Below are 115,343 nucleotides of genomic sequence, written 5' to 3' on the forward strand. Positions count from 1 at the left end.
CCAATCGCGTGTTCCGCGGTGGACACAAAGGAACCTTGCCTTTTTGGTGCGATCAATTTCCGAGCGTTTTTGTTAGATTTAGAATTATTCTAAAAAACTCTTGGAATTCGTCTGAGATCCTCTAAATAAGGGATCAGATTGCGCTTGCGACAAACCAACGCGACAAACCCAAATTTTCAGGGAAGTACCATGACTCAGACAGCTATTGACCTCACCATCGATTCCCGCGCCGCAATTGCCGACGCGTTGAACCAATCCGTTGCCGAAACGGCCGTTACCACGATGCTGGCGCAGAACTTCCATTGGAACGTGACCGGCATGGCCTTTGGCCCGCTACACGACCTGTTCCAAAAAATCTACGAGGATCATTTTCAGGCTCAGGATGACCTTGCCGAACGTGTCAAGTCTTTGGACGCACATGCCGAAGGCACACTGGCCGGTATGCTGAAGCGTTCGAAAGTGGCTGAACATGATGGTACCGCCACCGACAAAGAAATGATCAAAATTATGCTGGACGCGCAGGAAACCTTGGCCGCTACCGTGGCCGGAGCGGGCGAACTGGCTGCAAACCATGGCGACACCCTGACCGAAGATCTGTGCATCAGCCGTGGCCAAACCCACGAGAAATTCGCGTGGTTCCTGCGTTCACACCTGCGCTGAGCTAACCATCCAAGGTAATTTTCACCTTAGCTTTTTTCTTCCGAAGCTTCTTCATATAGGCCGGTCCCCAATGGGTGTACCGGCCCATTTGTTTCTGCTGACAAACCAGCATCTCAACAAATGCCTCTTGCTGATCAGGGCGCTTGATTGCTTTGAACAGCTTTTTCTGGCTCTTTGTCATGGAACACCCAATGCAATGTCCCGCACGGCGGAACTTACACACGTCTATGCAGGGGCTAGGGATTTTTTTGCTCATCAATAACTCTGGTTGATGCAGGTTGCTGGCACCATACATTGGACCTGCCGCAAGTCCGGAAAAGAGGCCAAAGCGTCGCGGCCAGCGGTTACTATGCGGGTAAACACGTCTCAACCAGTCAGTCAAGCGCCGGTAGGGTCCGTAAAACATCGCCGGGACGTGGGGGCAGAAAGGCAACACAGAAAACAAGGTTGCAAGAGCTGTCCAGCGGCTCGGTGAACCCGAACACATTGGTTAGGCCCGCGTGCAGGTCAAAGATTTGCTTGCAGAACCATGTTGCTTTCGACTTCACCCGATTCAGCAGCCTGTTTAACCCTTTTCGGATGAGGTCCTCGTCCAATCCACCCACAAAAGCATCGCAAAGGCACAGCCCAAGGCAAGCACTGCGGCCGACAAGCCGAAAATCAACAAACCCGAAACCTGGTCAATCTCCATAACGATCAGTTTTCTGACCACGGCGAGGATGCCGATCATCAAGACAACCCGGACTTGTTCGTAACCCTTGCTGCCCTTCACCATCAGATGCACGGAATGGGCCAGTTCCAACGCTATAATAGCGCCCAGCAGCAGCGCAAAAAGCTGCTGCAAGTCCTCGTAGGTCACACCGGTGCCAGAAGCCATCACAACGGCCGCGGTTTCCTGAAGAAAACTGGCTGTAGCAAGCAGAATGACAATTAATGTTCCAGCCAACAGCAAGATGGCCACAGCCGAAGAAAACCAAACATAAGCCCTGTCGATCAGATCGCGCATTTCGAAAAAGTAAATCGAAATTCGCAAATGTCATCTTGAAAGTGCTGAGATTCAAGCGCCGATGGTGTACCGCAAAGGCTCAGTCATAGCGCAGCTCCGTCGCCTTGCCGCGAAAGATCGTATATGACAAGACAGTGTACCCGGCGATGACGGGCAACACAAAAATCGCGCCGATAAGGATGATGAACAGGCTTTCTGGAGCACTGGCCGCCTCGTAAATCGTCAACTGCTCGGGGACGACGTATGGGTAGAAACTATAGGCCATCCCAAAGAACGCCAGCGTGAACAAAACAATCGACGCCGCAAACGGGAACCACGCCCAACTGTCATTCCTAGTAGGAAGGTGACGTAAAGCGTACCACAGCAACGCGATCAAGACCCCAGACATCAGAGGCAGCGGCAACAGCAGGAAAAACTCGGGGAAGGTGAACCATTTCTCGAAGATACGAGGGCTGACCAACGGTGTCACCAATGAGACGGCGCCGAGTCCGATGATGAGCCCCCAGATGCCCCCTTTGGCCCATCGAACGGCTTTTTCCTGAAGTTCTCCATCGGTTTTGAGGATAATCCAGCAGGCGCCGATGAACGAATACCCAACAGCCAGAAAAACAGCCGTAATCATCGCAAAGGCCCATGTGGCCCAACTGCTTTCCAATCCCATGATGTACTTACCCAGCATGAAGCCCTGCGCCAGGGCGGTCATCGAAGAGCCCGCGAAAAAAGCCAGATTCCAGTAGTATTTGTGATGCGAGGGCGCTTTAACCCGAAACTCGAACGCAACGCCCCTTAGGATCAGACCGATCAGCATGATGGCAACTGGCAGGTAAAGCGACGTCAAGATCACCCCATGGGCGGTTGGAAAGGCCACCAGCAGAATACCGATGGCCAAAACCAACCATGTCTCGTTGGCGTCCCAGAACGGCCCGATCGAGGCGACCATCCGGTCTTTCTCCGCGTCATCGGCGAAGGGGAACAGGACCCCTACGCCAAGGTCGAAACCGTCCAATATGACATAGACCAGAATCGACACCCCCATGAGCGCAGCAAAGGCAAGCGGCAGCCAGTGGGTTGGATCACCAAAAAGTTCCATCGCGTTTTACTCCGCCGGTACCGCTTTGACGCCTTGGGTCGCCGAAGCAGCCTGATTTTGCTGCGAATGGCCAGTTCTGGCCGCCTTGCGGGCCAGATAGAACAACACTCCGACATAAGCAGCTAGCAGCAGCGCATAGATTATCAGATATGCCGCCAAAGTGGTTCCCACCATCGGGGCGGGAACGTCTGCCACCGCCTGTTCCGTCGTCAGCACGCCCTGGACAAGCCACGGCTGGCGACCAATTTCTGTCGTGTACCAACCCGCCAGAGTGGCAACCCACCCTGAAAAGGCCATCGGCACCAGCGCCACCTGCATCAGCTTTGGCACCCCACCCGGCCCGCGGCCCCGCCGCATGAACCAGAGCGCGGACCAACTGAGCAAAAGCATGGTAATGCCTGTGCCCACCATAACGCGGAATGACCAGAAAACGGGCGCAACCGGCGGGTGAAGAACGGTGCCATCCTCGGCCACGAAATCATTCAGGCCCGGCACAACACCATCGGCCTTGTGCGTCAGAATGATCGAGGCAAGGTTCGGGATGCTGACCTCATGGTGGTTTTCCCGCACTTCCTCGTCCGGGATGGCAAACAACACCAATGGGACGTTGGATTTGGTCTCCCAGTTGCCTTCCATGGCTGCCACTTTCTGGGGCTGATACTCCAGTGTGTTCAGGCCGTGCAGATCGCCCATGTAGATTTGCACAGGGATCAGCAGCGCACCAAGCCAAGCCGCGGTTTTAAACGTGGCACGCACGTCCGAACCACGGTCTCCGACCAGCCAGCGAAAAGCTGACAGGCCGAGGATCAGAAACGCCACTGTCAGGCCACTGGCCAACAGCATATGGGTCAAGCGGTATGGCATCGAGGGGTTAAAAATGATCGCCCACCAATCTGTCGCGAAGGCCACGCCGTCGCGCATCTCAAACCCTGCGGGCGTGTGCATCCAGCTGTTCAGAACCAGAATCCAGAACGCGGACATGGTCGTACCAAACGCCACAAGAAAAGTTGCGGTCGTGTGCAGCCAGTTCGGCACCTTTGAAAAGCCAAACAGCATGATGCCAAGGAACACGGCCTCAAGGAAAAACGCGGTTAGAATTTCATAGGCCAGCAACGGCCCTGCGATGTTTCCGACAGCCTCCATAAAGCCCGGCCAATTGGTTCCAAATTGGAAAGACATCGTAATTCCGGAAACGACACCCATCGCGAAGGAAAAGGCAAAGACCTTGACCCAGAAACGATAGGCTTGCATCCACTTCTCATCCCCGGTTGCGTTGAAGCGCAGCTTGAAAAACAACAGCACCCAACCCAATGCGATCGTGATCGTCGGGAATAGAATATGAAAGGATATATTCGCCCCAAATTGAATTCGGGACAGCAGTAAAGTGTCCATCTCACACCTGTATTCGGTTCGTTTGATAGACATTTAGCGTTGGTTTAACTCTGTGGAAGACACCCTGCGACAGCCCGTCATGCGGCAGAGTATCCCATGCGGAACCGGGCTCATTCATACCAGCGCTGAAAGTACAATCACCCGATTTAACAGCAAAAATGCCCACTGTCCTCATGGGACAGTGGCAGTCAAAAGCCTGCATTTACAGAAAGGCCAGATCGGGCAAGGTTTGCCCGAGGCGAAAAGCCAAGCACCGCCTCGGGCAGGACTGTTTAGCTGCCGGACCCGGTCGCCAGTGCGTCCAAAAGCGTGGCCAGGTTGTGCTGGAACATCGCCAGGTAGCTGGTGGCTGGCCCACCACGCTCGGACAGGGCATCTGAGAACAGCCGACCACCGATTTCAAGCCCGGTTTCGTCCGAAATTTGCTGAACCAGAGCCGGGCTGGTGATGTTCTCTACGAACAATGCCGCCGCGCCTTCTGCTTTTAGCTGATCAATCAGGACAGCTAGATCCTGCGCCGAAGGCTCTCCCTCGGTATCGATGCCAACAGGTGCAAGAAAATTCATTCCGTACGCGTCCGCCAGGTACCCAAAGGCATCATGCGCAGTCACTACAGTGCGACGGTCGTCCGGCAACTCGGCCAGTTTGGCCTTGGTCTCGGTGTCCAGCGCTTGAAGTTCAGCGATGTAGGCTGCTGAATTGGCCGCGATGACATCAGCGTGTTCGGGCATGGCCTGTTTCATCGCCTCTGCTACGTTTGATACGTAGACCACACCGTTTGACAAAGAGTTCCACGCGTGGGGGTCAATTTCACCTTCAACCTCGACCGGCGTGATACCGTCTGTTGCGACGTGGACCGTCGCCTCGGTACCCGACTCTGAAATCAACGTATCAGACCATGTTTCAAAGCCCAGACCATTAACAAAGATGATATCCGCTTCGGCGACTGCGCGCGCGTCAGCGACCGACGGCTGATAGACGTGCGCGTCCGCGTCAGGGCCAACGATCGTTGTGACGGTAGCCAGATCGCCCACGACTTCTTGAACCATGTCGCCGAGGATCGAGAAACTCGCGACAATCTTGACGTCGTCATCATCAGCCACGGCCGGCAGTGCGGCCAAGGCGAAAGACGCCGAGGCGATGCCGGCGTAGAGGGATTTTACAAGAGTCATTTCACTCTCTCTTCTTGTTGGATTTGCGCAACCGGGATGTCATTTGAAACGGACGGTTTGCGCAGCCGTCCGCCAAAGCCCAAGGGGCCGAAAACGGCCGAGATCAGAAAGAATGCACCCGCCACCAGCACGATTGCGGGGCCAGACGGTGTGTCGGGGAACATGTACGATACCGTCAGTCCGATCCAACAGCTGGACAGGGCGAAGACAAAGCCAAGGACAAGCTGTGCGGTAATCGTGCTGGCCCAATAGCGGGCGGCTGTCGCGGGCAGGATCATAAGGCCAACGGCCATAAGTGTACCCAGAGTTTTGAAGGCGGCCAGAAGGTTTAGGACCAACAGCAGCATGAACCCTTGATCAATCAGCCAAGGGCGTCGGGTTTGGCTTTCAAAAAAGACAGGATCACAGGTACTGACGATCAACGGACGCAACAGGAATGCGAAGGCCACCAGCGTCACCATCGCCACACCGCCAACGAGTATCATTGAAGCGTCGTCAATCCCCAGAATCGAGCCAAACAGGAAACTTTTTAGTGGAACGGCGGAGCCGGCTGCAGAAAGGATAAAGATACCAACTGCCAAGGCGATCAGATACAACGACGCAAGGCTTGCATCGCTGCGCAAAATGGTCCTGCGCGCCAGCAACGCCGTTAGAACGGCCACTCCGATCCCCGCAATCAACCCGCCGATCAGCAGCGACATGACCGACAAACCCGCTGTGACAAACCCGATGACAATACCCGGAGTAATCGCGTGCGCCATGGCTTCACCCGCCAGCGATAAGCGCCGCAGAACAAGGAATGCACCCACTGGTGCCACCGAGGCCGACAGGACAGTGGTTGCCACAAATGCTCGGCGCATAAAGGCGAAACTCCACATTTCATAGAAAAGATCAAACACCTGCCCGCTCCGCTGTTGATTGGTTACTCCGGAACATCCAAGAGGCCTGACTTTCCGAGAGATACCCTTGTGCAACCAACCGGTCAGGCGTCAGCACATCATTCACTGGGCCATGCGTTGCCTCTTGCCCGCCCAAAAGCAGAGCGTGGCTGCAGTGGTCCAAGACCGATGACAGGTCATGTACCACCAGCACAACTGCGCGGCCTTCATTGCGCCAGCGCCGGATGATCGACAGCAGATGCGCCTCGGTGCTTTGATCCACGGCGGCAAAAGGTTCGTCTAAAAGGATCAGTGGGGCGTCCTGCATGATAACACGCGCGAACAAGGCGCGCTGAAGCTGCCCACCGGACAGCTGGTGAAGCGGTCGATCAGCAATGTCCAAAACGCCGGCCTCATCCAGCGCAGCAAACATCCGGTCACGCGCTGCGGCGTTCAGCCCCGAGCGGTAGCCAAACCCCCGCCAGGCACCCATTGCTGCAAGATCACGGACACGAATGGGAAAGCGCCGGTCGAATTCGGTCATTTGCGCAAGGTAGCCAATTTCGCCGGGGCGGCCTTTCGGCCAGTTTAGATTGCCTGAAAGCGGATCCAGCAGACCCAACAGCATCTTTACAAAAGTACTTTTCCCAGACCCGTTCGCCCCCAGGACGGCCAGCGTGGTGCCAGGCTGAATATCCATGGAGAGACGCCGAAACAAAACCAGATCGCGATAACCAAGCGTCAGTTCACGTATTTGCAGAATGGCTGACATCAGATCACCGCGTAGATCAAAAGCCACAGCAGCACTGACGCAGCCAGCGCCCCCGCGACCAGAACAGCTACGCTGAATTCGGTGAGACACCGGCCCTGTAAGGTCTCGTTTTCTTTTGCGCGCCGCGTCATCGGCTTGCACCACTCGGCACGGCGCAACCCGAACCACAAAAAGCCGATAAAGTTAGGTTTACCGCACACTGTCTGCGAGTTCGGGATTCCATTTCTTGCGATACCACAGGCTTTGCCTCCTCCACTCAGACGAGGGCAAAGCAAGTGCAAGTCTTTGAACGGCATGACCCGTTAGAAACACTGTCACCTCCCTCTGGGACACCCCGCCCAGGTTAAAATATTCGGATGGCAGGTCTCCTGACTTGCGGGTCAACGCTGTCCCGATCCTTCCCAGGCCTGTGCCCAGTGGACGATCTCGGGACGGCTCTCCGCCTACAGTTGCGGGGGCAGTTTCGGATTTGGCCGGGTGGCCGTACCGAATTCCCTTTTAATCCTGACGCGTCTCGCGCCTGGAACCATCGGGCCTTGTGTGCTTAAAACCTTCCGGCACGTCAAGGATTTTCAACGTGAGACGCGGATAACTCCCCTGTGACAGTGCGCTGACTTCTCTTTTACACAATGCATGGACAGGAAGAGCTAAGGACAAAAAGCGTTTGTATCAGAAAGCAAAGCAAGGCGCCTTCCTATTGGCACCGAATGACGTGGGGGGCACCTTAGTCACGCATCCCGTTCTCATAGCGTTTGCGTTCTGCGTCCGTAGCCTTGCGCCATTCGGCCCGCAACAGATCCATGCGACGTGGGATTGATGTATCAAGAACCTCGGCTTCGACGATACGTTCGGTTCGGAAGTAGCGAAAGCCCTCGCGCAGTTCGCACCACGCGGCAATGATCCGGCTGGTGTCTCGATAACCCAGAAGAACTGGCCAGATCACCCGGTTCGTCTGTCGATCTGTGTAATCGTTATAAACAACGTAAATCTTCTTGCGGCGTCGAATGGCCTGACGGATGGATGCTGCCCCCAATACCTCGTCCGGGGGGTCCACCGGGGCAACGCTGACCACCGGCTCTAGAAACGAGGTTCGGTATTTTGCGGGCGCAACGGTTTCCAACTTGGTGATCAGCTTTTCTGCGGCCACCGCGAGTTCGGGTTCCCCCCGTGTTTGGACCCACATGACCCCGAGCATGACCGCCTCGATTTCATCCGGGGTCAGCATCAGAGGCGGCATGTGAAAACCCGGCTCAAGGATGTAGCCGACACCGGCTTCGCCGGTGATTGGCACACCCTGCGCGATCAAAGCGGCCATATCCCGGTAGACCGTACGCTTTGTAACACCCAATTCGGCCCCAATAGACTGGGCCGAGATGGGCGCCTTCTCCCGTCTCAGGATTTCGATGATTTCGAACAGCCTGTCACCGCGTCGCATGAGGGTCCTTTCGCCAACACCACCAATACTGACACTATGCTGACAACACGCTGTCAGCATAGGGGTTGTAGAGACAGGACCGTTGTCAATTCAGGATCCCCATCATGAGATCAGCCCTTTCGCTAGCCCTTGCCCTTTTCATTCCAATCGCAGGTGCCGCTCAGACCACAGATGTTGCAAATGACACGGCGATAACCGCCATGGGTGCCTATGTGCCAAGTGACGACGTGCAGCAGTCTAAGTCCTTCTACCGCAACCTGTTTAGCCGCGCGCCGACAATCGAACTGCCCGATTTTGTTGCTTTCGACATCGAAGGCGGTTGGTTCGCCATCGTGTCTCGGGACCGGTACGCACCCGGGGCTGAGCCTGGGTCAGGCGCGGTTCCCTATCTGCAAGCTGCCGATCTTGAAGTGCTTCAATCCCGCGTCGTGGCAACCGGTGCCGCAGCACCCGAAATAATCAAAGAGCCCGGTATCCACCTTCTTAAGATCACTGATCCCAATGGCCAATTGATCGAGTTCTTCAAGCTGACCGGCAAGTGACGACAGCGGAAAACACAATCGGACACGCTTCAAAAAGGAAATTTACAATGCAAATGAACTACTGCGTTATCGGGACGAACGACATGGATGCTGCAACACGGTTCTACGACCGGCTTTTCGAACGTTCCGGGATGAATCGCGTCTCGCCCAGTGAGAGGATGACGTATTGGTTGGGCGAAGGTTTTGCCTTTGCGGCCGCCGTCCCTTTTGACAAGCAGCCCGCCACCAATGGAAACGGCACCATGGTCGGCTTTAGCGTGGGATCACCCGAGGAGGTCGAGAGGCTCTACACTCTTGCAATCGCGCTTGGCGGGACATGCGCGGGCGAGCCTAAACAGCGTGGCCCACGATTTTCAGCATATGTACGGGATCTGGACAGCAATAAGCTGTGCCTTTCGGATTAGCGCAGTGAAACACCGCTGGTCGGCTAGCAATCAGATTAAACGCGACCGGACGTCCGATTGCCGTCATCTTTGCATCTTCACAGTGGCCACAGAGTGCACGGCGCGCCCACGAAACGGAACAATGCGGCGTCATATCGCATCGTTTCACAGTGGTTTTTTGGTTCCTCGGACTACGTTCTTCCCGGACTGAACTGATAACTTTCAGGAAGAAAAACCACATGCCCAAGGATGACGATCAGGCGGTTCAAAAGCAAAACACTTGCGGAGAAAATGACACAGCCCCGCAACGTGCCACTGTGTATTTTGATGGCTCCTGCCCGCTCTGTTCCCTTGAAATAGGGCATTATGCCTCTTGCGAAGGCGCCGATGGCTTACGGTTTGTGGATGTTTCAGACCCTAACGCACAGCTTGCAGAGGGGCTCTCGCAGGACAAAGCAATGGCGAGGTTTCACGTGCAATTGCCTGATGGAACGCTTGTGTCCGGAGCAAGCGGGTTTGTCGCCGTTTGGCAGGCGTTGCCGAAGTGGCGGTGGCTTGCGCGCGCAGCTCAACTTCCCGGCGCGGTGCAGGTGATGGAGGTTGCCTATCGCATGTTCCTGCCGCTGCGACCGATGCTGTCACGGGTCGCCTCGCGATTGGGGGCGAAGCCGAAGAAACACTCGGATACCACCGTATGACCAGTCCAGGCGATGGTCATCTAAAGCGACTGCTCAGGCTTGCAAACGGTGCATTGAGACCCGAACCGGGTGCGGGCAGGATCATGATCGCGCTTGGTTTTGGGCTTGTCACACATATTGTATTTGCGCTGGCGGTTGCCGCCATGGTGATTGCGATGTTCTTCGGCATGAGCAAAAGCCTTGGTACGGTGCCGTGGCCAGCCGCCGCACTGACCAACGCGCTGCTGATTTTGCAGTTTCCTCTAGCCCACTCTCTTTTGCTGACCGGCCGTGGTATGAAATGGCTGGCCCGTTTTGTCCCCGGTCCGCACGGTGCAACTCTGGGCACGACCACTTACGCCATGATCGCTTCACTACAACTTCTGGCTCTTTTTGTTCTATGGACCCCAAGCGGTATTGTTTGGTGGCAGGCCGACGGATGGGCATTTTATCTTGTCACAGCATTGTACGTAGCGTCCTGGGTATTGCTGATCAAAGCCAGTTGGGACGCGGGCGCCGAAGTTCAGTCTGGTGCACTGGGCTGGATGTCCTTGATGCAAAATGCAAAGCCCGTGTTCCCCGACATGCCAACAAGGGGCTTGTTTCGCATAATACGCCAGCCGATATACGTTGCCTTCGCATTGACGTTGTGGACGGTCCCAACGTGGACCCCTGACCAGCTTGCCCTTGCAATCGCGCTTACGACCTATTGTCTTGCGGCGCCGATGTTGAAAGAGCGTCGGTTTGAAAAACGTTTTGGTCGCCGCTTTGAAGACTACAAAAAAGACGTCCCCTACGCCGTTCCAAAGCTGAGATTCACGGGCCGTTCTTCGGCGCTGGGTCTTCGGCGTCCCGCTTCCAAGAATTAGAACAGAGAAAGTCTGCACATGCTTGAATTTGCACTTCTTGTCACCGCTCTGATGTTTGGTGGGACAACTCTCTATTCCTTCGGGTTTGCCGCGTTCGTTTTCACGGCTCTCCCGGCGGAAACGGCGGGGCCGCGTATTCGACGTGCATTCCCGTATTTCTACTTGTTCGTACTGGCAACTTCCGCAGTGGCTGCCATCCTTCTGATCGCCAGAGACCCGATTTCCAGCGCATCCATGGGTGTAATTGCGGTGACGACGGTTTTCGCACGGCAGGTTCTGATGCCCGCGATCAACGCTGCTACGGATTCAGGAGATAAAAGCCGATTTAAGCGGCTTCATACTTTGTCAGTAGTAATAACATTGGCGCATATCTGCTGCGCAGCCTTCGTAATAATACGTCTTGCCGGTCAATCCTGATTGTTTTCATCCCACTGGGTTCTGGGCTCCGGCAAAAAACATCAACTGCCCCTGCCCATCGTAAATCGGGCGGATGCGCAGACGGTTTACGAATGGCGTTCCGTCTTTGCGATAGTTCAGAATGTCGATCGTAAATCGTGTTTGCGCTTTAAGCCCCATGCGAATGGCCTCGATGGTCCAAGGACTGGTGTCAGGTCCTTGCAGAAAACGGCAATTTCGCCCCAAGGCCTCTTCAACGCTATAACCCGTCTGCTTTTCAAATTCGTCGCTGACAAAAATCATGGGATTGTCGGGTTGCGATGGATCGGAAAACACTACGCTCATTTCGACTTCATCCGTTTCCAAAAGGGATCGCATGTAATCCGTATCTAGGTCGCGATGGGTCATACTGTCATCCTTCATTCAAACATCTGTATTTTATAGACTTCCCGATACAACTGATCAACGGCATCGGTTGAGCCTTCGCATAGAGGTCGTCGCAAACGAGTTGTGCGCCGCTTCGTCTCGGTCATTCGGCAAACCTTCCACACTGTTGCAAGTCTTATTGGCCGAAATCCCTGTCCCAAGGCGGCAAATCCCCCCCGAGATGTTCCAGAATGAAGTCGATGAAAACACGCACCTTCGCAGGCAAATGACGACGCTCTGGATAGATGGCATAAAGCGTTTGTGACGGCAGTGGACATTCTGGCAGCACTCTCTCCAGCCGTCCCGCCACAAGATCTGGCCCTGCCGTGAAGGTCGGCAATCGTCCGATGCCCGTTCCGCCAAGGATCGCCTCCCGCAAGGCATCGCCGTTATTCACACTGTAGCTGCCGGTGGGGCGAAAGGTTTTGGTCTTGCCTCCGAACTGAAAAACCCATTCCTGAAAGTCCCGGCTGTAGGAATACTGCAAGCAGTTGTGGCCGTTCAGATCACTAATCGTTTCCGGCCTTCCATGCCGCTCTAGGTATTCTGGTGAGGCCGCCAGAACATTGCGTAAAGGCGCGATTTTACGCGCAACAAGCATCGAATCCGCCAACGTGCCGCCGCGCAAAGCCAGATCAAAGCCGTCAGCAAACAAATCGATCACCCGGTCATCCATTACCATATCGACGACTACGCCCGGATACCGCCGCAAAAACGCGGACATGAGCGGCGCGATGTGCAAGCGCCCGAAAACCATTGGCACGTTCACCTTCAGGCGTCCTTTGGGTGAGTCCTGAAGGGCCAGAACGCTGTCTTCAGCCTCACGCGCCGCATCAAGCGACCTGACTGCATGCGAATAGAAATGCTCGCCCGCCTCGGTCAGGCTGACGTTGCGTGTAGATCGGTGAAACAGCTGCGCACCCAAACGCTTCTCAATCTGCGTAACCCTTTTGCTGACTGCGGATTTTGACACCCCCAACCGACGCGCCGCAGCAGCAAACCCTTGCGTTTCAGCAACCGCCACAACGACGGGGATATCGCCCATTCCCTCCATTGTTCCTCTCCAGCTTTGGGTGATTTTTTCTCAACATACGGTTTCATAATAGCCGGATTATCTGCGTCATGGAAACCGAATAGATTTACAGCGCCATCCAGAAGAAACCATGCGGCAGTGCAAAACCGTGCCGCAGATTGTCCCTGTTTTTTGGCAACCAACAAGGGACGCCCTGTGAAACCTGAACCGGAGAAATCCACCATGAAACTGTTCTCAAAACTTGTCATGGCAGCGGCTGTTCTGTGCTTTCCCGCGCAGGCCTTTGCCGAGCCTGAAGACACCGCTGGCGTGTTGAAACTTGAATACACCGATGGGCGCGCCGCAACAATTGGCGTGGAAGACGTGAACGCAGTGCTGCAAAGCGTAGGCGTCCGCGTCAGCACTGTTGCGATCCCGGAACAGGCCTTGCCGATACTTGAAGCGTCGCACAGCCGCGCGATCACAGCCGAAGAAGAAGCGCAGCTGATTTCTGATTTCGAGCTGACTCGTGTGGACCTTCTGGCCGAGATCAAGGCGGCTGGTCGCACGCCGACGGTCGAAAACGGTGGCTCACTTACCACGTTCGAAGAAGGGATGGCGCCGTACCCCAAAGTCTACGACATGAACAAGATGGACGCCGAGACCCGTGCATGGGTTCACAACAAGTTCGGCCCATTGCACGTCAATCACACGGATGAAGGTGTGGGCATTGACGAGGTTATGACGATTGTCTCTGGCGGACCTTGGGCTTGGTTTTTCGAGCTGCCCGGCGATGTCATCGGCAAGCTGACACTCGGCTATGTTGGTCTGGACGGAGAGGCATGGCGCATCAGCTATCCGGGTATCAAGCCCCATGGCGGGTTTCTTGACCCTGAATTCGGCCTAGTTGTTGCCTATGCCCATGGACCCGAACAATTCGAGATGCGGTTCGACGCGGACAATATTGCCGGGTCACGCCTGAATGGGACAAATTCGTGGATAGATACGTCCGGAAGCAAACCCTTGCTTCTGAACACTCCGCTGGAGACCAACTAAACACCCAAGCGGCTGCGGACGACGGACCTGTCGGCAGCCGCTTTTTCAGTGCCTCTGTACATCGTGCAATGCGGTTGTGAACTCTCCTGATTGATCTAGCGTCTGCTCAAGATCAACCGGCTGAAACTCCGATGACAATTGGGTGCAATGTGAAAAGGACTGCAAAAAGAACAACGCCCGCAAACAGCCGCAGCAATACCTGCCGCCATGATACTGGCTTTTGAAATAGCGGTGCACGATTGATCTCGGCTACAACGGCCTCCCAATTCTCCTCACCCAAGTCACGACGTTTGCGCACGTCAATTATTTTGCGTCCTGCGACGGCAAAGCAGCCCAAAACGCCAAACAAAAGAACATGCGCAAGATCGCCATTCGGCAGCAGGTGCAACCCGGCCCACAATGCCAAAGCCAAAAGGATCGGATGTCTTGTGAAGCGCACGATCCCAGGGTGTTGCGGGTCAAACCGTTCGTTTCGGCGACCGCCAAAAGACAAGGGATTGGGTCGACCGATACTAAAGGCCAGGATCAGGCACACCCCAAGCATACCGATCTGCACCATGTGGCGGTGCCACGGATGCTGGGGCCAAAGCTGCACATATGGGGCCTGACCTGCGGACCAGATCAGCAAAGACAGCATCGCAAGCGACAAGATCGAGTATCCGATACCAAAACCCGCCTGGCCCGTCTGCGCGACGATGCGGGCTTTGACGGCCGGGCGCACCGGGATCGAATGAGTAACGAAGAACGCGGCAAATATCGCCGCAAAGCCGGTCCAAGTCATGCCCCATTTACCGTTTTGGGTCGCATCAGGGCGGGGCCGTAGGCCCAGACAAATCCGGCGAAAGCGACCAACCACAAGCATCCTGAGATATGGATCATCTCTGACCAGACAGACGTCAACAGTCGGGTGAGCACGGATCCGAAGATGCACAAATACACCAGAACGGTCATTCGATTGGCCCTTAGTTCTTGTCCTGTGTGACCCAAAGTGGCCCGGGTCATAACAGCCAGTGTCATGGTGCCGATCGCACCAGCCATCCACAAATGCTGTGCTCCTGCAGTGTTGGGGCTATCCAAAATCCGATCAACTCCGAGCGCCAGCGCACCGAGCGGAACAAAAAGGTAAGACGCGTGCAAAACCCAAACCAACGGTTCGGCAAGTGTCTGATGTCCCTGCCATCGAATAAGCCGGACGAAATGCAGTACACTCAGGGCGATCAAGGCTACTGCTGTGAGCAGATCAAAGGGTCTCAGCGTCCAAAGACCCAAACCAAGAAGGCTCAGAAGAAGGACAGCTTTGTCAAATCTCTGCATCGGCGGAGCAGGGCGGGCCGGGTTGTGCTGGCGAACAAGCCAGTTGCGCGTGAATGAGGGCACGATGCGGCCACCTATGACTGCGATCATCATGATGGCGGTGGCAACGCCAAGTCTTAAGCCAACCCCTTGCGCCGCATAGCCACCGGAAAGGGCTTCGTAGTGGAAAATGGCATTGGAAACGGTAAAGACCGCCAGCAGAGCCAACACGATCAGGTTGCGCCAGTTTTTGCCTGCAACGATCTCACGAAGGATGACCACGCCAAGAACAACAGAAAGGGACAGGTCGACAACCGGGGCCAACCAGATTGGCAGGTTCGCTGAATACAGGATTGCAAACCGTCCGATGACCCAAAGCGCAAACAGCCCTGCCAACCGCAACCCCACAATCGGCAATCGCCCGGTCCAGTTCGGCACTGCAGTCAGCAGAAAACCGGCAAGGACAGCACCAAGGTAGCCGAAAAGAAATTCATGCGCGTGCCATGAGATGTTGTCAAACCTTGTTGGCAAACCTACAGCGCCCCCTAGCGCCGCGAGCCAAAGCAGCATAGAGACAACCGCCCATACAGCCGCAAACAGAAAGAAGGGCCGAAATCCAAAGCTAAAGAGTGCCGGGCCTTTCCAGGCGCGCATCTGTTCAGCAGATGTCTGTGACATCACCGTTCTCCTTCACTGGCGGTAAGTACTGCAAGCTGTTGCCAGGGTACGCAACACGATTGGGTTGGACGCCACACGTATCGGTCTTCATCTTTGAGTTCCAGTGTCTGCCACATCCATTAGGTGGCGGATATGCTTCGCAAAATACCAAGTCGCAGGAATACCAAGGAAGGCACCTGCCAGGATTGAAAGTTCAGTCGACAGAATCGGACCACCAACCCAGCTAAAGATCAACGCGGCGAAAAATACATTGACCGCCGCAGCGCCCGCCCCCAACGGGTACAGCGCAACTGCGATGCGCCAAGTCGACCACCCCCGTTGTTTCATCTGCGCGAGACCAGCCATTGCACCGCCACCATGCTGAGGACGAGGGTAATGCAAGCCAACGCATACCAGAATTCAGCAGTTGCGGATTGCGTTTGGGGGATTGGCCGGTCGAAGGTTTTGGCAAATGCAGGTGACGCGGATAGCAAGGCAAGGCAAAATAATAAACTGCGCATGTCAGGTCTCCTTTGTGAGTGTTCGGTAGATTTCCGGCAGCGCCCGCGACAGGCGCTCGGGGTTTGGCAAAAGCGTGAAACCACCGCGCCCAAAGATACGCGCAAACCAATCCTGCCCGTCTTCGTCGATGATCACGCCATGCAAACTCTGGCCGGCGGTCCGGGCTTCGCGCACGGCCATATGACTGTCTTCGATACCGTGCTGGCCTTCGTAGTGGTCAAGATCGTTGGGTTTACCGTCCGTCAGCACGATCAGCAGTTTGCGAGCGCTTGGCTCCTTGGCGAGCTGTGCACTGACATGTCGGATGGCTGCACCAAGACGGGTATAGTGGCCGGGCTTCAACGCGCCGAGCGCGTTGGTCACATTGGCATCCATCTTTTCTTCGAACCCCTTGCAACGCGTCAGGAACACGCGATTACGTCGCAGGGATGAAAACCCCCATATCGCTGAGCGGTCCCCGGCCACGTCAATTCCCACCGCCAACGCCGCCATAGTGTCCCGCGCGACATCGATGACCGAAGTATCGCCGATCGCAGCTTCGGTCGATCGGGACGTGTCGATCAAAAACGCAACCGATACATCGCGATCCACCTGTCGTGCGGCTTGCCAGATACGATCAGACCCGCGTCCAGTTGCCATCATGTCCGCGCGGGCGGTCAGCAGGGCATCAAGATCAAGCTCTTGCCCATCAATCTGACGCGGTTGCAGCACGCGCCTTGGGCGAAGCGCCTCAAACTGCCGACGCACGGCGCGAACATATCGGTCATTCGGGGCAAACAATGGCCGTTCGGATGGTGTCGGCGCCTCAAGAACCCGGCAGTGATCCTGCATATAGCTGCGAGATCGGTGGTTCCACTCCGGGTAGGTATATTCGCCCGCCAAAGCTTCGTGATCTGCATCGGCAGGCGACAGGTCAAGATGCAGCCGCAGTCGTGTCGCCGTCTTTCGATCCTGTTTCGACAGCGTGATCCGATCCTGATCGTCGGCGGCCTTTTGGGCATTCTCATCATCGTCATCGTCGATACTGCGATTGATGTTCATCGACTCGACCCAGGAAAGAATGGATTCGAAACGATGTATAATGAAACTGTCCCTTCGGCTGTGCTGGTCCTGATCTTTCCGCTCGCCGAGCTTGCGGCGACTGAGTGACGCCGATGGAGCCGGCGCGGGTTGCTCTGTCTCTGCTTCAGGCGCGGCGCTTCCGCCTTGTCCCGGCCTTTCAAACCTCAACCATATTGGCACTGGCGCAAATGGCATGAAACTGCGGGTTTTGCTTGCCGTTGTGCCAAAGTTCAGTACATCACCGCCCAGCTGCATGCGAATTGCCTGTTCGATCGAGGCTTCTTGTGCGGGCCGATGCAACTCCGGTCGCGTCTTGGCGCAATAGGCCGCCATCTCTGCGTAGTCTGCGCGCAGACCAGGGCAACTCATGAAAACGGCATCCGCCACTTGGGCGTTTGCACGGATCTGAGCATAATCCTGGGCTGGTCCGGTACCTGTTAGGTCCAAGGTCGCAAACTCGGTTTGCGCGGCAAGGGCAGTCAGCCAGAAATATGCCGCTCGGTTCAGCCTGGGGTCGGGAAACGCGTCCATAATCGGAGGAAGGAATAGCTTTTCGCTATCGTATCGCGCCACATATTCGCGGTTGCGTTCGGCCCCCAATTTACGTTTGAGTGGCTGCCGATGTCGCACCAGCGTTGCGGCTGACTCTCCGATTTCAACCCCACCAGAACCACCAAGCGCACGGAAAAGAACCGCAAGACTGGGGCGTACAGATGCCAGTTCCACACGCGCCGAAGGAAAGCGCGCCTCAGCGCCGATCCCACTTACCAAATCGTGCCAGAGGTTGCCGATCGTTTCCTCTGGCTCCATTAGATCAACGAGACGCATCGGACCTATCCGTAGACTGCCAAGACCAAATCCCGCAACGCTTGCTGCACATCTGGTTCATCGCTCAAAGGTTCAATGACAGCCGCCTCAATAGCCTGATCCACACACATACCCCGCGCCATAAGCGTGGCGGCATAGATCAGAAGACGGGTCGAGACGCCTTCTTCAAGGTCCATACCCGAGAGTTTGCGAATATGCCCGCCCAGACGCACCAGTGGCGCGACACGACCCGGCTCTAATCTGCTTTCGGCCGAGATAACTTCGATCTCGGTCTCAGGGTCTGGGAAATTGAAGCTGATCGACAAAAACCGCTGTCGCGTCGAAGGCTTCAACCGTTTCAGGACATTCTGATATCCGGGATTGTAGCTGGCCACCAACATAAAATCAGGGGGCGCAATCAGTTCTTCACCCGTCCGGTCGATCATCAGCGTGCGGCGTGTATCCGTCAGCGGATGAAGAACAACCGTGACATCCTTGCGCGCTTCCACGATTTCATCGAGATAACAAATACCCCCTTCGCGCACAGCGCGGGTCAAGGGTCCGTCGACCCATGCGGTCTCGCCGCCCTTCAACAGGTAACGCCCGATCAGGTCAGCCGCCGACAAATCGTCATGGCAGGCCACCGTATAAAGTGGTTTGCCAAGACGAGACGCCATATGCTCAACAAACCGCGTCTTGCCACATCCGGTGGGCCCCTTCAGCAAAAGGGGCAAACCATTTTCATAGGCCGTTTCGAACAAATCGCATTCGCGGCCTGACGGTTCATAAAACGGAAGTTGGGGTTGCGCTGCGATATTCATCATTCACTCTCCCGGAACAGTGTTGACAGGACCGGGCGCGATGACTTCGTCCTTTCGCACTACCAAAAGCGCGTAGATGAACAGCAGCGCGCCGATCACCACGGCAAGCCCTGACCCCCACCGCATCAGGTAGAAAATCGACAGGCTTTCCTGCACCTCCATGTAGTAGTCACCCACGACGCGCTGCATATGCGTCTGGATAGTGCCGGCAAAGGTAAGCACGAAAGTCATGAACGCCATACCACCCGTCATCAGCCAGAAGGACGCCATATTCAGAACCTGGTTGTAGGGCGCCCGGTTTCGCAACATGGGCATCGCATAGGTGAAGACCGCCAGGTTCAGCGCGACATATGCCCCAAAGAAGGCGAGATGGCCGTGGGCGGCGGTGATCTGCGTGCCGTGACTGTAAAAGTTGACGCCGTGCAGAGTATGCAGGAATCCCCAAACTCCAGCGCCGAAAAAGGCCACGGTGCTGGACCCCAGCGACCACAAAAGCGCAGCCTTGTTCGGGTGGTTCCTGCGCCCCTTCCAGACCATCACAAAAGCAAAGGACATCATCAGGAAGAAAGGGATGACTTCGAATGTCGAGAATATTGAACCAACCCACTGCCAGTAGCCCGGCAATCCGATCCAATAGAAATGGTGCCCGGTCCCAAGTATGCCTGAAAACAGGGCTGTTGCGACGATCACATACAGCCACTTTTCAACCACCTCCCGGTCTACACCGGTGAGTTTGAGAAGCAGGAAGGCAAGAATGGCGGCCATCACCAGTTCCCATGTGGCTTCGACCCAAAGGTGAACAACAAACCACCAATACATCTTGTCGAGGCTGAGGTTGTCTGGATTGATGAAAGCAAAGACCCAAAGCAGGGACAGAAGCCAAAGCCCCAGCAAGAGCACATTGGTAATCGCGGTTTTCTTGCCTGCCAGCACGGTCATCGACACGTTCAACAGGAAGATCAAGGCAGCCACGAGGATTCCGAACTTGACCCATAGCGGTTGTTCAAGAAACTCACGCCCGCCGTGAATCCCCGCAAGGTAAGACACTACCGCACCGAGTGTTCCCACCAACAGGATGATGAGTTGCAGGTACGCCAGTTTTGGCGACCACAATTCGCGCTCCGCTTCTTCCGGCAGCAAGAAATATGCGGCCCCAAAGAAACCAAGCAACAGCCAGACAATCAGCGCGTTCGTATGGATCATACGGATCACGTTGAACGGCAGGATGTCCGATAAAAAATTGGGGGATACGTAAATCCACCCAGCAAGAAGCCCGTCCAGCACCTGAATACCGAACAAAGCCAAAGCCGCAAGGAAGTACCAATAGGCGACTTTTTGAGATTGATATTTCATGGATTGCTCCTTTCCCCGGTCAGCCGGCATCATTGGGCGGCCAGCCCTGCGTATCGGTTTGATCGGCCCAGCGAAGAAACTCAGCAAGGCCGCGAATGTCCTCGTCGGAAAGTTCATATCGGGGCATCTGACGCCGCCCTTCGATGCCGCTTGGTTGCGACTCGATCCAGCCTTTCAGGATATCAAAGGCATCTTCGGGACTGTCTTGAACGCCCCATCGGGTCATGACATTGCCAAGCTCGGGCGCAAAATACGCGCCCTCTCCATGAAGACTGTGGCAATTGATGCAGGAGTGTTTTTCCCAAACGTGTTTGCCGCGAACGACTGCATCACTCAACTCCATCCCCGAAGTTGATGTGCTGACGACATACCGGTGGGACTGAACGGTCAGGGCCTCGAAGACCACGACAAAAAAGATCGAGCCGCCGTAAAAAATGTTGCGCGCGCGCGATTTCGTTAAGATTTCCGCCATTGGCTTACCTCTGCTCGCAAGGAATGGGGAATAGTTAGCCGATGACAAACGGACCAAGATTGCGCAAGCGCAACGTTCTGACCATCTCAACGCCCAGTCGTTCAGCCAAGAGGGAAGGTCTGTGCCAAACACAAACCTTGATGAACCCGGTCTGTTCTTGGAAAGCACTATGTCCTGCTCATCGCAAACGATTAGCGTGTTTTTGCGTCATCGGATGCTGTGCGTAGGCCGCGTTATTTGCCCCTTTCACACGATCGCTGACGCTTGCCGCAAACACAGCCTGGATATGGATGCCTTCGTTGCCGAGTTGGAAGAGGCGCAACAACCCTAGTCTACTGGGGCCTCGCAGATTAAAACTAACGCAGGAGGATCAAGAACCTTGATCCTTTTTCGTCGGCTTTCAACCAGCCCTTTCTTCTCCCATGCGCTCAGCGTCCGACTGACGGTGTGCAGGGTGGTTGCAGTCAATTCCGACAGGTCCTGGCGCGTTATTGGAAAATCGATTTCGATCCCGTCCGGAACTTTTCGCCCGGTCTGGTGGATAAGACGCAGCAGCGCGTTGGCGATGCGTTGTTCAACCTGCAGAGTTGAGATTTCAACGACCCGATTGTTTAACTCACCCAAGCGGTTGCCAATTGTCTTGTAGGTTTCGGTTGAAAAACCGTCATATTCCGCCGCGAAAATTTCCCAAAGCTTCATGGGCCAGCTCAGCGCGATGCTTTCGGTGGCCGTTATCGCCGTCGCCGGATAAGTCTGCCGCCCAAGCGCGCTCGCAAAACCAATGAGTTGCCCCGCTGGAATGTGCAACGCAGTGACCTGTTCGCCTGTCGGGGTGATCCGAACAACGCGAACATATCCATCAAGCAACAAATAAAAACGGTCGGCTGGTGCGTCTTCTTCGAAAATTGCGACGCCGGCCTCGTATCGGCGAGAGCTTGCCTGATCCAGAATCGTGCGCAGTTGCCGCCGATCCAGTTTTGAAAACGGTGGCAGATGCGTCAGCAGGCTTTCGTCAAGCCGGGGTAAAGTCTTGCGCTTCGGAAGTTCGTTCATAAAACGCCTATGCCACAACATCCGGAGCGAAAGCTACGAAATCTCGTCGACTCTACCCGGACATGAAGCCGCAAGAAACTTACCCTAAAACCGAATCCCGTTGCAGCAGAGACATGCAGATCAGAAGCAGAATGCATGGCTGGCAGAGGTTGCACGATATTCGGACAGAACTCGCAAGCAGGGCAATTACCTTACGCACAACAAATTGACCCTCTCAGGACCTACAACGCAGTCGATGTCCTAACAGCCGAGATCGCGCATGGGGCCATAGCCGTTGAGCCAGCGGTGATGAGTTACAAATCAAGATTTGTGGACAGCCGACCGCCTCTAATACATGGGCATGGCAGGCTTCGGAGACGGCGCATCAAGAATTTGGAGACTTGCTGCAATTTCATGATTGACAAATCACAGACGGTTCAGCCAATTTCCGCGCGTTCTGGTCCGGTTGGGACACCATCCGGATAATAGGGAACGGGGTGCGGCCTTTGCGCCAAATCCTCGACTGCCCCCGCAACTGTAAGCGGTGAGCTTTGCTGGCACATGCCACTGTCCCCATTGGGATGGGAAGGCCCGGTCAAGCCTCGACCCGCAAGTCAGGAGACCTGCCAGAGCGATCACCCGGTCCGGACGCGGGGCGCGTCTTTGGCAACGGTCTATCCGTAGCGGTGACATTTCGCCGTCTGCGGAGGTTGTTTTCCTCCAACGACAATTACCAATAAAGGCACCAGAAAAGGTGTCTTTTTCCCCTTCGCCAAGAAGGGGATCTTAGGGACAACCAATGAAGAAAACCGCCCTGTTAAATGCCACTGTTGCTACAATTCTAACAGCTTCGACGAGCGCTGAAGCGCAAGAGACTATTGATATCGGAGAAATTGTAATATCCGGGGGTTTCACTCCGATCGAAGAAAAAAAATACGGTCGCGCAGCCAGCGTGATCACCGCTGAAGAGATTGCGCGGCGCGGCATCACGACAGTGCAGGATGCCCTGCGCTCTGTTCCAGGTATGTCCGTCAACGGATCAGGTGACGCGTTCACGCAAGTTCGTATCCGCGGCGCCGAAGCCAACCATACGTTGATACTGATCAACGGCGTTCCGGCAGCGGGTGGTGATGGAGAATACATCCTGTCAGGCATTCAGACGGCCAATATTGAGCGAATCGAGGTTTTACGCGGGCCGCAATCCGTTTTCTATGGTTCGAACGCTTCGGCTGGTGTGGTCAACATCATCACCAAGAGAGGTGGGCTGGGTCACGAATATGGTGGCACAGTTGAATTTGGCGACGGGTACAACGCGTCCGCACGGTATTCCTATCGTAACGATAAAGGCGGCGTGGCCGTCGGTATCGCCCGGCTGGACGATGACGGCTATGATTATTCTGGCAGCAATGGGGAAAAAGACAGTGTTGACCGCACCACGATTGACCTGACCGCAGACTATTTTGTTGCCGAAGGGCTGAAACTCGGGCTTGTGTTTCGCGATTCAGATGAAAACTATGACTTCGACAGCACAGACTCTCTGGCCACCACCCCTGAGGGTTACGTCGTGGACGATCCTAGCCAACGGTCTGAGCGGAAAGAGCGGCTTGGTCAGGTCTACGCCGAATACGAGGCAAGAGGAGGTCAAATGGTTCACCGTTTCAGCTATGATCGAACGGACAACGAACAATCCACCAATGGTGGCACACCTACCGAAACGGATCGGGACTCGGCCCGCTATCTTCTCAGCCTCGGACTGGACGGGCGCGCGACGGTTGACAGCAACCACTTGCTGAACGGAATTGTGGAATGGGAAGAGGACAGCAGTTCCTCTGATCCCGAGTTTGAACGCGAAACAACATCATACGCGCTGGAGTATCGGGGATCTCTGGAGAATGGATTGAATGTTCAGGCCGGCGTCCGGTACGACAACAACAAAACGTTCGAGAATGACTTCACCTGGACAGTGGCGGCGTCGTACACTCTGCCCCAAGGCGTCCGTTTGCACGGTTCAGCCGGTACTGGCATCGTCAATCCATCCTATTTCGAATTGTTTGCTGACTCTTTTGGATTTGTCGGCAACCCAAACCTGAAACCCGAGAAAAACAAATCTTTCGATTTGGGCGCCGAGGTGCCGTTCTGGGCTGGTCGCGGATTGGTTGATGTGACTCTGTTCCATGACGACCTGACGGATGAGATCACGTCCGTTTTTGATCCGACCTTGGGCAGTTCAACCTTTATCAACCAATCCGGGGACAGTACCCGCCGCGGGGTCGAGGTTTCGGGCACGATTGAGGCGACAGACACGCTCGATCTGCGTCTAAGCTATACCTATATTGATGCGGAAAACCCGGATGGATCAGTGGAAGTACGCCGTCCTCGTCACGAATTTCTGCTGACCGCAACGCAAGAGTTCCTGCAGGGTCGCGGATCTGTCACCGGCGATATTCGTTATGTAGCCGACAACTACGACACGCAGTTTTTCGGAAGCTTTGAAACAAAGAAGTTGCCTGACTACGTGACCGTTGATGTTGCGGCGCAGTATTCGTTGACCGACAATGTCAAGCTGACCGGACGCATCGTTAACCTGTTCGACAGGGAATACTCCGACGTCTGGGGCTACGCCAAACGCGGGCGCACCGGTTACATCGGCCTGAGCGCGGCGTTTTAATCATGTGGCTGCGGTTGATTTCTGTTTGTGTTTTGGTCGGCCTGACCAAAATGGCCTGGGCACAGCCGCAGCGCGTCGTTTCCATGAATGTGTGCACCGATCAGCTGGCGATGATGCTGGCGGCACCTGGTCAGCTGCATTCGGTGTCTTATCTGGCACAAGACAACCGCGTCTCGGCCATGGCCGCACAGGCCATGGACCATGGGGTAAATCATGGTCTTGCCGAAGAGATCTACCTGCAACAACCCGGCCTCGTGATCGTAGGGCGCTATTCCACTTTGGCAACGGTGGATATGCTCAGAAGACTGGATGTTCCGGTGGTCGTTTTCGAGCCTGCCCGCTCGTTAGAGGATGTTCGCACCAACATCCTGAAAATGGGAGAGGTCCTGGGTCGTCAGGACGCTGCGGACAAGCTTTTGCAAGATTATGAGGCCGGGCTTGCAGCACTATCCGCAAATAGGGGGGATGGCCCACGTGCGGCGATATACTCCGCGCGCGGCTGGACATCTGGCGACGGAACCCTGTCCGGCCAAATTCTAAACGCTGCTGGGCTGAAAAATATCGCGACAGAGATGGGCATGACCGCCGGGGGCGTTTTGCCTTTGGAACAATTGGCGCTGTCCGACCCGGACATCGTGATCACCTCGCAACCCTATCCGGGACACAGCCGAGCCGAAGAATACCTGCAACATCCCGTGGTCAAACATCTACAAGCGCGCTCGGGTCAGGCATTGATGTCAGATCGCGACTGGGTGTGCGGTACCCCATATGTGTTGCGAGCGATTGAAGAGCTCGAACGCGCGCGTGAAGCATGGCAAGAGGGCACCGAATGACCCGGCTCATGGTCGGTTTACTCTCCTGCGGAGCCGGACTGTTTCTTTTGTCTCTGACAATCGGCCCGGCAGGCACCCCCCCGGGTGACAGTCTGGCAGCCTTATTCTCCGCCGATTACGGGCCGTTGACGCTGGTGATGCGCGAAATTCGCCTGCCGCGCGCGATTCTGGCGATTATCATTGGCGCAGGGCTGGGCCTGGCAGGGGCCGCGATGCAGGGCTATCTGCGCAACCCACTGGCGGAACCCGGGTTACTGGGCGTTTCCGGGTCTGCGGCCTTGGGGGCTGTGCTGGCGATTTACACCGGTCTGGCTGCAAGCAGTGTACTTGCCCTTCCTTTTGCCGCTCTGACCGGTGCCGTGATCGGCGTCACGCTGATCATGATCCTTGCGGGACCGCGCGGTGGGTCTGTGACGCTGATCCTTGCCGGGATCGCAATCTCTGCCTTGGCCGGGGCGCTAACTTCGCTTGTGCTGAATCTTTCGCCCAATCCCTTTGCCGCAAATGAAATCGTCTTTTGGATGATGGGATCCTTGGCAGATCGGTCGATGGTGCATGTCTGGTTGGCCCTTCCTTTTTTTCTCATCGGTACAGTGATGATTGCTGTAACAGCCCGTGGCTTGGATGCGCTGACGCTCGGCGAAGATGCGGCTGAAACGCTTGGCATAAACCTGTCCCGCCTGCGCGTACTGCTGGTTCTGGGCACAGCGGCCATCGTGGGGGGCGGCACGGCTGTTGCCGGCGCAATTGGATTTGTCGGCCTCGTGGTCCCACACATCCTGCGGCCAATGGTCGGTGCCAGCCCTTCCAGATTGCTTCGGGCCTCGGCACTTGGTGGTGCCGTCATGCTGCAACTGGCTGATATCGCCGTGCGGATTATCCTGCCGGACCGTGATCTTAAACTGGGTGTTGTAACCGCCCTTGTAGGTGCGCCACTCTTCCTGCACCTGATCTACAAGACGCGGAGAGACATGCTATGATCGGCTTTGAACTGCGCGATCTGACCGTCACCCTGCGAAACCGAGAGGTCTTTCGCGGTGTCAACCTGACGATCTCCGAAGGTGAAATGGTGGGGCTGATCGGCCCCAACGGTGCCGGCAAGACCAGTCTGATGCGGGCGGCCCTAGGGTTGATACCACATTCCGGTCAAAGCTCGCTTGCAAACCTGACCTCCCGTGACCGGGCCCGGACAGTCGCTTGGATGCCGCAAGCGCGTGAAATCGCTTGGCCGATCACAGTTGAGCGGCTTGTTGCACTTGGACGGCTGCCGCATCTTTCACCCGCAGGTGCGATCCCAGACAGAGACCAGAAGCTTATTGATCAGGTCATCGACAGAATGGACCTGGGGGCGCTGCGACTGCGCGCTGCATCCCGTCTGTCGGGCGGTGAGCAGGCCCGCGCGCTGATCGCGCGGGCTGTGGTTCAGGACACGCCAATACTGATGGCAGATGAGCCCACTGCAGGCCTGGACCCTGCACATCAGATTTCGACGATGAAAGTGTTCCGTAATCTGGCCGATGAAGGCAGGGCTGTGCTTTTGTCTTTGCACGACCTCGGGCTTGCCGCGCGTCACTGTACGCGGTTGATCCTATTGGCAGAGGGCGGTGTGATCGCGGATGGGCCGCCCGCTGAGGTCCTCTCACCTAATCTGATGGCGCGTAGTTTTGGCATTTCCGTCTGGCACGAGAACACAACCTCTGGCCCTGTGTTTCAGCCGCTTGAGGTCGTGGAATGAACGGACTGACATTGAACGCCCCTTGGCTGAGCTTTGATCTGGGGCAGCAAATGACGGTGCTGAGCTGGTCAATCAACCGGCCCGGTTTTGTTCTGGCCTCAAAGATTTTGTGGCGAGAGGTGCGCAACGCCGATCTGCCCTCCGGAATGGATGTGCGCAAGTGGTTGGCAAACGAGTTGAAGCGCTGCAACAGCGAGGACGCAGTAGCCCTGCTGACGTCACGCTCGATCAAACACTTCGACTCGCGGACGGCCACGGCTGGATCAGTGACCGCGCAGGCCGTTGCCACGGTGGGCCTGTCCAATGGTGAACGGGTCGGTCGGCGTGTCGACTATTCCAGACGTGATTGGGGCACTATCAACGTGGCCGTGCGCATCGATACCGGGCTAAGCCAAACTGGTCTGATCGAAGCCTTGAGCATTGCCGTGCAAGCCCGGACCGCTGCCGTGATGGACGCGCAGTTTGAAATACCTACGGGAGTCGCAACTGGCACGGGTACGGACTGTATCGCTGTGGCGGCACCGATTGGAACAGTGGACTTTACAGGGCTTCATACAGATATTGGCGAAGCTGTCGGGCGCGCCGCTTACGATGCGGTGGCCGCAGGGACAACCGCCTGGATTTTAGAACGAAAGGAACCCACGCATGCTTGATCTGGCCACGGTGACACAGCAGGCTTTGTCGCAGGAAGATACCGGCTGGAACATGGGGTCTTTTGGCGCTATTGCCGAGTTCCATCATGTCTCAGGCGATCCCACCCCGGAGGATATGACAGAGGCCGTGCAATTCACCTCACGTGGCGGTATCCGCTTGGATAGTTTGGAAAATGTCGTTCCTGTTGCCTATGAAACCCTGAGTCCGAAACCGCATCGCTGGACCCAGGCTGTCTCGTTGTGTTTGCCTCAGGAAATGGCGGCCATGCATCAGCGTGAGGTGCTAACGGAACTGGGGCCGGACGCGGACGCCATCCGCGTCGAGGATCGCCAAGGCATTCTTTTCGACATGGGTCTGAAGCAGTTCCAGGTGGATTTCTGTATCCGCACTTCGGATAAGGACCTTCTGAAGGTCCTGCGGAAAAACGCAGGAAGGTCGCTGTTCGAGACTGGGAACCCTGCGATGCCTGCGATACTTGCTGCCCACCCGCATCGCGTTGCGCTGACCCGCATCGGGCGTGTAGAAGTCTATCAAATGATCGGAGGTCCGGACACGGGCGGCAAATCACCCGAGGGGCCGCACACCCATGTCCTGCCCAAACTGCTGCGGGCAGAACGCACGCATTCTGCCAATACACCGATTCCAGCCGGGTTGACGCCATGCGCCGCGTTGCATCCCGAGAATCCTGTGATCGGACGATTGGGCGAGGACAAACCATTCAACCGGGCCGCCTTTGACGCATTTCAGAAGCTGCTGAACGCCTGGGCACCCAAAGATTACATTACCGCCAAGCAAGACGCGTGGCGCCTGTTAGAGCACGGCGTGCCTGCTTCTGAAGCGCCCGAGCCACCCACCCGCGTTGGCCGTGCGGGCTGGCGCAACGGCATTCGCCAGTGGCGTCTGTTGCACGGCAACAGCGCTCTGCTGGATGACTGGACATCAACCTTTGATCGCGAAGCCGGGCTGGCGGAACCGGAAAACCCCGGCCATTAGAAAACGGCAATCAAGCGGGACAAACCGACGAACCTGTGTTGAGCCGAAAGTGTGGGTTCATTGGCAGGACGCGTATAGGCAAGGCTGAACCTAAGCTTCTCCCAAATATGTCCAGGTAGGACCGGCAGTTTCACCTGATCCGTCTGGCAACGGTACGTGCATGAGTTTTTGTGCCAGCGATTTCATAATGTACATCGTCGGCACGAGGTCACGTAAAGCGCTTTTGTCCGTGTTGAAAGCACTCTGCAAACCGTCAAGCAAACCGGTCCAGGCGGTGTTGAATTCAGCCGATATTGCCGCAATTTCCGGCGCGCGCGCATAGTTGCTTTCACACGGATCATCCTGCATCGGAGAGACGGCGCTCCAATCGACAATCAGATCGCCGCCTGTCGGAGGTTCATCTACCGCATCATCTGGATGATAGTACCGACTGTGGAGAATTTCGTTGAACTTAAAATAATGCGCGACGTCTTCTCGGCCTTCAGGTCCCGGTATGATGTCTTTGTCCCCTGCCCGGTGACCCAAATCGGCACCTTCACCTTCTTCCATGATTTCCTCAATCGCCCGCAATGCAGAATGACGGCGTTGTTTTGGGGTGCCGACCACTCCGATCACCTCACCCCCTGCCCCAAAATAATCATCATTTGAGACTTGCCGCTTTTCATCACCGATGAAGATCGCGTCATTGCCGAACGTGTCACAGGCATTTTCAAGCTCTTGCTTGATGTAAGTGTAGAACCCTCCGATCGTATGATAATCGCCTTTTTTGGCTGGGCCTGTATCTTTTGGGGCCGTCTCAATCAGGCGAAAGCTTTTGACCTGCTCAGGGGTAAACCGGCGCAGGTGTACCTTTGGCCCGCGACCGTCCAACAGTTTCGCTGGATAGGTCGGCAACTGGTCTGGGTCGTTCAGCTTTGGATGGCCTCCAATGCTATTCAGGACATTTGCCACCAGCACCATATGCAACATTTCTTCGACCATGACCTGGCGGATCACCTCGATGGGTTCTGCATTCACGATGATAGGCTCAGACCGGTCGTATTGCCCCTGCTCCAAAATAGAGTAACAGGCCGTCGCATAGGGCGGTATTGTGGAAAGTTCGAGTATCAGCGCTTTTTGAAGCAGACCACACAGCTCTTCCCGCGTTTGCTCAAGCGTGGTTTTCGAAGTCATTTCGCACCCCCTTTCCGAAAGGCCGCGGTAATGGCCCTTGCAGCCCTGTAAACCATCGCTGACAGAGTCAGTGTCGGGTTTGACGTGGCGATCGTGGGCATTGAACCTGCGCCGACCAGCCAGAGATTATCGTGATCCCACGACCGCATCTGATCATTGGTCACAGAATTGGTTTTATGCGTGCCGATCCGGTGCGTGCCGACCAGATGACCGGCCCCGAAGAAGGTGTAGCCTTTGCCTTCGTAGGTAAAGTATCCAGCATCCGAAGGCGAATAAGCCGTGTGGTTCTTTACGCCCAACCTCTGGAATATCCGTGCGCAGGCGTCATAGGCCGCAGCTAGCCCGGCGCGTGAGTAATCGTCCAGATCATAGCTGATCACCGGGCGGAATTCGCCCATGGGCGTGCGATAAGCCGGGTCGATTGTGATGCGATTTGTAGACCGGGGCAGTTGTTCGACCAGTGTTCCAAGGCGCACCTGTCTTTGGACGTCGTGATACAGCTTGTCACGCAGTGCACTGCCGTACAGGTTTTCCTGTTCGACCAGTCGCGCAACGTCTGAATTTGGCGCTCCGGCAGCAAAGTTCCAGCCCCAGTTACCGATCTCCAGCCGAAATGCAGCCGTTTTGTCGCGAAAACCCCCATCGCGAAAATTCGCATAGCTGGAGGTCGATCCTGGCCCGCGAAACGGCCCTACGGGTTCGGGGGCAGCGCCCCATGTCATCATATAGGGGTGGTCCATAAGGTTGCGCCCCAACTCGTCACTGCTTTTACAGATCCCGGACGCCAGAGCGAGCGTGACGTTTTCGACAGCACCGCCCGCAAGGACATAGTGCTTGCCTCTCGCGCGGCGCAACTCGTACTGCGGAACACCGGGAAACGGATATTTCTTGTATGTGATACCGGAGACCCGACCGTTTTCATCCAGTTCAACCTTTGACGCGATCGCCTGCGTGATGGTCTCCATCAGGCTCTTGCCGATGTGCTTTGCATCTTCCAGGGTCTTCATCGCGTTGTATTTGGCCTGAATTGGGCAGATTGGAATGCAGCTGGAATTCCCCTCGCACCGCTGGCCCATGTAGGCGAAAGGACCAGTCGCGCCGCGCGGTTGAAACTGCTTGCGTATTTTGTCACCAACCCGAATGCCCTTGGCATTCCTCGGTCTGCGCGGAGTTGAGTTGCGGCCCTGCGGAGTGCGTGAGACCTTTAGGTGGACGGTATCGCTTGCATCCTCGCCAACCTCAATCGCCATGCCATCGGCACGGGCAAAGAACGCGTCTACATAAGATGAAGGGATCGAATGCATCGGATAATCATAATCCTTTGCAAAATAGTCCTTGCTGTCCTTCGGACCCGACGTCCTGATGCCAAGCGCTTTGGGGGTTTGTTCGTCGGCGTCGGCGGAGACTCCGATCTCCCACTCGGCGCGCTCGTAGTCTTTCTTCAGGTCGTCGTATTTGAAGGGCCAGTCGACCCCCAGCCCAAACCGGCTTTGCATTTCAAAATCAGCGGGCATCATCCGAAGGCTGGTACCCAGCCAATGCAACGACGTGCCGCCATAGGCCATCAGGTAATTACTGCCGAACGGCAAAGGGCCACGTTGCACGAAATAGCCGTTGGTGTCGGGCTCTGTCCCGCGAACTGCGGTGATGTCCAGCACCGAAGGCGACGGCAGAGTAGGCAGGTTCGGATAGGGTGAATTCGGCGTTTTTGCCAAAGACAGATAATACTGATCCAGATAAGACCTGTAGGTTTCCCATGTCTTGCCATGATCCTCTCCGGCTTCGAGGATCAGAACAGAGTGACCCTCGGACACAAGCTCTTTCGCAAGGATGCCGCCGGCAAAACCCGCGCCCACGATCACTACATCATAGCATCTTTCGTCGTCAGGAATTACGGTCATCGGACTGCCCTCTCTGTTTGGGGGGCTCAAGGCTCCACGCTCCAAATCCCTGTTGCTTAGCCCCCTGCGGATGTGCGCCGATGGCATCCCAGACCAACCCTTCCTTATACGCCCGGGTCGAGATGATCTTGATCACGTCAAAGCGCGAGGCGCCGTAGTTTTCACGCCATTCCTGCGGTAGCGGCACCCATTGCCCGGTATACCAAAGTTGGATCAGTGACCGGGCCACCGGACCAAGACATCTGTCAGGCAGGTAAGACTCGCGGATGATCTTGTCGTCGTCTTTTTTGCCCAGACTCGGTGCAAGGGACAGAAACTTTTTCAGAATGCCCTCGGGCAAAACCTGCTGCACATGATGCCAATATTCTGCCGCGCAGCCAGTCGCCTGCAACTCGGCAGTGTTGTACCCGGTCAGTGCGGCGCTGACAGTCAGAAAGGCATCGTAGGCGATGGTATCGTCATGCGTGGTCATGGCGGTCCCCGTCTATTGCGTCGACGTAAAAGCCTCGGGGTTCAAAACACGCGGGTGGGCTTTCAAAAACCTGCACGGCAACTGGCGTTTTGTCTGTAAACAACCTGTGCATGTCGCGGGTCATTGGAAAATCATTCCTGCCCAGCTTCAGCTTGAACGATTTCGCGATTTTCTTGCCTTCCTTGGTCGCCAGCATTGCAGTTTCAAACAGGCCTGCGATGGTCCATCTTGTCCAAACCGTACGGCCAAGCCCGGTCGCAAATTCCGGGATCGGAGTGCAATTCGTCAGGGTCCATTGATCGCCTGACAGTTTGCCCAGATCGGCATCCAGATCGTAGACAATGGTCTGGGGATCATCAGGGTTAACCAGTTGTATCCACCACGCTTTCGGCGAAATCGGCGGGTCGCCTTTCATCTTGGCGTTCAGCGAGGGCACTTTGTAGTTAAACTGCCCTAGAAATTTCGGCTCGCCAAAAGCCTGCCGCCCTGCCTTGACCGCCATCGCGTTATCGGCAGCCACGTGAACGCGCAGATGACCAATTGTGTTGGTCTGGTCCCGACCGTGCAAATATTCGGTCAAGGTCATTTTCGGGACACCCGGCACCCGGTTCGAAGGGTAGACCAGAAGATTGAATTCCACTTCGTTCACGAAACCCAGTGAGTTGTCGTAATGCGCCGTGTAGCGTTGGAAGTTCAGCAGAATGACAGCCTTGTTATCACCTTTCTCGTCAGGAAATTCAGCAACACACAGGCCAGTGCCTTTGACAAACGGCTTGGCGGCTTCGACCGAGGTGTACCAATACATCCATTGGCATTGCAGCGAAGCATAGTAGAAGGGGAAGGTATCAAACTGCTTTGGCAGCTTTGGCATGACGCCGGTAACATCGGTTTGATGGCACCGATCATTCTTGGCTTTTTTTGTCATATTGGCTGTGTCCTTCTGACTGGCTGCGACAGATTTTCGATCTCAGTTTTTGCCCGATGACGCCTCCGGAACTGCAGTGGTTAGCGTTTTCGAAATGGTATTCGCCGTGATCAGAGCAGGGCTGGCTGATCCGACCGTTGTCGTAGCTTTTTCAACGGCCCTCGCCACTTCGTTCAACAAATCTGCAGAAGACTCCAACTCCGCGACTTCCTGAACCACGCGCAACAACGGACCATAGTGCCCAAGCTCAAGCGCCAGCATCGCGGCCTTTTTGAAATGCTCAATGGCTTTGGTTTCATCGCCATGTCCAAGCGCCAGCCTGCCCCGCAGGCGGGTCAAACCCACGATCCAGAACTTTTCTCCGCTGTCCTCGGCAAAGCTATCGGCCTGATCCAGAAGGTCCTCGGCCAGATCAAGCCGCCCGTGCAGAATGGCGGCATCCGCGTAGAGGTACAGAAAAAAGCTCAAACCCAGCCGACAACCGGTATCCCGCCATTCCCGCAGGCCCAATTCGATGTCTTCCAGCGATTTCTCACCATCCGTATTGCGGCGCGCCCATCCGTTCATCACCCGCGCCCAACCGCGCCAGAATTGAAAGGAATACTCCTCAGACAGTGCAATCAACGTGGCCGAACTGTCCTGCACTGTATTTTCATCGCCGCGAAACTGGGAAATCCATCCCAGGAATGCGTTGGCGAAGGACTGGCTGAAGGGATGCGCAGTTTCCTCGGCGTGGGCGAGCGCAGCCTTGATCGCCTCTAACGCGGTGGCCTCGTCGCCGGACAACCAGTTCGACAAAGCCCGATAACCCTGAAGCGCGACCGCCAGATCAACTACGTCATAGTCCAGTCCTACAAAACGGTGCTCGATTGACAGGTTGACCCCAATCCCCGCCTCCAGATGCTTCAAAGCTTCTACCGGATGGCCCAGATAGGTGTGAAGTGCGCCGTGGGACCGTTCGGCTGAGGCCAGAACCAGCGGGCTATCCAAATCGTCGCAAAGCGAGACCAGCCTGTCCGCGTTCTGTTTCGAGATCGCGTATTCACCACCCAGCATTGTGGACCGGAATTGACCGTAAACCACCTTGAACAGCCGTTCGGTTTCGCCATATTCGCGGCACAACGCCTGCGCCCGAGTATAAGCAGCCAAGACCGATTTATGCGCATACCCGCGGACAAATGCGAGGGGAACGGCAATCATGATCTGCAGATCAATCTCTCGACGGTCACGCTCTTGCGAGGCTGGCAATTCCTGCAGGCAGTCCAAAGCATGCTTCAAATGCGTGATCGCTTCGACATTGGCGGAATGATCCAGAGCCTGACGTGCTGCCATCATAAGCTTGCCTTCGGCAGCAGCGTAGTTTCCCGCGCGCCAATAGTGATGGCCCAGTATTTCAGGCTCACGAGTTACAGTTTCCTTGTAGTGCTCCTCAAGTATTTCGGCAATCCGCCCATGCCATCTTGAGGCCGTAGATCGTAACATGGACTGATAAGCCGCATCCTGTACCAACGCGTGTCGGAACCTGAACGCGTCCTCTGCGCCGGGTTGCCCGGCGGGAACAATAAGTTCTGTTTCCAATAGCTGCTCAAGAGCGTTCGAGATGTCAGCGTCGCTCCAATCCAAAACCTCGGACAGCAGTTTCCGTTCAAAGTTCCGCCCAATTGCAGCAGCAACCTGAACGATCTCACGACTGGCAGACAACCGATCCAACCGTGCCATCAGAGAATCCTGCAAGGATTCAGGGATCGCCATGGAAAGCTCGGCCTGACTTTGCCCCCGGCTGACCAGCAGGCCCGACTCCATCGCCATCTTGGTCAGTTCTTCAACAAACAAAGGGACGCCGTCAGTGCGTTCCGCCAATTGGCTCAATACCTCCTTGGAGGGACGTACACCCGAGATACTCTCGACCAGCTTATAAATGTCGCGGCGCACCAGTCGGTTCAGCTCCAAACTGGTGACATGAGACTGATTGCGCCAAGGCGATTGAAACTCCGTGCGGGCTGTCATCAGGGTCAGGCAACGCCGATTGGCCAACTGCTCAACCCAACCATTGACGAATTCCAGCGTAGAGGCATCAAACCAATGCACGTCGTCAAGCAACAGCAGCAGTGGCCGGCGTTGCTCTAAACCTGCACACAATTGCAGAAGCGCTTCAATCAACGCACCTTTCTCACGTTCGGGGGCCATCCGTTCGGCAGACGATGTGCTGTTGCCCAGACCCATCAGCCGCAGAATTGGGGCTGCGCAGCGATCAGCAGACAGGCCCAAATCGGTCAGAAAACCAATAATCTGATTTCGACTGTCCTCTGGCGCGGCGTTCGGAGACATCCCTATCAGTTTGGTCAGTGCGTTCTTGATTGGAAAAAACGCGCTGCTCTGATGCAGCGGAGAGCCGAACAAAGTGAATTGCGTTGCGTCGTCGACGGACAGTTCATCTTTTAACCCAAATGCAATCTTGGACTTCCCGACACCGGCATCACCGGTCAAAAGCAACACTTGCCCTTCCCCGTCCAAAGCCCCTTCCCATCTTGACCGAACCAGCGCGATTTCCGCAGACCTTCCGATCGTTGGTGTGGTGTCATGCGAAAAATCCTTTCGGGCCGATTCAAAGCCAGAAACCTTTCGCCGGACGCGGTAAAGCTGCATTGGTGCGCTGACACCCGCCAGCTGTGGGCTGCCGATAGAAGTAAAATCCAACCGCTCACCAATTAACCGCCGCGTCACCTCGGACACCACCACCTCGCCAACGTCGGCAGCGGCCTGAATACGCGCAGCAACGTTTGGCGTATCCCCGAACAACCACACCCTTTCGTCCGTTGAGGAGCTTGCCGCAGTACCGACAACCACCGGACCAGTGTGCATTCCGATACGCACGTTTGTTGACACAGGCTGCCGTGAAAAACCCATATCCATGTCCCGTGCCGAACCTGCGATTTCCAAGGCGCAGAGAGCTGCCGAGTAATGGCTCAGTTCTTGCGCCGTGGGGTAGCCAAAAATCGCAACCACACCATCACCGGCGTAGTTTGCGATCTCGCCGCCAAATTTGGCGACGTTGTGCCCTACCAGATCGCGGTATTTCGTTATGAGTTCACGGTAATCCTCGGGGTCGAGTTTTTCGGACAACGCCGTGGACCCGACCAGATCACAGAATACAACGGTCAACTGGCGGCGCTCAGCAACATTGTCGGCAGATTGCCTTGACCGCTCGACCTGCGGTGTGACTGGTTGTGCGACTTGCGCCGGTTCCACAGCTGCACCTGACAAAGCCGAGCCACAAGCGGTGCAAAACCGCGCGTTCGCCATCGCGGGCTCACCGCAGACGCCACAGGCGAAGGTCAGGGCGTTGCCGCAGCTGTGACAGAATTTCGATCCGGCAGGATTGGCCGCACCACATTCCTGGCAATTGACGTTCGGACTTACCAATCTGGCCGCCTCTACACGCTAGGAAAACTATTAGTTTTGAAACAAAAAAGACAAATACACGGTCTTCTCTATCATATTATCAACAATACGTCGCCTCTTATTCCGTATTTGCGATATGTCGACCATGGCACCGACGAGAAGCAGACCTTATCAGTTTAGCGGCGCACAGAACGACAGTCTGGATAACGTCAACTCCCAATGTAAGATTGCGTCAGTCCCCAAGAACCAGAGCAGGATCGAGCGCGGCAATAGCGGCCATTCCACGCCCCAGAACTATTGCCGTGGTGACATGCCAATGGCGCTTTCGCCCTTGGCAATTAACTTGTCGACGAGCCAGATGCCCAAGTCGGTCAGCCGGATGGACGGCTGGGACCGGTCCAGCGATACACGCTCGAAAGTTTTAGTTAACTTCGAGAAATTGGCAGTGTTATTGAAAGGTAATCGAACCAACGTCGCCTGAACCCATACAAAGGGAATAGTTTCGATGCCTCGTCATTCCGCCTCGAAAGATCTGAGCCTCAAGTGGCTGGAGCTGTTCCAAATCTGCGCGCATAAAGGGTCGCTGCAGGCCGCTGCAAAAGAAGCCGGAGTGACGATCAGCACCGTGTCGCACCATCTGCGCAACCTTGAGGATCACCTTGGTGTCGAGCTATTTAATCACGCGCGACGGCCCATGGTTTTGACCCCCAAGGGGCAGGTATTTTTACGCAACGTTGATGATGCCTTGTTCGCCATCCGCAAAGCCAAAGCCGAGGCGTCTGCTGGAAGCATAGCCGAAGCAAGCTTTTTGCGTTTGGGAACGATCGAAGATTTCGATAGCGACATAGTGCCCGAATTGGCCGTTTTCCTCGCTCAGCATATGCCCAGCTGCGATTTTGAATATCAAACGGACTCGAGCCACGCGATCATCGACATGCTACGTAACAGGCACCTTGATCTTGGGATAACAACCACACTTCAGGACCGGATGCGGGATTTGCAAGAGCGTCCCCTCCTGCGCGATCCTTTTGTCGTGGTATTGCCCAATAGTTGCGAACATCCCTTGAAGGACGTCGTAGAAGGCCGCAGCCGTCTGCCGTTCTTGCGGTTTTCAAGCAATCTCATCATCGCGAGGCAAATTGAATCGCAGATGCGCCGACTTGGTTTTTCGCCGGTGTCCAATTTCGAATGCAGCAACAACCAGACATTGATGGCAATGGTTGCAGCAGGCGCAGGATGGACAATAACAACGCCATTATTGTTTTCCCGCGCTCAACGTTTTCAAAGCAAGCTCAGGCTGCACCACTTCCCGGGAAAAAGTTTTGCCCGGACATTAGCTATCGTTGCAACACCCGATTGCTCTCGGTCCATACTGGAACTCGTGGATCGAAAAATCCGTAACCTTATCAGCGAACATGCAATTTCACGGCAGATCGAAAGATACCCCTGGTTGTCTGACAGTTTCCGCCTGATGACCTGACAGGTTTTCTTCGGGCCGGGACTACGCGCAGTGTCATGGGTGCAGAATGTTGAAACGGGCGCGAATTTCCCGTTCCTGCGTTGGCGTCAGATAACTGGGCGTGTGCTCTTTCAAGATGTCGCGTGCACGGACCCGGGCGCGGGTCCAGGCATCTTTTGCCCCTTTTTGCGCCCATGTGCGCGGCTCATCCCGATCCGCAAGAAGGGGGTAGAAATAATCCCTCTCCATCGCGGCATAGGTGTGCTGACCCCCAAGAAAGTGACCCTCGCCCAGGACTGCGTCACATATGGCGTCAAACCCCAGATTTTCCTGCGTCACCTCAATTCCCCTCAGGGCGCGGTAGGTGTTAGAATGCATCTCATCATCCAAAACAAATCCTTCAAAGCTCGCGCCCAGAAGGGATGCGGTCATGCCAGAGCTTTCGTAGATCAGATTGCCTCCGGCAAGGGCAGCGGCCATCGACGTGATGCCTTTTTCCATACCGTATTGTGCGTCTATGGCCTTGGCATCGGTCATAGAACAAGCCACACCAGACGGCAGCCCCAACCAGTTGGACAGTTGTGCGGATGCAGCGTTGAGAACAGCGGTCTCGCCACTACCGCCAGAAAACGCACCCGTGCGCAGGTCAATTACCAACGGCCAGTTCGCAAATACCATCGGATATCCGGGTTGAATGGAATGCACCATCAGCAGGCTGGCAAGTGTTTCCGCCAACGACTGCGCCAGGAAACCGGCAAGCGTAGCCGGTGCGGTCGCCCCGGCTTGCGCAGCTGTGATGCAAGAAATCGGAATTTTGTGCCGGATGCATTCATAAACTACGTCTACCGCGTCTTCACCATATCGCATGGGTGAGATCATCGGGCTGATATGTGCTTTTAAAAACGGGCGTTTGGCAAATTCGCCCGGACCTCCTGCCGCGATATCCAACATATCGACGATCGGTGCCACGTAGTCAGCCAACGTGAACGAGGTAGCAGTGGGTTTGGTCGTGTTCTTCAACAAAGCAAACACGGTATTTACGTCCAGATCGAAGTTGTCCGGCACATCTGTCGCCACACAACAACGGGTATACCAACTCACATTAGCTAGCGTGTCCTGAAGCCGGGTGAAGTTGTGCAGATCCTCGAGCGTCGAAGGTCGGTAGGTGCCGGTATCCATATCCAAAGTCTGGACTGCAGCGCCACCGGTGCCAAAATAGACCTTGTTGCCGCCGACCTCGATTGAGCGCGCCGGGTCTCGGCCGTGCAGCGTGAAGGTCTTGGCCGCCTGATCAATGGCCTCTTCGACCAGCGCGGGTGGAAACAGCAAACGCCCCTTTCCGTTGTCGACGGCACCAATGGCCAGCAGATCCTTTTGCAAACGATCCGGGGCCTCGCCAACGCCCAACTCCTCAAGCAGGTCCAAAGCGGTGTCATAGATTTGTCTTAGATCAGTCTCGCTGAGTGGTTTGTACGCACCACCGATCTGACCGGGTGGACACGGATCAACAGCGGGCTTTGCCGCACGTTGCGCCAACCGCTCGCGACGGCCGCCTCTCTTTTCACGCTGCCCGGCCATGGTCACCCCTCTGGATCAAGTTTTGCGCGATAGAAGAGATTTAACGTAACAAATTCAACGCGACGTTGGCTAAAGTCGAAAAAATCGAAATTAAAATCCGATTTCATATGAACAACCAGCATTTCGTTGCGAGCCCACCCAAAGTGCCGACCTATCACGGCCAAATCTCTGTCGGAGGTACGCTGCATATGAAATCCCGCACCAAGGTTGTTGTTATTGGCGGTGGTATTGCCGGATGCTCAACACTCTATCATTTGACCCAAGAAGGATGGGGCGATGTCGTTCTGGTCGAACGGAATGAGCTGACAAGCGGCACCACCTGGCATTCGGCTGCGCAGGTAACCAATTTTGGCATGAACCAAACGATGGTAGGGCTGAAATCGCATTCCATCAAACTGTATAAAGACTTATCCGAGAATCCCGACTACCCCATCAATTATCACCATGCTGATGGTGGCATCCGTCTGGCCAATACTGAGGCGCAGATGCAAGGCTACCGCCATTTTGCGTCAATGGCGCGGGGTATAGGCGTCTCGTTCGAAGTGATAGATGCCGAAGAATGCGCCCGGCGGCACCCCCTTATTTCAACCACGAACCTGTTGGGGGGCCTGTGGGATCCGCTGGATGGCGATATAGACCCGGCGCAACTGTGTCAGGCACTGGCTTTTCATGCGCGCAAGGCGGGGGCCGAGGTCTACCGCAACACGCCTGTCACCGCGCTGACCCAGCACAAAGACGACACGTGGACCGTGCGAACCGCGCACGGTGACATTGATTGCGATTTCGTTGTCAATGCCTGTGGATACCGGGTCAATGAAGTCGGTGCAATGATGGGTGTGCATCACCCGGTCGCATCAATGGAACATCAGTATTTCCTGACCGAAGACATCCCCGATATCGCGGAAGCCGGACACCGAATGCCGCTGCTGCGCTGTCCGATCTCGGATTATTACAGTCGCCAGGAAAAGGGCGGGTTGCTTGTCGGGTTCTATGAACAGGATTGCAAACCCTGGGGCATGGACGGGATCGATCCGAATTTCGTAAACGCGCTGTGTCCAGATGATCTGGATCGTGTCATGGACGTGCTGGAAGGTGCGTTCGAACGTATGCCTGCCTTGCGAGAGACCGGCATCCGATCCATCGTCAACGGCCCCATTACCTATACTATCGACGGTGCGCCTCTGGTCGGACCAATTCCCGGCAAACGCAACGCATTCTGTATCATCGGTCTGCGCGCCGGTCTGGGTGAGGGCGGCGGTCATGGTTGGTTGCTGGCGCAGCAAATCGTTCATGGCGAAGCGTGTTATGACACATGGTGTATCGACCCGCGTCGTTTTACCGGCTACGCTAACGTGGAACTCACATCGCTCAAGGCCATCGAAGATTACCAGAACGAGTTCCGGTTTCACTTTCCGCATGAACACCGCCCTGCGGGTCGCCCGGCCAAAACCACTCCGCTGACTCCAGTGCTTGCGGCAGAAGGCGCTGAGTTCACAGTGGTTAATGGCTGGGAACGGGTCGACTACATCAAACCCACGCCAAACTTCCATCCGACGCTCAGCTTCAATTTTGACGAGGCCTTCGACGTCGTTGCCGAGGAAGTCAAAAACGTTCAGGCGAATGTTGGACTGTGCGAGGTGAACGGCTTCAATCGGTTTGAACTTACGGGCGAGGACCGACACGCTTTCCTTGATCGCGTGTTCTGCGGAAACGTCACAAGGCGTGCTGGCCGTGTCGGGCTTGGCTACCTGCTGAACCATCACGGCATGATCAAAGCGGAGGCTACGATTGCCAATCTGCCTGCCAGCACCCGCGGTCCTGACCGGGTATGGTACGGCTCGGCTGCCGCCAGTGAATACCATGACATGGACTGGCTGACACAACACATGCGGGACGACGAAGATGTGCAAATCCGTAGTCTGACCAATGAACAGACGATATTGGTTCTCGCAGGCCCTAAGGCGCGGCAAGTCTTGTCCGCTTGCGCGCGTGGCGATTGGTCGAAAGATGCCTTCCCTTGGTTGTCGGCCCGCGAATGCTTTATCGGTTTTGCACCAGCTACGGTTATGGGGGTTAGCTTTTCAGGCGAGCTGGCCTACGAAATTCACGTTCCCAACGCCTCGCTTTATGCCGCCTACTTGGCTCTGCGCGCTGTCGGTGACGCGCACGGAATGAAACTGTTTGGCGCGCGTGCTGTGGAATCTATGCGGATGGAAAAAGGTTTTCTTCACTGGAAAGCCGATCTGCTGACGGAATTCGATCCGTTTGAGACGGTACTGGATCGTTTTGTCAAACTGGACAAGGGTGATTTTGTTGGGAAAGAAGCTTTACTGCGCCGTAAAGCCGAGGGACCTCGGAAAAAGCTTGTGACACTGAAGGTGAACGCCACACACGCCCCTGCGCATAGCGGGGCTTCAGTGATGCAGGGTGGGCAAGTGGTGGGAAGCGTCACTTCCGGCGATTGGGGGCACCGCGTCGGCATGAACCTAGCCTATTCTTTCATCGACCCGGACCATGCCTCAACCGGCAGCACTGTGAAGATAGACATGTACGGCGACATGATCACTGCAGAAGTTATCGAACCATCTCCGTATGATCCAGATTTCAAAATTATCCGCAGTTGAGCAAGCTATGGAGCAGTTTCGTGTCACAATTCTGGGTAGAGCGGGCTTTGTGCCGACGAAGTTTGACCTAATTCAGAACGTCCTGCGTACCGCGCGGGGACTTGAGATGCGCTTTGACAACTTGCAACAGGTCTGCACAACTCAAGGAGATGGTTTAGTCGATGGGCTGGGCCATGCTATTTTGCCCGCCGGGTCAATGGAAGCTAAATACAAAGACGTTCAGCGTTATCTTTCCGTCTTATGCGGATGTAGAATCGCCGCGCCCTTTCCAGATGTAAACGCGCGCCGGCATTCGATGGGGCGAACGGCTAGCTGCATCACCCTGTTGTCTGACACGGCGGTGGAATGCAAACGACAGGATAATCAATCACATTATCTGACAACCCATCTGAAAAACGGACAACTGGAACCATTTGCCGGACGCTCATGCAGCGACCGGATGCCTGCGCTCAAGCACCGGCTCGGATGACTGTCGGTGGTCGATATCCCCCCGGACGAAGCACGGCCACTGGCGTGGAATTGTATCATCACATTATTCATAGCATGATCCGTGCATTCTCGGATGACACAAGACTTGATTTCTGAGGTCCCGGTGATCGACCCTATCAACATGCGGGCCACGACCATCCACGACCACGCAACCAGCGAGATGAGTTGATCCAATGGCAATAACCTACCTGAAGAAAGCTGATTCCCGGCCAGCTTCGGAAAATAACGACATCCGCGATATCGTCTCGGTGATGCTGACTAACATCGAGCGCAAGGGGGAAGACGCCGTTCGGCGGTATGCAGAACAATTGGATGGCTGGCAGGGCGACATTGTTCTCTCTGATGCCGACCGTCGCGCCGCTTGCGCCCGTGTTCCAAAGGACATTAAAGACGATATTCAGTTCGCGTATGGAAACATCCACCGTTTTGCCGAGGCACAAAAGGCAACCATGGGCGAATGCGAGGTCGAAATCATTCCCGGTCTGATCGCCGGTCAAAAACAAATTCCGGTCTCAAGCGCAGGATGTTACGTGCCCGGCGGACGTTACAGCCATATTGCAAGTGCGCTGATGACCATTACCACGGCCAAGGTGGCAGGCGTTCGGCATATCACCGCAGTATCTCCTACCCGGCCGGAAACTGGTATTCCCGACGCTATAGTGTACGCGATGGACCTGTCCGGTGCCGACCTGATTCTGAACCTTGGCGGCGTTCAGGCAATCGCTGCGATGGCGCAAGGCCTGTTCGGGGCCAAACCGGCCGACATTCTGGTTGGTCCCGGCAATTCGTACGTCGCAGAGGCCAAGCGTATGCTGTTCGGCTCAGTTGGTATCGACATGTTTGCAGGGCCAACGGACTCCCTCATCATTGCCGACCACTCCGCCAGTGCCGAAACCGTTGCATGGGATCTCGTGAGTCAGGCGGAACATGGCGCGGATAGCCCTGTGTGGCTGGTTTCGACGAGCAGAAATCTGGCGCAAGAGGTTTTGTCACGGATTGAAGGCCTGATCAGTCAGCTGCCCGAACCGAACCAGACCGCCGCACGACAGGCGTGGTTTGATCGCGCTGAAGTCATCCTGTGTGACAACCGCGAAGAAGCAGCCCAAGTCAGCGATCAATATGCCCCCGAGCATTTGCAGGTGCAAGCTGAGGATCTGGACTGGTGGCTGGACCGCTTGAGCGCCTATGGCTCGCTATTTCTGGGCCAGGAAACCACGGTGTCTTTTGGCGACAAAACCTCGGGTCCGAACCATGTCCTACCGACCAGCGGTGCGGCGCGCTATACGGGCGGTTTGTCAGTCCATAAGTTTACAAAAACCGTCACCTGGCAGCGCAGCAACGCAGAGGCCTCAAACGAACTGGCGCAACGGACTGCACGGATCAGCCGGATGGAAGGTATGGAAGGCCACGCGCGCGCTGCTGAACTTCGACTGAAATAGATCTATTGTGTAACGTCGAACACTTGGTTCCTGTCCCACGACAACGCCCCAGACGGGCCGAAAAGATGCGGCTCTTCGGGGTGTCATTTGACGCCGAGAACTGACCGGTATGGGCGCGCACCTTCGATTTTTGACAACCAAACCAACCCGGCTTTCAAAGTCAAAAAACTGTGGTCGCCGTTGAAACTGCAGGGAGCGGACAGAATGCACTGCGCGTCACGGTTGGTGAACAAACGAAGCAACCTTTCAAGTGACCACCCATGATCGGGGCTTTGTCCGACAGACGACATCTAAATGTCGCGGGCACGATATACACGCAGCTTTACCCGCAATAGCGGTTGGGCATGTTACGCGCTCTGAACGAAAACTGGGCTTTGTTCCTCGGCATGCTCATGCTGATGATCGCCAACGGCCTTTTGGCGACGTTGTTGACAATTCGCGGGGCAAGCCTGGGATTCAGTGATTTCACGATCTCGATCATGCAAGCCAGCTATCCGCTGGGCGCGCTTGCAGGGACGGCGCTGGCTCCGAAGCTTGTTGAAAACGTCGGCCATATTCGCGCGTTCTCTGCGCTTGCGTCACTCGTATCTATCGCGGCAATTGTTCATCTTCTGACGAGCGACGCCGTAAGCTGGAGCGTCATGCGACTACTCGGGGGATTTTGCTATCCCGGCCTGTATGTCATCACTGAAAGCTGGCTGAATGCGAAATCCGACAACAGCAGTCGTGCGCAGGTCTTATCGCTCTATTTTATCATTCAGCTAGCCGGGCCAGCACTTGGGACGGCTCTGGTTGGATTTCCCGATCCCACTGGCAACCTGCTGTTCGGCCTAGTCTCAATCCTGATTTCGCTTTCCATCGTGCCGCTGCTGTTGTCGGGCAACAAAGCACCGGATTACACAGCGCCAGAGCGAATGTCCGTTACGCGGCTTTACACGGTCTCGCCGGTTGCGGTAATCGGCATTGTGATCGTCAGCGTCGGAGTATCGGCATCCTACATCACACTGCCTCTTTACGCGTTGCAACAGGGGTTTACCGCGGCACAGGCGTCCGGTGCGCTGGTCGCTGCGCTTATTGCCGGCGCGATTGTTCAATACCCGATCGGGTGGATTTCGGATCACACCGACAGGCGATATGTGGTCATTGGCCTTGGCATCATTACAGCAATCTCCAGCCTCTGGATGGCTATCGATACATCGCCATCCAACATCGTCTATGGGTTTGTCTTTGTCGCGATCGGGCTTTACCCCGCCTATTCCATCCTGACCGCGCACGCAAATGATCAGCTAAAGCTGTCTCAGATCGTTCCCGCCAGCGGCACGATGGTCTTGCTGTTAAACGTAGGCCTGTTGGTTGGAACAATATTGGGACCGAACGCGATTACGCTGCTTGGCGGCAGGGGATTGCAGTTTCTACTGGCGGCTATTGGCCTGTCCGTTGCGTTGGTTGCACTTATCCGTCGCTATCAGGTTGAAGCCCCTGCAGAAACCGGTGAAGTGCAGGTTGTGGGTGTCATCGGCACTGGACAACCCGGTGTCCTGCAGGCCGAGAATTGGGTTCAGGAAGAAAGCGCAAACAAGAACGAAGAGGCACCCTCGGATCAAAGCGCATGACGCATTTTGAGATTATGGTTTGACACAGGCGAACCAGCACGGAGCCACATGTCTGCCCAATATCAAGGTGCAGAGGGTGGTCCAGTCAATCAGGGAAACAGCGATATGATTGGTCTCAACGACTCCTTCGTTGCCCTTACCCCTCATATGAGGCAAACTTGGTGCTGAGGATGGGTGTCTCTTAGACTATAGGGGTCTTTTGCAAACAATCCCGCTCGGCGTCCTGCCTCGGGAGGAGTTTGCCATGACATCCAAGACTGCGGGTTCCACACCGCCAGACAATCCAATTCCCCAACAAACGGCCTTACCTCAGGTCAACAAAGTGACGATGGGTGATATCACCGCGTCGCTGAAGGCCGGGGCCTCCGACTTTATGGCGCGTCCCTTGATGAGCGGTTTCTTCGGCTTGTTCTACGCGGTTTTCGGCATCCTTTTCGTTTGGAGCCTTGTCTGGCTTGGCAAGATTTGGATGATCATTCCCGCCATAATTGGCTTTCCGCTTGTCGCACCTTTCGCAGCCGCCGGGCTTTATGAAATGTCACGTCGGTTGCAGAAAGGAGAGAGTTTCGGCTGGTTCGACATCCTTACCGTCATGAAAGATCAGCGCAAACGCGAATTGGGCTGGATGGCTTTTGTCACATTATTCGTTTTCTGGGTGTGGATGTACCAGGTTCGGCTTTGGTTGGCGATCATCCTGCAAGATGCGTCCTTCTCGGATTTTGGTGGGTTTTTGAATACCGTGTTTTTCACACCGGCCGGATGGACCTTCCTTGCAATCGGCACCTGCTCAGGCGCGTTTTTGTCCGCCGTTTTGTTTACGGTGACTGTAGTTGCAATGCCCCTGCTGCTGGACCGGGAAATCGATTTCATTACCGCAATGCTCACCTCCATTCGCGCCGTCACTGAAAACCCAGCCGTCATGCTGACTTGGGCAGCAATCATCTCGATCACCATGCTGTTATCAATGATTCCGGCGTTCCTTGGGTTGATCTTCACCCTTCCGATCCTTGGCCACACCACGTGGCACCTATATCAAAGACTTGTGTCGCCACAGGAAGAATGATTAAGCCATTTTGATTTGCGGACGTTTCTCACACCGCTTTGTGCAGCGTAAAGGCTACAGAACAAAGCAGAAATTGAAACCGGGTCACTATTGCGCACTGTTTGGCAGTTTACGTTGCATTCTCGCGTGGAACACACCTCGAAATCCGATATTCGTTCAGTTTTGCATGAAAAAGAAAATTCGCAATGGTGATTGCAAACGTCACCTAGCCATGCATCCGAAACTTCAGCGGTGCACAGGTCCCAGAAGCCGGTAATTGAATCTTGTATCTTAAATGGCCATATCTCGCGGCATCTACTTTCTGCATCGTTGCAAAACCGTCAAACCAGTTGAGACATGAATGCGCAGGCTCAATCCGCCAAACATCTTCAAAGGCCAAGTGAGTCGGACCATCAATATGGCAAGTGATCCATCAAAACGCGCGGCGCGATCTGCAGGCGCGACTGACGATCTGGTGGGCAGCTTTACCGCAGAACTTTCCAAAGCTTCGGTTTTAGTGATCGATGATGAACCCGGGATGCGAAATTTCCTGTCAAAAGCGCTCGTGGGGCACTGCGCCGCTGTGGACGTCGCGTCCAACACCGAAGAAGCTGCCGATCTGCTTGATTTCAACAGCTATGATATTGTTTTGTTGGACAATGTGATGCCAAAACAAAACGGGGTTGAATGGCTGGCGGATCAACGTCGCATCGGCCTTTTTTCAGATGTCATTTTAATGACCGCGTTTGCGGATCTGGACACTGCCATTGCAGCAATCCGTGGCGGCGCTTCGGATTTTCTGCTCAAACCCTTCCGTGTGAACCAGTTGCTCAACGCTATTGCCCGCAGCTTGGCCCGCACCCAGCTTTTGCGTCAGAACGCAGTTCTGCGGCACGAAGTAGAAGCAGGCAAGGATCTGCTGCACAATAGCGACGCCTTGCTAGGATCTTCGAACGAAATAAAGGCCGTGCGCGCAGCGATAGCAAAGGCCGCAACGACGTCTTCTCATGTCGTCATTCGGGGCGAAGTTGGGTCTGGCAAGCAAATAGCAGCGCGCATGTTGCACTCCAATTCTTCGCGGGCCAAAAACCCGTTTGTCTGGCTGCAGTGCAAGGGCATGAATGAAGACACCCTTCAGACAAGGCTTTTCGGTCGGATCGAAACAAACCCGGATGATCAGTGGCAGGAACAGGACGGCATGCTCAGGGACGCTGCGGGCGGGATCCTCTATCTCGAAGACGTCGAGATGCTGTCGTCCGGCTGCCAGAACCTGCTTGTGGAACTGTTGACGACCGGTCGGTTTCGGCCAATCGGGGCAAAGCGCAGTGTGGCGATGGATGTGCAGATCGTTTCATCCAGCACCCAGTCCTTGCAACAGGCGGTGAATGACCAAAGGTTCCGCGCAGACCTGTTCTATATGCTGAACGTCATTGAAATTACCCTGCCGCCATTGCGCGAACGGGGCGAAGACATTGTCGAGTTGATCCAGTATTTTGCGGAAAGCCTGTCGGCGCGGCTTGGGTTGGCGCAACCAGCCCTGCCGCCAGTCACGCGTCGCCGCATGCTGGCATACCGGTGGCCCGGCAACGTGATGGAGCTACGAAATACAGTAGAGCGTGCGCTGATCAATGGGGGCTACGATCCTGTCTTGGGCAAAATCGCTGCCACGGATGAGATTGAAAGCCTAGCTGCCGTCGAACAACGCCATATCCTTGAAACGCTGGATGCCTGCGACGGAAATCGGGCCGAGGCCGCCCGCCGCCTGGGGGTTGCGCGCAAAACGATTGACCGGAAATGCCAGGCCTGGGGGCTTTGAAGCCAATGCGATCAGTGCGGCTACGGCTGCTTTTACTGGCCTTATTGCCTTTGGTCGTTTTGTTGCCTCTTCTTCTTGGCGTGACAATGGTGCGTTGGATCGACAAGTATGATCAGCTTTTGTTGGCAAAGGTCGCCAGTGACTTGCGCGTAGCTGAGCAGTATTTTGGCCGGATAGAAGCAACGCAAGCCGCCGAAGTCGCCGCACTTGCGCAATCGGTTCGGTTTGCCGAAGCCCGTGCGGCTGGTGGTGACCATTTCAGAAGGTTTCTTGCAAAAGAGCAGGCCGCGATGGGTTTGGACTTTCTGCTTTTTATTCAATCCGATGACGCCGCACTGCCAGCCAACCTGCGAAACGCTGCGATTGCTGCATCAGGAGGAGCCACAGGCGCCGGATTGGCGGTGTTGAGTGCGCAGGACTTAGACAGCATTTCAAAAGATCTGGCAAACCAAGCAAGCCTGCCGTTGGTGCAGACAGAAGCCGCCCGGAGTATTGAGCGTTCTGTGGAAACCCGAGGCATGGTTCTCTTGGCCACGCATCGTGATGCGGTCGCGCAAGACCTGTTGATTGGCGGGCTTCTGTTGAACCGCAATTTATCGGTTATCGACAGGATGAATGCCCTTATTTACCGCGCGGACGCGGGTCAAGACACACGTACCGGCACCACAACCCTGTTTCTGGATGATGTCCGCATAACAACCAATGTCCGTTTGTTTGCCGAAACCCGCGCTTTGGGAACACGAGTTTCCGAGGTTGTCTGGCGTCAGGTCATGGGCGACGGGCATCCGTGGCTGGATCGGGCTTTTGTGGTGAACGACTGGTACATCTCGGGCTACGTGCCATTGTCCGATGTGACCGGGCAACGCATTGGTATGCTGTACACCGGTTTTCTGGAAGAACCGTTCAAGATGCAGCGCAACACCACAATCATTACTTTGGTTCTGGCGTTTTTTGCTGTGATTGGGTTGTCGGTACCGATATTTCTGCGGCTTGCGCAAGGCGTTTTTGCTCCGCTCGAAAAGATTACCGCCACGATGGAGCGCGCTGAACAAGGCGCCCTGAACGCGCGCATCGGTGTTGTAGAGGCCAAGGATGAGATCGGTGCGGTTGCACGCCATCTGGATCGCTTGCTTGACCAGGTTCAGGACCGCGATGAAGCACTGAGGGACTACGCGGAAAATCTGAATGATCTGGTGGAACAGCGCACTGAACAACTGAGTGAAGCCAACCGAAAGCTCGAAGAAACCTATGCACAATTGGTGATGTCGGAGAAGCTGGCCTCTATCGGGGAAATAACCGCAGGCGTCGCGCACGAGATCAACAACCCTGTCGCAGTGATCCAGGGCAACCTGGAAATTCTGAGGGCCAGCCTGAACCCGCAGGACCAAGCCGCGCTAAAAACCGAACTGGATTTGATTGATGATCAAACCTACCGGATCAACATAATTGTGGGTAAGTTGCTGAATTTCACACGACCCGGAGAAATGTCGGACATTGCAACTCTGGTCGATCCAAAAGGTGCCGTAGAGGATGCGCTTGTTCTGGTGTCCGCCGATCTGCGCAAACACGGAATTCAGGTCACTCAGAGCCATGAACCAGCACCTTCGATTCGGATCGTGGAAACCGAATTGCAGCAGGTTTTGGTAAACCTGATCATCAACGCGACACAAGCAATGAACGACACGGGAACGCTGACGATCATGTCGCGACCCGCGGACCAGGATGGTCTAGCCGGTAGTGAGATTTCGGTATCCGACACTGGAAAAGGCATTGCGCCTGACAAATTGGACAAGATCTTCGACCCGTTTTTTACAAGCAGACATGCAGAAGGCACCGGCTTAGGGTTGTCGATCAGCCAAACCCTGATTACACGCGCGGGCGGATTTATCACTGTGGAAAGCCGTGAAGGCCAGGGGACAACTTTTTTTGTATGGTGCCCCGCCGGAGACATTTCGTCCTAACCGTCTATTGCACCGCTATTCAAACTGGACAATTTGTCCCGTCAGTCACAGGTGAGCGGCGTGTAAATGGACATTTTGACCCTTCTGCAGTGCGGCGAATTCTTAGTAACCTATTGTTAAGTAACGATATTTTTTGTTGACCAATTTCTCCCTCAATGATCAATCGGCAAGAGCGCGCTGTCTACCGTCGTAGACCAAACGACACGGGTGCAGCCGTTTCAGGGATGGAGGCGTCCCGCATTTCGGAGGAGAAGTAATGACAAACTCAGCAGCCGGATCTCTAGGGTTTCTGCGCAAGGAAAACATCGTCGCGCCAGAAGGTTACAACCGATGGCGGGTGCCACCGGCTTCAATTGCCATCCATCTTTGCATCGGATCGGTCTACGCGTGGTCCGTTTTTAACCCGCCTCTTACACGCCAGCTGGGTGTCGTTGCCTCGTCAGGCAGTGACTGGTCGCTGTCATCAGTCGTTTGGATCTTTTCCGTCGCGATCGTGGTTCTGGGCCTTACGGCTGCTGTTGGCGGCAAATGGCTTGAAAAGGTCGGACCCCGCTATGTCGGAGTTGTTGCTGCAATCCTGTGGGGAGGCGGCTTTGTCATTGGCTCGATTGGAATCGCAACCCATCAGCTGTGGCTTTTGTACCTAGGTTACGGCGTCTTTGGCGGCGCGGGGCTGGGCCTTGGCTATGTCTCGCCCGTATCAACCCTGATCCGGTGGTTCCCTGACCGCAGGGGCATGGCAACCGGAATGGCCATTATGGGTTTCGGCGGAGGTGCCATGATTGGCGCCCCCTTGAACCAATGGCTTTTGTCGACGTTTCAGAAAGCCCCCGAATATCTGGGTGCAGAAAACACGGTAAACCTCATCACTGAAAGCGGTCGTCGTTTTGCCGAAACGGCAGCCGGGAAAATTGAGGTTGTCGTCGCCTCGGCCCAACAGGCCGCTCAGTTCGGCGGTGAGGCCGGAGTGTATGTGGTCGGCACTGGCAACACTGGTGCGGCCGCAACATTCCTGACACTCGGAATTGTCTATTTCATCGTGATGATGTTCGCCGCCTTTCAGTACCGCGTTCCCCGCGAAGGCTGGAAGCCCGCAGGGTGGGAGCCAAAACCGTCTGCGAAACGCATGGTGACGCAGAACCACGTGCATATCGACCAAGCAATGAAGACACCTCAGTTCTGGCTGCTGTGGGTTGTGCTGTGCTTTAACGTGACCGCAGGGATTGGCGTGATCGGTGTGGCCAAGACAATGATCAACGAGATTTTTGGTGATCTCGCGCTTGTAACGGCCGCCTTTGCCGGAACCTACGTTCTGATGATTTCGGTCTTTAACATGGTCGGACGGTTCTTCTGGGCGTCGACCTCGGACTACATCGGTCGCAAGAACACCTATCACTGCTTCTTTGTTCTTGGGACAATCCTGTACTGCACCATCCCGTTCTGGGCGGCATCCGGCGGAATAACGGCGTTGATCGGCTTCTATATCGCGACAATGATCATCTTCACGATGTACGGCGGCGGCTTTGCCACCATTCCAGCCTACCTGGCAGATATCTTCGGAACGATGCATGTTGGCGGAATTCACGGACGCCTTCTGACGGCTTGGTCAGCGGCTGGCGTGCTGGGTCCGTTCGCAATCACCTACCTGCGGAACCTGTCCAAAGAAAACGCGATTGCGGACCTTGCCGCTAAAATTGATCCTGCGGCCTTTGCTGAGAAGTTTGGCGCACCGATTGCGCAGTTGAACGAGCTGGTTGCCGCCAACACGGTCACGATCGCAAAACTGATGGAAATCGCGCCCGCAGGTACAACCGACCCGACGGCGACGCTATACAACACGACCATGTACTGCATGGCGACGTTGCTGGTTATCGCGTTCTTTGCCAACGCGATGGTGCGTCCGGTTCGCGACAAACATCACGTGGAGAACACCCACTCGGATATCGTTCCCGCTGAATAAGTAACCTCTCGCCCTGCATGACCTGCGGGGCGAGCGCACCGGTACCAAATGGCGTCAGATTTATGCGGGTGAAAATGCCACAAATCTCTGACGTCATTTTATTTTCAGACCGAGTCACGCGGGGTTCTCCCTGAAACAAACACACCACCTGCAGCGCGACTTCTGGCAACGGCAGATCCGCTTAAGGATTGCTTTGCACCAGGGTCGTGCTGACTTGCAGCGCCGTTTTTTTACCAATCCTGCGTTTTGCGCGGCCGGCCGCACCTCTTCCTTTTTTGTCGCCAACGGGCCGTTCCGGTGGATTGAGAACGCAATCTCTTCTTCGCGACCCCCCTACCCATCCAGGCATTGGCGAAACGCGCAAGTGATGCCATAACCCGGCTTGTCGATGACGGTAAAAAGTAGAAGAAAAGGTCTGGCTTCCTTTGCGTCTCACTTGCCTCAGCTCGGCTGGAACCCAATGTAAAAAAGCGAACCTATTCATGAACACATTCAAACAGCGCATGGCCTCGGGTGAGGTCCTGATCGGAACTTTTCTCAAAACCCCGGCATATGAACTGATAGAAGTTCTGGCGAAATCGAAGCTCGATTTTGTCTGCCTCGATGCCGAGCACGCTCCGTTTGACCGGGCCCGGATGGACATCTGCGTTGCCATGGCTCGCGCATTAAATTTCCCCGTTCTGGTCCGCCTGCCAACTGGCACCCCGGTGGAGGTGCTCAAGGCGCTCGACAGCGGCGCAGTTGGTGTCGTCGTACCGCATGTGGACAGTGTAGAAAAGGCGCGCGACATCGCTCGTTCGGCGCGCTTTGGGGAAGGTGGGCGTGGCTATGCCGGCTCAACCCGATGGGCAGGTTTCGCGACCCGTCCCATGAAGGACGTGTTGCAACAAAGCGTGGATGAAACCATCGTCATAGCCCAGATCGAGGAACCGGCGGGTGTCGAAGAAGCTGGTGACATCGCATCGGTCGACGGGATTGACGGGCTGTTCGTGGGACCCGCTGATCTGGCAGTCTGTTACGGCAAGACCGATATGTCTGACCCGAAAGTGCTTGACGCGATGCGAGCCACCGGAACAGCCGCCGCAAAAGCGGGAAAGGCGTTCATGACATTTGCGGCCAGTGCGGACGCCGCCCCAGAGCTGCTGGACATGGGGGTAACGATGTTTTTCATGGCATCCGAACACGCCTTTATGCTGCGCAGCGCGAATTCCGAAGCAAGCGCCCTGCATAGCGCAGCCGAAAAACTGAAGAACCTCTGAAAGACCGGTGGATGTGTTACAGATGTCCTGCCCGTGAGGGCTCTAGGTTTCACGCATTTGCGTGCTGAAACACTGCGGGAATCAGTGGGCTTCGGAGAAGCCGTCATTGCATGTGTTCAACCTGACATGCCGCAGGAAAGACCTGCCAACGCGCGACAGCGGGCGGTTCTCGCTTGAGATAAAGGCCGTCGTGAACCTGATCCGTGCGGCAAGTCTTCGAAACACGAGGTTTTCACCGGGGTAAAGTGCCGACGGAAATGGGTTTATGATCGCAATGCCAACTCCGGCCCGCACGAGTTCGGTGGCAAGTTGCCATGAATCAACTTCGAAAACAGGCGGTTCGTGGATATTGGCTTCGGCGAGGATCTGATCAATCTTGCCGCGGCTAACGTTGTTGCGGGTCAGGGCTATCAGCTTTTCGCCAACAAGGTCAGCCGGCTCAATCAAATCCCTTTGTGCCAGATGGTGATCCTTAGGCAATGCGCAAACCGCGGGAGATCGCCTGAAAAGTGTCGTTCGCAAGCCTGAGCGCGACATCTCATCGCCAATCAGGGCAAGATCACAGCTATGCTGAAGCAAGTGCCGTGGAATGTCATCGTGGGTGCCCACCAGCAAATTCATACTGAAAGTTGGGTTTGCCTTGATAAAGCTTGCGCTCAGTTCCACCAGGTACTTTTGCATATAGCTGGGCGGCGCAATCAGTGACAGGGTTTCGCGCGTGATTTCAGACGGTCCGTCAATGCGGTCGAGGGCTTCGAACAGTGGGTCAAGCCGCCGGTTGAGCTGAATCGCCTCTGCAGTGGGGCGCAGGCGGCCGCCATCGCGCTCAAACAGAATACGCCCGGTGCGCGATTCCAGATTGGCGATGGATCGGCTGATGGCCGATTGCGACAGGCCAAGCCGCGTACCGGCCGCAGATGCGGTGCCGGTTTCCATAAATGCCCTGAGCGCCTGATACTCGGGCAGGCTGTGCCAAGATTTACGCGCCAAAGAGGTGTTACCTGAGATCGATACAGCTTAACTGATAGGTCTATGAGATTATGGAATACAATTCCGGATTGTCTATTCCTTTTTCGCTGGTAGCCTGCTTCTCATGAATACCAAGACGTCTAGTGTGCGACCAACCACTGCGTTGGATATGACACGCCCCCTGATTTTCGACGGTCACAACGATCTGCTGTTAAAGCTGTTCCGCTCTGGTGGCCTTTCGGCGCGCGGGGTGTTTGAAACCGGAAGCGATGGTCACCTGGACATTGCCAAAGCGAAAAGTGGCGGGTTCGCAGGCGGGTTTTTCGCCGTGTTTGTCCCTTCTCCCATGGCGGAAGAGCGGGATGAGGAAAAGATGCAGAATCCGCCTTATGACGTGCCCCTACCCGATCCGATCAGTTGGGAAGACGCGGTGCCTGTTGCGCTGTCACAGGCGGCCATCCTGCTGAAACTTGAGGAAGACGGCCTTCTGCGCATTGCGCGCACATCCGGCGACATAGAAACAGCTATGGCTGAAGGCAAGATCGCCGCGATCCTTCACATGGAAGGCGCTGAAGCCATCGACCCCGAGTTTGAGACGCTGCACGTGCTTTATGCTGCCGGGCTGCGGTCGCTTGGCCTCGTTTGGAGCCGCCCGACGATTTTTGGTCACGGTGTTCCATTCCGCTTTCCCTCGGACGGTGACACGGGACCCGGCCTGACTGATCACGGCCTGCGACTGGTTCGGCGCTGCAATGAACTGGGCATCATGATCGACCTGTCCCACTTGAACGAAGCCGGGTTCTGGGATGTCGCCCGCCACAGCACCAAACCGTTGGTCGCCACGCATTCGAACGCAAACGCGGTGACAGCCTCGGCCCGCAACCTCACTGATAAACAGCTGGCTGCGATTGCCGAGACGGACGGCATGGTTGGCTTGAACTTTGCCACCGCCTTCCTGCGCGAAGATGGGCGCATGGATGAGAATACACCGCTTGAGACGATGATCCGCCATCTCGACCATCTATTGAACAAACTGGGGGAAGATCGCGTTGGGCTGGGGTCCGATTTCGACGGGGCAAAAGTCCCGAAAGGGATTAAGGACGTCTCAGGCTTGCCGAACCTGCGCAAAGCCATGCGCGCGCACGGGTATGATGAACAGCTCATCGAAAAAATCTGTAATCGCAACTGGGTCAGGGTGCTGCGGTCCAGTTGGAATGAACAATAATGCAGCCGAAGCCAAAAAAATGAATGAAAACACCAACAGGAGATTCTACCTATGACCTATCTCTCCAAGCTTTTGACGTCAGCCGCACTGGGTGTGGCAGTGGGGTTCACCGCCCTGCCCGCAACGGCGGAAACACCGGACAACATATTGGTGATCGCAAACCGTATTGACGATATTACCACGCTTGACCCGGCCGAAAGCTTTGAATTCGCCGGTGCGGACGTTATCCGCAATATGTATGGCAAGCTGGTAAATTTTGACCCGGCCAACCTTGAGGCCGGATATCAGCCGGACCTTGCGGAAAGCTGGGATGTCTCAGAGGACGGCAAGACAATCACCTTTACCATGCGTGAAGGCGTCACCTTTGCCTCAGGCAACCCCGTGCGCGCCGAGGATGCAGCATTCTCGCTGCGTCGCGTGATCCAGTTGAACAAGACGCCGGCGTTCATCCTGACCCAATTCGGGTTTACGCCTGAAAATATCAATGAAACTATCAAGGTTGACGGCAACACAGTTTCGATCACGACGGACAAGCCTTACGCGATTTCGTTTGTTCTGAACTGCCTGACAGCCACCCTGGGCAGTATCGTGGATGAAAAACTGGTGATGGAGAACGAAAAGGACGGTGACCTCGGAAATGAGTGGCTCAAGACCAACTCGGCCGGATCGGGCGCCTATGTTCTGGGCGCTTGGCAACCCAAGGAAAGCGTCATGCTGAACGCCAACCCCGATTTTTATCTGGGCGCTCCGGCGATGGAACGTGTGGTGGTTCGCCACGTACAGGAAAGCGCGACCCAGCGCCTGATGCTGGAACGTGGTGATATCGACGTGGCACGGGACCTGACCCCTTCTGATGTTGATGGTCTTGAGGGTGTCGAAGGCGTTAAGATCATGCGCGAGATGCGCGGGCGCCTGATGTATGTCTCGTTCAACCAAAAGCATCCGGAACTGTCGAAACCCGAGGTTCGTCAGGCCTTGAAATACCTGATCGACTATGAAGGGATGGAAAACAGCTTTCTAAAAAATTGGTACGTAACGCATCAGAACTTCCTGCCGCGCACCTATCTTGGTGCCGTGGATGAAAACCCGTTCTCGCTAAATGTTGAAAAGGCCAAGGAATTGCTGGCCTCTGCCGGTGTGGAAAACCTCGAAGTCACCATTGGTGTGCGTGAGGCGCAGGAACGGCTTGAGATCGCGCAGTCACTGCAGAACACCTTCGCGCAGGCTGGTATCAAGGTAAACCTTGAGGTTGGAACAGGAAAACAGGTCCTGGCAAAGTACCGCGCGCGCGAACTTGACATCTACCTTGGGGCATGGGGTCCGGATTATCCTGACCCGCAAACCAATGCCGGTACTTTTGCCTATAACCCCGATAACTCGGACGAAGCGAATGCAACAGGGCTTCTGGCCTGGCGCAACAGCTGGGATACCGGTGGTCTGACCGAGCAAACCGCCGCAGCCGTGGTTGAAGGTGATACATCGAAACGTGAAAAGATGTATCACGACATTCAAGCTACGTTCCGGGAAACCGCACCATTCGCAATCATGTTCCAGCAAACAGAACAGGCTGGAATGAATGAGGACGTCGAAGGCCTGAGCCTTGGCGGCGCTATCACGGCGATTTCGTACTGGCCGGTTACCAAGTAAATGGCGCTGGTTGAAAAGCAACGGAAGGGGCGGATCAAACCGCCCTTTCCGCGTTGGGTAAATACGACAATCACAACGCTTGCCTCCGTTGCAGTCACCATGCTGGGGCTGTTGTTTGTTACCTTCATCATTGGCCGCGTGATGCCAATTGATCCTGTTCTGGCCGTGGTTGGCGAACGCGCGTCGCAGGAAACCTATGATGCGGCGTACGAGGCGATGGGACTGGACAAGCCCCTTCTTGTTCAGTTCGGGTATTACATTTGGGACGTATTGCACGGCGATTTTGGTGAATCGCTTCTGACGGCCCGGCCCGTCAGTGAGGATATCGCGCGCGTCTTTCCGGCAACTTTCGAACTGGCGACGCTAGGAACGTTGATCGGGATTTTTGCAGGCGTACCTCTGGGTGTCATGGCCGCCGTTCACCGTGGATCGTGGATTGACCAGATTGCCCGGGTCGTTGCGCTGGTTGGGTATTCCATGCCGGTGTTCTGGATGGGCCTGATGGGGCTGCTGGTCTTCTACGGTATCTTGGGATGGGTCGCCGGCCCCGGACGCATTTCCATCTTTTACGACGGAATGGTGCCAACCGTTACAGGCATGATGCTTGTCGACGCGGCAATTGATGGCAACTGGACGGTGTTCCGGGATGCTTTCAGTCACATCATACTGCCGGCATCGATCTTGGGGTATTACTCCTTGGCCTATATCAGCCGAATGACCCGCAGCTTTATGCTGGAACAGCTTTCAGCGGAATACATCGTGACCGCACGGGTTAAGGGCATGTCGGAACGCGCAGTGATCTGGCAGCATGCGTTTCGCAACATCCGCGTGCAGCTAATCACCGTGTTCGCCCTAAGCTATGCCAACCTGTTGGAAGGGTCCGTGCTGACTGAAATCATATTTTCATGGCCCGGCATCGGATCTTACATCACCACTGCCCTGTTGTCGGCCGACATGAATGCCGTTCTTGGGGGTACCGTGGTTGTTGGATTGGTTTTCATCCTTCTCAACATTTTCTGCGACCTTCTCTACAAGGTCCTTGACCCGAGGGCGCGATGACCACGGAAACCACAAATTCAAGACGCAAAGAGACCCTGCGCGACTGGCTGTTAACAGATACGCCCACATCGCGCCGCCACGCAAAACTCGCCTCTGCCTACAAGAGCTGGCTGCGGCTGCGATCCAATCACATGGCCATGTTCGGACTTGCTATTCTGGTTCTGCTGGGCTTTGTTGCAGCATTTGCACCATGGCTGGCCCCCTATGATCCTTACGCCCAGGTGCTGTCTGATCGTCTTTTGCCAATCGGCAGCGAAGGGCATCTGTTGGGTACAGATTCTCTTGGCCGGGATATTCTGAGCCGCCTGATCTACGGCTCGCGGATCACGTTATACATCGTGACCCTTGTCGCCCTGATCGCCCCCGTTGCCGGGTTGATGGTGGGAACAATCGCGGGCTATGCGGGCGGATGGACAGATACGATCCTGATGCGGATCACCGACATTTTCCTGGCCTTCCCCAAGCTCGTGCTGGCGCTGGCCTTTGTTGCGGCCCTTGGCGCAGGGATCGAAAATGCTGTTTTGGCGATTTCACTTACTGCATGGCCGCCCTATGCCCGACTTGCGCGAGCGGAGACACTAACAATCCGGTCCTCTGATTTCATCAGTGCAATCCGTTTGCAGGGGGCGGGACCCGTCAGGATAATCACCCGTCATATCTGGCCACTTTGCATTTCCTCGCTGATCGTTCGGGTGACGCTTGATATGGCAGGCATCATCCTGACTGCGGCGGGCCTTGGTTTTCTGGGACTAGGGGCGCAACCCCCCTCACCGGAATGGGGGGCCATGATCTCTGAAGGCCGGCGCTTCCTGCTGGACCATTGGTGGGTTGCCACGATCCCTGGCTTGGCCATTTTTACCGTCTCGCTCGCGTTCAACTTGCTCGGTGACGGGCTGCGCGACGTGCTCGACCCAAAGGACGGCGCATCATGAACCTTCTCGATGTCGAGGACCTTTGGGTCAAGTTTCCGACCAATACCGGCGTATTCGACGCGGTCCGGGGCATATCGTTTTCGCTTGGGCGCGAGAGGCTTGGAATTGTCGGCGAGTCCGGCTCGGGCAAGTCGATGACCGGCCGGGCGATCCTGAAACTCATCCGCCCGCCGGGCTGGATTGAGGCCAAGCGCATCGACTTGCAAGGGCAACCGCTGTTGGATGCTTCCGAAAAGGAGATGCGCTCGGTCCGGGGCTCGCGCATTTCGATGGTCATGCAGGACCCGAAATTCTCACTGAATCCGGTGATGACTGTGGGCGATCAGATCATCGAAGCCTATCGGCTGCACGAAAAGGCTTCCCATCGCACTGCCCACGCAAGGGCGATTGAAATGCTGGAGGCGGTTTCAATACGCGATCCCGAGCGCGTCATGCGAGCCTATCCCCACGAAGTTTCCGGTGGCATGGGCCAACGGATCATGATCGCGATGATGATGATCCCCAATCCGGAGATTCTTATTGCCGATGAACCCACTTCGGCCTTGGACGTTTCCGTGCAGGGGCAGGTGCTCAACATCATGGATCGACTCGTGCAGGACCGGGGCATGGGTCTGATATTCATCAGCCATGACCTGAACCTTGTGGCCGAATTCTGTGACCGTGTGCTGATTATGTATGCCGGACGGATCGTCGAGGTTTGCGATGCCGACAAGCTACACGACGCATCGCATCCCTATACTCAGGGATTGCTGAACTCTTTGCCGCGACTTGATGCACCCAAGACCCGCCTTGAGGCGCTGGTGCGCGACCCTGAGTGGCGCCAACAACCCAGTGTAAGTGGTTTGCTATGAAGTCTCTTTCTGTCAGAAACCTGAATGTCTGGTTTGGCGAGGATCGAGACCGCGTTGACGCCGTCAAAGCGGCATCATTTGATGTGCCCAGCGGCGGCAGCTTCGGTCTTGTGGGTGAATCCGGCTCGGGCAAGTCGACCATCCTGCGCGCGATCACGGGGCTTGTGCCCACATGGTCTGGTGAGATCAAAATTGACGGCACGCATGTTGCGCATAAACGGGGGCGCGAGTTCTACAAGCTTGTACAGATGGTGTTCCAGGACCCTTACGCGTCGCTGCATCCGCGCCATTCAGTGGACCATGTTTTATCAGAAACGCTGCATTTGCACGGGTTTCAGGACATTGACACTCGGGTCAACAACCTGCTTGACGATGTAGGGCTGGGCCGTGCCTTCCGGTTTCGTTATCCGCACCAGCTATCCGGTGGACAGCGGCAGCGTGTGGCGATTGCCCGAGCCTTGGCCCCCGAACCCGAAATCCTATTGCTGGATGAGCCGACATCCGCGTTGGACGTATCTGTTCAGGCTGAAATTCTCAATCTCCTGAGCGATCTGCGCGCCGAACACAAGCTGACATTTGTTATGGTGTCCCACGATCTGTCAGTTGTTGGTCATATGTGCGACAGCGTGGCTGTCATGCGCGACGGGGAAATCGTCGAAATCCTGAGCGTCGAAAAAATGCGCAGCATGGAACCGGACTCGGCCTACACCAAGCATCTCTTGGACGTTTCACTGAACTACGCAAATGCTCAGACTTAATCCGTGCGTCCAAAAAAACGCGCGTTTCCGTTGCTTGACTTCGCGATGCGTTCAGAATCCTCTCTCCCCGGCTCCTACAGGCGCTGGACCAAATTCGTCAGGCGACATCCTCAATCCATGTCTTGGCAGCAACCGCGCGGGGAAGCCCGAGAGGGCCGATTGCAAGCATTGCAACCTGCATGATCGCGCTGTCTTCGATACCTTCGGATTTTGCGCGGCGGGTGTGGGAATGAACCGCACCTTCTGAGCCTGCACCAATTGCCAAAGCCAGTTTCACAAGGCGCTTTTCCCGATCTGTCAGAGGTCCGCACTCAGCGGTAGCTTTCCCTAGGGCCGAATACGCGTTCCAAATCTCGGGGTTTTGCGCAGCAAGATCTCCGGCAGCGCCGGGCATTTTTTCAGACATATGGTTCTCTTAAGTTGAATAGTCATCGATGAGAGGACTGGGTTTTGCGAACTTCTCCAAATCCTTTTGGTCTGAGATCGTCACATGGTTGCCGTTCACACTCACACCGTAGGATTGCAGGCTTTTGATGGACCGGCTCAGATTTTCCGGTGTCATACCCAGCAGAGAGGCGAGTCGGCGCTTTTCGATCGGAAGTTGGAATTCGGCGTCGCCATTTTCGCGCTTTTGCTGGCGCAGCAGATAATTTGCCAACCGCTCAAGGGACGTACGCAACTTCAGATCCTTGGTATTTTTGACGACAGATCGGTAGCACTGCGCCAATTCCGTAACGATCGCGCGTGCGAAATGGGCGTCGACATCAAACACGGCCCGCACATCCTGGCTTGGGATCATGGCGATACGACTTTTCTCAAGCGTACGCGCGGACATGAGGTACGGCGCGTCTTTAATGGTGGCCGCAAGAATAAATGTTGAAACAGGACGCACGGTCGCCACCGAGGTTTCCCGATTGTTCCAGCTTGAGTAAAGCTCGACTGAACCAGATAAGACAACATGCAGAAAGTCGCTTGGGTCGCCTTCTTCGATTAGGTCGACCTGCGGTGGGAAGTTCTGAACATAGGCACCCCTCATAAGCGCCGTGAAGTATTCGCCGCTCATCTCTGCGAACAAATGCAGGCTCCGAATGTCCGGATAGTCTGGCTCGGGCATCCCCAAAAACACCTAGCTGCCTCCTTATAATATTTCTCGCATTGTGACTTGATAAATGTCAAATAACAAGTTGGAAATCTTTGCCTATCAAATTGATGCTGCACTGCAGTCGAAATGACAAATTTAGTTTCGTCATTTATTTCAATCTGTTACCCAATCCATCTTGATACAGATCAAGAAAGTTTCACTCTAAGGCGTTCAATCAGGTCCCGACACGCAAGCGCCCATTTCCGGGCGTGCGAGAACGGAGGGACCTATGGAAATCATGCTTGCGTATGACCATTCGCGCAACGCGCGGATTGCGCTCGACGCAATTCAGCAGATGTTCGGGCCGTTGAAACCCAGCGTTACGCTGGTCTCGGTTGTGGAAGATATCGGTAGCGCAACTTCAGGCGCGGACGAGCTATTCACAGAACAGTATCAGGAACAAAAAGCCGGCGCGGAGGCTGCGGCCGCTGAATTGATGGCTGCAGGCTATGAAGCAAAAGTCATGCTTGCCGAAGGCGATGCACGCAAGATGATCCTGCGCGCGACAGAAGAACGTCAGCCAGATCTATTGGTCATGGCGCGCCATTCGCATCAGGCCGATGGAGGTGCATTAGGTTTCATCACGCGCAAACTTGATGCCATCGCCGAGGAATTCGACCACATGACGTTCGGGTCAGTGTCGGCCTTCCTCGCCCGCCGCGCAAAATGCCCGATCCTCATTATTCCAACTCACGTCCCCGCATCTTCGATGCAGGCGGCCGAATAGAGCCCGGGGAAAACAGCGATGAAAATCTCAACACTCTTTAACGTCCAGGACCGCTCGATTCGGGCGCTACACCTGACCTGGATCGCGTTCTTCATTACCTTCTATGTCTGGTTCAACATGGCACCGCTGGCCTCGTCGATGCTGGCCGCCAATGATTGGTTGACCCGGGATGACATCAAGCTTTTCGCCATTGCCAACGTGGCATTGACGATCCCGGCCCGCATCCTTGTCGGCCTCGCGCTCGATAAATACGGGCCGCGCCGGGTGTTCTCGATCCTGATGGTGGTTATGGCCGCGCCAACGCTTTTCTTCGCGTTTGGCGACACCAAAATGCAGCTGTTTATCTCGCGTCTGATCATGTCCTCGGTTGGGGCGGGGTTCGTCGTCGGCATTCACATGACTGCGCTGTGGTTCAAACCCCGCGACATCGGTTTTGCCGAAGGGTTCTACGCCGGTTGGGGTAACTTTGGTTCAGCCGCTGCGGCGCTGACCATTCCGACCATTGCACTGAACATGTTCGGTGGCGATGACGGCTGGCGCTATGCCATTGCCATGTCGGGTATCATTATGGCCGCTTATGGTGTGTTTTACTGGTTCGCCATCACCGATGGCCCGAACCCGGACACGCATAAAAAAGCCAAAGGCTCGGCTCTTGAGGTTTCGACCTACAAAGACCTCGTGATGCTCGTGGTCTTCACTGTGCCATTGATCGGTATCCTGTCGATCCTGATCTACCGTGTGCAGATGATGGGGTATATTGACGGCTTTGTTGCAGCGATCTGCTATGCCGCTGTCGTAACCCTGGTGGTCTACCAGGTGTGGCAAGTGCTGCGCACCAACCTGCCGATCCTGCGCCGGGGCGTACCCGAGGATGACCGCTACCCGTTCAGCTCGGTGGCTGCGCTCAACACCACATACTTCGCCAACTTTGGTGCAGAACTTGCTGTTGTCTCGATGCTGCCGATGTTCTTTCAGGAGACCTGGGGGCTGACACCTGTGGTTGCGGGTCTGATTGCGGCATCCTTCGCGTTCATCAACCTCGTGGCCCGTCCTATGGGCGGCCTGGTGTCGGACCGCATGGGCAACCGCCGTTTCGTGATGCTGGCCTATATGCTGGGTATCGCCATCGGCTTTGCGTTGATGGGGTTGCTGAACAGCTCATGGCCGCTGATCATCGCGATCGCAATCACCATTGCGTGCTCGTTCTTCGTACAAGGGGCCGAAGGCGCAACCTTCGGGATCATCCCTTCGATCAAACGCCGGGTGACTGGCCAGATCGCGGGCATGGCTGGTGCATACGGCAACGTCGGGGCGGTTTTCTACCTCTTTATCTTCACCTTCGTCGATACGCAGACTTTCTTCTTCATCATCGCAACTGGCGCGCTGATCTCGTGGGTTGTCTGCTGGGTCTGGCTCAAGGAACCGGAAGGTGGCTTCGATGAAGAGTATGTCCTCAGTTCCGTAGACCAGGCCATCGCGTCCGAGGCCAAGCGTAAGCAAGAGGCCGAAGCACAACTCGCGTTGATCTTCGAAGGCTCTCAAAAGGTCGCACTGGCCGAGAAAGGCAACGGTCTGACGGTCACCGCCCGCTTCAAGGATCTTGACGATCTCAAGACCGCGTTGGCCCGGCTTGGCCCGGACAGTGGCCAACAACCGGCTGAATGAATGTATGGCTGGCTGAGCGACACGCTTGGCCGGCCCCCCGAAACGCCAATACGGGAGGTTTTACCCATGGCGATCTCTGACACCTCAAATGGCAACAGCCGCCACGTCCTGACGGACTGGCGCCCCGAAGACCCCCAGTTCTGGGCGGAAAAGGGCAAGGCCATCGCAACCCGTAACCTCTGGATCTCGATCCCGAACCTGCTTATGGCCTTTTCGGTCTGGATGGTGTGGTCGGTCGTCGTGGCCAAGATGCCAGCCATCGGCTTTGACTTCACGGTTTCACAACGGTTCTGGCTGGCCGCGCTTCCGGGTCTGTCGGGCGCTACGCTGCGCATCTTCTACAGCTTCATGATCCCGATTTTTGGTGGACGGAAGTGGACCGCGATTTCAACCGCATCGCTGTTGCTGCCGGCACTGGGCATCGGCTTTGCAGTCCAGAATCCCGAAACACCTTATGCCACATTCCTGATCCTGGCGTTGCTCTGCGGCTTTGGGGGTGGTAACTTTGCCTCTTCAATGGCGAATATCGCCTACTTCTACCCGAAAAAGGTAAAAGGACAGGCGTTGGCGATGAACGCGGGCCTGGGCAACCTCGGCGTGTCGGTGATGCAGTTCGTCGTCCCTGTCGTGATCACCGTGGGCGTCTTTGGCGCGATTGGTGGTGAGCCACAGCAACTGTCCGATGGTGGCCAGCTCTTTATCCAAAACGCGGGCTTCATCTGGGTGCCGTTCCTGCTTGTAGGTGCAATCGCCGCATGGTTCGGCATGAATGACATCGCTGATGCGAAAGCGTCGCTCAGTGATCAGCTGTCGATCCTGAAACGCCGCCAGAACTGGATTATGTGTATTCTCTACACCGGGACATTCGGTTCGTTTATCGGTTATGCTGCGGGCTTCCCCCTGCTGATGAAAACCCAATTTCCCGATGTTGACGTGCTGTCCTATGCCTTTCTTGGCCCGCTTGTCGGCGCGCTGAGCCGCGCGGCAACCGGCTGGATTTCTGACAAGTTCGGCGGTGGGCGCGTGACCTTTTGGGTGTTCTTGGGCATGATCGTCGCCGTATTTGGTGTGCTGCAGTTCCTGCCATCCACACCCGAAGCGGCAGATGGCAACTTCTGGGGCTTCTTTGCCTGCTTCATGGCGCTGTTCTTCCTGACCGGTGTGGGCAACGCCTCGACCTTCCAGATGATCCCGTCGATCATGAAACAGGAAATCCCACGCCTGTTGCCCGAGCTTGAAACAACCAACATGCAGAGGGCCATCGAGCGTGAGAGCGCAGCAATCATCGCCTTCACCTCAGCAATCGCGGCATACGGAGCTTTCTTCATTCCGAAAAGCTATGGCACCTCGATCGCGCTGACGGGTGCACCGCATGGCGCTTTGTGGGCTTTCCTCGGGTTCTACGCGCTCTGCGCCGTGATTACCTGGGCCGTCTACAGCCGCAAAAACGCGCCTGTTCCCTGCTGATCCATTGACCAAGCCCTTGCGCCGGATCTGCCCGCGCAAGGGGTAGCCACTAGGAGACAAATCCATGAGCCACCTGCTCGACAGATTGAACTTTCTTCAGTCCAACAAACTGGAAGAGTTCGCCAACGGCCACGGTCAGGTCACGAACGAAGACCGTGGCTGGGAAGATACATACAGAAACCGCTGGCGCCACGATAAGGTCGTCCGTTCGACCCACGGGGTGAACTGCACCGGATCGTGCAGCTGGAAGATCTACGTCAAATCCGGGATCGTAACCTGGGAGACGCAGCAAACCGACTATCCCCGCACGCGTCCCGATTTACCGAACCACGAACCGCGCGGCTGTGCACGGGGTGCGTCCTACAGCTGGTATCTGTATTCTGCGAACCGGGTGAAAAACCCGCTCATCCGCGGGCGGCTCATGAAAGTCTGGCGCGAGATGCGTAAGACCAAGACACCAATCGAAGCCTGGACCGCGATCCAGAATGACCCGATCCTGCGCAGCAGCTATACCTCCAAGCGTGGTTCAGGCGGTTTTGTCCGCGCCACCTGGGACGAAGCGACCGAGATTGTCGCGGCTGCCAACGCCTACACCGCCAAAACCTATGGCCCTGACCGGATTTTCGGCTTTTCGCCCATCCCGGCCATGTCCATGGTCTCTTACGCGGCGGGATCGCGCTATCTGAGCCTGATGGGTGGCGTCTGCATGTCCTTCTACGACTGGTACTGCGACCTGCCGCCAGCCTCGCCGATGACATGGGGCGAGCAAACGGACGTTCCGGAAAGCGCGGATTGGTACAACTCCAGCTACCTGCTGCTCTGGGGTTCCAACGTACCACAGACCCGGACACCGGATGCCCACTTCTATACCGAGGTGCGATACAAGGGCACCAAGTCGGCGGTGATCTGCCCCGACTATTCGGAGGCGTCCAAATTCGCCGATGTCTGGCTGAACGTGAAACAGGGTACGGACGCGGCGCTGGCAATGGCATTCGGCCACGTCATCCTGCGCGAGTTCCACATCGACCGCCAGGCCGAGTATTTTGAGGAATACTGCCGCAAGTATTCCGACATGCCCATGCTGGTTCGTCTGGACGAAAAAGGCGGTAATCTTGTTCCCGGCCGCTTCCTGCGGGCCGATGACCTTGATGGCAAACTGGGCGAAGAAAATAACCCCGAATGGAAGACCGTCGCCATTGATGAACAAAGCGGCACGCTAGTGTCACCCAACGGGGCCATCGGCTATCGCTGGGGCGAAAAGGGTGAGTGGAACCTTGAAGAGAAGGCAGCCGGAAAGGATGCCACGCTTCAGATGTCGCTCATTCTTGATGATGATCATGACGACATTCGCGGCGTGGACTTCCCCTATTTTGGCGGCGCTGCCACCGAGGCCTTTACCACCGGAGACCAGCGCCCAGACGTTTTGACCAAGAACGTCCCGGTCAAGCGTGTTCAAACAGCCGATGGCGAGGTTCTGGTCGCCACGGTCTTTGATCTGTTCTGCGCGAATTACGGCGTGGATCGCGGGTTTGGCGGCGAGTGGGTGGCGACCTCTTATGATGAAGACGTCCCCGGCACGCCAAAATGGGCTGAAAAGATCACCGGCGTATCTGCTGACAAGATCATTCATGTTGCACGCGAGTTTGCCGACACTGCCGAAAAGACGCAGGGCAAAGCTATGGTCATCATCGGCGCGGCCATGAACCACTGGTACCACATGGACATGAACTATCGCGGCGTCATCAATATGCTCGTGATGTGTGGGTGTGTCGGTCAGTCTGGCGGTGGCTGGGCGCATTATGTCGGGCAGGAAAAGCTGCGCCCGCAGACCGGTTGGCAGCCGCTGGCCTTTGCGCTCGACTGGGGCCGCCCGCCGCGGCACATGAACGCGACATCGGCTTGGTATGCTCATACGGATCAGTGGCGGTATGAGACGCTTGAGGCGAAAGAGATCCTCTCACCGACCGCACCGGACGGCGATTGGGACATTAGCATGATCGACTATAACATCCGCGCAGAACGTATGGGCTGGCTGCCGTCGGCGCCACAGCTCAAGACCAATCCGCTGGACGTGGCAAAGCAGGCAAAAGACGCGGGAATGGAAATTCCGGCCTACGTTGCCCAGCAGCTCAAGTCCGGTGAGTTGGAAATGTCCTGCGAGGACCCGGACGATCCGGCAAACTGGCCGCGCAACCTTTTCGTGTGGCGTTCGAACCTGCTTGGTTCCTCCGGTAAGGGCCACGAATACTTCCTGAAACACCTGCTTGGCACAGAGCACGGCGTCCTGGGCAAGGACCTGGGTGAAGAAGGTCGTGCCCTGCCGAAAGAGGCCAAGTGGCATGAAAAAGGCCCGGAAGGAAAACTGGACCTGCTGGTCACGATCGACTTCCGTATGTCCACCACCGCGGTTTATGCCGACATCGTTCTGCCAACAGCCAGTTGGTACGAGAAAGACGACCTGAACACGTCGGACATGCACCCGTTCATCCACCCGCTACAGGCAGCCGTGGACCCGGCATACGAATCCAAATCGGATTTCGAAATCTTCAAGGCCATCGCCAAGAAGGTGCAGGAAGTGGCGCCGGAAATCCTTGGCAAGGAAACCGATATCGTCGCCCTGCCTCTGCTGCACGACATGCCGACAGAGCTGGCTCAGGATCAGGTTCGCGATTGGAAAAAGGGCGAATGCGATCTTATCCCGGGCAAAACGGCACCTGCCTATGTAGCGGTCGAGCGTGACTATACCGCGATCTACGACCGCTTTACCGCAGTTGGCCCGTTGATGGATAAACTGGGCAATGGCGGCAAGGGTATCACTTGGAACACCCAGGAAGAGATCGACAATCTTGCCGCTTTGAACGGTGTGAAACAGGATGGGGCGGCGAAAGGACGGCCCAAGATCGAAACTGCGATCGACGCCTGCGAAGTAATCCTGATGCTGGCCCCCGAGACCAATGGCAACGTTGCCGTCAAGGCTTGGGAAGCACTGGGCGAAAACACGGGGCGCGAACATGCGCATCTGGCCGAGGGCGAACACCACCAGAAGATCCGCTTCCATGATATCGCGGCGCAGCCCCGCAAGATCATCTCGTCGCCCACATGGTCGGGCATCGAAAGCGAGAAGGTCAGCTATAACGCGGGCTACACCAACGTGCACGAGTTGATCCCGTGGCGAACCCTGACGGGACGACAGCAGCTTTATCAGGATCACTTGTGGATGCGCGCGTTCGGCGAAGGTTTTGTATCTTACAGACCACCAGTTGACCTCAAGACCATCACCGAAGAGGTCAATCACGACGCCCGCGATGGAAGCCCGCACGTGGTGCTGAACTTCATCACGCCGCACCAGAAATGGGGCATCCACTCGACCTATTCCGACAACCTGTTGATGCTGACCCTCAACCGCGGTGGACCGGTGATCTGGATATCAGAGAATGACGCCGCAAAGGCGGGTATCGCCGATAACGACTGGGTAGAGCTGTATAACGTGAACGGTGCGCTGACAGCCCGGGCCGTTGTGTCCCAACGGATCAAGGACGGCACCACGTTCATGTACCACGCTCAGGAAAAGATCGTGAACACGCCAGGTTCGGAGAAAACCGGTAAGCGCGGGGGCATCCACAATTCTGTGACCCGCGCGGTTCTGAAACCCACCCACATGATCGGCGGCTACGCCCAGCAGTCTTATGGCTTCAACTACTACGGAACCGTGGGCTGCAACCGGGATGAATTCGTCGTCGTGAGGAAAATGAAAAAGGTCGACTGGCTCGACCGTGAAGCCACCCAGAAGGAGGCAGCAGAATGAGAGTTCGTGCGCAAATCGGCATGGTGCTGAACCTCGATAAATGCATCGGGTGCCACACCTGCTCAGTGACCTGCAAGAACGTGTGGACCACACGGGATGGGGTCGAATACGCCTGGTTCAACAACGTCGAGACAAAGCCGGGAACCGGCTATCCGACCGACTGGGAAAACCAGGCCAAGTGGAACGGTGGCTGGAAACGGACCAAATCCGGCAAGCTGCAGCCGAAACAGGGCTCAAAGTGGCGGATTCTTTCCAACATCTTCGCCAACCCGGATCTGCCCGAAATCGACGATTATTACGAACCGTTCGATTTCGACCACGACCACCTGAAGTCGGCCCCAGAGATGGAGGCGTTCCCAACGGCGCGCCCCTATTCCAAGATCACCGGCGAACGGATCGAAAAGATCGAGAAAGGCCCGAACTGGGAAGAAATCCTTGGCGGCGAATTCTCGAAGCGGTCCGAGGACTACAACTTTGAAGGCATCCAGAAGGAAATCTACGGAGAGTACGAAAACACCTTCATGATGTATCTGCCCCGGCTCTGCGAACACTGCCTGAACCCGGCCTGTGCTGCCTCCTGCCCGTCTGGCGCGATCTACAAGCGTGAGGAAGACGGTATTGTTCTGATCGACCAGGAAAAGTGCCGCGGCTGGCGGATGTGCGTGTCCGGCTGCCCTTACAAGAAAGTCTACTACAACTGGGAAAGCGGCAAATCCGAGAAATGCACCTTGTGCTACCCCCGGATTGAAAGCGGCAACCCCACCGTCTGTTCTGAGACCTGTGTTGGGCGTATCCGCTATCTTGGCGTGATGCTCTATGACGCCGACAAGATCGAAACCGCCGCGAATGCGCCGACAGAGCAAGAACTCTATGACGCGCAACTGGACGTCTTTCTTGATCCCTTCGACCCGGTGGTAATCGAAACTGCGCGGGCCGACGGCATTCCCGAGGATTGGATCAAAGCCGCACAGGAAAGCCCGATCTGGAAGATGGCGATGGAGTGGAAAGTGGCCTTCCCGCTGCACCCTGAATACCGGACGCTGCCGATGGTTTGGTACATCCCGCCACTCAGCCCGATCCAGAACGCGGCCGAGGCTGGCAAGATCGGCATGGATGGCATGATGCCTAACGTGCAGGATCTGCGAATCCCCGTTCGGTACCTGGCCAATATGCTGACGGCAGGCGACGAGGCCCCCGTTGTCAGCGCGCTTGAACGCATGATGGCCATGCGCGCTTACATGCGGTCGAAAACCGTCGACGGTGTGATTGATGAGGCTATCGCAGCCCGGGTAGGGCTTAGCGGTCGAGTGATCGAGGACATGTACAAGATCATGGCCCTGGCCGATTACGAAGACCGGTTCGTGATACCGACAACCCATCGTGAGCAAGTCGAAGAAGCATATGACCTTAAGGGCGGCTGTGGATTTACGGACGGAAACGGATGTTCCACAGGCACCTCGAAAGCGTCGCTTTTCGGCAAAGCAAAGAAACCCCTGAAAATGCCGGAGGCGATGTGATGCCCATGGATCGTACCCTTAAAGCGCTGTCTCTGGTTCTGAGTTACCCGACGCGCGAGTTGCAGCATGCCATGCCCGAGATCGGAGGCGTCCTGGCCTCGGACACGCGATTGACAGCCGCAGCGCGTCGGGCGTTGCGCCCGCTCGTTGGGGATCTGAGCGGGCGCGACATCTATGACCTGCAAGAGACCTATGTTGGTCTTTTCGACCGGTCGCGCACCCTGTCGCTCAACCTTTTTGAGCACGTCCATGGCGAAAGCCGGGACAGGGGGGGCGCGATGGTGTCGCTGGTCGAGATGTATCGCGATGCGGGTTTCGACCCGGTAACCTCGGAACTTCCCGATCATCTGCCCATGCTATTGGAATTCCTGTCCACGCGTCCCTTTACCGAGGTACAGGAAACCTTGGCGGACGCGGCCCATATTCTAGAGGCTTTAAACGCGCGGCTCGACCGCCGGGAAAGCCCCTACGGTGCCGTGTTCGCCGCTTTGTTACAGCTGTCTGGCGCCAAGGCGGACAAGGCCGCTGTGGCCGAGTTGCTGGAGGAGCCAGAGTTGGACCCCAATGACCTCGAAGCGCTCGACAAGGTTTGGGAAGAATCCGAAGTCCGCTTTGGACCTGATCCCAATGCTGGCTGTCCGCAAGTACGCGACATGCTGGCACGCATGGATAAACCCATCACCCCCGCGCCGCAGCAAGCGGCAGAATGACGGAGGATGCAATGAACCAATTTCTGTTCGGAACCTTTCCCTATATCGCGCTGGCGATCGGGATTCTCGGGTCAATTGCGCGCTATGAGCGTGACCCGTTCACATGGAAATCTTCGTCGTCTCAGATGTTGCGACGCAAGCAACTCATCGTCGGTTCAGTACTATTTCACGTCGGCGTGCTGGTGATCTTTTTTGGACACCTCGTCGGTCTTCTGACACCGATCTGGATCTTTGACGCCATCGGCATCAGTCATGGCGCAAAGCAAACGCTTGCGGTCGTAGCGGGTGGCATTGCGGGTGTTGCCGCTTTGGTCGGGGGCGTATTGCTGTTCCATCGCCGCTGGACTGATCCAAGGATCGCAAAAAACTCCAGTTTTTGGGACAACGCGATCCTGTTGATGCTGATCGCGCAACTTGTCCTCGGCCTCGGAACGATCTTCGTTTCGCTTGGCCATCTGGACGGGCACGAGATGGTCAAGTTCATGTCTTGGGCGCAGGGTATCTTCACCTTTGATGGCGCTGCGGCAAGTTACATCGCCGATGTGGCGTTTATCTTCAAGCTACACCTGGTGTTGGGTCTGCTGATCATAGCGGTCTTTCCATTCACACGGCTGGTACACATCCTGTCAGGCTTTGCTGCCCCGTTCCGCTATCTCTTGGGCCGGACCGGGTATCAGGTGGTGCGCTCACGCCGGAAAGAGGTGCTGCCCGCAAATATCGGTGCTGTACCCATCGGTCGAAAAACGCAGATGCCACAAGGCAAAGCCGCAAACGCGTCCGACGCAATGCCGAAGCCAGCGGAGTAATACCAATGAACGCGCTTTTTCCTGATCTCGTCGTCAATGGTGAAACGGTGCCGTCAGCAAGGATTGCGGCAGAGACCCAGAACCATGATGGCCCCACGGGCAAACCCGGTATTGCATGGCGCAAAGCGGCAAATGCCTTGGCGGTGCGTACTTTGCTTCTACAAGAAGCACGGAAACGCGGGATCGAAGCGCAGGTTCAAGAGGTCGGCCCAGGCCGGTTTGAAACAGATGAGGAGGCCCTGGTCAGGGGCCTTCTCGAAGACGCGGTGATTGTGTCGCCGCCATCAGAGGAGTCCGTTCGCGCAGAGTGGGAAAAAGACCCCTCTCGCTTTCGCAGCCCACCTTTGTGGGAGGTTTCGCACATATTGATTGCCTGCGATCCCAAGAACGAAACCCTGCGCCAAGAGGCACATGCCCGCGCTATCGATCTGGCGGCGCAGGCTTTGGAAAGCCCGAAAGGCTTTGCCGACCTTGCTGCCCGCGTCAGCGATTGCGGCTCGAAGTCAAGCGGTGGTGCCTTGGGTCAACTGAGCCCGGGCGACACCGTCCCCGAGTTTGAGGCTGCGCTGCGCGATTTGACAGAAGGGGGCATCACCGAAGCACCGGTGCTTACCCGCTATGGCTGGCACATCATCAAGATGGATGCGGTCGCAGAAGGCGCTGTCTTGCCTTATGACGCGGTCAAACAGAAGATTTCCGATGCCATCGAAAAGGCTTCGTGGGCCCGCGCGGCCAGGGAATTTGTGCAGTCCCTCGTCGCATCCGCCGAAGTCTCTGGCGCAGATCTCCGGCCGGTGATGCCCACCAAGGCAAGGTCATGAAGCGCACCATCTCTGACCTGCTGACGACAGACGGCCCAGCACTTGACGGTCCAACACGGATCGAGCGCCTATCACACCTGTCGGATATCGGCAGCGACAGATCAACAAAAGCATGAAAAGAAACGTAAGGGTCCGAGGTTCGTTATGACATATCTTCCAAGACATCTTTCGTCAGGCTGCGGCTGCGATGACCTTTCGGTCGCTTCGGATGTGATAAGTATCGATCAGGCTTTACAACAGGTCTTGCAGCATGTGACGCCGGTTGCACGGACTGAAAGCGCGCCGATCCACACCTGCCGCGGACGTGTTCTTGCGGCTGCTGTGCGTGCACGTGCCGACATGCCCCGTTTCGATCATTCTGCAATGGACGGATATGCGGTGAACAGCAAGGCTTTGGCCGGTGATGGTCCATGGCTATTGCCCGTCAACGGACGTGTCGCAGCGGGTCAGGCTGCGGACACGCCCTACGCGGATACGGATGCCTGTCGGATTTTTACAGGCGCACCCGTTCCACACCCTTTTGACAGCGTGATCATGCAAGAAAATGTCGAGCGGCTCGGAAACATGATCCGGATCAACAGGCGACCTACTATCGGTGAAAACATACGATTGAGAGGGGAAGAACATCGGCGCGGTGCCGAAATCCTGCCTGTTGGAATGATGTTGACACCCGGCGCAATCGCAGCCGCCGCAGCTGCAGGGCATGGGGTCGTCAATATCCGAAGCCGCATCCGCATAACCCTGCTTGCCTCGGGGTCCGAAGTTGCCGCTTCGGGAACGGAAGATCTGACAGGCGGTCAGATTTGGGACGTGAACACGCCGATGTTGCAGTCTTTGCTGTCCCGTCCCGACGTCGATTTGCAAAATGTCATCAAGGTCGATGACAATAAGGACAGCATCCGCTGCGCACTTCAGTCGGCGGCTGCGACCTCGGATTTAATCATCACAACCGGCGGTGTCTCGGTCGGTGATGAAGACCATTTACGCACCGCGGTCACAGCGGCCCGAGGGGAAATCTTTTTTGCCGGAGTCGCAATCAAACCGGGCAAACCCGTCGCGCTGGGTAATATTGGCGATGCTGTCTGGCTCGGGCTACCCGGTAATCCCGGATCTGCCTTCGTAACGTGGTCAGTCATCGGCCAAACCGTTCTGAATACTCTTGCGGGCAACGCGCAGGTTCATCCTGAACGTCGTCATGTGGTTCTTGGGCACAGTTTGAGCCGGAAAGCAGGCCGGTGCGAAGTCCGTGCAGCGCGGATTGTCGGCGTAGATGGCTATGGTCGTGATATCGTTGAATGCCCATCTAATGTGAACTCGGGTCAGGTGTCGCTTCTGGCGACCTCTGACGGTTTGTCGTTTCTTCCTTCCGAAATCGATCATTTTCCCGAAGGGGCCTTGGTCGAATTCCTTCCCTTTGACAATCAATGAGAACCAAAATGCGCATCGCATACACAATGGCCCCGGGCAGGGGCGACACCGACCTTGTCCTGTATCAGGTGGCACAATCGATCATCCAGACCGGTTACTGCCCCGCAGGAACGGCACAGATCAACACAGAGCGCGCTGATGCCGGACCGTGTGACATGGACGTCCTTGTTTTACCCGATGGACCAAAAGTCAGTATTTCGCAAAACCTGGGGCGCGCGGCCCGTGGTTGCAGGCTAGATCCCGAAGCTCTTGAATCCGCAGTCGGACTGGCCTTGGTCAGGTTGCCAGTCAGCGACTGCCTAATCGTAAACAAGTTTGGCAAACATGAAGCCGAAGGCGGAGGGTTTCGTTCCGTCATCGCTGATGCGCTTGCACTCGATCTGCCAGTGTTGGTAGGGCTGAACCAATTAAACGCGGATGCCTTCCTTGAATTCAGCGGAGGGATCGCCGAACGACTTCAGCCTGACGCCGCTGAAATTACAGATTGGCTGTTCGCATGTATCTGCGAAAAGAGAGAGGTGGCTTGAACGGGCAAAACTATTCTGCCTCTTTATATGTTAGCCTCTGGCAAACGGTTCCGTTAGCTCGAAGTTCACATACAACCTAAACGCAGGCATATCTTCGTCATCTTCGACATGAAGGACGCGCATCAAGTTCGCCTGTAGGGCCAGAACAGGTTTGTTCCTTGGTCCAGAGTCGCGGAACGTGAATTAGTGCGCACCACACTCAATGGAAGTACATGCTTCCATCGGGTCGCGCATGCGCCCTTATATCTAGCGTTTGTTTTAGTTTTTCGGGATGTCTCAGAATAAATATGCTTTTTACCGACGCGTCGGTCCCGTAAGAAAACGCAACCAATGCGTGCGGTTCGCCCTTGTCCCAAACAATAAGGCTAAGAAGGCCGTTTACCATGCGGGTTTCGTAAGTATAGCGGTCCCATGCTGGTGACAGCACGGTCGCGATAAAGTTCTGAACAACCGTGGCACCCTCAAGGACATGACGAATTGCGGTTACCTTACCGCCGCTGTCAGCACGCAGATCCACGTCTTTGTTCAGAGCCGCCGCAAACCGCGCAATATCTCCGGTTTGCAACGCAGTCTGAAATTCATCAAGAAGTTTCGTTTGTTGCTTTTGCGACGGCACAAACCGAACTTTTTCTTCTGCAACCAAGCGTCTGGCACGGGACGCCAGTTTGCGCGAATTGGCATCCGAGACACCCAGCATTTCCGAGATTTCCTGATGTGAGATGCTGAAAATATCATGCAAAAGATACGCCGCGCGTTCTTTAGGTGTCAGCCTTTCAAGCAAAAGAAGAAACGCAGTTGATAAGGACGACGCAATTTCCAGCTTGTGTTCCGCGTCTTCAGTTGTTGCCATCTCGATTTGCTCTGGCAGCCAGGGGCCGACATAATCGACCTTGGTCCGTTGCGCAGACTTAAGAATATCCAGGCACCGGTTCGTGCAAACTGCAGTGAGCCATGCGACAGGTTTGTCAGGTAGCTCAGCATCTGCAGCGAACCACTTGTAGGCAGTGTCTTGTACGGCATCTTCCGCTTCGGCCACGGAGCCAAGCAACCGATAGGCGATCCCCATCAACTGGGGACGCGCCTTTTCAAATGCCTCTGTTCGTGCTTGAACCGTCATATCAATACTTGGACACCTGTACTCTGTTCCAAAGGTTGATCATGCTGACGCATGTCGTGATCAATGAGATCATTTGGTCGTCATAATGCGCTCTCAACTCCGACCGCAGCGCCGCATAGTCGGTGTCGCGCGCAAGATACGTCAGTGCTTCGGCCCATGCAAAAGCTGCTTTTTCGGCTGGCGTGAATTCTCTTGCATGACGCCACGCTGCCAGACGATCCAGACGTTCGCTGGTTTCTCCATCTTTGCGGGCATCGGTGCTGTGCATTTTAACGCAGAATGCACATTCATTGATTTGTGAAACCCGCAGCTCGATCAGGTGCGACAGTGCATGCGGCAAGCCTTTCTTTGCCATCAACTCATGTGTTGCCCCAAGGTGCCCCAGAATATCACCGATGGATTGTTCGTATTGGACGGGTTTGCCGGTATCAGTACCCATGTCAGTCATTGTCACTTCCTTGTCATTGTCTTTCAATCTAGTGACGATCAAGGACAGCAAAGTGTGACGACCCGCACATCTTTTGACTTCTAAGAATCGCTGAAGCTCTTCTGCGCAGCAAATTCGCGCCGCGCTTGCTGACTTCTTGCGCATTCAATTGTTGCTAACGCGTCGTTACCTCGAATCTGCACATGTGGAGGTTCGAGATGAGCGACACACCAACTAGCCAAGCCAACCCAGTTGCGGCTTGGGGTCCGGCCAGCCTGTACGAAGGGTGGGCGGTGGTAAAACTCGCGACACCAATCGCACTGGGAATGATCTCGGGCGTGTTGCTTACAATGATTGACGCGATGATGGTCGCCGAATTGGGGACTGACACCATTGCCGCTGCCGGATTGGCGTCCAGCGCCTTTATCGTCATCAATTCAGCCGCTTTGGGGTTTGTCGCCGTCATAGGAGTACATGTGGCAAAGTGCATGGGGGCGGGCGAGAAGGCGGCTACCGAGGCCGCTGCGGTCACAGGAATGAGTGTCGGTTTTCTCGTCTCTCTACTGGGTCTTGCTGCAATGCTGTTGGCGGGTCCGGTACTTGAGGGGCTCGCGCCGAACGGTGCTGTGAAAAGGCTATTTGCCAGCTACTGGTCAGTCCTCGCCTTCGCCATTGTTCCGCACGTTATGTTGGCAGCACTTCGGAGTATCTATAACGGGGTCGAAAGACCGTGGTTCGCGCTTGGGTTTTCGGGACTTGCACTTTTGCTTAACGTGCCACTCAACCTGTTGTTTATTCATGGCTTTGGACCTGTACCCGCGCTTGGGTTGACAGGTGCCGGTATCGCAAGCGCCTTGGCAAAACTGGTGACGCTACTGCTGATGATCACGCATTGGCGTCTCTCAAAGCAGCTTGCGCATGTTCGTAGTCGTGGCAGAAAGACCCCGCTCTCCATCTTGGACCAACTCAGAGACGGCGCGCCTGTGGCATTGGGAAGCCTGGGTGAGGGGTCCGCCTACGCGCTCAGCGGCATGTTGATGAGCGCCCTGGGCGCCGTGGCGCTTGCTGCACATCACGCGGCGCACTCCGTTGGAGTTGTGTTCTACATGGTGCCGATCAGCTTTATGATCGCGTCCTCGATCCGAACGGCAAGGTGCTTGGGCGCTAACCAGACTCGGCTGATTTCCAGCGTTTGGATTGGAACTATGGCTTGGATGGCTGTCTGGTCGCTCGTTGTTTTCTTGTTCCTGCTCGCAACGCGTGAGTGGTTTGTTTCCAGACTATTGACCTCTTCAGATGCACGACCACTGGCACTGGCGCTTTTTCTGCTCGTCGGATTTACACATTACGCTGACAGCTTGCAGTCTGTGGCACTGGGCGTGTTAAGGGGATTGTCCGACAACGCGGTGCCTAATCTGATCTCGGTTCTGTCGTATTGGGTCATTGCCCTGCCCCTGGCCGCAGGACTGGGGTTGGGGTTGGGGTTTGGGGCAGTGGGGATAATGTCCGGCTACACCATCGGGGTCCTGGTGGCCGCGGCTGTCCTGCATCTTCGCTTAGCTCGGCGGTTGCGCTTGCTGCCCCACAACCGACTTTAGCGCAGAAGTAAATGCCTGAACCTTGGCTGTTCGATGCAAATCGACATGGGTAACCAGCCAAATGGGCTCGGCCCAACTGCGGCATGGTTCAAGGACTTCGGTCATCCCCTGCCCAACCGCAAGATGTCGTGGAACGAAGCCCACACCCAAGCCACACAGGACCGCCTTCCAAAGCACCGGATAGCTGTTGCACCGCATGCCAATTGTCCGCGCAGGGACAGCGGCGCGCAGCCAATCCCCCCAGCTCGACGCCGGAACACTATTGGATGCCGCAACAAATATTTTGTCTGGAAGATCTGCCGAGTTCTCGGGCCACTCGAACCCTTGTTTACTGAACAGGCCAACGTCGAACATGGCAATTCTGGAAACAACGTAGTCAGGGTATGAGGGTCGAGAGCCCATACGCAACGCCACGTCTGCCTCTCCGTATTCCAGCTTCATTGGCTGATCACAGATATGCGCGCTGACATTCAGCTGCGGCGCTGTCTTCTTTAACTCAGTCAAAGCTGGCAGAGCGAGGTAGCTGAGGTCATCAAGAAACGTAAGTGTCAGCGTCCCCTCAAGCGAGCCGTTTGAAGCCGAGGCCAGCTTTTTTAGCGAAAGGAACTGCGTTTCACTGAAGTCCGCCTTTTCAAGCAATTCCAGGCCCAGCGATGTTGGGGACATGCCCTTTGCGTGCCTCAGGAAAAGTGTGGACCCAAAATATCCCTCCAACGTATCGATATGGCGCGCAACGGTTGCCCGGTGAAGCCCAAGACTGTCCGCTGCACCCGCTATTGTGCCAAGTTTTGCAACCTTCGCGACCGTTCGAATCTCATTCCAGTGACGCATTGTTTTTGCCTTTGTGTTCGTCTTTGGACGTCATCGGTTGTGCACGGACGAGCGTCCTTTTGGTTCAGCAAGTTAAAGACGAACGACGACCCGTAAACGTGACAGGCATTGCCCGAAGGCCAGCAAAAAAGAGACGCATCCCATGGTGCCAAGCTGAACCAAAAGGCCGTAGCCAGTGCTACCCAATCAGGTTGAGGCCCAACGCACCAACAGCCACGATGGCAAAGTGGGTCAATTGTGACTCAGGCAAGTGTGAATAGTAAGCAAACCATGACCCACTGACCATCAGCAAGAACCCCAAGACCATAAAACCGGAAAACCCGTAAACCAACAACGTCTCGGACGACTCGACTGGCGTGCCGACATAAGCGTCCCAGGACAACGTTGCAAAGCCCCACCACAAGAGGGTCGCAACCAACAGCTCGGTCATGCAGATGACCGCCAAGGCCAGCTTACCCCAGACAGGGGCGTGCACCGCCCGCTTCATCAACGGAGTGTCAGGGGTGTTTGGCAAGCGTAATGCAGACATCCCCATGATAAATCCAATGTAAGAGCTTCCGTGATTGAACGCCGCAAGGTTGTTTAGGATCGAAACCGATACCCAGCTCGCTAGTCCGCCAGCCAAGACCACGAGTGGTAGGATATTTGACACAGTCTCTATCATGCTTTCACGCCTTTTATTTTGGGTGTTTGTGTTGATGCGCGCGCGGCAAAAAACATACTTGCCAGCGGTGCGACGAGGAAAATCAAGCTCATCCAGAACGCAGCCGAGGACGCCCCTTCTACGACGTCGGCTTGCTGCATACCGAACCGGTTTGCCACAAGGCCCGCCAACCCCGCGCCAAGAGCCGTTGCGAACAATTGAACCGTTGTAATAGCGCTTGCTGCAAGGTCTTCCTCTTGCTGAGGGGCAGAGCGGTAGATTTTGGTCGTAAGATGCGGCCAGCAATAACCAATGCCAAAGCCTACAAGCAACAGCCCGAGACAGATTGGAATGAGCGACAAAAACGACGCGCTCGGTTCCGGCAAAAACACCGTTTGAACAAGAAGTCCCAGAAAACTGAACGCAGCGCCAAGGGACAATGTACGCTCTGCCTTCCTGCCCGTATAACCAGCCGAGATGGCAGACGCCAAAGTCCATCCCACCGCCATTAATGCGCCGATGTACCCGGCGGCCAGCGGAGATTGCCCATGAAGCACCTGGAGAAAGTAAGGCACGAACGTCTCGGGCTGCATTCCGATCAACAGGAAGGCGATGCAGGCGTACAGCGCACCGAATGGGGACAGAAAGGACATGCCCCCGGTCGGCATCAACTTTGCACGCAGATTACGCTCTGCCCATACCCCGAGAAAGCCGGCAACCCCGCAAGCCAATAGCCCAAAAAACAGGTTCTGATCCGTGGGGTCAGCAGCTACCAGAGAAACTGCAACAACGACACCAACCATGGCCAGTAATTGCAGGCTGGGAATGGCTTCCTTTTTGTGTGTATGGGCGACCTCACGCTGTTTGCCCGGTATGAAGCGGTTCGAAAGCAGGGCAATCACGGCTGCAAAAGGAAGCAAGCTGTAAAACGCCATACGCCAGTTGTCGTATTGCGCAAAGACCCCTCCAACGGCAGGTCCAAGCAGCGTGGCAACGCCCCACATGAGCGTGATGAAACCAATCGCCAAAGCCCAAAGGCGATTTGGGAAAACCATACGAATGACGGTGTAGGCAAGTGCGTAGAGCATGCCGCCGCCTGCACCTTGCACCGCGCGCCCCGCATTCAAAATGCTGATATTCCAAGCGCTAGCGCAGGCTGACGTACCCAATGCAAACAACACGAGCGCGCTCAGATAAGCCCCTCGCGCCCCGACAGCATTCTTTACCCGAGACGTGAGGCCCGCACCCACAATCGAGAAAAGCACGAAGAACGTCGTGCTCCACGAATAGTAGTTCAAACCCCCAATCTCTGCGACTACCGAGGGCAGAATCGTGGCCGAGACAAACACATTCATCGCGTGCAGAACAACACCCCCGCCGAAAATTACCGAATAAGGCAGATATTCTCGCGAAACCAGTTCTCTCCAGCGACTTGGGGTGGCATTTGTAACTTCGGTCATTGATCGCTCCGTTCGGTGTTGCCTTCGCCGCATGGTTCGAGGCGGGTGTCGTGAACATGACGATCCGAAAAGCTCCAACGTGACGGGTCGACCATTAACAAGTCGCTGACTAAATCACTCTGAGGTGGTGTAGAAAATGCGTGCGGGTTGCTTTTGTCCGTCCGGAAACCGCTGGCAACGCAGACGTAGAAGCGAAAACTGACGGTACCAAAATCTGGTACGAAATTAGCTTACGCTTTTATCGATAAGGATGCTGGCCGTGAGCCACTGCTGTAGGCACCGCTGGCCTTCGCAAGACCAAAAGCCAAAACGCCCACAATCAATTCCATTGCGGTTACCCCAACCAGGCTTGCCGCAGGAACACCATCAACCAACATGCTGAAAAAGCGTGCAATGCCGAAAGGCAAGTAGACCAGTCCAATCGAGATTAATGCAATGCGGTGCGCCCAATACGCAAACGCACTAAAACAAAGCAGCTGTCCGGCGACCAGTAGGAAGCCACCTGGCGCTCGGATCTCCGAAAGCAGGTTTGGATCATCCATCAGGGTTACGCCATTTTTCGCGTGCAAAACATGCGGGAAGAACACCATCGCAGCCCCTGCCCCGATTAGCATCAAACCAGCGACAATAATAAAAATTGTATTTACGTGTCTGATCACTTCCGCCCCCTGTATCCTTCGACTTGCGCGTTGCTGCGCAGCTTATGAAGAACAGTTATGTTTGGCCTAAACGGCATTGAAGCTATCGGAGTGCTGCATCACATGCGCGCTCGATCCTTTTTACGCAGTGGAATACGCAAGCAGACACACGCTTTGGATCATGTGCGCGAAGGCCTGGGTAACGCCCCGCGCAGGTGCGCGTTCAATCATTCCTTAAACTATTCATGGGATGTGGCGAGAAGAACAGACTAACAGGATTGAGATTTAGATATGGGCGTTAGGTTTGGGACAATTTCGGCGAAACTTCTTGCAGCCACTACCGTCGCGATCACCGGACTGATGCTGTGCTTCACGGCATATGCAGCGTTTGAGAAATCCAAGGAAGTAGAAGAGGAAGTGTTAGACCGTGCGACGGGATATGCCAATGAGCTTGCTCTGAAGCTTTCGACCGAGTTGATTGAGGCAAGTTCGGCCGCATCTGCACTGGGCGGCGCAATTTCGGGGTTGGTAGCGGAAGGCAACGCCACAACCGATCAGGTCATCAATTTGATGAAGGGGGTACCCCAGCGATACGATCTGGTGTTTTCATCTTACATGAGCGGCATTCCAAACGGCATAACCGAGCAGTTTATTCGGGGTCTTGAGGGTCGGAATGATGACGGTGTGTTTACGCCCTATTGGACCAAATCCAAAACGGGTGAGCTGACTTTTGAAACATTTACGGTCAACCCAAATGAAACCGGCGAATGGTATCGTCTTCCGATTGACACCGCAAAAAGCGCGATCACCGAACCTTACCTGTCAGAGGCGGGGCGCTTGCTGACTTCTGTTTCTGTTCCGGTTTTCGTCCAAGACCAGATCATCGGCGTTGCTGGTGTCGACATTCTTTTGGATGAATTGACGCAACTGGTGAACGACTTTTCGGTGTACGAAGGTGGCAATGTGATGCTCATTGGGCAGGGTGGTAAATTCCTGGCTCATCCTGATGCGGACATGCTGACCAAACCTTTTGAGGACGAGGGGCAGGCAGAGTACCGCGCCGCGATGGCAACGGGCGAAACACAAGTGCAATCCAGGCTTGCAAGCGGCGCAACACGTGTATTCCTGCCTTTTACCGCATATGGCATGAACAAGACTTGGGTTGTTGTTTTAGAAATCCCGCGAGACGTATTCGTAAGTCCGGTACGCTGGAGTGTGGTTGAGCAGTTAATCACTGGGTTCTTGCTGCTGGTATTGACCCTTTCAACTATTTTCTTTTCCGTTCAGGCGTTGGTGAGCCGCCCCTTGGGAACCCTTCGTGGTGTCGTTGAAAATCTGTCCGCAGGCAATGTCGACGAACCCATTGATCTTCAGTCGCGCCGCGATGAGATAGCCGATATTTCAGTGTCAGTCGAAACCCTGCGCCAGGGCCTGGAACAGAAAAAAGATCTGGAAATCGCCCGGCAGAAAGAACAAGGCGAACAAGCAGATGTTGTGCAATCGCTGGCTCAGGGTCTGCAACACCTTGCGGCGGGTCAGTTGGATGCAGAAATCGACGAGGAGATGCCGGGGCGTTACGAAAAATTACGGCAGGATTTCAACGCGACCGTTTCTACGCTGAAGCGCACAATTGGTGAGGTTGTTGACGCCGCCGGATCGATCCGCGATGGCTCTGTTGAGATCAGTCAAGCCTCTGACGAGCTATCGCAGCGCACCGAAAGCCAGGCGGCGACCTTAGAACAGACAGCGGCCGCGCTTGATGAGTTGACCGCCTCGGTAAAATCTGCCGCCGAAGGTGCTCGCAACGTAGAAAACTCGATGGGTATTGCAAAAACCGAAGCCGAAGAAAGCGGCGAAGTTGTACAAAACGCTATTCAGGCCATGCACGAGATCGAGCAGAGCTCGAATTCGATTTCCCAGATTATCTCGGTAATTGATGACATTGCTTTCCAGACAAATCTGCTGGCGCTCAATGCCGGCGTTGAAGCAGCGCGCGCGGGTGAAGCAGGTCGCGGGTTTTCGGTGGTTGCCTCAGAGGTCAGGGCATTGGCACAACGCTCGTCTGAAGCCGCACGAGAGATCAAGTCTCTGATCGGAGAAAGCGCACAAAACGTCCAACAAGGTGTTGTTTTGGTAGGCAAAACAGGAGAGGCGCTCAACAGCATCATGGAGCGTGTTACCCATATCTCGAAACTGGTCTCTGACATTGCAGAAGGTGCAGCCGAGCAATCCATGGGATTGGGTGAGATAAACTTGGGCGTCAACCAACTTGATCAGGTCACACAAAAAAATGCGGCCATGGTCGAGGAAGCCACAGCTGCAGGTCATATGCTCAAAAGTGATGCAGAGCGACTTACGGAGATGGTCCGACACTTTACCATCGATGGTACTCGTGGCGCTGACGCATATTCGCTGCCGCACGGGTCTGACAGCAATAACAGAGACTGGTCAGAGGAGGTTTCACGGCAACAACCCATGGCGATGGCGGTCGGGGATTCGTCTTCAACACGGATTTGGCAAGAGTTCTGATCCTGTAAGCGCAGACAGAATCGTAGAAAGACAGGACTGCCAATTGTAGTGGCAGGGCGAGCGAGCAATTGGTTGAATTCGCCGAAACGCTAAAAAGGCGTTGCTGTGTAGTGCTCGGGATGCTTCAACTCTTCAAAAACTCCACGGGTCCGGGACGCAATGATGCCCCGGGCCGATTTCCAAGTTCTTGATGTGGAAAGCATCCCTCGCCGGACCAACCCTGTAAATCTAACGGGAAAGGAAAAACACCAAAATGCGTTCGGTTTAAACCTTTCCTCGCTCAGATAAGGCTGCCGATAGGGTTGCAGAAAATAAAATGGAACCGCGCACGGGGATATCGCGGACAACGTCCCGGCAGGCACGATGTCATCAAATCGCCGAACCAAAACGCGAACCTGATAGATCCGCAGAAGGTCCAACAACGGAGGAAGGCAAACCAGTGAGCGCAGCTTTTCACTCGATGGACATGGTTGTTGACCCCACGCTCTGAAACTGGTGCCGACGCATTATTGCAGGATACAGACGACCGCGAATTCAATGTGCATACGTCGTCAGCAATGATCGCAACGTTAGTTTGCCAGGGATTTCCAAGTTGCTTGGGCGTTCTGATCCGGTTAACCGACTGGCTCCAAGAACTTATCGTCTATGCACCGCCACAAGGAACTGCGGTTCCTTCGGCAGGTCATCGTCTTTATGGTCTAGATTCAGGATGCATTGATTTAAGGGTCGCGGCGGGATTCACGGCACCGAAAACGGAGCTATGGCATGAGCGACCTTTCTTGGCTCACGGCCGAGCAGATGGCCAAGCTTTCCCCTTTCTTTCCGAGGGCGTATGGAAAACCACGTGTTGTTGACAAGAATGTGGTGAGTGTAATTACCACCATCAATCGCAATGGTTTACGGTAGCGTGACGCCCCCAAGGAATAAGGGCTGCACAAAACGCTCTACAGCCGGTGAAAGCGTTGGAGCGAGAATGGTATCTTCGTTCGGATTGTGGTCTGCTTGGCTACCGAACACGGTGAGGAAAAGACCGTGACGATCGATGCGACCTACCTGAAAGCACACCGTACCGCGACCATTATGGCCTTGAAAAAAGGGGGCGTGTAGGTCTGATTGGTCGAACCAATGGTGGCATCAACACCAAACTGCATACTATCTGCGACAGCCAAGGGCGGCCGCTCAGCTTTTTTGTCACCGCTGGTCAAGTCAGTGACTACATCGGTGCTCGAGCATTGCTCAGCAGCGTTTCAAATGTGGACTGGCTGATCGGGGATCGTGGTTATGATGCCGACTGGTTCCGCGCGACGCGTTGAATGACAAGGGGATACACGCCTGCATCCCCGGCAGAAAGCAAAGCAAAATTACTGTGAAGTATGACAAGCGTCGATACAAACGGCGCAACCGTATTGAGATTATGTTCGGCAGGCTCTAGGATTGGCGGCGCGTGGAAACACATTATGTTCGAAATTCAAAGGTCTTCCTCTCCGCCAGCGCCCTCGCGGCAACCGTCATTTATTTGTAATGAATCCTGACATTAGGTCTATCCGTGTTTTGCCCTCGGTGCAGTCGATTTTTAGAGTAGACTTGCTCAACGCGGCATGACGGTCAACTAGGCTCAGGCTCATACCAACAGAGCCTTTCGCGTCCGCCATGATCATTCTCTGCCTTCGAAAATCACTACGCCAGAACTAGCGTCTTAGATGAAAGTGGAAGCCGATTTCGCGGCCACGACAGTCCGACGTGGGAAGACTTTGCCTGTCTCGATCATAGCCAATCAAAGAGGTAAACACGCGAACAGCAGAGTTTTTGCCACAAACCCATCGCGGACCCGTTGTTCAAAGGCAAACTCCGTCACAACGGGTCAGACAAGCGGGCTGCATCAGCCTGATGCACCCACTGCCAACAAACCAACTGTCCCTGCAATGAAGCAAAAAGGTTGGATCAGAGATTGATACGGAAAGCCGCAAAACCGTCTTTGCCTTCGCCGGCATCCTCAATCGAAACACCTTTGACGTCATCTATGTAGTCGCGTGCCTTCGGGCCAGTCTCGAACAACACGGTCGTGTCTTCAAGTGGCGCAAAAGACCAGTTTGCATCTGCCTTTGGATCAATCGTTCCCTGCTCAACAATATACCGCACGATGACGTCGCGGTTGGTGTCCGGTGCCTCAAATACAATTGTATCGCCCAATGCACCGGGGAATGAGCCGCCGCCTGATGCGCGATAATTGTTGGTGGCGATGATGAACTCCATGTCATCTGTGACCGGCTCACCATTGAAGGCAAGGTTCACGATCCGGGCCGCATCGGGGTTGACCTCTTCACCTTTGGGGCCAAAGCGGGAAGGCTGGGACAGATCGATCTGATAGGTCACACCGTCCATCACGTCAAAATTGTAGGACGGGAATTCCGGATTGAGGAGGATCGCGTCTTTCGATCCTGCCTCGACCTGATTGAACATACCGGCAGACCGTTCCAGCCATCCACGCACTTGGGCACCGTTCACGCGCACTGCACGGACCGTGTTCGGGTAAAGATAAAGGTCTGCCACGTTCTTGATGGCAACGTCCCCAACCGGAACATCGGTATAGTAGTCCGGCCCACCGCGACCGCCGGCTTTGAAGGGCGCTGCCGCAGACAGAATAGGCAGTCCTTCGTGCTCGGTGCCTTTCAGCATCTCTTCGATATACCATTTTTGTGCAATGGATACGATCTGCACAGAGGGGTCATCCGCGACCAGCGCGAAATAGCTGTGCAAGGGGGCAGATGTCTTGCCGACAGCGCGCCGCACATAGGCCAGTGTTTCGTCGTGTTCTTTGGCAACCGAGTCGAGAACCTTTTGATCGTCTCCGACCAAAGCAGTGATCGAGCGGTCTTCGTTGCGTTTTGAAATCGGTCGCGCCTCGGACGTCGTGGTCACCACGCGCCATTCATTTCCGTCCCTTTCCAATAGCAGGTCTAACAAGCCAAGGTGCGACCCCCAGAAGCCGCCCATTACGGCAGGTTTGCCCATTAGTGTGCCGTTCTCCACATCAATCCCGGGGCGATCTGCAAATGTAGGCGACGGGAAGACGAGGTGATTGTGACCCGTGACCAGCGCATCGATCCCGTCGACACCGGCCAGAACGACCGACGCGTTTTCCATACCCTCTTCATGGTCCGCACCACCGATCCCCGAATGCGACAGGGCGATGATCAGGTCACACCCCTGTTCCTTCATCTCAGGCACATAGGCTTGCGCGGTTTCGACGATATCCCGTGTTTCGACATTACCGTCCAGATGCTTGCGGTCCCAGTTCATGATCTGTGGCGGAGTGAAGCCGATGACGCCAATCTTGATTGGATGCTTTGTGCCATCGCCCATTTCGATTGCGCGATCGAGAATGACGTAAGGCTGCACGAGCGTCTTGTCGTCGCGAGGGTTCGCGCCCTTTTCTTTTGCGACATTTGCCAAAACAACGGGGAACTCAGCCCCGGCCAAAGCCTTGTCCAGAAACTCCAACCCATAGTTGAACTCATGATTGCCAAGAGTTGCGGCATCATAGCCGACCGTGTTGAATGCGGTGATAATTGGGTGGCTGTCCCCGTCTTTCATGCCACGCTCATAGGCAATGTAGTCCCCCATCGGATTGCCCTGCAAGAAATCACCATTGTCGACCAAGAGAGAATTCGTCGCCTCAGACCGGATTTCATTGATGATCGAGGCAGTACGCGAAAGGCCAACCGTGTCACGAGGTTTGTCAGCGTAGTAATCATAAGGGAAGACATGGACGTGTATGTCTGTGGTTTCCATGATCCGCAGATGCGCTTGATTGTTTGCTGCAGCAGCTGAGAACGGATGCAGGGTGATCGCCGCAGTGCCGGCGGCCGTCGTGGCAAGAAACTGGCGACGCGAAATAGAGGAACGGTTGGAAAAAGACATGGGTCACCTTTCAAGTGTGTTGGCCAACGCGGTTTTGTACACTTTCCACAACAGCCGTGTGACATTGGTTACCAGCATATCTGACGCGTCGATTGCAGGATATGCTGAACAACACCATACTCAAACTTCAAGGACTTGCTAAGGGTCCGTCGCAAAATCTGGCGTTGACCGAAGCTATCGCTCTGGTTGGTTTGATTTGTCCGCGCTCTTTGCAAATTAACGGGCCCAATTTTCTTGAGTCCAAACTGCCCTTTTTCGGTCAAATAAAAAGTAGCGATGCGAGCAAAAGTTGCTCAAGCGAAGCTTTTGAAGCCGAGCATCGCGCGCGCGCACACATTTTGATGAATTGCTGATCCTGTTCAATTGCGGTGTCGATGCAGATCGACCTTGCACCTTCGATGCCCGCATAAACTGACGGCCCAAAAACCTGCGCCGTGACGGTGGGGTGACTCGTACCGTTTTACTCCGTCGCCATTGGACCATCACATGAGCACACTGTCTTCGCGGTACAATGGGATAAATATGGTTCTATTCATCAAGCGTTCGTGTGCGTACGGAATTTGCCGCCACTTTCGTTTCCATTCTGCGGCCAAACCAGCCGCGACACGCCTACTGCTCAATCGAGAAGTTGGTACTGCTGTTTTTCAGCTTAACCAATCGGACGGATGAACCGTTTTTTCAAGCTTTCAAGGCGCAGTTCACGAAGCGAGTCAAAGAAGACCGCAACAAAAATGATCAAACCTTGAAGGATGGGTTGCAGGTACAAATTGATGCCTGCAAAGACCAAACCCGATTTGACGACCTGAATCATCGTCGCGCCGACGACGGCACTCCACATCGATCCAATGCCCCCGAACAGACTTGCACCACCAAGGACTGCAGCCGCAATCACATCAAATTCACGCCCTTCACCGAACCCGGCATCCAAACGGCCGATCTGGGCGATCAACACAAAACCGGCAAGTGACGCACAGGTCGAACAAATGATGTAAACCGATGCCTGAATCTTGCGTGTATTGATCCCGGCTTTGCGTGCTGACTCTGGATCGTTGCCAAAGGCATAGACCTGCCGTCCAAATGTCGTTTTCGACAAAACGACATGCGCCAGAAGGGCCACTGCGGCGAAAACCAAGATGGGCATGGGAACGCCAAACACCTTGGATAGGCCAAACGCTCTTAGGTCTTCCGAGAAGTCGAACTGCCGTGAAGACGTGAGCCATGCGCCAAAGCCCCGGAAAAAGAAAAGCGTCGAAAGGGTCACGATGAACGGAATGATACGCAGAACGACTATGAAAAAGGCGTTGATCGAGCCGATCACAATTCCTGCAAGCACAGCTGTAATCAAACCGCCGGTAACGCCAACGCCAAGATCACGCATGGCAAAGCCTGCAATCAACGGTCCAAGATACATCGCCGACCCAACCGACAAATCGATCCCGGCAGTCAAAAGGACAAAGACCATTCCAATTGCGGCTATGCCGATGAACGATGCCTGTTTCACCACATTTCCAAGGTTTTCAGGCCCTAGGAATGTCGGCGCGTTCAGTCCAAAGGCCAGAAGCAAAAAAACAAACATGACCACGGTGCCGTGGCGCGAGAGAAAGTCTAACACCAGTTCATTTGTATTCTTGTTCATTGGCTGACTTCTCCGAATGCCATTGCCAGAATGGCGCTTTCCACAAAAGAGCTCCGGTCAAATTCTCCCATGATCTCACCGCGGTTCATGACCACAATCCGATCACACATGCCTATCAGTTCTTCCAACTCTGACGAGATGAAGAGGATCGAGTCCCCCTCGGCGGCCATCGTGTCGGCAAGCGAGTAGATTTCGTATTTGGCGCCGACATCCACGCCGCGCGTTGGTTCATCAAGGATGAACATACCCGGTTGGCTCATCAGCCATTTTCCGATGACGACTTTCTGCTGGTTGCCACCCGACAATGCCCGCACCGGCTGGACATGAATGTCACCCGCCTTGACGCGGACTTCGTCACGCATTCGCTCCACATCTGTCTTCAGCTTCGCCCGGTCCAGTAAGCCGACAGGCGCACGCCCAAATGTCTCGACTGAAACAAGGCTCAAGTTGTCCGAAATGGCCGCATCCATCATCAACCCTTCTTCGCGCCGGTCCTCGGTTACAAAGGCAAGCCCTTGCGCGATACGGGATCGAATACCGCCTTCCAGCACCTGGTTGTTGAGACGCATTTCCCCACGTTCCACCGGATCCAAGCCTGAGATGATACGTGCCAACTCGCTGCGGCCCGATCCCATCAACCCGAACAGACCAAGGATTTCTCCTCGCCTGATCGAGAAGGAAACATCCTCGATGATACCGGGTTGGGAAAGGCCCGTCGCTTCGAACAAAACGTCTTCGGACGGCGGCGCAGTCCGGTCCGGGAACAGGCCGCCCAACTCGCGGCCGATCATGGCGCGGATCATTTCGGGGATGCCGAATTCAGAAATCGGGCCCTCTGCAACAAGATTTCCGTCGCGCAGGACAGCAACCCTGTCACACATTGCCTGCACATCAGATAGGATGTGGCTGATATAGATGATCGTCTTTCCTGCCGCTTTCAGCGCCCGCATCGTGTCGAACAACCGGGCGGTTTCGCGCGGGGTAAGCGACGTCGTCGGCTCGTCAAAAATGATAAGCTCCGCGTCGGAATGAAGTGCCTTGGCGATCTCGACGATCTGCCGTTCACCGGGGGCCAGGTTGTCGATCTTGGTTTCGGGACGGGCATCCAGGTTCAGTTGCTTCAACAAGTCACTGGATCGGTCTCGAATTGCGCGGCGATCGATCATCCCGAATTTCGTGGGAAACCCGTCGATGAATATGTTTTCGGCGACAGTCAGGTTGGTGAACAGGTTCAACTCCTGATGGATAAAGGCGATCCCACACCGCGTGGCATCACTGGCGCCATTGGGCCTATAGCTCTCGCCACACCACTCCATATTGCCGGATGTTGCCGAGACGACCCCGCCAATCATGTTCATAAGGGTGGACTTGCCTGCCCCGTTTTCACCAATGAGGCCAAGCACCTCGCCCCTGCGGATTTTCAGGTTCATGCCGGAAACGGCGGGAACTCCAAAGTATTCCTTGCGGAGGTTTTTCAGCTCGAGAAGCACGCTCATGTTGACTGCTCCCGCATGATCTTGGTTCGCAACACGTCCAACAGCGCAGCCACAAGGATGACCCCGCCCTTCACCATGTCGATATGAAAGGAAGACAGGTTCATCAGGTTAAGTGTGTTGGACAACAGCACAAAAAACAGCACCCCGAACACGGTCCACAAAACCTTGCCCTTTCCGCCGAAAAGGCTGGTGCCGCCGATCACCGTCGCGCCGATTACATCAAGAAGGAACGTGCCTTCACCTAATGTGGGTCGTCCGGCCTCGAGCCGCGCAGAGTAGAGGATTGCTCCGATGGTGGCGCAAAACGCCGAGATCATGAATACCATGATGATGATGCGCCGCACCGGAACACCCGATATTTCGGCCGCCTTGCGGTTGGACCCGATGGCAAAGACCTGTTTGCCAAATACCGTGCGCGAAAGCAGGATGTGTGCCACGATGGACAGGGTCACAGCGATCACCATTGGATAGGTGATAAACGAGTAAATCTGACGCCTTGGTATCTTGCTGGTTTCCTGCGGCCCGAAATAGACCGACACGATATCGCCTTTACCAAGCTTGACATAGGCCTCGGGCAGGTTCCGGATGTTTTCGGACTGGGTCAGGTAAATGGCAAAGGCCGACACGGTCATCATCGCCACAAGCGTGACCATGAACGGCGGCATACGAAAAAATGCGATGGCCGCGCCGTTTAGAAAACCGATAAACACACCGGCCATCACCATGCAGATCAGTGCCAACGAAAGTGCTCCGGCCTGCCCATTGAACAGGCCGCCGGACTCGTCAATGAACACGCCCCATACTGGCGCGTTGCTCAGTACGTCCGGCGACGCGGTGGTGGCAGCAAGGATCGCCAGCACAACGGATGTAAATCCGATTACAGCCCCCTGGCTCAGGTCGATCCCGGCGACTGTCAGAACAAAAGTCTGGCCCACGGCAACCACTAGCAAGGGCCACATGTTGGAAAGGACATTCGAGATATTGGCCGGGTTCGACAGCGTCGGCAGGAACGGCACCAACATCAGGAAATAGGCCATCGACAGGTAAAGCACAAAATAGTCGGACAGAAAGAGTCCCTTGACCCGATTAGCAACTTCAGCTCGTCGCAAGTCGAAACCGTATCTGGTTGTCATAGTCGTCATTGCTCCCGCCCCAAGTGTCTTTTGGGCGGGCGGTCGTAACCGCCACTAACCCCGGTTCTGAGCTTAATTGTCCAAGAAGCCGTCAGCGAGAAGGACGCATCCCCACATATCCATTTCGCGCTCGTCGATATTGTCGGCCGTCAACGCAAAGCCCGGATCCTCGATCACTTGGTTGGGTTGTGCTTCTTCGGCCTCGATAGCCTTCAGAATGGCGTCCAGCGCGGCCTCAGCTTCGAAAAACAGGTCCTGTACTCCTGTTGCGTCGACATACCCCTCTTTGATCAGTTTACAGGCAGTTGCGTCACCATCGAGACCACCCATCAGGACATGCCCCTCTTCCCCTCTCTTCTTCCACATACCGCGTGGCTCGAATACCGAACGGATGGTCGGGAACAGGAAATCGGACGAGGTGAACAACAGGTCGATGTTGGGGTTCGCGGTCACGGCCGCTTCAAGGTTGGCAAGTGCGGTCGCGGCATCCCATTCCGATGCAACTTCGATTGGGGTGTTAAACGCATCGCCATGACGGTTGATGGCATTGTAAAACCCATTTTTGCGACCAACTGCGTTGGGGTCGCCAAGATCACCAACGATAATCAGTGGGGTCAGCTTCTCACCGGGGTTCTCTGCAATCGCCCTTTGCGCAAGATATTCAACCGCCTGATCGGCAATGGACGCGTTGTCGGCCACGACAACAATGCCGCGCGACAGGTCGGACGGTGGGCGATTGAAGACCGCGATAGGCACATCGTTGTCCTGAGCTTCCTTGACAATGGTGACAGCACTTTCACCGTCCTGCGGAATAATGATGATCCCATCGACGCCTTGGGCGATACAGTCGCGGACCTGCTCAAGCTGCCGGTTCGCATCTTCATTAGCGTTACGCTCAATGACGGTGTGGCCTTTCTCGGCCAGAGTTCTCGTGATCGCGGTGTGTCCCGCAACCCAGAACTCAGTTTCCAGGTCTTGAAAAGCGAAACAGATATTTGCCGCCGAAGCCGGCGCTGCAAGCCCCATTGCCGCAGCGGTTGCTGCAATTGCTAAAGCATTCTTTTTCAATGGTCTTCTCCCTATGTTGGTTGGAACCTGATGGCTCCGTTTTCAACGCGCAAAGGCGTCTTTTCCCGGCATCGCATGGCGCCAGGTTCTCATGTGAGTGTGGCTGTAAGCTCTCCTTTTTCCGATGTCGCCAAGCTGCCCAGGCGCAGACGTTCATAGAGGTCCGTCGGACCCATCTGTCCGCCCTTGAGCATGATATGAATCGGTTCGCGGTCAGGATCCGCAAAGTGGCCTGTGTGCAACGCCGCGCCACCGGCAAGCGGGAACCGCGGTGTCAATGCAGCGATCCCCAGCGCCGTCGTGGCATGGCTCGACGTGTCGCCCCCGGCAATACCGACCCGTGTCAGTTTCTGAGCGTCCACGAGGCGCGCAAGGATGCGCCCCATGACCCGTGCTAGGGCGATCCGGGCTTCGGACAAAGAAAGCCCGGTCTCAGTGGCGGCCTCGCGAAACGCGCTGATCCGCGCGTCTGACGGGCCGTTTGCTGCGTGCAAGATGACATCCCTGCCAGCCTCAATCTGGACCAAGGCTGCAAGAACGGCCGCATCCTCGGCGGCCTTGGCGCGACCTGCGGCAATGTCGGGCGAATTCACTGCAACCGTGCCAAACCCCGCAGCTTCGGCATGTGCGATCTGCGCGGCGCTTTGCGGGGACTGCGACCCGGAAACGACAACTACTGGTCTTTCGGCTGGTCCCAGGTCTTTGACTTTTCGAGCCGAACACAGCCCAAGGTCGCGCCAATGTGCAGCGAGGCCGTTGGACAATCCTTGACTACCAAATGCGATGCCTATCTTTGGGCGTAGATCCCAAATTGCAGCGGCGATGTGTTTCTCGGTCTCTGCGTCGATCACATCGACTGACACGACGGGCCGCCCCGCGTCAAGCTCGCGCCGGAACGCCGCACCGGGACCGTCAGGCGACCGAATATCCTCTAGCGATACCAATCCAAGACCCAGCTCAGTCTGGGCAGAGAGGTGGCGCCGCGTGTCACTGTCACCGATGGGGGTCGATGGATGCCGAGACATTGTGTCATGCCGGTCGATGCGAACCACGCCGCTGCGGTCTGACGCGAACAGATGCCCAAACGCCTGGTACCTGCGGAATTCTGGGGATGCAAACATAACCGGGGTCAGCACCTTCCCCGTGACGCGTGCCCCGATCTCAATAGCGCGCCCAATCGAGCCGATTTCGGGCGAGGAATCCATCGTCGAGCAAACCTTGAATTGAATGATCTCTGGCTCAAGATTCTGCAGCCAATCAAAAATTTTCGGCAACTCCCGGTCCATCCAGTCCGGTGACTGCGATCGGGCGCTTCCGGCAATGCCAATCGCGGCGACCCCTTGAAACCGGTCCAGAAGATCTTTGCCGGGTAGTTCGGTGAACAGCACAGACTCCAGGCCATATCCGTCGAGAATTTCAGCCACCACAGCAGAGCCCGTGAAGTCGTCGCCATACCAGGCCAGTATGGGTCGGTTCACGCTCATACCCGCGAAGTCTCCAACGCGCGTGCCAGCGCGGGCGATCGGGATGCGCGATCCGACAGCGTTTCGCCAGCCATGGCCGCATCCCATGCCTCGCGGAAGGCTGCAACACCTGCCGCCATCCCGTCGGGGTGGGCGACAATTCCGCCGCCCGCCGCATGGATCAGGTCCGCCGATCCGAGTGCTGCCAATGTGTCCGGTGCCTGTTTCGGCGTCTGCCCAGACGAGAAGACCGGCATGGCGATGCAAGGTTTGTCGTCGAACATGGGTGTAAGGCAGTCGCGAGCCGAGGCAATGACACTCTCATCCTCTTCACAGAACTTGTTTGCCAGCCCGTTGACGTGGCAATGATCCGCCCCGGCAAGCCGCCACAATTTGGCCCACGCGGGATAAGACCAGCCCAAAACCGGATGCCGCGACAGCGCACCCCAACCATTCCGGTGCGCATGGATCGGCAATTGGGAATGGCGTGACAAGGCCAGAAACCCACTCATGCCAACCGAGTTCAAACTGACCATGACGCAGGTGCCGCCCAACTCGCGCACGAGATCATGCCGCCGTCGCATCTCGTCCACCTCTCCGGTCAGGTTAAAGGCGAACATGACCTTTTTGCCGGTGCGGTCGGCGTGACGGTTTATGACATTCATGACGGCCTTTGCCCGGTCGTCAAACGGGCAGTTCGGACCATCAGACTGCAACTCGTCATCCTTGATGAAATCGATCCCGGCTTTGCATAACTCGTCAACAAACTCGGCGGTGTCCGACGGCCCGAGCCCAACGCTTGGCTTGATGATGGTGCCAATGATCGGACCAGTCGCCACCGCAGTCAGATCACGCGTCCCGGACACACCGAATTTCGGGCCAGAATAGGCGTTGGCGAAAGATCGGGGCAGACGGATATCAAGTAACCTGAGGCCAGAAAAGGCACTTAATTCAAATAGGTTACCTGCTACGGTTGCAATCAGGTTCGGCAGCGACGGACCAATATTTTCAATTGGCCAAGACACGGTCACCAAGGCACGCCGAACAGCGGCACCGTCCTTGCGCACCGCGCCGGGCAAAGATGGGTGCTCAACAGGATCCAACTCTTCAATCCGCTCAACCCGCGCTCCGGCGCGCATCCGCAGCTCAGAGGTTTCGCCGGGAACACGGACAAAGGTACCAGATGATTGCTCACCCGCCATCGACTCAGCAGCTTGATCCAACGGTACGGCTGTTTCGATCAGGTAGTCGGCCTGAAAGCGTTCGGTCATTCCGACACCTCTTCATAGCTGGACATGTCGATGACCGCGGCCCGTGCAGCGGAGTCGTAGGACGCCAATGCAAGCTCCAACGTCTTGAGATTGTCGGTGCCAGAGGGTTGCGGCAGCGCCTGTCCGCGCAGAACTTCAACCACGTGCCGTTGAAAATTGATCACGCTGTCTTGAACCGCATGCCAGGGTTTTTCTCCCCATGCCGGCACTTCCGGCTCAACGTCGAAGACCCGCGAGCCATCGCGCCGCTCAAGGATCAAACGATACCCGTTCTCCAGCCGCAACGTTCCCTCGGGGCCTTCGACGCGCGTCGCCGTTTGCGGGAAAGGATCGGGGCTTTCGACGGAATGGAAGCTTGCCTCGACCAGCGAAACGCCCCCGCCCTCATGCCGCAGCAGAGTCGAGAACGCATCCTCGCCGGTCACACTGGGATTGAGGCGCTGCGTCGCGCAATCCAATGAGGCAACATCCCCCATCAGAAAGCGGGCCAGATCGTAAACATGGACCCCGACATCCATCAGCGCGAGGCGCGAAACCTTGGCCAGATAGGGTTGGTTGGCGTAAATGTCAAAGCCATGGCGGAACCGGATATGCGCGTAGTGCGGAGTACCAATCGCCCCGGCATCAATATGGCGTTTCATTTCCACGAACGCCCGCTGCCAGCGGAAATTCTCGTGCACCATAAGTGTTGACCCTGCAGCTTCTGCAGCTTCGACCATGGCCCGGGCGTCCGCCTGGGTTTCCGCCATGGGCTTTTGGCAAATCACAAGCGATGCTTTTTCTACGGCCTTTTGGGTGACGGCAAGATGCGTCGGGGGCGCAGTCGCGATGTCCACGAAAGATGGTTTGATGCGGTCGAGCATCGCCTCGACATCCGTAAACCATTGCGGAACTTCGAATTTGTGCGCAGTTTCTCGGGCCTTGCCCTCATCCAAATCGCATACCGCGACAATATCCGCGCCTTCGATGCCAGCCCATGCGTGCAGGTGGTTCTGAGCGAAGAATCCGCACCCCACCAAAACTCCGGTAAACGCGGTCAAAGCGGAACCTCCAATTCCAAGAAAACCAAGTCGTACGGCGCCAACCGTATATCCGACACCGGCTGACGCACCGCCAATGAATGCCAATCCGCCTGCATCCGCGCTTCGGCCTCCGTGGCGTCGTTCAAGAGCCACATCTGACCCGGTCCGTTTAGTGGCAACGTAACGTCGGTCTGCCCACAATTGGCCATCACACAGCGCCCCCCTGCACAGATGACCCGAACGTCAGGAGGTAACGTACCGGGCACATCTGCGGCACGCTCAGCGCGCCAGGGCAGGAAGGACAACAAATGATACAACGGGCTGTATTCACGACACTTTTCAGTTTTGCGCGTCACACCGAAGGGACCAGACAATCCGGCCAGTGCAATCGAAGCGACACCGGCTTGCGCCGCTACCTCATACGCCCCCAGTGCAAAAGCCGCGCCAAATCGGGTCCATTGGCGCGGGTCCTCCTGCGCCATTGCAATCAGGCGACCACTCGGGTTGGGAACCACAGCGGCGCCATACGGATTCGTCCGCATGCCGATGGACGACAACCCGACACGGAGCGGCATATCACCAGCGATTTTCTTTGCGCTTTCAAAAACCTGTGGCAAGGCTTCGAGCGTCTGCATGACAGACAGATCATCCGCGGCATGGACTATGGCGGTCGTCGAATGGGTCAGAAAATCGCCCTCAACACCCTTTGGACGGTAGCGATTCAACTCGGTGAAATTCGTCAGCATTCCCAAGCCGATTTCCGCATCCGGGAAGACCTCGCGCGTCAAACTAGCCGCCGTTTCGGGCGACAGACCGTCAGGCCAGATGCCATCGGGTTGGTAGCTTGCAAGATAGGCTTTTGGAAGCGCTGTAACCCGCCGCACGGAAGTCTCGTGCGCCTGAATGACGTCAGCCACTTCGCGCAGAAAAGCGTCGTGGCCGGTTTCGGGTAGAACAAGCTCAAGATCAAACGCCGTCGCGCCCAATGGACATTTGGGCAACTGAACCTGACCCTTTTCGACCCGCCAAATCACGCTGTCGGGTGCAAGCGCGCCCAGAACTGTTTTTGCGTCGCTTTCAGCGTCCCAACAGGTTTCGCCTACGACACTCACCTTTGGGATCGACATGATGCGACCGGTCGGCTTCACCGTGGCCGCAGAGGGATTGTCCGCCGCCCCAATCGCGACGGTCACACTCTGACGGAGTACCTCGCCCGGCTCGATCCGGTATGGAAATCCCAAAGACAAGGGACGCGAGTAGGTTTTGAAAGATGCATCGGTCCAATTCCGCTGATCTTCCATTTCGAAGCAGTCACCTGAAAACGCGATATTGACGAGATGACCGCCAACCTGATGCTCCATCGCTGCAATGTCCGTCGCGGGTTGTGAGGGCATCACTGCTTCTGGAAACTTCGTGACCTCGGTTTGGCCGTTTGAATGTGTGACACGCAACGGGGCACCGACCACGCCATGCAACGGGGACAGCAATACGAACCCAACACGATTAACCTGCAGGGGCCTTAGCGCTGTCGCCTCAAGGCTTGCGGTCATCCCTCCGGGCCCGACTTCAAAAACAACAGAGCCACTGAGGCCGCCATCCATCGACAAAAACCGGAAACTCAGAACAAACCGGTCATCCTCGCGGCTTGTTATCCATTCAGAGTACTCCAGCTCTGCCGTTGCCCAGGATGCGTCACGGGCCAGAAATTCGACGCTTCGGACCAGCTCAACCCCGTCGACGCTGAAGCCGCGCAAACCATTGGGAAGCGTTTGGAAAGTGACCATTCCAAGCTGCACGTCCTGACCGTCTCGCGGTTCTGACCGGTCGTTTTCGTGCGCTTCCATCATAACGTCAGTCCCCTCCCCGAGAATCGACATATCTAATATTATGTTATAGTCATTATACCAGTTCAACAAAAAAATCAGCACACGAGCCTGACTTGTCACCTATCCTAGTAAAGATTAGCCTTTTGATACAAAACATTAGCCCTGTTTAGATGGTCCGCCATTCGCTGCCCCGCCAGGTCAACGTCACCATCTCGTATGGCTTCAAGCAGCGCTTCATGTTCCTGCATTGTCAGCCGCTCAAGCCCGGGAACACGCACCATGTCGATATGAAAACGCCGCAGCCACTGAAACATGGAAGAAGATGCAGCTGTCAGAATGGGATTTCCGCCGATTTCCGCAACGCGCTCGTGGAACTTCTCGTCGAGGCTAAGGAATTCGGGCACATTTTCAGCAGTTTCGCTGGCCTTCGCTACAAGTTCAGTGAGGTCTTCAATGTCTTTTTGGCTGCGCCGTTCCGCGGCGACCCGCGCATTCCTGACCTCCAGGATCAAACGGACCTCCTTCAAGTGAGTCATCGTGGCTTCGGAATGGGCCAGAACATGGTGCATCGTCAGCGCGAGCTGCTCAAATAGGGGCTCCAAAGTCGGTTGTGCGATACGAGGCCGCTCTCCGTGACGTACAACAATCAGACCCATGGCCTGCAAAGACTGCATCGCCTCGCGGATCGCGGGACGGCCAACACCATACAAAGACATAAGCTCACGCTCGGAGGGCAATGCGTCACCCGGCTCCATCCCCTCTTCGTCAATGCTTGAAAGAATACGTTCCCGCACCTCATCCGCCAACTTTCGACGGCGAATCGGCTCTGTTTTTCCGGATGACTGCATATGACTGCTTACCACTTTCCTGGCCAAAAAGGCTCGGCTACCGCGTTTCTAAAAGATGCCCCAGTACACTCTAATCTTCCAAGACGTAGCGCAGTTACCCTGCTTCTCCGCTGAAATCTATTGCCGAGACGGTGTGCGAAAGAAAAGTGTGGCGATACAGACATCATCTGGTATGATAAGTATATTAGCTGATAATTCCAGCGAAAACGCTACGACACAGGGGACGAAACAAAATGACCAAGAAAATCGCCATACTCGGTGCCGGTGGCAAAATGGGATTCCGGATCACCAAGAAGGTGTTCGATGCAGGGTATGACCTATCGGCAATCGAGATCGGCGAAGAAGGTCGCGACCGGCTTAAAGACGCAAAGATCCCCGTCGTGGATGGCGACGACTGGATCACTACCGTTGATGTGGTCGTTTTGGCTCTGCCTGACTCCGTGATCGGCAAAGTTTCAAAGGACATTGTACCTAAAATCAAATCTGGCGCGATGGTCCTTATACTTGATGCGGCTGCCCCCTATGCTGGCGTTCTGCCGGAGCGGGCCGACATCACTTATTTCATCGGCCACCCCTGCCACCCGCCGCTTTTTAACGAAGAAACCGAGTGGGATGCGCGCCGGGACTATCACGGCGGCGTCGCCGAGCAGGCCATTGTCTGCGCCTTGATGCAGGGACCCGAGGAAGATTATGACCTTGGCCGCGAAATCTGTGAGGTCATGTGGTCGCCGGTCATCCGCACCCATCGTGTGACACTTGAACAGTTGGCCATCCTTGAACCCGGCCTCAGCGAGATGGTGGCCATGCCCTTCATCGACATCATGGTCGAGGCAGTTGATGAGTGCGCCAACAAGTACGACATTGACCGACAGGCGGCATTTGACTTCATGATCGGCCATCTGAACGTTGAAATCGCCATGTGGTTCGGTTTTGCACCCAAGGTACCTTCAGACGCTGCGCTGCGGCTGATGGAATTCGCCAAGAGCATTGTCGTGAAAGACGAATGGCGCGCTGCGCTTGACCCGAAAAAGGTCAAAGAGGCCGCCGAACTGATCGTGCGCGGCTGACATCATGGGGTCGGTCGGCGTTTCGACTGTCGTGTTTGATGGCTACCCGATGGAGGTTGCCTTCGACACGCTTGCCGAAATGGGCATTCGGTCAGTCGAGCCGGCTTTCATCGCGGGTTATGTTGATTTCGACGAAGCAACTTTTTCGCGCGCCTCTGCAAAGTCAATGAATAACCTGCTGACATCTCGTGGGCTGATAGCTGGCGCGGTATCTGCGCATATCGATTTGGCCGCGCCAGACGCCCGAGAAATGTTGGCACGCCGGGTCGACTATGCCGCCACGATTGGCGCGAGGTTCCTGATCACCAACAGCACGACACGTGCGCAGGACGCTGCGTTTCGCGCCTGCATAACTGCTGCACTTGAACAGGCCAAGGACGCAGACGTTGTCATCGCCTTGGAAAATCCGGGGCATGGCCAAAACGACTTGATCGGCAACGGGGGTGATGGTGCGCGCCTTATCCGCGAGATCGATAGTCCCAATCTGCTGCTGAACTATGACTTTGGGAATATTCACACCTATAGCGGCGGTGAACTCCGCCCCGAGGACGATTTCGAAACTGCCGCACCTGTAACCGGACACGCACATCTGAAAGACATGCGCGACACCGGCAATGGTTGGGAGTTCACTGGGATTGGCGAGGGCGACCTGGATTATTCTGCAATTGCCCGCTCGGTTGCACGGAACGCCCCGAATGTGGCGACCACACTAGAGCTGCCTTTGCGACTTCGCAGGCCGGGATATGGCGATCCGATCCGCACCGGTGACCGGCTTTCACTGCATCAGATCAAACACGCAATCAAGACATCGCTTGCCAACTGGGAAACAGTCCTGGCGCGCACTGAAGAGACAACAGGAACAACTTGATAGGAACCAATCAAAACGACCAACAACTTTCGACAAAAGTCTTGGGAGGAGACAATGAAGAAAAATTTCATACGTTCCGCGCTGGCGACTCTTGGTGCTGTGGCGGCTATGTCAGGCACCGCAACTGCGCAAAGCGCGGCAGAGGTGGCGGTCGAGGCCGCCAAGCAATACTCTGGCACCACATTGAACGTGCTTTACGAAGCCGGGCTGCAACCGCTTGACCCTAAAAATTTCACCGGCCCCCTTTGGGAAGAATTGACAGGGATCAAGATCAACGTGATCGAGTCGCCAGTCGACCAGATTTTCACCAAGACCATGCAGGCTCACATGGCCGGATCCGGTGCCTATGACGTTTTAAACGTCATTCCGAACCAGATGCCCGACCTTGCGCTTGCCGGAGCTTTGGAGCCGCTGGACGCGTATGTCGACAAATACGGTTTCCGCGCCGAATTGGACCAGATCGCCCCGGTCTATCGCGACAACCAGATGAAAGTGGAAGGACAGATTTTCGGATTTCCCGATGATGGCGACGTCCTGATCCTTTATTATCGCCGCGACCTGTTCGAGGACGCCGACAATCAGGCAGAATTTAAGGCGAAGCATGGTTATGACCTGGCACCGCCAAAGACCTGGAAAGAGTTTTCGGAAATCGGGCAGTTTTTTACCGATAAATATGCACCGGATCTGCACGGGGCCGGAATGCTGCGCCAACCCGGCGGCGCTCAATACCTGTTCCAAGAACGGTTCCGGGTTGAAGGCGGCAAGTTCTTCGACGCCGACACCATGAAGGCGACGATCAATTCCGAGGTCGCTGTGCGCGTCTTCAACGAAATGCTTGAGGAAAACAAGTGGATGCCCGCAGGGGTCGAGCAGTGGGGCTTTATCGAAGCGTTCAACGCGTTCCTGTCAGGTGACATTGCCATGACCATTTCCTGGCCTCCAGTCGGTCGCTGGGCCGCCGGATACGGCAAGGGAACCGAAGCACTGAACTGGATCCCGGAAACCAAGGTGGCGGATAAGATCGGCTATGCTCTGCCACCGGGTGGCAAGCCAGAGCTTGCGGTCGGCTTCTCCCTGTCCGTAGCCTCGGATTCAAAGAACAAAGAGGCGGCATATCTGTTCATTCAATGGATGAACAGCGAGGACATCAGCCTTCAGCGTGTTCAGTTGCCCTATGCCTTGCGTGACCCGTTCCGCGCCAGTCATTTCGAGAGCGAAGAGTACCGCAGCCGCTGGCCCACTGCGCCGGAGTATCTGGACACACTAAAAGCGGGCGCCGAAACCGGTCTGCTGGACCTCTCGCTGATCCAGACTGACCGCTACGAGGAAGGTTTGCGCCAGGCCATCAGCCGTCTTTGGGCAGGTGATGACCCCCAGACCATCCTTGATGAATTGGCCGCGCAGTGGGACGAACTCACCGAACGGATTGGAGTTGACAAGCAAAAGCGCGCTTATACCGATTGGGCCTCAAAACCCAACGCCTATCCTGACAATTAAGTGCAACCGCCGGGCCGCGCGACGCACGCGGCCCGGCCAATCACACGGCCAAGATCCATGACCAGCGACGCCCGTTTCAAATATGCACTGATCATGCCGGCGGTCTTCGTGATTTTGCTGATCGGCCTTTACCCGTTTGTCAAACTGGCGATTACCAGCTTTCAGGACATCTCCATGTTCGGCAGGGACACGAGTTTTCAGGGCTTCGTCAATTACCAGCGGCTGTTCGACGATGGCAGACTTTGGAGTGCGCTTTTGCGAACGCTGGTCTTTACGATTGTCGCGCTGCCAATAGAACTGGTTCTGGGTTATCTCATGGCGCTTCTGTTCCTCGAAGATTTGCCATTTCGACGCACATTGATTGCCATCATCCTTCTGCCCACTGTCATTTCACCTATCGTTGCGGGTGCCACATGGCGGCTTATGTTCGACCAGCGGTTTGGCCCGATCAACCAGATCATCTCGTGGTTTGCGGGACGCGATGTCGAGATTCTTTGGACTGTTGAGCCCGAATTTGTTTGGCCCGCTATTTTGGTGGCTGAGGTTTGGCAATGGACACCGTTCCTGTTCCTGATCCTCATGGCCGCACTGTCAAATCTCGACCGCGAACAACTGGAAGCCGCCGAAATTGACGGCGCAGGTCCTTGGATGAAGTTTCGCCGGATCATCCTGCCCGCGATCCTGCCTGTTGTCGTGATTGCCGTGCTGATCCGCGGGTTGGATTTGTTCCGCATCTTCGATGTGATCTGGACCATGACGCAGGGCGGCCCTGGCACCCGGACCGAAACGATCTCGATCTATGCCTACCAGATGGCATTTCGGGAGTTTGAAATCAGCTATTCCTCTGCGCTGGCCTTTCTCGTCATATTTATCCTGACGCTCCTGGTCCTGTTCGCATTGCGCCGCGTTGAGATTGCACGATGAGCCGCCGCGAGACGCCCACCCGCCGCAAAATGCGCATCACGATAGCCATTGCCATTGCCGTCGTCTTCTTCTTCCCGATCTATTGGCTTGCAGCTATCTCGGTGAAATCACCGGAAGAGATTTTTGCCTACCCTCCGGTCTGGGTGCCAGCATCCCCGCAATTCCAAGGCTACGCCGCCCTCTTCCGCGATGGGGATGTCTGGACCATCTTCAACAGCCTTGTGACCGCAGGCGTCAGCACCGTGGCGGCGATGATCATCGGGACCGCTGCGGCCTATTCCATCACGCGGTTCAAAACCGGTGGAGACAATCTGGCGATCTGGATCATCAGCCAGCGTATGATACCGCCGATCTGTGTCGCATTCCCGATTTTCCTTCTGTTCGTGTCACTCAAGCTGGTTGATACCTATTTCGGCCTGATCTTGCTCTATACCGCGTTCAATCTGCCATATGTGGTCTGGATGATGCGCGGCTATATTCAGGAAATCCCGTTGGAGCTGGAACAGTCGGCGCTGGTTGACGGTCTGTCGCGCTGGCAGGTCCTGGTCAAGGTGGTGATGCCGATGGCGCGGGCCGGGTTTTTTGCCACTGCCGTCTTCACCTTCATCTTTGCGTGGAACGACTTCTTGTTCGCGCTGGTGCTGACCCGATCCGAGGTCGTCACCTATCCGGTGCAGGTCACCGGGTATTTCGGGGCGCAGGCCACCTTCTGGTCCAAGATCGGGGCCATGAGCATGCTTGGCGTTCTGCCCATGTTCGTCGTTGTCGGCACCATGCAGCGCTTTATCGTGCGCGGCATGTCCATGGGGGCTGTAAAGGGATAAGGAATGCCAGAACTCACAATCGATCACGTGTCCAAGTATTACGGCGCTACTCGCGCCATCAACAACGTGTCGCTGAATGTCCCGGTCGGCGAGTTCGTCGTTCTGGTCGGGCCATCAGGATGTGGAAAATCCACGCTTCTGCGCTCCATCGCCGGGCTTGAGGATGTATCGGATGGCGATATTCGCTTGGGTGATCGATCGATCACACCGCTGCCACCTAAGGACAGGAATATCGCCATGGTGTTTCAGTCCTATGCGCTCTACCCCTATCTGACCGTGTTCGAAAACATCGCCTTCGGCATGCGCGCCCGTAAAATGCCTGAGGATGTGATTCAGCAAAAAGTGCAATGGGCCGCGTCGCTTTTGCATCTCGAGGACTATCTCGACCGGTATCCGCGGGCCCTGTCGGGAGGTCAACGCCAGCGGGTGGCCATTGGCCGTGCTATTGTCCGCGAGGCCGATCTCTATCTCTTTGACGAGCCACTCTCGAACCTGGATGCCAAGCTGCGCGACGGAATGCGTGAGGAAATTAAGTTATTGCACAAAACGGTTGGCCGTACCTTTGTCTATGTCACCCATGACCAGATCGAAGCCATGACACTTGCAGACCGGGTGGTTCTGATGCGCGATGGGGTGATAGAGCAAGAGGGGCCGCCGCTGGAGCTTTTTAACAATCCGGCAAACACTTTTGTCGCGCAGTTCTTGGGCTCACCAGCAATAAACCTGATCCCGGTAAAGCTGGGAAACAGCGGAACTCGGCTCATTCTGGCAGATGGTCAACAGATTGACTGCCCCAACTTCGCCGGGCTGCCGGATGGCGACTATCACTGGGGTGTACGGCCCGAACACGTCACGACCCAAGGCAACGCGAACAGTCTAAAGGGCATGATCGACGTCATTCAGCCAACCGGTCCGCGCAGTTATGTGACGCTTCGATTGGGCAATGAAAGGCTCGTCGCCGAGGTGCCGACCGGCACCGCGACCGAGGGCGTGGATGCGTTCCGCTTTGGTGTCAGCATGGAACGCACGTTGTTATTCGACCCGATTTCCGGTGCCCGCCACATTCAATAAAAAGGCATTCTGAGCGCCAAATCGGAATGGCACATCAAGGCCAGCACGGGCGTCTACACTTTCAGTGCCACTTTTGGTCGAAGTCGTCCCAAACGTAAAAGTCTCACGAGCAACGGGCGCATTGCCGCGCCTGCGTATTGGGACCTTCCTGGTCGACGGTTGTCAGTACATTCTCTGGTCACATACCGAATACGACGAAGCCTTGAACGCACGGAACAACAGGACCGGGAACATCAAGATACCGGATGCGTTGACGCAATTCAGACCCTGCATCAGCGGGGGAGACTATACGACGACATATCGCGGTATGACCGAACTGCCCGGTGCGCTTCCGGCTGGTACATTGATCTATGCATTAATGTCTTCGTCCACGTTCTCTGCAGGGATCACGAGCCGCGTGTTTCTCCAAATGACCGCTGCGCAAGGCGAGTTGGAGGTCGTCGGCCACAACGTCGTAGACCGAGTACAATTCTGTTCGGAAGGTGGCAACAAGACGCCGCCCACTAGCGCCGCGGTATTGCATCTTTCCACGGGCTTTGATGTCTAAAACGGGAAACGCAGCTTTCTCAATGCCCGCTTCCAGCTTATCCATGCGTAGCGTCCCTGGACCGGCAGCTATTGCCCCGATCATCTGATGCCAGTCCGGTTCGAACAATAGACACGCGGGTGGCATGCGGCTTTCGAACCTTGCGACAGGCTGACGTAAAGCGGCTGCATTGAATTTCCCAAGCAATCGTTAGAAAAGGCCTCAACTGAGGTCGCAATACTATGGAAATTCACGAAGAGCTCTATTGGGAACATCTTGGCTTGGCCGGTGCGCTGGCCGTCTCTGTCTTTGTGCTGTTGGGGCTGTTGTTGCGCTTGCGTGAGACACCGCAGCCACGGATGCATATCTGGGCGATGATCGCGTTTTTTGCCGTCAACATTTGCGACGGTCTGAATTCATTTGCTTACTCGGATGCTTTCGAGGGTCCCGCGGCGTTCTACCGGTGGAATGACGTGATCATCCCCGGTTTTATGGTGGCGATGTATTTTTATGTACGCGCCTTGACGAGTGCAGTCCCCAAAGTGGATCGCACCGATCTTTTCCATCTCCTCCCATTTGTTGCTGGATTTCTTTGCCTGGCCCCAACTCTGATCTTACCGGGAGATGTGCGGGTCGGCCTTGTTGAGGGCGCAATTTCAGACCGGCACATGACCCTCATCAACACTGGAGAGACAGCGTTCTGGATCGTTTGGGTCCTTATCCTGATTGTCTACGGCACAATCTGCATTCGGCGGCTGATCCTGCACAAACGGAATATCCGAGACGTATTTTCCGATCTCGAAGGTAAAACGCTGCGCTGGCTCGACGCCTTGGTCGCAACGATTTTGACCATCGCGCTGATCGTCATCATCGATGAAATATTACAACTGCTGGGTCATCATTCCCTGCGAGCCGGTGTTTGGTCATTGCTCTTCGATGTGGCATTGCCGGTTTCTTTTGGCATCTTCGCCTTGCGCGCCAATCCACCTTTACCAGGGTGGACCGGGCCTGTGATTGAACAAACACCCCAAAAAGAGATCACTGATATGCAAGATCAGTCGACATCTCGCTACGCAAGGTCCGGCCTCACTGAGGCAGACGTGGAACGCTATGCGGCAAGGTTGGACAAACGCATGGCGGACGGACAGCTTTGGCGCGACCACGGGCTAAACCTGCGCAGCCTTGCGTCCGAGATCGCGATTCCGCCAATTCACTTGTCAGAAGTGCTTAACACCAAAGTCGGCATGTCCTTTTACGATTATGTCAACCAATGCCGTATTCGAGATGCCTGTGAATTGCTGATCCAAAGCAATGACACCATTATCGAGATTAGCGAGACTGTTGGCTTCAACGCAAAGTCGACATTCAACACCAGCTTCAAGAAGGTGACCGGTCAAACCCCCTCGCAATGGCGGGCAACCCATAAGCCGTAGACGTTGATTGAACGATCAGTTGCGCTGGCTGATCAGCTTTGCCGACACAATTCGCACCAGAATAAACAACTGAAATTTATATACTAAAATCGCGACCGGTCCCGCCCAGCTTGTTCGAACGTGCGGGCCAGCCTGTCCGGTCGCAAGAGGCGGCAGACACCCCTACCCCTTTTTACATCGCTGATGCGTTGCTCGAGTTATGCGGCATTCGCAGCGGCAAAACTGTTGAAAAGGATCTCACTCATGAGACATCTGATCGTTCTACCCGCCGTTCTGGTCGTCGCTGCATGCGCCGACAGTGGGGCAAATTACCAACCCATCCTGGACGGACAGCCTACGGCGGCTTTCCAATCGGATCTTGCCGCCTGCCAATCGCTCGCCCGCAATCAGGACCAGCTTGATCAGAAAACCCTTAGAGCTACTGCCTTGGGTGCCGGGGCTGGCGCCGTTCTTGGCGAGGTCGATAATGACGGCGACGCGTTGGGTGGAGCCGTCGTAGGCGCACTCGCCGGAGGTGCAGCTGGCGCTGTGGACGCCAGTGAGCGGCGGGAAGCCATCGTTACCGAATGCATGCGCGGCCGCGGCCACCGCATTGTCGGATAAGGACACGCATCATGGCTGAGATCGTTCGCATTCGCGCGCGTCGGTTCAACGCGCTTTACCAACTCCTCACGGGGGCAGCTCATCCCGAGCTGCCCACTCCCTACCACGGATCGGACCACTTGAGAAAAGATGTCGGATTGCCAGAGCAACAAAAACGCTGCTTGATATTCTCTCCGCTTTGGACGTTCTCAATCGATCCACTTCAGCGCTAGTCACGAACACGGAGACCCAAGCAATGAAACGTGTCTTCATCGCAGGAGCAACTGGTTACCTCGGTCGTTTTCTTTGCAAGGAGTACCAGCACCGCGGCTGGCATGTCACCGCGTTGGTTCGAAAATCCAGCAGTCACGTCAACTTGCCTGCCCACCGGATCGTCGAAGCAGAAGCAACCTGGTCCGAAACCCTTTCGGGGACAATGGAAGACATCGATTTGGTGGTCTCCGCATTGGGCATAACACGTCAATCCGACGGCGTTGGGTATTGGGATGTAGACTATCAGGCCAATGTGAATCTTGTGGAAGAGGCAAAGCGCTGCAACATCGCGCGCTTTGCATATATCCATGTCCTCAATGCCGATCGTATGGAGAATGTTCCCCTGGTCGCGGCAAAGGCGGCCTTTGTGCGCAAACTCCAGGCATCGCATCTTCAGTCAACCGTGATCGCCCCAACGGGATACTTTTCCGATATGGGCGACTTCCTGAAGATGGCACAGACAGGACGCATTTGGTTGTTCGGAGATGGAAAACACAGGATCAACCCGATCCATGGGGCCGACCTAGCGGCAGCAGTTTTCGACGCAATTGAAAAGCGTGCTGATTGGGCAGAAATCGGTGGACCCGAGACCTTCACACAGAATGACCTCGCCGAACTGTGCTTCGAAGTTTTGGATAAGCATCCCCGCATAACGCATCTACCGGACATCCTGCGTCGTTTAACGATTTTCCTATTGCCGCGCATTGCGCCGCGCCGTATCGCAGGCCCCGCCCAGTTCTTTCTGACGGCAAGTGCGATGAATATGACCGCGCCGCCATCGGGAACACGCAAACTGGAGGATCATTTCAGATCATTAGTGAACGAACACAGCTGACTCATCTATTCTAAGGAATGACCCTGCGGGCCTGAACCAGTCCGCAAACCTGTCGGGCTATTTGAACCAAAAAGCGGCTCTGCTGCAAGCTAAGGACAGTCGGCGGTCTTGTGAATACGGGTTGAACGTATCCTGTTGTTATCAGTTGAAAGCCCGCTCACGATTTCCTTCGAAGGCACTCAATATCCGAAAGAGGGTCAGTTGAGAATTTTATGCTGGGCACCGAAAGGTATCAGGAAAAACTCATTGACCCACCAGCACGCCCAATATTCGACATCGCGGCGGGTGTCATCCAAGCGGTATGTAAGATTCATGGTGTTGGCTGGTCGATGTTAAAGCCAACGATAGCACAGATCGCTTTATCATTCCCCGGGGCAGTTTCGCCGTGATCCGTGATACTCACGAATGGCAAAACGGAGCCCAAAAAGACCTCTGCTGGTTAACTTTGCGGGTCCCGAGAATTCGAAGACGCTGACCGAAGCTGATTCCGTATGACATAACCGCTTTGTTGTAGAAGTAAGTGTCTCGAAACACGGAATGACGGATGTAATGCAACTTACGATGTCACAGATATCTGTTGCTGGCCGACCCCCGGATGTTCTATGTGACTTCCCCAAATCGTGGTGCTGGAGCGAAAGCAACAACAGGATCTAAGAAGCTAAGGGGGGAAACAAAATTTCAGACCGCAATTTTGAGTCCATGACCAAAGCGGAGGTTGTGGCTGCGCAACGCGCCTGGGTCAAATATGTTACCGAACAGGACGTTGATCGATTACTTGATCTGTATGACTTTGGTGATGCGGACGAACCATTGTTGTTCAAGCCCACGTTGGCAGATGTGATCAGAATGGACCGAGAAGGCGCTCGGGCCTATTTCGTCGGAGGCGACCCGAACTACCCGCAGGACACAGGTTTCCTTAAGCGCAACTGGGTGAGAGTTGAATTCCAAAGCGCCGTGGGTCCGATCCTCAAAGCGGGCGGGCTTGGCTACAAGGATATGGGTCATTACACATTTGTGGATCGCGACGGAAATGCTACCCGAGCAGATTACACCTTTGCGTACCACAAGCTGGACGGGCGTGTTTTGATCTCATTGCACCATTCTTCATTGACGTGGACTCCGCCGTTTGAGGAATAGCGCCCTGACTGGTTCAGAAACCCTCTCTTATCAAATCGACTTAAGCTGTCCCATTGGTGCTGACGTCAGACAAGGCCATACCGACAGCGCCAAGCCCAAACAAGGTCGCACCAGGCTCGACCTTGTTTGGGAGCTGATGCATTCGATCATCCGCGCAACGAATTTGGTGGCGGCAGATTTTTTCGACGCTGCGAAAGCATGAACTCAAGTGTCTTGCCGTGCTTGACGACAGCTCAATATAGATAAACCTACGCTCGTTTCACCTCGATGTAAGTTCTTTAGTTGAGCAGCAATTCTCGATGAGTTTATTCCGGTATGAACCACCTGCAAGGTTCTTTCCGAAGTCATCCTGTTGGAGCCTCATCTCGGCGTCCAAGGCATCAACCCCCAAAGGTTTCATGCGTTGTCTTTTCTTGGCAACCGCATGTAGATCGAACGGGTTCGGTCGACAGCCTGCCGCGTTGATCGGTACGGCAACTCGTGAACGGGAAGTCCGCTTGTTCTATCGGATATACAAGACGTCTCTGTTTTCCGTGATGACAAACCGGTTGTCAGGGCAGGAAAATTCCCGCGAATGACGGATTGTGTTGACCTCGCGCTCCGCCGAGGTCCGAGATATACAGGTTGGTTTCAGCCACAGTAAAACGATCCATCGTCATTCAGGGTGAAGTCGCGGTTGTTGACGATGGTTGTGTCGTTTTTCATGAAGCCATCAGACCCATAGACGGTAACTGACCAGAAAGCATCAATTGGGGCAACTTCACGGCTGGCCGTGTAGCATCCATCCACTTCTGGCGGCCCCGCATAGTTTATGTCAACCGCGTCATTTTTCGGAGACAGACTCCGGCGGCTCTGTTGCACCAGCACCCTAGAGCGCCGCCTCGTTCCTCCGTCACGCACCCGGAACGGATGGGTGCCCAGGGCCACGCACGCCGGAGTGCGCAGCAGATTACGTCTTCTTTGTCGATGTCATCCAGCGCACAAGTATCGATCCAGTCTGCCATACTCCGCGGCCAGATAACCCCTGCAATGGACGTAGCAGACCAGCGTAGCACTTTTCCACGAACGAACCTCCAAGCCCATAGGCCCCATTCCGGCCGACGCAAGCCTTGCAGTTCCAACCGGTGTGACCGAGTATCAAAGGATCGCTACAAACCACAACCTAAGGCCCACCGAGCATGGACCTCAAACAACCTAACCAAAAGACTCGCTTCCTGACTGCGACAGGAAACACGCGATGAGCGATGGTCTTGGGCATCGTGGGCTGACCCCGGTCATCAATGCCTCTGGCACCATGACCGCCATCGGGGCGTCCCGCATCCTGCCCGAGGTCGCAGCGGCGATGTCCGAAATCTCAGGGCATTTCGTCAGGATCGAGGATCTCCAAGCCCTTGCCAACCGGACCATCGCCGACGCCACAGGGGCCGAGGCCGGCTTCGTCACCGCCTGCAGCGCGGCCGGCGTGACCCTATGCGTCGCCGCCGCTCTGACCGGTGATGACCTCGCGCGGATCGAAGCCCTGCCAAACCTGCCGGGCATCGAACGCCGCGTCGGTGTCCAGATGGGGCATCTTGTCAACTACGGCGCCCCGGTGCCTCAGGCCGTCGCGGTCGCAGGGGCCGAGGTTGTCCCGCTCGGCACGGCCGCCTTGTGCGAAACCTATCATCTGAGAGCCGCGCTGGAGGCTGGGTTGGCCGCCGTGCTCCATGTCGTGTCGCACCACACGGTGCGGGAGGGCGAGTTGCCTCTCGATCTGGTCATCGAGCTCTGCGCCGCCCATGGCACGCCGGTCATTGTGGACGCGGCCAGCGAATACGACCTGACAGGGCCGGTCGCTGCCGGGGCCAATGCGGCGATCTATTCGGGCCACAAGTTCCTGTCCGGTCCAACCACTGGGATCATCGCCGGAAAGGCGGAGTTTATCCGTGCGGTGGCGCTGCAAAGCCGCGGAATTGGGCGGATCACAAAGATCGGCAAGGAAGGCATCTTTGGGGTCATTGCTGCGCTGGAGGCCTGGCAACGCCGGGACCACGCTGCCGAAAAGGCCCGGGAAAACGCCATCGTCGCCCTGTGGCTCCAGTCCCTTTCCGGGATCGATGGCGTGGTCCTGGCCCGCCACGCTGACTGGACCGGAAACCCCATTACGCGGGTTGAGATGGTGATTGACCCCATTGCCGCTGGCCTTTTCGCCTGGGAACTCGCCGAGCGGCTATCCTACAGGACACCGGCCATTGCCGTGCGGGACGACTTGGCTGAACACCAAAGGCTCTACCTTGATCCTTGCAATCTGACCGAGGAGGAAGCGTCCATCGTTGCGGTGGCCCTGCGCGATGTCCTCGACGCGGCGCGGGCATCGGGCGATGGGTGTCAGGTACCGTGGAGCGCGGTCAAACACCGGCGCGGAGAGGGCCTGTGATCGAAACCCAAGGCCTTCTCTCCGATCGCGTGATCCTCATCACCGGCGCAGCGCAGGGCATCGGGCTGGCTCTGGCTGCGGCGGCGCTGGAGCACGGCGCAAATGTCATGATGGCCGACATCGATGCGGAAGGTTGCCGGGACGCAGCTGATCATCTCGGCGGTCCGCAGGCTGGGGCTCACGCCTTGGCGATGGATGTCCGGTTGGCCAAAGATATCGAGGCGGCGAGGGACAACATCGCGAACCGGTTCGGACGACTGGATGGGCTGGTGAACAACGCGGCTGTCCTCGCCGAAGGCAGCATTGAAGATACGAATCCCGACCAGTTTGAGGCGGTAATTTCCACCAACCTGACCTCAATGCTCCGCGTGACGCAGGCGATGGTGCCGGTCCTTACGAAAAGCGCCGACGCTGCGGTCGTCAACACCCTGTCCACCCAAGCATTCTTCGGACAGCCCCGCAGCGCGGCCTACGCAGCGGCCAAGGGCGGCGCGGCGAGTCTGACGCGCTCTATGGCCGTCGACCTGGCGCCGCACGGCATCCGTGCCAACGGGGTTGCGCCGGGCTTCATCGACACCCGGATGGCGATCACTGCGAAAGGCCAACACGAGCACGCCGACCCGGTTTTTCAGGAGGTCTATCTGAATCGGCGGCGTATCCCGCTCGGCCGCCCAGGCACCCCCGAGGATTGCGCCGGTGCCTTTCTGTTTCTTCTCTCTCCGCTATCGCGCTACATCACCGGTCAAGTCATTAACGTGGATGGTGGGCTGACAGCGACCTATTGAAATCAGCTCTTATCTACGGGCTTCGAACGCATCTTGGCCACCGTCTCCCTTTCGGCCCGCTTGCAGCGCGTGGGCGGCAGGCCTCGGTCGAGGAGAGCCATGTCCTCCAACACCATGTCGCCCATAGCCTTGAACGCGACATCCATTGCCCCTGCCCTGTGGGCTGACCTTATGAAACCCGGCGTCCGGCGCACTGGGTGGTCGGCGGCTTCGGGTTCCTGGGGGAATACATCAGAAGCGGCAAGGATATGACCGTCGGCGACCGCAGCGACAAGGTCGTCAAAATTCACTACCCCGGCCCGGCTGAGCAGGATGAAGGCGGCACCAGATTGCATCTTGTTG

General features: G+C 55.8%; 105 protein-coding genes, 1 pseudogene and 2 riboswitches (2 of these 108 running past the window's edge). Of the genes and pseudogenes, 59 read left to right on the plus strand and 47 right to left on the minus strand.

What is annotated here, in order from left to right:
• Positions 1-76, plus strand: the 3' end of a protein-coding gene (locus ACXAET_RS17510; protein WP_475187977.1) for a hypothetical protein. It extends 275 nt beyond the left edge of the window; 76 of the gene's 351 nt are visible here — the last part of the coding sequence; the start codon falls outside the window, past its left edge; its stop codon occupies positions 74-76.
• Positions 77-189: 113 nt separating this feature from the next.
• Complete coding sequence (locus ACXAET_RS17515; RefSeq protein ID WP_475187979.1) at positions 190-660, plus strand: Dps family protein; 471 nt, start codon at positions 190-192, stop codon at positions 658-660.
• Between the two features lies 1 nt (position 661).
• Here ACXAET_RS17515 and ACXAET_RS17520 read toward each other — a convergent pair whose 3' ends face one another.
• The 9 genes from ACXAET_RS17520 to ACXAET_RS17560 all read right to left on the minus strand — a co-directional run bounded on the left by ACXAET_RS17520 (position 662) and on the right by ACXAET_RS17560 (position 8,405).
• Complete coding sequence (locus tag ACXAET_RS17520; protein WP_475187982.1) at positions 662-916, minus strand: DUF1289 domain-containing protein; 255 nt, start codon at positions 914-916, stop codon at positions 662-664.
• A 309-nt stretch (positions 917-1,225) separates the two neighbouring features.
• Entirely contained in the window at positions 1,226-1,693 is a 468-nt protein-coding gene (locus ACXAET_RS17525) for a phosphate-starvation-inducible PsiE family protein (RefSeq protein ID WP_475187983.1), read from the minus strand.
• 52 nt (positions 1,694-1,745) lie between these two features.
• Positions 1,746-2,756, minus strand: coding sequence for a cytochrome d ubiquinol oxidase subunit II (locus ACXAET_RS17530; protein ID WP_475187985.1), 1,011 nt, complete (start codon positions 2,754-2,756; stop codon positions 1,746-1,748).
• A 6-nt stretch (positions 2,757-2,762) separates the two neighbouring features.
• A complete protein-coding gene (locus ACXAET_RS17535) occupies positions 2,763-4,148 on the minus strand; it encodes a cytochrome ubiquinol oxidase subunit I (RefSeq protein WP_475187988.1) in 1,386 nt (461 codons plus the stop codon).
• A gap of 272 nt (positions 4,149-4,420) precedes the next feature.
• Positions 4,421-5,320: a metal ABC transporter solute-binding protein, Zn/Mn family gene (locus tag ACXAET_RS17540; RefSeq protein WP_475187990.1), complete on the minus strand. Its 900-nt coding sequence runs from the start codon at positions 5,318-5,320 to the stop codon at positions 4,421-4,423.
• Complete coding sequence (locus ACXAET_RS17545; RefSeq protein WP_475187992.1) at positions 5,317-6,219, minus strand: metal ABC transporter permease; 903 nt, start codon at positions 6,217-6,219, stop codon at positions 5,317-5,319. The genes ACXAET_RS17540 and ACXAET_RS17545 overlap by 4 nt, the downstream gene beginning before the upstream one ends.
• Positions 6,212-6,970, minus strand: a complete 759-nt coding sequence (locus ACXAET_RS17550) for a metal ABC transporter ATP-binding protein (protein ID WP_475187997.1) — start codon at positions 6,968-6,970, stop codon at positions 6,212-6,214. The genes ACXAET_RS17545 and ACXAET_RS17550 overlap by 8 nt, the downstream gene beginning before the upstream one ends.
• Entirely contained in the window at positions 6,970-7,101 is a 132-nt protein-coding gene (locus ACXAET_RS17555; RefSeq protein WP_475188000.1) for a hypothetical protein, read from the minus strand. The genes ACXAET_RS17550 and ACXAET_RS17555 overlap by 1 nt, the downstream gene beginning before the upstream one ends.
• A 210-nt stretch (positions 7,102-7,311) precedes the next feature.
• A riboswitch (cobalamin riboswitch) is annotated at positions 7,312-7,516 on the minus strand.
• Positions 7,517-7,694: 178 nt separating this feature from the next.
• Positions 7,695-8,405, minus strand: coding sequence for a helix-turn-helix transcriptional regulator (locus ACXAET_RS17560; RefSeq protein WP_475188002.1), 711 nt, complete (start codon positions 8,403-8,405; stop codon positions 7,695-7,697).
• A 104-nt stretch (positions 8,406-8,509) separates the two neighbouring features.
• On the opposite strand from ACXAET_RS17560, the gene ACXAET_RS17565 reads away from it, so the two are divergent.
• The 5 genes from ACXAET_RS17565 to ACXAET_RS17585 all read left to right on the plus strand — a co-directional run bounded on the left by ACXAET_RS17565 (position 8,510) and on the right by ACXAET_RS17585 (position 11,293).
• Positions 8,510-8,947, plus strand: coding sequence for a VOC family protein (locus tag ACXAET_RS17565; RefSeq protein ID WP_475188005.1), 438 nt, complete (start codon positions 8,510-8,512; stop codon positions 8,945-8,947).
• Positions 8,948-8,994: 47 nt separating this feature from the next.
• Entirely contained in the window at positions 8,995-9,351 is a 357-nt protein-coding gene (locus ACXAET_RS17570; protein ID WP_475188008.1) for a VOC family protein, read from the plus strand.
• A gap of 218 nt (positions 9,352-9,569) precedes the next feature.
• Positions 9,570-10,028 (plus strand): thiol-disulfide oxidoreductase DCC family protein, encoded by a 459-nt coding sequence (locus tag ACXAET_RS17575; RefSeq protein WP_475188010.1) that lies wholly within the window; start codon positions 9,570-9,572, stop codon positions 10,026-10,028.
• Positions 10,025-10,876: a methyltransferase family protein gene (locus ACXAET_RS17580; protein WP_475188012.1), complete on the plus strand. Its 852-nt coding sequence runs from the start codon at positions 10,025-10,027 to the stop codon at positions 10,874-10,876. The genes ACXAET_RS17575 and ACXAET_RS17580 overlap by 4 nt, the downstream gene beginning before the upstream one ends.
• An 18-nt stretch (positions 10,877-10,894) precedes the next feature.
• The gene (locus ACXAET_RS17585) at positions 10,895-11,293 is read left to right on the plus strand and encodes a DUF4149 domain-containing protein (RefSeq protein ID WP_475188016.1); all 399 of its coding nucleotides are present in this window, start codon (positions 10,895-10,897) and stop codon (positions 11,291-11,293) included.
• A gap of 6 nt (positions 11,294-11,299) precedes the next feature.
• On the opposite strand, the gene ACXAET_RS17590 is transcribed toward ACXAET_RS17585, so the two are convergent.
• The gene (locus ACXAET_RS17590; RefSeq protein WP_475188020.1) at positions 11,300-11,680 is read right to left on the minus strand and encodes a PAS domain-containing protein; all 381 of its coding nucleotides are present in this window, start codon (positions 11,678-11,680) and stop codon (positions 11,300-11,302) included.
• 154 nt (positions 11,681-11,834) lie between these two features.
• On the minus strand, positions 11,835-12,752 hold the full coding sequence (locus ACXAET_RS17595; protein WP_475188023.1) for a LysR family transcriptional regulator: 918 nt from the start codon (positions 12,750-12,752) through the stop codon (positions 11,835-11,837).
• Positions 12,753-12,953: 201 nt separating this feature from the next.
• On the opposite strand from ACXAET_RS17595, the gene ACXAET_RS17600 reads away from it, so the two are divergent.
• Positions 12,954-13,766, plus strand: a complete 813-nt coding sequence (locus ACXAET_RS17600; RefSeq protein WP_475188025.1) for a hypothetical protein — start codon at positions 12,954-12,956, stop codon at positions 13,764-13,766.
• A 112-nt stretch (positions 13,767-13,878) separates the two neighbouring features.
• Here ACXAET_RS17600 and ACXAET_RS17605 read toward each other — a convergent pair whose 3' ends face one another.
• The 8 genes from ACXAET_RS17605 to ACXAET_RS17640 form a co-directional block, all read right to left on the minus strand.
• Positions 13,879-14,547 (minus strand): NnrU family protein, encoded by a 669-nt coding sequence (locus tag ACXAET_RS17605; RefSeq protein WP_475188028.1) that lies wholly within the window; start codon positions 14,545-14,547, stop codon positions 13,879-13,881.
• Positions 14,544-15,737: an NnrS family protein gene (locus ACXAET_RS17610; RefSeq protein WP_475188030.1), complete on the minus strand. Its 1,194-nt coding sequence runs from the start codon at positions 15,735-15,737 to the stop codon at positions 14,544-14,546. Before ACXAET_RS17610 ends, ACXAET_RS17605 begins: the two co-directional genes overlap by 4 nt.
• An 87-nt stretch (positions 15,738-15,824) precedes the next feature.
• Positions 15,825-16,082: an NnrT protein gene (locus ACXAET_RS17615; protein ID WP_475188031.1), complete on the minus strand. Its 258-nt coding sequence runs from the start codon at positions 16,080-16,082 to the stop codon at positions 15,825-15,827.
• Entirely contained in the window at positions 16,061-16,237 is a 177-nt protein-coding gene (locus ACXAET_RS17620) for a protein NnrT (protein WP_475188034.1), read from the minus strand. Before ACXAET_RS17620 ends, ACXAET_RS17615 begins: the two co-directional genes overlap by 22 nt.
• A gap of 1 nt (position 16,238) precedes the next feature.
• Positions 16,239-18,128: a nitric oxide reductase activation protein NorD gene (locus ACXAET_RS17625; RefSeq protein WP_475188035.1), complete on the minus strand. Its 1,890-nt coding sequence runs from the start codon at positions 18,126-18,128 to the stop codon at positions 16,239-16,241.
• 5 nt (positions 18,129-18,133) lie between these two features.
• Complete coding sequence (locus tag ACXAET_RS17630; RefSeq protein ID WP_475188443.1) at positions 18,134-18,928, minus strand: AAA family ATPase; 795 nt, start codon at positions 18,926-18,928, stop codon at positions 18,134-18,136.
• A 3-nt stretch (positions 18,929-18,931) separates the two neighbouring features.
• The gene (locus ACXAET_RS17635) at positions 18,932-20,281 is read right to left on the minus strand and encodes a cbb3-type cytochrome c oxidase subunit I (protein ID WP_475188037.1); all 1,350 of its coding nucleotides are present in this window, start codon (positions 20,279-20,281) and stop codon (positions 18,932-18,934) included.
• A gap of 19 nt (positions 20,282-20,300) precedes the next feature.
• Entirely contained in the window at positions 20,301-20,753 is a 453-nt protein-coding gene (locus ACXAET_RS17640; protein ID WP_475188038.1) for a c-type cytochrome, read from the minus strand.
• Between the two features lie 169 nt (positions 20,754-20,922).
• Between ACXAET_RS17640 and ACXAET_RS17645 the strand changes: the two genes are divergently transcribed.
• The gene (locus ACXAET_RS17645) at positions 20,923-21,084 is read left to right on the plus strand and encodes a hypothetical protein (protein ID WP_475188445.1); all 162 of its coding nucleotides are present in this window, start codon (positions 20,923-20,925) and stop codon (positions 21,082-21,084) included.
• Here the strand turns inward: ACXAET_RS17645 and ACXAET_RS17650 are convergent.
• The gene (locus ACXAET_RS17650; RefSeq protein ID WP_475188039.1) at positions 21,081-21,806 is read right to left on the minus strand and encodes a Crp/Fnr family transcriptional regulator; all 726 of its coding nucleotides are present in this window, start codon (positions 21,804-21,806) and stop codon (positions 21,081-21,083) included. The two genes, ACXAET_RS17645 and ACXAET_RS17650, sit on opposite strands and share 4 nt — an antisense overlap.
• 420 nt (positions 21,807-22,226) lie before the next feature.
• A riboswitch (cobalamin riboswitch) is annotated at positions 22,227-22,430 on the plus strand.
• Between the two features lie 154 nt (positions 22,431-22,584).
• On the opposite strand from ACXAET_RS17650, the gene ACXAET_RS17655 reads away from it, so the two are divergent.
• From ACXAET_RS17655 to ACXAET_RS17680, 6 genes are read left to right on the plus strand one after another with little or no spacing between them, the layout of a single operon-like run.
• Entirely contained in the window at positions 22,585-24,453 is a 1,869-nt protein-coding gene (locus ACXAET_RS17655) for a TonB-dependent receptor plug domain-containing protein (RefSeq protein WP_475188041.1), read from the plus strand.
• Positions 24,454-24,455: 2 nt separating this feature from the next.
• Positions 24,456-25,286 carry an ABC transporter substrate-binding protein gene (locus ACXAET_RS17660; RefSeq protein WP_475188044.1) on the plus strand — a complete coding sequence of 277 codons (831 nt, stop codon included), beginning with the start codon at positions 24,456-24,458 and terminating at the stop codon, positions 25,284-25,286.
• On the plus strand, positions 25,283-26,266 hold the full coding sequence (locus ACXAET_RS17665) for a FecCD family ABC transporter permease (protein WP_475188045.1): 984 nt from the start codon (positions 25,283-25,285) through the stop codon (positions 26,264-26,266). Before ACXAET_RS17660 ends, ACXAET_RS17665 begins: the two co-directional genes overlap by 4 nt.
• On the plus strand, positions 26,263-27,021 hold the full coding sequence (locus ACXAET_RS17670) for an ABC transporter ATP-binding protein (protein WP_475188048.1): 759 nt from the start codon (positions 26,263-26,265) through the stop codon (positions 27,019-27,021). The genes ACXAET_RS17665 and ACXAET_RS17670 overlap by 4 nt, the downstream gene beginning before the upstream one ends.
• The gene (locus ACXAET_RS17675) at positions 27,018-27,674 is read left to right on the plus strand and encodes an adenosylcobinamide amidohydrolase (RefSeq protein WP_475188049.1); all 657 of its coding nucleotides are present in this window, start codon (positions 27,018-27,020) and stop codon (positions 27,672-27,674) included. The genes ACXAET_RS17670 and ACXAET_RS17675 overlap by 4 nt, the downstream gene beginning before the upstream one ends.
• Positions 27,667-28,668, plus strand: coding sequence for a DUF6925 family protein (locus ACXAET_RS17680; protein WP_475188050.1), 1,002 nt, complete (start codon positions 27,667-27,669; stop codon positions 28,666-28,668). The genes ACXAET_RS17675 and ACXAET_RS17680 overlap by 8 nt, the downstream gene beginning before the upstream one ends.
• Before the next feature lie 90 nt (positions 28,669-28,758).
• Here the strand turns inward: ACXAET_RS17680 and ACXAET_RS17685 are convergent, their stop codons facing one another.
• The 5 genes from ACXAET_RS17685 to ACXAET_RS17705 are packed head-to-tail and all read right to left on the minus strand — an operon-like array spanning position 28,759 to position 36,562.
• A complete protein-coding gene (locus ACXAET_RS17685; protein WP_475188052.1) occupies positions 28,759-29,841 on the minus strand; it encodes a ferritin-like domain-containing protein in 1,083 nt (360 codons plus the stop codon).
• Positions 29,838-31,742 (minus strand): GMC family oxidoreductase, encoded by a 1,905-nt coding sequence (locus tag ACXAET_RS17690; protein WP_475188054.1) that lies wholly within the window; start codon positions 31,740-31,742, stop codon positions 29,838-29,840. The genes ACXAET_RS17685 and ACXAET_RS17690 overlap by 4 nt, the downstream gene beginning before the upstream one ends.
• The gene (locus ACXAET_RS17695; RefSeq protein WP_475188055.1) at positions 31,726-32,214 is read right to left on the minus strand and encodes a hypothetical protein; all 489 of its coding nucleotides are present in this window, start codon (positions 32,212-32,214) and stop codon (positions 31,726-31,728) included. Before ACXAET_RS17695 ends, ACXAET_RS17690 begins: the two co-directional genes overlap by 17 nt.
• Entirely contained in the window at positions 32,201-33,139 is a 939-nt protein-coding gene (locus ACXAET_RS17700) for a hypothetical protein (RefSeq protein ID WP_475188056.1), read from the minus strand. Before ACXAET_RS17700 ends, ACXAET_RS17695 begins: the two co-directional genes overlap by 14 nt.
• A gap of 42 nt (positions 33,140-33,181) precedes the next feature.
• Positions 33,182-36,562 (minus strand): adenylate/guanylate cyclase domain-containing protein, encoded by a 3,381-nt coding sequence (locus tag ACXAET_RS17705; protein WP_475188058.1) that lies wholly within the window; start codon positions 36,560-36,562, stop codon positions 33,182-33,184.
• A 484-nt stretch (positions 36,563-37,046) separates the two neighbouring features.
• Here ACXAET_RS17705 and ACXAET_RS17710 point away from each other — a divergent pair, with 484 nt between their 5' ends.
• Positions 37,047-38,021 (plus strand): LysR family transcriptional regulator, encoded by a 975-nt coding sequence (locus ACXAET_RS17710; protein ID WP_475188059.1) that lies wholly within the window; start codon positions 37,047-37,049, stop codon positions 38,019-38,021.
• Between the two features lie 33 nt (positions 38,022-38,054).
• On the opposite strand, the gene ACXAET_RS17715 is transcribed toward ACXAET_RS17710, so the two are convergent.
• Positions 38,055-39,578, minus strand: a complete 1,524-nt coding sequence (locus tag ACXAET_RS17715; protein WP_475188060.1) for a trimethylamine methyltransferase family protein — start codon at positions 39,576-39,578, stop codon at positions 38,055-38,057.
• 188 nt (positions 39,579-39,766) lie between these two features.
• On the opposite strand from ACXAET_RS17715, the gene ACXAET_RS17720 reads away from it, so the two are divergent.
• The 9 genes from ACXAET_RS17720 (at position 39,767) to ACXAET_RS17760 (ending at position 53,781) form a co-directional block, all read left to right on the plus strand.
• Positions 39,767-42,202, plus strand: a complete 2,436-nt coding sequence (locus ACXAET_RS17720; RefSeq protein ID WP_475188062.1) for a GcvT family protein — start codon at positions 39,767-39,769, stop codon at positions 42,200-42,202.
• Positions 42,171-42,671, plus strand: a complete 501-nt coding sequence (locus ACXAET_RS17725) for a hypothetical protein (protein ID WP_475188064.1) — start codon at positions 42,171-42,173, stop codon at positions 42,669-42,671. Before ACXAET_RS17720 ends, ACXAET_RS17725 begins: the two co-directional genes overlap by 32 nt.
• A gap of 193 nt (positions 42,672-42,864) precedes the next feature.
• The gene (hisD, locus tag ACXAET_RS17730) at positions 42,865-44,130 is read left to right on the plus strand and encodes a histidinol dehydrogenase (protein ID WP_475188066.1); all 1,266 of its coding nucleotides are present in this window, start codon (positions 42,865-42,867) and stop codon (positions 44,128-44,130) included.
• A gap of 344 nt (positions 44,131-44,474) precedes the next feature.
• Complete coding sequence (locus tag ACXAET_RS17735; RefSeq protein ID WP_475188068.1) at positions 44,475-45,743, plus strand: MFS transporter; 1,269 nt, start codon at positions 44,475-44,477, stop codon at positions 45,741-45,743.
• A 244-nt stretch (positions 45,744-45,987) separates the two neighbouring features.
• The gene (locus tag ACXAET_RS17740; protein WP_475188069.1) at positions 45,988-46,806 is read left to right on the plus strand and encodes a DUF2189 domain-containing protein; all 819 of its coding nucleotides are present in this window, start codon (positions 45,988-45,990) and stop codon (positions 46,804-46,806) included.
• A gap of 397 nt (positions 46,807-47,203) precedes the next feature.
• Positions 47,204-48,601: a sigma-54-dependent transcriptional regulator gene (locus tag ACXAET_RS17745; protein WP_475188070.1), complete on the plus strand. Its 1,398-nt coding sequence runs from the start codon at positions 47,204-47,206 to the stop codon at positions 48,599-48,601.
• Positions 48,602-48,663: 62 nt separating this feature from the next.
• On the plus strand, positions 48,664-50,562 hold the full coding sequence (locus ACXAET_RS17750; protein ID WP_475188072.1) for a sensor histidine kinase: 1,899 nt from the start codon (positions 48,664-48,666) through the stop codon (positions 50,560-50,562).
• Between the two features lie 256 nt (positions 50,563-50,818).
• Positions 50,819-52,522, plus strand: coding sequence for an OFA family MFS transporter (locus ACXAET_RS17755; protein WP_475188074.1), 1,704 nt, complete (start codon positions 50,819-50,821; stop codon positions 52,520-52,522).
• 482 nt (positions 52,523-53,004) lie between these two features.
• Positions 53,005-53,781, plus strand: coding sequence for an HpcH/HpaI aldolase family protein (locus ACXAET_RS17760; protein ID WP_475188076.1), 777 nt, complete (start codon positions 53,005-53,007; stop codon positions 53,779-53,781).
• An 81-nt stretch (positions 53,782-53,862) separates the two neighbouring features.
• Here ACXAET_RS17760 and ACXAET_RS17765 read toward each other — a convergent pair whose 3' ends face one another.
• Complete coding sequence (locus ACXAET_RS17765; protein WP_475188078.1) at positions 53,863-54,771, minus strand: LysR family transcriptional regulator; 909 nt, start codon at positions 54,769-54,771, stop codon at positions 53,863-53,865.
• A gap of 148 nt (positions 54,772-54,919) precedes the next feature.
• On the opposite strand from ACXAET_RS17765, the gene ACXAET_RS17770 reads away from it, so the two are divergent.
• The 6 genes from ACXAET_RS17770 to ACXAET_RS17795 are packed head-to-tail and all read left to right on the plus strand — an operon-like array spanning position 54,920 to position 61,222.
• The gene (locus ACXAET_RS17770; protein WP_475188447.1) at positions 54,920-55,975 is read left to right on the plus strand and encodes a dipeptidase; all 1,056 of its coding nucleotides are present in this window, start codon (positions 54,920-54,922) and stop codon (positions 55,973-55,975) included.
• Between the two features lie 51 nt (positions 55,976-56,026).
• Positions 56,027-57,622 (plus strand): ABC transporter substrate-binding protein, encoded by a 1,596-nt coding sequence (locus ACXAET_RS17775; RefSeq protein WP_475188079.1) that lies wholly within the window; start codon positions 56,027-56,029, stop codon positions 57,620-57,622.
• Complete coding sequence (locus ACXAET_RS17780; protein ID WP_475188081.1) at positions 57,623-58,681, plus strand: ABC transporter permease; 1,059 nt, start codon at positions 57,623-57,625, stop codon at positions 58,679-58,681.
• On the plus strand, positions 58,678-59,613 hold the full coding sequence (locus ACXAET_RS17785; protein WP_475188082.1) for an ABC transporter permease: 936 nt from the start codon (positions 58,678-58,680) through the stop codon (positions 59,611-59,613). The genes ACXAET_RS17780 and ACXAET_RS17785 overlap by 4 nt, the downstream gene beginning before the upstream one ends.
• Positions 59,607-60,464 (plus strand): ABC transporter ATP-binding protein, encoded by an 858-nt coding sequence (locus ACXAET_RS17790; RefSeq protein WP_475188449.1) that lies wholly within the window; start codon positions 59,607-59,609, stop codon positions 60,462-60,464. Before ACXAET_RS17785 ends, ACXAET_RS17790 begins: the two co-directional genes overlap by 7 nt.
• On the plus strand, positions 60,461-61,222 hold the full coding sequence (locus tag ACXAET_RS17795) for an ABC transporter ATP-binding protein (protein WP_475188084.1): 762 nt from the start codon (positions 60,461-60,463) through the stop codon (positions 61,220-61,222). The genes ACXAET_RS17790 and ACXAET_RS17795 overlap by 4 nt, the downstream gene beginning before the upstream one ends.
• 97 nt (positions 61,223-61,319) lie before the next feature.
• Here the strand turns inward: ACXAET_RS17795 and ACXAET_RS17800 are convergent, their stop codons facing one another.
• Both ACXAET_RS17800 and ACXAET_RS17805 read right to left on the minus strand, forming a co-directional pair.
• Positions 61,320-61,628, minus strand: a complete 309-nt coding sequence (locus ACXAET_RS17800; protein WP_475188085.1) for a carboxymuconolactone decarboxylase family protein — start codon at positions 61,626-61,628, stop codon at positions 61,320-61,322.
• A gap of 9 nt (positions 61,629-61,637) precedes the next feature.
• Positions 61,638-62,336: a cyclic nucleotide-binding domain-containing protein gene (locus ACXAET_RS17805; RefSeq protein ID WP_475188086.1), complete on the minus strand. Its 699-nt coding sequence runs from the start codon at positions 62,334-62,336 to the stop codon at positions 61,638-61,640.
• 256 nt (positions 62,337-62,592) lie between these two features.
• Here ACXAET_RS17805 and ACXAET_RS17810 point away from each other — a divergent pair, with 256 nt between their 5' ends.
• The 10 genes from ACXAET_RS17810 (at position 62,593) to ACXAET_RS17855 (ending at position 75,836) form a co-directional block, all read left to right on the plus strand.
• The gene (locus ACXAET_RS17810) at positions 62,593-63,090 is read left to right on the plus strand and encodes a universal stress protein (protein WP_068333488.1); all 498 of its coding nucleotides are present in this window, start codon (positions 62,593-62,595) and stop codon (positions 63,088-63,090) included.
• An 18-nt stretch (positions 63,091-63,108) separates the two neighbouring features.
• Positions 63,109-64,755 carry an MFS transporter gene (locus ACXAET_RS17815; RefSeq protein WP_475188087.1) on the plus strand — a complete coding sequence of 549 codons (1,647 nt, stop codon included), beginning with the start codon at positions 63,109-63,111 and terminating at the stop codon, positions 64,753-64,755.
• 66 nt (positions 64,756-64,821) lie between these two features.
• Positions 64,822-66,222 carry a NarK family nitrate/nitrite MFS transporter gene (locus ACXAET_RS17820; RefSeq protein ID WP_475188089.1) on the plus strand — a complete coding sequence of 467 codons (1,401 nt, stop codon included), beginning with the start codon at positions 64,822-64,824 and terminating at the stop codon, positions 66,220-66,222.
• A gap of 64 nt (positions 66,223-66,286) precedes the next feature.
• Entirely contained in the window at positions 66,287-70,027 is a 3,741-nt protein-coding gene (locus ACXAET_RS17825; protein WP_475188091.1) for a nitrate reductase subunit alpha, read from the plus strand.
• Positions 70,024-71,544, plus strand: a complete 1,521-nt coding sequence (gene narH, locus ACXAET_RS17830; protein ID WP_475188093.1) for a nitrate reductase subunit beta — start codon at positions 70,024-70,026, stop codon at positions 71,542-71,544. The genes ACXAET_RS17825 and narH overlap by 4 nt, the downstream gene beginning before the upstream one ends.
• A 5-nt stretch (positions 71,545-71,549) precedes the next feature.
• Positions 71,550-72,254, plus strand: coding sequence for a nitrate reductase molybdenum cofactor assembly chaperone (narJ, locus tag ACXAET_RS17835; RefSeq protein WP_475188452.1), 705 nt, complete (start codon positions 71,550-71,552; stop codon positions 72,252-72,254).
• 11 nt (positions 72,255-72,265) lie between these two features.
• Positions 72,266-73,060, plus strand: a complete 795-nt coding sequence (gene narI, locus ACXAET_RS17840; protein WP_475188095.1) for a respiratory nitrate reductase subunit gamma — start codon at positions 72,266-72,268, stop codon at positions 73,058-73,060.
• 5 nt (positions 73,061-73,065) lie between these two features.
• Positions 73,066-73,881, plus strand: coding sequence for a peptidylprolyl isomerase (locus tag ACXAET_RS17845; protein WP_475188097.1), 816 nt, complete (start codon positions 73,066-73,068; stop codon positions 73,879-73,881).
• Between the two features lie 144 nt (positions 73,882-74,025).
• A complete protein-coding gene (locus ACXAET_RS17850) occupies positions 74,026-75,309 on the plus strand; it encodes a molybdopterin molybdotransferase MoeA (RefSeq protein ID WP_475188100.1) in 1,284 nt (427 codons plus the stop codon).
• An 8-nt stretch (positions 75,310-75,317) separates the two neighbouring features.
• The gene (locus ACXAET_RS17855) at positions 75,318-75,836 is read left to right on the plus strand and encodes a DUF2478 domain-containing protein (RefSeq protein WP_475188101.1); all 519 of its coding nucleotides are present in this window, start codon (positions 75,318-75,320) and stop codon (positions 75,834-75,836) included.
• A gap of 199 nt (positions 75,837-76,035) precedes the next feature.
• Here the strand turns inward: ACXAET_RS17855 and ACXAET_RS17860 are convergent, their stop codons facing one another.
• Together ACXAET_RS17860 and ACXAET_RS17865 are read right to left on the minus strand one after the other, a co-directional pair.
• Positions 76,036-76,953 (minus strand): sigma-70 family RNA polymerase sigma factor, encoded by a 918-nt coding sequence (locus tag ACXAET_RS17860; protein WP_475188102.1) that lies wholly within the window; start codon positions 76,951-76,953, stop codon positions 76,036-76,038.
• A 1-nt stretch (position 76,954) separates the two neighbouring features.
• Positions 76,955-77,401 carry a carboxymuconolactone decarboxylase family protein gene (locus tag ACXAET_RS17865; RefSeq protein ID WP_475188104.1) on the minus strand — a complete coding sequence of 149 codons (447 nt, stop codon included), beginning with the start codon at positions 77,399-77,401 and terminating at the stop codon, positions 76,955-76,957.
• Positions 77,402-77,598: 197 nt separating this feature from the next.
• Between ACXAET_RS17865 and ACXAET_RS17870 the strand changes: the two genes are divergently transcribed.
• Positions 77,599-78,978 (plus strand): MATE family efflux transporter, encoded by a 1,380-nt coding sequence (locus ACXAET_RS17870; RefSeq protein WP_475188105.1) that lies wholly within the window; start codon positions 77,599-77,601, stop codon positions 78,976-78,978.
• On the opposite strand, the gene ACXAET_RS17875 is transcribed toward ACXAET_RS17870, so the two are convergent.
• The 4 genes from ACXAET_RS17875 to ACXAET_RS17890 all read right to left on the minus strand — a co-directional run bounded on the left by ACXAET_RS17875 (position 78,937) and on the right by ACXAET_RS17890 (position 82,571).
• Positions 78,937-79,809 (minus strand): LysR family transcriptional regulator, encoded by an 873-nt coding sequence (locus ACXAET_RS17875; RefSeq protein ID WP_475188106.1) that lies wholly within the window; start codon positions 79,807-79,809, stop codon positions 78,937-78,939. The two genes, ACXAET_RS17870 and ACXAET_RS17875, sit on opposite strands and share 42 nt — an antisense overlap.
• A 178-nt stretch (positions 79,810-79,987) precedes the next feature.
• The gene (locus tag ACXAET_RS17880) at positions 79,988-80,473 is read right to left on the minus strand and encodes a DUF2165 family protein (RefSeq protein WP_475188108.1); all 486 of its coding nucleotides are present in this window, start codon (positions 80,471-80,473) and stop codon (positions 79,988-79,990) included.
• Positions 80,470-81,912: an MFS transporter gene (locus ACXAET_RS17885; protein WP_475188109.1), complete on the minus strand. Its 1,443-nt coding sequence runs from the start codon at positions 81,910-81,912 to the stop codon at positions 80,470-80,472. The genes ACXAET_RS17880 and ACXAET_RS17885 overlap by 4 nt, the downstream gene beginning before the upstream one ends.
• Before the next feature lie 230 nt (positions 81,913-82,142).
• Positions 82,143-82,571, minus strand: coding sequence for a DUF4345 domain-containing protein (locus ACXAET_RS17890; RefSeq protein WP_475188111.1), 429 nt, complete (start codon positions 82,569-82,571; stop codon positions 82,143-82,145).
• 270 nt (positions 82,572-82,841) lie between these two features.
• On the opposite strand from ACXAET_RS17890, the gene ACXAET_RS17895 reads away from it, so the two are divergent.
• Together ACXAET_RS17895 and ACXAET_RS17900 are read left to right on the plus strand one after the other, a co-directional pair.
• Positions 82,842-85,079 carry a methyl-accepting chemotaxis protein gene (locus ACXAET_RS17895; RefSeq protein ID WP_475188113.1) on the plus strand — a complete coding sequence of 746 codons (2,238 nt, stop codon included), beginning with the start codon at positions 82,842-82,844 and terminating at the stop codon, positions 85,077-85,079.
• A gap of 765 nt (positions 85,080-85,844) precedes the next feature.
• Positions 85,845-86,601, plus strand: a pseudogene (locus ACXAET_RS17900) (IS5 family transposase).
• Positions 86,602-87,020: 419 nt separating this feature from the next.
• On the opposite strand, the gene ACXAET_RS17905 reads toward ACXAET_RS17900, so the two are convergent.
• On the minus strand, positions 87,021-89,000 hold the full coding sequence (locus ACXAET_RS17905; protein WP_475188116.1) for a bifunctional 2',3'-cyclic-nucleotide 2'-phosphodiesterase/3'-nucleotidase: 1,980 nt from the start codon (positions 88,998-89,000) through the stop codon (positions 87,021-87,023).
• Between the two features lie 92 nt (positions 89,001-89,092).
• Between ACXAET_RS17905 and ACXAET_RS17910 the strand changes: the two genes are divergently transcribed.
• The gene (locus ACXAET_RS17910) at positions 89,093-89,353 is read left to right on the plus strand and encodes a hypothetical protein (RefSeq protein ID WP_475188118.1); all 261 of its coding nucleotides are present in this window, start codon (positions 89,093-89,095) and stop codon (positions 89,351-89,353) included.
• Positions 89,354-89,649: 296 nt separating this feature from the next.
• On the opposite strand, the gene ACXAET_RS17915 is transcribed toward ACXAET_RS17910, so the two are convergent.
• From ACXAET_RS17915 to nanR, 9 genes are all read right to left on the minus strand, one after another.
• Positions 89,650-90,636: an ABC transporter permease gene (locus tag ACXAET_RS17915; protein ID WP_475188119.1), complete on the minus strand. Its 987-nt coding sequence runs from the start codon at positions 90,634-90,636 to the stop codon at positions 89,650-89,652.
• The gene (locus tag ACXAET_RS17920) at positions 90,633-92,132 is read right to left on the minus strand and encodes a sugar ABC transporter ATP-binding protein (protein ID WP_475188122.1); all 1,500 of its coding nucleotides are present in this window, start codon (positions 92,130-92,132) and stop codon (positions 90,633-90,635) included. Before ACXAET_RS17920 ends, ACXAET_RS17915 begins: the two co-directional genes overlap by 4 nt.
• Positions 92,129-93,274: an ABC transporter permease gene (locus ACXAET_RS17925; protein WP_475188124.1), complete on the minus strand. Its 1,146-nt coding sequence runs from the start codon at positions 93,272-93,274 to the stop codon at positions 92,129-92,131. Before ACXAET_RS17925 ends, ACXAET_RS17920 begins: the two co-directional genes overlap by 4 nt.
• A 63-nt stretch (positions 93,275-93,337) precedes the next feature.
• Positions 93,338-94,333: a sugar ABC transporter substrate-binding protein gene (locus tag ACXAET_RS17930; RefSeq protein ID WP_475188126.1), complete on the minus strand. Its 996-nt coding sequence runs from the start codon at positions 94,331-94,333 to the stop codon at positions 93,338-93,340.
• Positions 94,334-94,422: 89 nt separating this feature from the next.
• Positions 94,423-95,817: a four-carbon acid sugar kinase family protein gene (locus ACXAET_RS17935; protein WP_475188131.1), complete on the minus strand. Its 1,395-nt coding sequence runs from the start codon at positions 95,815-95,817 to the stop codon at positions 94,423-94,425.
• Entirely contained in the window at positions 95,814-97,067 is a 1,254-nt protein-coding gene (locus ACXAET_RS17940; RefSeq protein ID WP_475188136.1) for a ribulose-bisphosphate carboxylase large subunit family protein, read from the minus strand. The genes ACXAET_RS17935 and ACXAET_RS17940 overlap by 4 nt, the downstream gene beginning before the upstream one ends.
• Positions 97,064-98,107: a Gfo/Idh/MocA family protein gene (locus ACXAET_RS17945; protein WP_475188140.1), complete on the minus strand. Its 1,044-nt coding sequence runs from the start codon at positions 98,105-98,107 to the stop codon at positions 97,064-97,066. The genes ACXAET_RS17940 and ACXAET_RS17945 overlap by 4 nt, the downstream gene beginning before the upstream one ends.
• Complete coding sequence (locus tag ACXAET_RS17950; RefSeq protein WP_475188146.1) at positions 98,104-99,936, minus strand: D-apionate lactonase family protein; 1,833 nt, start codon at positions 99,934-99,936, stop codon at positions 98,104-98,106. The genes ACXAET_RS17945 and ACXAET_RS17950 overlap by 4 nt, the downstream gene beginning before the upstream one ends.
• Before the next feature lie 104 nt (positions 99,937-100,040).
• The gene (nanR, locus tag ACXAET_RS17955; RefSeq protein ID WP_475188151.1) at positions 100,041-100,763 is read right to left on the minus strand and encodes a transcriptional regulator NanR; all 723 of its coding nucleotides are present in this window, start codon (positions 100,761-100,763) and stop codon (positions 100,041-100,043) included.
• 233 nt (positions 100,764-100,996) lie between these two features.
• Between nanR and ACXAET_RS17960 the strand changes: the two genes are divergently transcribed.
• The 12 genes from ACXAET_RS17960 to ACXAET_RS18015 all read left to right on the plus strand — a co-directional run bounded on the left by ACXAET_RS17960 (position 100,997) and on the right by ACXAET_RS18015 (position 111,800).
• A complete protein-coding gene (locus ACXAET_RS17960; RefSeq protein ID WP_475188156.1) occupies positions 100,997-101,830 on the plus strand; it encodes a phosphogluconate dehydrogenase C-terminal domain-containing protein in 834 nt (277 codons plus the stop codon).
• 4 nt (positions 101,831-101,834) lie between these two features.
• On the plus strand, positions 101,835-102,698 hold the full coding sequence (locus tag ACXAET_RS17965) for a sugar phosphate isomerase/epimerase family protein (RefSeq protein ID WP_475188160.1): 864 nt from the start codon (positions 101,835-101,837) through the stop codon (positions 102,696-102,698).
• A 54-nt stretch (positions 102,699-102,752) separates the two neighbouring features.
• A complete protein-coding gene (locus ACXAET_RS17970) occupies positions 102,753-104,195 on the plus strand; it encodes an ABC transporter substrate-binding protein (protein ID WP_475188162.1) in 1,443 nt (480 codons plus the stop codon).
• A gap of 57 nt (positions 104,196-104,252) precedes the next feature.
• Entirely contained in the window at positions 104,253-105,119 is an 867-nt protein-coding gene (locus ACXAET_RS17975; protein WP_475188166.1) for a carbohydrate ABC transporter permease, read from the plus strand.
• Positions 105,116-105,943: a carbohydrate ABC transporter permease gene (locus ACXAET_RS17980; RefSeq protein ID WP_475188170.1), complete on the plus strand. Its 828-nt coding sequence runs from the start codon at positions 105,116-105,118 to the stop codon at positions 105,941-105,943. The genes ACXAET_RS17975 and ACXAET_RS17980 overlap by 4 nt, the downstream gene beginning before the upstream one ends.
• Before the next feature lie 3 nt (positions 105,944-105,946).
• Positions 105,947-107,014, plus strand: coding sequence for an ABC transporter ATP-binding protein (locus tag ACXAET_RS17985; RefSeq protein WP_475188175.1), 1,068 nt, complete (start codon positions 105,947-105,949; stop codon positions 107,012-107,014).
• Between the two features lie 64 nt (positions 107,015-107,078).
• A complete protein-coding gene (locus tag ACXAET_RS17990) occupies positions 107,079-107,561 on the plus strand; it encodes a hypothetical protein (RefSeq protein WP_475188178.1) in 483 nt (160 codons plus the stop codon).
• Between the two features lie 221 nt (positions 107,562-107,782).
• Entirely contained in the window at positions 107,783-108,973 is a 1,191-nt protein-coding gene (locus ACXAET_RS17995) for a helix-turn-helix domain-containing protein (RefSeq protein WP_475188180.1), read from the plus strand.
• A gap of 243 nt (positions 108,974-109,216) precedes the next feature.
• On the plus strand, positions 109,217-109,576 hold the full coding sequence (locus ACXAET_RS18000; RefSeq protein ID WP_475188183.1) for a glycine zipper family protein: 360 nt from the start codon (positions 109,217-109,219) through the stop codon (positions 109,574-109,576).
• Between the two features lie 11 nt (positions 109,577-109,587).
• Positions 109,588-109,788, plus strand: coding sequence for a hypothetical protein (locus ACXAET_RS18005; RefSeq protein ID WP_475188185.1), 201 nt, complete (start codon positions 109,588-109,590; stop codon positions 109,786-109,788).
• Between the two features lie 23 nt (positions 109,789-109,811).
• Complete coding sequence (locus tag ACXAET_RS18010; protein WP_475188189.1) at positions 109,812-110,663, plus strand: SDR family oxidoreductase; 852 nt, start codon at positions 109,812-109,814, stop codon at positions 110,661-110,663.
• 699 nt (positions 110,664-111,362) lie between these two features.
• Positions 111,363-111,800 carry a phosphoribosyl-AMP cyclohydrolase gene (locus ACXAET_RS18015; protein ID WP_475188193.1) on the plus strand — a complete coding sequence of 146 codons (438 nt, stop codon included), beginning with the start codon at positions 111,363-111,365 and terminating at the stop codon, positions 111,798-111,800.
• A 630-nt stretch (positions 111,801-112,430) separates the two neighbouring features.
• Here the strand turns inward: ACXAET_RS18015 and ACXAET_RS18020 are convergent.
• On the minus strand, positions 112,431-112,667 hold the full coding sequence (locus ACXAET_RS18020) for a hypothetical protein (RefSeq protein ID WP_475188198.1): 237 nt from the start codon (positions 112,665-112,667) through the stop codon (positions 112,431-112,433).
• A 370-nt stretch (positions 112,668-113,037) separates the two neighbouring features.
• Here ACXAET_RS18020 and ACXAET_RS18025 point away from each other — a divergent pair, with 370 nt between their 5' ends.
• Together ACXAET_RS18025 and ACXAET_RS18030 are read left to right on the plus strand one after the other, a co-directional pair.
• Positions 113,038-114,216: a PLP-dependent aminotransferase family protein gene (locus ACXAET_RS18025; RefSeq protein WP_475188201.1), complete on the plus strand. Its 1,179-nt coding sequence runs from the start codon at positions 113,038-113,040 to the stop codon at positions 114,214-114,216.
• On the plus strand, positions 114,213-115,001 hold the full coding sequence (locus tag ACXAET_RS18030) for an SDR family NAD(P)-dependent oxidoreductase (RefSeq protein ID WP_475188204.1): 789 nt from the start codon (positions 114,213-114,215) through the stop codon (positions 114,999-115,001). Before ACXAET_RS18025 ends, ACXAET_RS18030 begins: the two co-directional genes overlap by 4 nt.
• 2 nt (positions 115,002-115,003) lie before the next feature.
• Here the strand turns inward: ACXAET_RS18030 and ACXAET_RS18035 are convergent, their stop codons facing one another.
• On the minus strand, positions 115,004-115,343 hold the 3' portion of the coding sequence (locus ACXAET_RS18035; protein WP_475188205.1) for a hydroxyacid dehydrogenase. 686 nt of this gene lie beyond the right edge of the window; the window shows 340 of its 1,026 coding nt (coding positions 687-1,026); its start codon lies off the right edge, out of view — the gene reads right to left on this strand; the stop codon is at positions 115,004-115,006.

The sequence above is a fragment of the Ruegeria sp. AWH4_226 genome (genome assembly GCF_056159225.1).

What these genes read in the sequence shown, in the direction of transcription:
- ACXAET_RS17515 (WP_475187979.1), top strand. Translation starts at nt 190, where the DNA reads ATGACTCAGACAGCTATTGACCTCACCATCGATTCCCGCGCCGCAATT.
- ACXAET_RS17520 (WP_475187982.1), bottom strand. Translation starts at nt 916, where the DNA reads ATGAGCAAAAAAATCCCTAGCCCCTGCATAGACGTGTGTAAGTTCCGC.
- ACXAET_RS17530 (WP_475187985.1), bottom strand. Translation starts at nt 2,756, where the DNA reads ATGGAACTTTTTGGTGATCCAACCCACTGGCTGCCGCTTGCCTTTGCT.
- ACXAET_RS17535 (WP_475187988.1), bottom strand. Translation starts at nt 4,148, where the DNA reads ATGGACACTTTACTGCTGTCCCGAATTCAATTTGGGGCGAATATATCC.
- ACXAET_RS17540 (WP_475187990.1), bottom strand. Translation starts at nt 5,320, where the DNA reads ATGACTCTTGTAAAATCCCTCTACGCCGGCATCGCCTCGGCGTCTTTC.
- ACXAET_RS17550 (WP_475187997.1), bottom strand. Translation starts at nt 6,970, where the DNA reads ATGTCAGCCATTCTGCAAATACGTGAACTGACGCTTGGTTATCGCGAT.
- ACXAET_RS17555 (WP_475188000.1), bottom strand. Translation starts at nt 7,101, where the DNA reads ATGACGCGGCGCGCAAAAGAAAACGAGACCTTACAGGGCCGGTGTCTC.
- ACXAET_RS17560 (WP_475188002.1), bottom strand. Translation starts at nt 8,405, where the DNA reads ATGCGACGCGGTGACAGGCTGTTCGAAATCATCGAAATCCTGAGACGG.
- ACXAET_RS17565 (WP_475188005.1), top strand. Translation starts at nt 8,510, where the DNA reads ATGAGATCAGCCCTTTCGCTAGCCCTTGCCCTTTTCATTCCAATCGCA.
- ACXAET_RS17570 (WP_475188008.1), top strand. Translation starts at nt 8,995, where the DNA reads ATGCAAATGAACTACTGCGTTATCGGGACGAACGACATGGATGCTGCA.
- ACXAET_RS17575 (WP_475188010.1), top strand. Translation starts at nt 9,570, where the DNA reads ATGCCCAAGGATGACGATCAGGCGGTTCAAAAGCAAAACACTTGCGGA.
- ACXAET_RS17580 (WP_475188012.1), top strand. Translation starts at nt 10,025, where the DNA reads ATGACCAGTCCAGGCGATGGTCATCTAAAGCGACTGCTCAGGCTTGCA.
- ACXAET_RS17585 (WP_475188016.1), top strand. Translation starts at nt 10,895, where the DNA reads ATGCTTGAATTTGCACTTCTTGTCACCGCTCTGATGTTTGGTGGGACA.
- ACXAET_RS17590 (WP_475188020.1), bottom strand. Translation starts at nt 11,680, where the DNA reads ATGACCCATCGCGACCTAGATACGGATTACATGCGATCCCTTTTGGAA.
- ACXAET_RS17595 (WP_475188023.1), bottom strand. Translation starts at nt 12,752, where the DNA reads ATGGAGGGAATGGGCGATATCCCCGTCGTTGTGGCGGTTGCTGAAACG.
- ACXAET_RS17600 (WP_475188025.1), top strand. Translation starts at nt 12,954, where the DNA reads ATGAAACTGTTCTCAAAACTTGTCATGGCAGCGGCTGTTCTGTGCTTT.
- ACXAET_RS17605 (WP_475188028.1), bottom strand. Translation starts at nt 14,547, where the DNA reads ATGACTTGGACCGGCTTTGCGGCGATATTTGCCGCGTTCTTCGTTACT.
- ACXAET_RS17610 (WP_475188030.1), bottom strand. Translation starts at nt 15,737, where the DNA reads ATGTCACAGACATCTGCTGAACAGATGCGCGCCTGGAAAGGCCCGGCA.
- ACXAET_RS17615 (WP_475188031.1), bottom strand. Translation starts at nt 16,082, where the DNA reads ATGGCTGGTCTCGCGCAGATGAAACAACGGGGGTGGTCGACTTGGCGC.
- ACXAET_RS17620 (WP_475188034.1), bottom strand. Translation starts at nt 16,237, where the DNA reads ATGCGCAGTTTATTATTTTGCCTTGCCTTGCTATCCGCGTCACCTGCA.
- ACXAET_RS17625 (WP_475188035.1), bottom strand. Translation starts at nt 18,128, where the DNA reads ATGCGTCTCGTTGATCTAATGGAGCCAGAGGAAACGATCGGCAACCTC.
- ACXAET_RS17630 (WP_475188443.1), bottom strand. Translation starts at nt 18,928, where the DNA reads ATGAATATCGCAGCGCAACCCCAACTTCCGTTTTATGAACCGTCAGGC.
- ACXAET_RS17635 (WP_475188037.1), bottom strand. Translation starts at nt 20,281, where the DNA reads ATGAAATATCAATCTCAAAAAGTCGCCTATTGGTACTTCCTTGCGGCT.
- ACXAET_RS17640 (WP_475188038.1), bottom strand. Translation starts at nt 20,753, where the DNA reads ATGGCGGAAATCTTAACGAAATCGCGCGCGCGCAACATTTTTTACGGC.
- ACXAET_RS17645 (WP_475188445.1), top strand. Translation starts at nt 20,923, where the DNA reads ATGTCCTGCTCATCGCAAACGATTAGCGTGTTTTTGCGTCATCGGATG.
- ACXAET_RS17650 (WP_475188039.1), bottom strand. Translation starts at nt 21,806, where the DNA reads ATGAACGAACTTCCGAAGCGCAAGACTTTACCCCGGCTTGACGAAAGC.
- ACXAET_RS17655 (WP_475188041.1), top strand. Translation starts at nt 22,585, where the DNA reads ATGAAGAAAACCGCCCTGTTAAATGCCACTGTTGCTACAATTCTAACA.
- ACXAET_RS17660 (WP_475188044.1), top strand. Translation starts at nt 24,456, where the DNA reads ATGTGGCTGCGGTTGATTTCTGTTTGTGTTTTGGTCGGCCTGACCAAA.
- ACXAET_RS17665 (WP_475188045.1), top strand. Translation starts at nt 25,283, where the DNA reads ATGACCCGGCTCATGGTCGGTTTACTCTCCTGCGGAGCCGGACTGTTT.
- ACXAET_RS17670 (WP_475188048.1), top strand. Translation starts at nt 26,263, where the DNA reads ATGATCGGCTTTGAACTGCGCGATCTGACCGTCACCCTGCGAAACCGA.
- ACXAET_RS17675 (WP_475188049.1), top strand. Translation starts at nt 27,018, where the DNA reads ATGAACGGACTGACATTGAACGCCCCTTGGCTGAGCTTTGATCTGGGG.
- ACXAET_RS17680 (WP_475188050.1), top strand. Translation starts at nt 27,667, where the DNA reads ATGCTTGATCTGGCCACGGTGACACAGCAGGCTTTGTCGCAGGAAGAT.
- ACXAET_RS17685 (WP_475188052.1), bottom strand. Translation starts at nt 29,841, where the DNA reads ATGACTTCGAAAACCACGCTTGAGCAAACGCGGGAAGAGCTGTGTGGT.
- ACXAET_RS17690 (WP_475188054.1), bottom strand. Translation starts at nt 31,742, where the DNA reads ATGACCGTAATTCCTGACGACGAAAGATGCTATGATGTAGTGATCGTG.
- ACXAET_RS17695 (WP_475188055.1), bottom strand. Translation starts at nt 32,214, where the DNA reads ATGACCACGCATGACGATACCATCGCCTACGATGCCTTTCTGACTGTC.
- ACXAET_RS17700 (WP_475188056.1), bottom strand. Translation starts at nt 33,139, where the DNA reads ATGACAAAAAAAGCCAAGAATGATCGGTGCCATCAAACCGATGTTACC.
- ACXAET_RS17710 (WP_475188059.1), top strand. Translation starts at nt 37,047, where the DNA reads ATGCCTCGTCATTCCGCCTCGAAAGATCTGAGCCTCAAGTGGCTGGAG.
- ACXAET_RS17715 (WP_475188060.1), bottom strand. Translation starts at nt 39,578, where the DNA reads ATGGCCGGGCAGCGTGAAAAGAGAGGCGGCCGTCGCGAGCGGTTGGCG.
- ACXAET_RS17720 (WP_475188062.1), top strand. Translation starts at nt 39,767, where the DNA reads ATGAAATCCCGCACCAAGGTTGTTGTTATTGGCGGTGGTATTGCCGGA.
- ACXAET_RS17725 (WP_475188064.1), top strand. Translation starts at nt 42,171, where the DNA reads ATGATCCAGATTTCAAAATTATCCGCAGTTGAGCAAGCTATGGAGCAG.
- hisD (WP_475188066.1), top strand. Translation starts at nt 42,865, where the DNA reads ATGGCAATAACCTACCTGAAGAAAGCTGATTCCCGGCCAGCTTCGGAA.
- ACXAET_RS17735 (WP_475188068.1), top strand. Translation starts at nt 44,475, where the DNA reads ATGTTACGCGCTCTGAACGAAAACTGGGCTTTGTTCCTCGGCATGCTC.
- ACXAET_RS17740 (WP_475188069.1), top strand. Translation starts at nt 45,988, where the DNA reads ATGACATCCAAGACTGCGGGTTCCACACCGCCAGACAATCCAATTCCC.
- ACXAET_RS17745 (WP_475188070.1), top strand. Translation starts at nt 47,204, where the DNA reads ATGGCAAGTGATCCATCAAAACGCGCGGCGCGATCTGCAGGCGCGACT.
- ACXAET_RS17755 (WP_475188074.1), top strand. Translation starts at nt 50,819, where the DNA reads ATGACAAACTCAGCAGCCGGATCTCTAGGGTTTCTGCGCAAGGAAAAC.
- ACXAET_RS17760 (WP_475188076.1), top strand. Translation starts at nt 53,005, where the DNA reads ATGAACACATTCAAACAGCGCATGGCCTCGGGTGAGGTCCTGATCGGA.
- ACXAET_RS17770 (WP_475188447.1), top strand. Translation starts at nt 54,920, where the DNA reads ATGACACGCCCCCTGATTTTCGACGGTCACAACGATCTGCTGTTAAAG.
- ACXAET_RS17775 (WP_475188079.1), top strand. Translation starts at nt 56,027, where the DNA reads ATGACCTATCTCTCCAAGCTTTTGACGTCAGCCGCACTGGGTGTGGCA.
- ACXAET_RS17780 (WP_475188081.1), top strand. Translation starts at nt 57,623, where the DNA reads ATGGCGCTGGTTGAAAAGCAACGGAAGGGGCGGATCAAACCGCCCTTT.
- ACXAET_RS17785 (WP_475188082.1), top strand. Translation starts at nt 58,678, where the DNA reads ATGACCACGGAAACCACAAATTCAAGACGCAAAGAGACCCTGCGCGAC.
- ACXAET_RS17795 (WP_475188084.1), top strand. Translation starts at nt 60,461, where the DNA reads ATGAAGTCTCTTTCTGTCAGAAACCTGAATGTCTGGTTTGGCGAGGAT.
- ACXAET_RS17800 (WP_475188085.1), bottom strand. Translation starts at nt 61,628, where the DNA reads ATGTCTGAAAAAATGCCCGGCGCTGCCGGAGATCTTGCTGCGCAAAAC.
- ACXAET_RS17805 (WP_475188086.1), bottom strand. Translation starts at nt 62,336, where the DNA reads ATGCCCGAGCCAGACTATCCGGACATTCGGAGCCTGCATTTGTTCGCA.
- ACXAET_RS17810 (WP_068333488.1), top strand. Translation starts at nt 62,593, where the DNA reads ATGGAAATCATGCTTGCGTATGACCATTCGCGCAACGCGCGGATTGCG.
- ACXAET_RS17815 (WP_475188087.1), top strand. Translation starts at nt 63,109, where the DNA reads ATGAAAATCTCAACACTCTTTAACGTCCAGGACCGCTCGATTCGGGCG.
- ACXAET_RS17820 (WP_475188089.1), top strand. Translation starts at nt 64,822, where the DNA reads ATGGCGATCTCTGACACCTCAAATGGCAACAGCCGCCACGTCCTGACG.
- ACXAET_RS17825 (WP_475188091.1), top strand. Translation starts at nt 66,287, where the DNA reads ATGAGCCACCTGCTCGACAGATTGAACTTTCTTCAGTCCAACAAACTG.
- narH (WP_475188093.1), top strand. Translation starts at nt 70,024, where the DNA reads ATGAGAGTTCGTGCGCAAATCGGCATGGTGCTGAACCTCGATAAATGC.
- narJ (WP_475188452.1), top strand. Translation starts at nt 71,550, where the DNA reads ATGGATCGTACCCTTAAAGCGCTGTCTCTGGTTCTGAGTTACCCGACG.
- narI (WP_475188095.1), top strand. Translation starts at nt 72,266, where the DNA reads ATGAACCAATTTCTGTTCGGAACCTTTCCCTATATCGCGCTGGCGATC.
- ACXAET_RS17845 (WP_475188097.1), top strand. Translation starts at nt 73,066, where the DNA reads ATGAACGCGCTTTTTCCTGATCTCGTCGTCAATGGTGAAACGGTGCCG.
- ACXAET_RS17850 (WP_475188100.1), top strand. Translation starts at nt 74,026, where the DNA reads ATGACATATCTTCCAAGACATCTTTCGTCAGGCTGCGGCTGCGATGAC.
- ACXAET_RS17855 (WP_475188101.1), top strand. Translation starts at nt 75,318, where the DNA reads ATGCGCATCGCATACACAATGGCCCCGGGCAGGGGCGACACCGACCTT.
- ACXAET_RS17860 (WP_475188102.1), bottom strand. Translation starts at nt 76,953, where the DNA reads ATGACGGTTCAAGCACGAACAGAGGCATTTGAAAAGGCGCGTCCCCAG.
- ACXAET_RS17865 (WP_475188104.1), bottom strand. Translation starts at nt 77,401, where the DNA reads ATGACTGACATGGGTACTGATACCGGCAAACCCGTCCAATACGAACAA.
- ACXAET_RS17870 (WP_475188105.1), top strand. Translation starts at nt 77,599, where the DNA reads ATGAGCGACACACCAACTAGCCAAGCCAACCCAGTTGCGGCTTGGGGT.
- ACXAET_RS17875 (WP_475188106.1), bottom strand. Translation starts at nt 79,809, where the DNA reads ATGCGTCACTGGAATGAGATTCGAACGGTCGCGAAGGTTGCAAAACTT.
- ACXAET_RS17880 (WP_475188108.1), bottom strand. Translation starts at nt 80,473, where the DNA reads ATGATAGAGACTGTGTCAAATATCCTACCACTCGTGGTCTTGGCTGGC.
- ACXAET_RS17885 (WP_475188109.1), bottom strand. Translation starts at nt 81,912, where the DNA reads ATGACCGAAGTTACAAATGCCACCCCAAGTCGCTGGAGAGAACTGGTT.
- ACXAET_RS17895 (WP_475188113.1), top strand. Translation starts at nt 82,842, where the DNA reads ATGGGCGTTAGGTTTGGGACAATTTCGGCGAAACTTCTTGCAGCCACT.
- ACXAET_RS17905 (WP_475188116.1), bottom strand. Translation starts at nt 89,000, where the DNA reads ATGTCTTTTTCCAACCGTTCCTCTATTTCGCGTCGCCAGTTTCTTGCC.
- ACXAET_RS17915 (WP_475188119.1), bottom strand. Translation starts at nt 90,636, where the DNA reads ATGAACAAGAATACAAATGAACTGGTGTTAGACTTTCTCTCGCGCCAC.
- ACXAET_RS17920 (WP_475188122.1), bottom strand. Translation starts at nt 92,132, where the DNA reads ATGAGCGTGCTTCTCGAGCTGAAAAACCTCCGCAAGGAATACTTTGGA.
- ACXAET_RS17925 (WP_475188124.1), bottom strand. Translation starts at nt 93,274, where the DNA reads ATGACGACTATGACAACCAGATACGGTTTCGACTTGCGACGAGCTGAA.
- ACXAET_RS17935 (WP_475188131.1), bottom strand. Translation starts at nt 95,817, where the DNA reads ATGAGCGTGAACCGACCCATACTGGCCTGGTATGGCGACGACTTCACG.
- ACXAET_RS17940 (WP_475188136.1), bottom strand. Translation starts at nt 97,067, where the DNA reads ATGACCGAACGCTTTCAGGCCGACTACCTGATCGAAACAGCCGTACCG.
- ACXAET_RS17950 (WP_475188146.1), bottom strand. Translation starts at nt 99,936, where the DNA reads ATGATGGAAGCGCACGAAAACGACCGGTCAGAACCGCGAGACGGTCAG.
- nanR (WP_475188151.1), bottom strand. Translation starts at nt 100,763, where the DNA reads ATGCAGTCATCCGGAAAAACAGAGCCGATTCGCCGTCGAAAGTTGGCG.
- ACXAET_RS17960 (WP_475188156.1), top strand. Translation starts at nt 100,997, where the DNA reads ATGACCAAGAAAATCGCCATACTCGGTGCCGGTGGCAAAATGGGATTC.
- ACXAET_RS17965 (WP_475188160.1), top strand. Translation starts at nt 101,835, where the DNA reads ATGGGGTCGGTCGGCGTTTCGACTGTCGTGTTTGATGGCTACCCGATG.
- ACXAET_RS17970 (WP_475188162.1), top strand. Translation starts at nt 102,753, where the DNA reads ATGAAGAAAAATTTCATACGTTCCGCGCTGGCGACTCTTGGTGCTGTG.
- ACXAET_RS17975 (WP_475188166.1), top strand. Translation starts at nt 104,253, where the DNA reads ATGACCAGCGACGCCCGTTTCAAATATGCACTGATCATGCCGGCGGTC.
- ACXAET_RS17980 (WP_475188170.1), top strand. Translation starts at nt 105,116, where the DNA reads ATGAGCCGCCGCGAGACGCCCACCCGCCGCAAAATGCGCATCACGATA.
- ACXAET_RS17985 (WP_475188175.1), top strand. Translation starts at nt 105,947, where the DNA reads ATGCCAGAACTCACAATCGATCACGTGTCCAAGTATTACGGCGCTACT.
- ACXAET_RS17995 (WP_475188180.1), top strand. Translation starts at nt 107,783, where the DNA reads ATGGAAATTCACGAAGAGCTCTATTGGGAACATCTTGGCTTGGCCGGT.
- ACXAET_RS18000 (WP_475188183.1), top strand. Translation starts at nt 109,217, where the DNA reads ATGAGACATCTGATCGTTCTACCCGCCGTTCTGGTCGTCGCTGCATGC.
- ACXAET_RS18005 (WP_475188185.1), top strand. Translation starts at nt 109,588, where the DNA reads ATGGCTGAGATCGTTCGCATTCGCGCGCGTCGGTTCAACGCGCTTTAC.
- ACXAET_RS18010 (WP_475188189.1), top strand. Translation starts at nt 109,812, where the DNA reads ATGAAACGTGTCTTCATCGCAGGAGCAACTGGTTACCTCGGTCGTTTT.
- ACXAET_RS18015 (WP_475188193.1), top strand. Translation starts at nt 111,363, where the DNA reads ATGACCAAAGCGGAGGTTGTGGCTGCGCAACGCGCCTGGGTCAAATAT.
- ACXAET_RS18025 (WP_475188201.1), top strand. Translation starts at nt 113,038, where the DNA reads ATGAGCGATGGTCTTGGGCATCGTGGGCTGACCCCGGTCATCAATGCC.